The sequence below is a fragment of the Nonomuraea diastatica genome (assembly GCF_004349015.1).
GTDB lineage: Bacteria > Actinomycetota > Actinomycetes > Streptosporangiales > Streptosporangiaceae > Nonomuraea > Nonomuraea diastatica.
This window is the reverse complement of record NZ_SMKP01000009.1, coordinates 1-97,430: the sequence shown is the minus strand read 5'-3', so window position 1 is coordinate 97,430 and position 97,430 is coordinate 1. Positions and strand designations below refer to the sequence as shown.

Sequence of the window (97,430 nt, the reverse complement as noted above, 5' to 3'; positions counted from 1 at the left end):
CCGTTCCACCCCGGCCTCAAGGGGATCTGACGCGCGCCCCGATTGAGGAGATCGCCGAGGCCGTGCGCACCACTTGGCCGACCAAGTCGGCGGACAATCGCTGGCGTCGAAGCCGCGGCACCAAGGATCTCCTCCGGCATTTGGAGGAGTTCCCGGGTGAGACCTGGCAGGAGCGATGGGAGGCCAGTGGCTTCAACGAGCCGGGCTGTCCGGTGTCGGTCCTACGCTCGGCTCCTCGAGACAGAAGCCAGATCGGGACCGGAGCGGCCTGCCTCTTCTGCTTGAGGATCATCCAGCCTTCGCTGGAGGCGTTCCGGTCCAACACCTTCCTTTACTACGGACCGTGGTTCCTCACCGCGCAGAATGATCCGCTGCTGGAGAAATTCTGGGCCCAGACGCAGGCTGCCCCAGTGAACCCAATCCATCACGGCACCGCGCTGTTCGACGTCGCGGTCGCGCTGACCACCCAGGGCATCGCGCTGGCCGACCTGACACCCTCAGCCTTCCTGCACTACGCCTGGGAGTGCCGCCGGCAGGGACTGGTCCTTGGCGCACGTGGTGCCGGCAGCCGGTTCCCAGGCCACCTGGCCTGGCAGGTGCTGCATGAGATGGAGCACTTCCCTTCCCACAGGCCGGCGACCATCAAGGCGGCGCTGCTGACCGGGAGACTCACCGTCGAGGAACTCGTGGGCCGCTATAAGATTCGCCACAGCGGTGTCCGACAGTTGCTCATCACCTACCTGGAACGCCGCAAACCCGAGCTGGACTACTCAACGCTGGACAACCTGTCTCGGCACCTGGCCAATCACTTCTGGGCCACCATCGAGCACCTCGCACCCGATCAGCCCGATCTCCGTATCGACGGTGAGCTCTACCAGCGCTGGCGGGACCGGATCGCGGTCCGTGACGACGGCAAAGGGCGCCGCGACGTGGACCCCATCCTCCGAGCGGTTCGAGCCTTCTACAGCGATCTGCAGGCATGGGCCGCCGCGGAACCCGAACGCTGGGCGATCTGGGTGGCGCCCTGCCCCATCGGCGACGCCGATGTCCGCGGCTACGGCATCCGCAAACGGCGGGTCAAGGAGCGGATGGACGACCGCACTCGCCAGCGACAGCCGCTCCTGGCTGCCCTCCTGGAACACATGGAGACCCGCTACGCCCACTACCGCAACCTGCTCAGGCAGGCCAGCAACGCAGCCGGCGGAGACATCATCACGGTCAACGGCAATTCCTACCAGCGCCTTTGGAGCCGGGTCGACGAGCGACGCATCCGCTTGGGCGGACCGGCCAATATCCGCGTCCAGGACCTGGAGACCGGCAAGCACATCAACCTGACCCACGTCGAAGACGCCGCCTTCTGGGAATGGGCGATCGTGGAGGTTCTGCGACACTCAGGCGTTCGCATCGAAGAGGCCCTTGAGTTCACCCACCTCAGCATCCGCCAATACCAACGCCTCAATGGGGAAGTCATCGCTCTGCTGGTGGTCGCTCCCTCGAAGAGCGACCGAGAACGTGTCATCCCCATGTCCGCCGAGCTTTTCGCGGTCGTCGCGGCCATTGTCCGGCGCCACACCACAGGTGGCCAGACCATTCCGCTGTTGTCCCGCTACGACCCTCACGAGCGGACCAGCAGCCCACCCATGCCGTTCCTGTTCCAGCGCAAGATCGGTACCCGGCATGAGGTCATCTCCGACACCACGGTGGTCAACATGCTCAAGCGTCGCTGCGCCGAACTCGCTCATGACCACCCGGGATTTCAGACCACCGACTTCACCCCGCACGACTTCCGCAGGCTCCTGGCTACGGAACTGGTCAACAGCGGACTGCCCATCCATATCGGCGCCACCCTACTCGGACATTTGAATCTTCAAACAACTCGGGGCTACGTGGCGGTGTTCAACGAGGATGTCGTCCGTCACTATCAAGGATTCCTCGACCGCCGCCGCCAGACCCGACCGGCCGATGAGTACCGCTCGGTGACCGAATCCGAATGGCTCGGGTTCGAAGAACACTTTGACCAGCGCAAAGTCGAGCTCGGAGGATGCGCCCGCCCCTACGGGACCCCTTGCCAGCATGAACACGCTTGCCTGAGATGCCCCATGATCAACATCAACCCGAAGATGCTGCCCCGCCTCGACGAGATCGAGACCGACCTTTTGGCCCGCCGTGCCCGTGCTGAGCAGGAGGGTTGGCTCGGAGAGATCGAGGGCATCGACCTCACGCTCACCTTCCTTCGTCAGAAACGCGAGGAGAGCCAGCGGCTGGCTCGCATCGCGCCGGTCAACCTCGGCATGCCGGGCCTCCGGCCCCCCAGGGGCGTGACCCACTGACAGCTCGGCACCGCTGGTCGAGATGGCTGGGAAGAAGGAAGCCCCTGTCGAGATCGAGCTGCTCGTGGGTTGGAGCGAGGGCATCGGCCTGACCCTGACCTTCGTCCGCACCAAGCAAGCCGACGCGTCCCACCTCACGCGCCGAAGCCCGTCACCCTAGGCATCCCAGCCATCCCTTCCCCGAACAGATGGACGCCGGCAGTGGCATTCCCGAATGAACGGATCGCCGTTGCGGAGGGCCGGTGCCCGAGGGGACAATGCGTGGAGGTGCCGGGTGGTCATCCCGGCGAAGTGTTGGAGGCGCTGCTTGTGAACACCGCATCGCGGTGCGCCTCGCTGTGCGCGCCAGACGCTGACCACTTCGCTTAGCCCACCGGCTGACCTGCTTCGTTCACGGTGGGCGCTTCCCCTTATGGGAGACCACCGTAGTGTCCGAAGACTTCAGGACGGTTGATCGCCGTCCTCTGGCAATGGTTCTTGCTGCCAACATCGTTTCGATCGCAGGGAATTGCCTCACCTACATGGGCGTGCCATGGTTCGTGCTGCAGAGCACGGGCAGCGCCGCCAAGGCCGGGATCGTCGCGTTCTGCACACTGCTGCCCGCCGTGCTCGCTGCGCTCGTCAGCGGTCCGGTCATCGACCGGATGGGGCGACGGCGGGTGAGTGTCGCCTCGGATCTCTCCTGTGGGGTCGCCGTTGCGGCGATCCCGCTGCTGCAGGTCACCGGCATCCTGCAGTTCTGGATGCTGTGCGTGCTGATGGCGATGACAGGGCTGTTCCGTGCGCCGGGTGAAACCGCTCGCGGCGTGCTGTTGCCCACGCTCGCCGAACGCGCCGGAATGCCGCTGACCCGGGCTGCGGGGCTGTATGACGGTGCGGCACGCTGTGCGGCGCTGACGGCATCCGCTCTCGGAGGTGTGCTGATCGCCGTACTCGGAGCCGAGAACGTCCTGCTGGTGGATGCCGCGTCCTTCGCCGTGGCCGCGCCACTGTTCGCGTTCGGAGTGCGCGGCCTGCCAGAGGCGCAGGCCCAACGACCGGCCGAGCCGACGTCGCTGCGTGCCTACCGTCGTGAACTCACGGAAGGATATCGCTTCGTGGCAGCCACGCCGCTGCTGCTGGGCCTGTGCCTGATGACGCTGGTCACCAGGGGCCTCGACCAGGGGTGGAGCGCCGTGCTCCTGCCCATGCATGCCCGTGAGGAGCTTGATGGTGCCGTCGATCTCGGTCTGCTGAACGCGGCGTTCGGGATTTGCGCTCTCACGGGGGCGCTGGTCTACGGTGCGGTGGGCAGCCGCTTTCGGCGGTGGCCCGTGTTCACGATCGCCTTTCTCATCGGGGGCCTGCCGCGTTTCGTGGTGGCCGCCTTCACCGACACCTTCGCGCCGCTAGCCCTGACCATGGCGGTTGAGGGCCTCGCCTTCGGTGTACTCAACCCCATCATGGCCACCGTGACGTATGAGACCGTGCCGGAGAACCTGCGCAGCCGCGTGCTGAGCGCGACAACGGCCTCGGTCCAGCTGGTCACTCCGCTGGGCGGACTGGCCGCGGGCTTCCTCGTGGACTCGGTCGGCTTGTCTTTCACGCTGCTGGCGGTTGGCGGTGTGTATCTGCTTGCCACGCTGTGCCCGGTGATCTTCCCGGCCTGGAGGCAGATGGACAGTACCGGTTCTCCTCAGGGCAGGGCGGAAGGCTCGCTGCCGCAAAGGTCGAGGTCGAAGCGGGTGTAGTCACGTTGATGGCCGTTTTGGTGCTGCTGCTCACCAACACTTGACGTCGGTGCTCCCCGTCGCGTGATCAGACGGGGGGCCTGGTCTTCTTCGTCCCGCCGTGGGTGCAGGGGACTGTGCGGGTCAGGCGCCGGGCCATGAGGGTGATGAATGCCCAGTTCAGGTGGAAGCCGTCCGTGGTCCCTCATGTTGCGGCGGGCGTTCATGATCCAGCGGATCGATCGCATGATGATCAATGCTGCCTTCGATCGACTTGGTCTTCGGCAGATCCGGGTCCCCCTCATTCAGCCTCCGCCTTCACGGCTCGCCTGGCTTGACTTGGTGCAGAGAAGGTTCTTGTGGACGATCGGGGTTCCGTGGCAGCGGGCGACCCGCATCGAGGCCAGGGACTTTTGCCGGTGGATGCTGATCTCGGGGAAGCCGTCGCGTCCGCACTGGCGGCAGCACGGCCGGGCAGTCGAGCCGACGTCGACGGGTAAGGCTTACGCGCCGTCGGTGCGGGCGCATTGCGAGACGGTGCTGCGTTCGTTCTATGAGTTTCACCTGGAGACCGGCCAGGGACCGATCGTCAATCCGTTCCCGCTGGACCGGGCGCGCCGAGGTCGGCGCGCGAACGCGCACCACAATCCGATGGAGCCTTACCGCAACGAACGGGCTGGGCTTTATCGGCCGACCGTCCCCTCCCGTGTCCCTCGCAGCGTCCCGGACGAGGAGTTCAACGAGATCTTCGCCAAGCTTCCCTCGCATCGAGATAGGGCACTGGTCGCCTTCTACGTCTCCACCGGGGCGCGGGCATCGGAGTTGCTGTCGGTCACCCAGAGCGGGGTGGATCCCGGTCGGCAGCTCATCACCGTGACCAGGAAGGGCAGCCGCGAACAGCAGCAACTGCCCGCCTCGACCGACGCGTTCGTGTGGCTGCGGCTCTACCAGGCGGAGATGGACGGACTCTTCCAGCGCGGTCGCCCCGGGCAGCTCGCCGCCGCGCTGCGGGCCGGGGCGCTGACCGCCGACGCAGTCGCGCTGGAGGCTCGCAAGGCCGCCGACGAGGCGACCGGCCAGCCCGGCCAGCCCGGCCAGAGCGCGGATTCCGCTACCTCTCCCACTGTTGCGTCGCTGACCGCCCGCCGTCTGGAGAAGCTGCCGCCCGACACTCGCCCGCTGCCGTCGGTCGCCGCCTATGACCAGTTGCTGCGCCGAACCCGAATCACGCAGGAAGGAAACGCCAGACCATGACCTCCAAGCCCCGCCGCGGACTGACCGAGCAGGCCGCCGACGCCGCCATCGACACCGCCTGCCGGATGCTCCGGCTGCCCACCGTCCGCGCTCAGTTCCCCGACCTGGCCGAGGCCGCCGCCCGCGAGCAGATGTCCTACCGCGGCTTCCTCGCCGAACTGCTCATGGCCGAATGCGACGACCGGGCCCGCCGCCGATCCGAACGACGCATCAAGGCCGCCGGGTTCCCCCGCGAGAAGTCCCTGCGCGCCTTCGACTTCACCGCCAACCCGACCGTCGACCCCGCCGTCATCAACACCCTGGCCACCTGCGACTGGGTCAAGAAGAGCCTTCCCCTCTGCCTGATCGGGGACTCCGGCACCGGCAAGTCCCACCTGCTCATCGCCCTGGGTACCGAGGCGGCCATGGCCGGCTACCGCGTCCGCTACACCCTGGCCACCAAGCTCGTCAACGAACTCGTCGAGGCCGCCGACGACAAGCAACTGACCAAAACCATCAACCGCTACGGCCGCGTCGACCTCCTCTGCGTCGACGAGCTCGGCTACATGGAACTCGACCGGCGCGGCGCCGAGCTCCTGTTCCAAGTCCTCACCGAGAGAGAAGAAAAGGCCAGCGTCGCCATCGCCTCCAACGAGTCGTTCAGCGGCTGGACCAAGACCTTCACCGACCCCCGGCTCTGCGCCGCCATCGTCGACCGCCTCACCTTCGGCGGCAACATCGTCGAAACCGGCACTGACTCCTACCGCCTGGCCCAAACCCGCGCAACCCAGCAAGCCTGACCAGGCCACCATGCCCGCCACCAGCCTCGACACCACCGACGCCATCGAACTCGCCGAACTCCTGCAGTTCATCGCCGACTGGCTCGCCGCAGACCCTGCCAGGCTGGCGCCATCGCTCCTGGACCACGTCGGCCACCCCGCCTACGGCCTGGATGCCCTCCGCGCCGACCTGGAACGCTTCACCTTCCTCCTCGGAGGCAGCGACGGTGAAGACCTCTTTGGCCAGCCCTGACATCGGCCGCCAGCGATGTCCTAGATGACCTTAAGTAACGTGCGATGGGCAAACTTCAAGATCGGTAAGAGTTCGGCTTCTCACTCCCAGTCGACCTCGCGCAGCGCGGCCATACCCTCGTCCTGGCCGGTGATCACCTTGTCCTCGCCGTCTTCGTCGGCCAGCGAGAGAATCCGGGGGGACAGCTCGATCAGCGAAGCGATGAAGATCCGCCAGGTCTCCTCAGACAGTGATGACTGGTCACGACTGATCAGATCGAGAATCTGGTCCGGGGAGTCCTCGAAGGAGATGGACAGCCCCGCCAGGCACTCCTCGGATTCGAAATCGAATCGGATCACGTTGACGTTGGGCAGATACCTGATTCGGAGCGTCGCGTCGTCGTTCTGGTATGTGTGGTCAACCCAGCGCCACCCTTCGCCGCTTTCGGCCTGCCATCCGCAGCTCTCCAGCCGGCCCTGGATGTCGTCGATCAGGTCACTCTGTCCGAGAGATGTCGTCATACGTCAGATACCAGCCTTGATCGCTTCCATGTGTCCCTGTGGCGATCGAGCTGGTCACTGAACCCGCCGCCTGATCAACAAGCCCACCCGGCAAACCCTATCCGTTCGGCCAATGGCAGCACCCAAGTGATCTTCAGTCGCGAGCCGGCGCACCGGCAAACACCCGCACCAGGTGCGGTCGCTTCTCGCAAACATTGATCATGGTTCCAGTTCCAAAGCGCGGTCAGAACTCACGAACATTCGCGGCCACTTCGCGTGAACAAAATCAGCCGCCCAGTTGGCCGACATCGAGGAGGTCGCCGCCTTCCACGGCGACGCGCATGAGCTGCTGGTGTACCGGTTCTTCAAGAAGGACCGGCCGGCGCTGTTCGAGCTGGCGGGCAAGCTGCGGCTGAAGGCCACCTCCAGCGACGATTCGGTGCTGGCCGCGCTGGCGCACGCTCGTGAGTACTCACCCAAGCGCCGCGACTTCATCCCGCTGCCCCCGGCGGTGGAGGAGGACGAGCCGGAGTCGGGCATCGCGTTCGCCTCGGGCAACTGGCGGCGCGCGGTGACCGACCGGCGCCGTGGTCGAGGCCGCCGCGGTTGCTGCGAGTGGTGCCGGAGAAGCCGCGGTCGATATAGATCCGGTCCTCGGGCACGCCGAGGGCCAGAAGTTGCTCGGTCTGAATGATCACGTCTTGCTCGTCGGTCGGGCAGCGTGCATAGCCGACACGGGTTCCGTTCACGCGCTCCAGTGTTCCGGATAGGGGGCTCTCACCGGAACAGTACGCGAAACACCTAAACGGAACACCTCGACCTGGGCTCTGTCTCGGCCGGTGGGTGTTCCGGTGGGGGATCCCCTAACGGGACACCTGCTCACCGGCCACGACTGCACTCAGTCGCCCGACCGCGTGCACTCGCATGCACTACGGATATGAGGAGTATTTGATATAAACGTATCCGATATGCCACCAAATCACCGCGTTGATGATCACCGCCGCGCCCGCCAGGATCATTAACACGACGGGGGGAACAAAGGCGGCTGCAGCGGCTGTTGCCAACACGCCGGCCCACTTATGCCAGCTGCTATCTAAGATAAGGACACTGAGCTCGATTTTAGCATCGGACCACACGTCGATGGCTGCAGCGACGGTGGCAGCACCAATGAGTGCCACCAGGGCAACGCTGGACGAGTGTAGTTCCGTTGCGATGAGCAAATCCTTGAGGAAGGTGGGCGCCAGTTCGGTACCCAGCTGGTAGACCGCGCCGACGCAGATGACCGCTGCTATCGGCAAGGCCAGCGCAAATCTGCCAAGCCTGGACCGCCTGGACGAGCCAGGCGTCGGCACCAGCATGGGGACCAGCGCAACCGCAGCCAGTGCAACCCCCCACCAGGGTCGCGACTCGCCTTGCCGGATGTCTTCCGGTGACACGTTGAAACTCGCTGTGATCAGGACGAAGGCACCAAACGCGAGAGCCGCCAGCACCATCGTTCTTAAGGGGCGGATGAGATCCATATGCCAGCCAGAAGTTAGGACGGCCACGAGTAGTACAAGACCTGCGCTGGCAATCTTCGAATACTCTGGCACAACGTAGACGCCGAAAGTGCTGGCATATACCGCAATCAGCGGAAGATTGACAATCACTTGCGATAGAGTCACTCGGCGGACTTCGTACTTGGGATAGCCATCATATGGCGACTCAGGGATCAGGGTTGCAAGAAATGCAATGACAACAGCGATCCCGGCGGCAATCGCCAAACTCGAGCCAGCGAGTGCAGAAGCCGCCGCGAGAGCGAGCGCCAAGCCACCTGCCAATCTCACCGAGAATCCCTTCGCTCGTTCGTGACATACGCTACGCGAGCCGCTACGACGCGGTGGTATCGGCGGCGAGACCATGGCGGCCGCCTACGGCGTGCTCCAGCTCATCGACCTACTCACCCAGACCGGCCCGTAAGCGCACGCTGCACCCCCAGACCACCGACATCTAGACACCGTCCTCATCCACGATGACGCGGGAGGTCGCGTCCTGGGGCAGCGCCGCCGCTTGCAGCGGCCGCAGGCCCTTGTCTGGGGCAGAAGAAGCGATCGCATAGCGGCCCAAGCAGTTGAGGTGGGCGTGGCCCAGCGGGGATAGCCTGGCCACATCCTCGTCCTTGACCGGCACACCCTGGGCACGCAGCCGGTCCACGATCGCCGACAAATACTTCGAATTCCACAACACCACGGCATTGAGAACCAGCCCTAACGCCGCTAACTGATCTTCCTGACCCTCCCGGTAGGCCTGCCGGATCCGGCCGGCGTTGCCGTGGCAGATCTTGCGCGCCAGCCGGTGCCGGGACTCCTGGACCGACAACTGCTTGCCCAGGCTCCGGCGGTAGCTGGAATCGATCGGGTCCAGCATGCTGAGCAGGTGCATCGTCTTGTCGATGCGGCCGTACTCGGCGAACGCCTGCCCCGGCGGGGTCGGGTTGCCCTGGCGGGCGAACATGCGCAGCAGGTCGTAGGCGCGTACCTGGTTGGTCACCAGCGACCCGGCGACGCGGAGCATGTCCGGCCACTGGGTGATCACCTTCTTGGTGTTCACCTTGTTCCGGGCGATCGCCTCCAACACCCCGTAGTCGCCGGTGGTGCCGTCGGGCAGGGCGGCCCGCCAGAACCGCTGATCGCCCAGATCGGCAAAGCGGGGCGCGAACCGGTAGCCGAGCATGGAGAAGCTTCCGAACACCATGTCGCTGTCGCTGGCCTGGTCAGTCGTAACCACCTCGAGTTTCGGCCCGGCGTCCAGGTTGATCAGGCAGTCCAGGATGTACAGGGAATCGCGGGGCGTGCCCGACACGACCATCTGCCCGATCCCCGCAACTTGATCATTTACTGCGTTGAGCCAGGTGATACCGCGTTTGTAGCCGTAGTACTTGGGTGAGGGCCCAGCGTTGATCGTTTTGACCGGGACAACGAACCGCAGCCCGTCCACCGACGCCAGCAACCCTCCGCCCCATGAGGCGACGATCGGCACCCGGCCCTGATGCTCGATCAGGATCGCGTTGGCCGCGGCGTGCGTCTCGCCGCGCACATAGTTCTGGTCCACGTGCGAGAGCCGGCCACGGGTCAGCGCCTCATCCCCGGCCTTGATCACCGGCGTCAATCCGACGTTGCACGCCTCGCTGATCAGCAGCGCCACCAGCGATCTCGGCAGGTCGTTCATGCGGGTGGAGATATCGGCCAGGTGCACATAGGCGTCCAGGAACCCGGTCCAGGCATGCACCTCCAGCAGCAGCTCGGGCAAGTCGATGCGGGGCAGCATCGCCTGGCAGGCAGCCCGCAGCCACGCCAGCGACTCGCTCTCACCGAGCGCGCCGAGTTTCTCCCCCGACAGCCGGGCCCGCCCGCCACCGGCCGGGGTCACCACCGAAACCAGCGCGTCCTCGCCCGCCTCCTCCAGCCGGGCGGCCATCTGCCGCCAGGCCGCGTCCAGCGCCAGGACCTTGCCGCTCAGAAGCTGCTGGACGGGGTCGGTGAGCGACAGGGAGGCCAGCACATCCTCGGCGATCGCCTCCCACTGCGCCCCGGCCAGCAGATGCGCGCGCGGATCGGTCCAGCGCAGCGACGGCGAAGCGAACACATCCCGGACCGTCAGGGCCCGCATCAGGTGCTCCAGCACGCACACCACGTACGCGTCACGATCCACCGCGCCCTGCGGCAGGTCCGGGTTGCCATACACCGCCCGCTTCCACGACGCGGTCACCAGCGCGGCGTCGATCTCCTCGGGCAGCAGCGGCTTCTTGCTCACCTGCCGTCGCGACAGCTCCGGCAGCCGGCGCACCGCGGCCAGCACGCGCCGCCCGCCCGGCGCCGCAGCCAGCGCCTTCGACTCGCCCAGCAGCCTCAGGAACGGGCGCACGGTGTTGTACTTCTCCACCAGCGCGGCCCGCATCGCTGCCTCAGCCGCGCCGTCCTCCTCGGGGACCAGTTCCTCCACCACGTCCAGCGCCGCACGGACCTGTTCCTTGCTGACGCTGGCGATGTCGGCCACCGCGGCCCACATCGCCGCCACATCGAGGTCTGCGTCCTCTTGGTCGACCAGGTCGAGCTGGTCGACCAGCACGCGGCCGGCCTTGGCCACCAGCTTGGAAGCCCGCTCCAGCCGGGGCAGCATCCGCAGCCGTTCGTCGGCGGACTTGCGGCGGGCCGGGCTGATCAACCGGGTGGCCATCAGCAGCGCGAACGGATCGAGGGCGTCGTCGATCGCCTCGGCCTCCAGGCTCCGGGTGACCGCCAGCAGCGTCGCCGTCCGGCGCGGCTCGACCAGCCGGTCCAGGGCCGGCGCCTTGCTGCCCGCCCCGTACTTGGCCAGAGTCTTCATCCGCCGAACCGGCACCTTCGACACGTTCACTCGGCCCAGCCCGAAGCCGGCCAGATTGTCCACTCGCTGCAGCGCCCGCACCATCTCCGTGCCCGACGTGCGCTTGGGCGCCTGCCGCAGCTTCTCCAACTCCGAGACACGCGACCCCTCCGGCACCACCAGCAGACCCGACAACGCCCCCGGCAGGCCCGCATCAGCGCGGCGGACCTGCTTGGCCACCACCGTGTACATGCGGACATCGGCCCGTTCCCGCACGCTGCCCACCAGGCGTTCCAGCACGGTCACGCCGGGCAGCAGCACCCGATGACGCCGCAGCCACGCCACCGACTGCTCGAACAGCGCCACCGGCCCTTCGGCGTGTGTCCACGCCCGGCCGTGCAGGAAGGTCCGGAACTGGCGCGTCAGCTGCCGCCCGCTCCAGCTGTCGGTGTCGTCGAAGGTGTGGTAGCCGTAGGCGTCCCGGATCATCCACGCATGTTCGTACGTTGTCTTGGGCCGCTCGGCGTACTTCTTGACCTGCGACGCATCAGCGATCCCCAGCTGCTCGGCCAGATAGTCCACCACCGGCCAGGGCACCGCCAGCGGGTCCTCCAGGAACAACCCCTTGTACCGGACAGTGCCGATCTGGACGGCAACGCCCAGCCGGTGCGAATCGGCCCTCGACTGCGCGATCACATTCCGGTCGAAGCTGTCCAGGAGGAAGAACTGCTCCAGGTCTGACAGTGATGGCACCTCGATGAACGAGGCGTAGGCGGCCCTCTGCTCGGCAGACAGACATTCCGCAGGCATAGCCCGCACGGTAGGGCCATATCGGTCGCGATCAACTCATAGTGATTGACGCGTTACAAAGCGAACGTTCCAATTCCGCAGATCATGATCATTCTCAGCGCCAATGGCTGTCCGCTCGTTCCTCAACCCCGTATCAGTGGTCGCACCAGCCGCTGCGAAGGTTCCCGGGGAACCGGTCCGGACTGCGCGAGGACTCCTCCGAACGAGTGGCAACGTGCCCGTCGCCGTGGCGAAAACCGGCGGAAGCTGACGGTCCGCTGTTGGATGTCAGGCGACCTGGAAGCCCGCTTCCTCGACGGCCCGCCGGATCGCGTCAGGGGCCGTTGCCGGCTGGCCGGTCACCTGCATCTCGCCAGTGGGCAGATCCACGAGGACGCCCGTGACGCCGGGTACCTCGCCTACCGCCGTGGCGATGGAGTTCACGCAGTGCTCGCAATTCATGCCTTGGATGACGTACGTGCTGGTGTTCATGTTTCTCCTTAGCGGGTGGGGTGGGGTGGAGTACTCGGTCGAATTCGCCCGGCTGCGCCTTCTCGACGAGGCCGGCGAACTGCTTTGCGCTCATCTCGACCTGCTGGCCGAAGTCGTCGGTGATGACGACCTGCTGCTCCGGTGCGGCGTCAGGAGCGAGGTAGACCTCTGGGCAGCCGCATCGGGCGTAGCAACTTCCGCATACGGTGCCGAGGTAGGTCAGCGGGTAGGCCATGGGTTACCCTCCTTCGCGGATACCGGTTGTGATCAGCTCATCTGACATGGTCACCGGTGAAGCCACGGCGATGTGCGGGCGTCCGGTGATGGGGTGGGGGCCGACGTGGGCCCGTACGCCGAAGACTTCCTCGATGAAGGCGGGCGTCAGCACCTCCAAGGGCGGGCCGTGCCCGGCGACGCGGCCGTCGCGGAGGACGACGACCTGGTCGGCGTAGGCGGCGGCCTGGTCGAGGTCGTGCAGGGCGGCCAGCAAGGTGAGCCCGAGGGAGCGGATCAGGTCCAGCAGGTGAAGCTGGGATCCGACGTCCAGGTGGTTGGTGGGCTCGTCGAGGATCAGGAGCGGCGCCTCCTGCGCCAGGGCTCGGGCGAGCAGGACGCGTTGCCGTTCCCCGCCGGACAGGGTGGTCATCAGCCGGTCGGCGGCCCAGTCCATGCCGACCCGCTCGAGTGCGGTGGTAACCGCCGCCTGGTCGGCGGGGGTCTCGCGTTCGAGCGGGCGCTTGTGTCTGTGACGGCCGGCCGCGACGACCTCGGCCGCGGAGAAACCCTCCACGGCCTGGCCGTGCTGGGGCAGTATGGCGCGGTGGCGCGCGGCCTGGCGGGGCCGCATCCGCCACAGGTCCTGCTCATCTAGCCGGATGACGCCCGCCGAGGGGCGCAGGGATCGGTAGACGGTACGCAGCAGGGTGGACTTGCCGCTGCCGTTGGGACCGATGAGCGCAACGAACTGGCCCGGCCTTGCGGTCAGGGTGACGTCCTCGACGATGGGGCGTGCGTCAATGCAGGCACTGACGCCGGCGAGGTCAAGCCGCATCGCCGCCTCCCTTCGCGCGGCGGCGCAGCAGCCACAGGAAGAACGGCACGCCGAGCCCGGTGGTGAAGATCCCGACCGGCAGCTCGTTCGGCCGGTCCGCGGTCCGGGCCGCCAGATCCACCAGCACCAGGAACAGCGCCCCGGTCAGGAGTGAGACCGGCAGTACTCGCCGGTGGTCGGCACCGACGACGAACCGCACCATGTGCGGGATCATCAGCCCGATGAAGCCGATGCCGCCGACGACGCTCACCACGGTGGCCGTGAGCAGCGACCCGGCGACCAGCAGCCCGATCCGCAGGGCGGCCACCGGCACGCCGATGGCGATGGCGGCCTCCTCGCCCGCCATCAGCGCGTTGAGTGCGCGGGCCTGCAGCGCCAGCCAGGCCATGCAGGCGACGATGAGCAGGGCGGGCACGCCCAGGTCTGGCCAGGACGCACCGGCGACGCTGCCCATCAGCCAGAACATCATGCCCTGCAGCTCGGTGGGATTGAGCTGCAGCTGGACGAAGGTGGTGGCCGCAGCGCACAGGTAGCCGACGGCGACGCCGGTCAGCACCAGCCAGGAGTCCAGCAGCCGCCCGGAGCGCTGGGACAGAAGGTAGACCAGCAGCGCCGAGAGCATGGCAGCGGCGAAGGCGGCGCCGGTGACGCCGAACGCGCCGGCCAGCGCGGTGCTGCCGAGGGCAGGGACGAGCACGGCTCCGAGGGAGGCGGCCGAGGACACGCCCAGGACGTACGGGTCGGCGAGCGGATTGCGTACCAGGGCCTGCAACGCAACCCCGGCCACCGACAGGCCGGCGCCAGCGAGGGCGGCCAGCAGCGCCCGCGGCGTGCGGATCTCCCAGACGACCTGGCTGAGCAGCGGGTCGGCCTGCGCGCCACGTCCGGTGACGTGCGCCCAGACCACACCCCAGACCTGGGCGAGAGGGAGGTTGACCGAGCCGATGGAGATGCCGACCACCAGCGCCGCTACCAGCCCGGCGACCAGGGCGGCCAGCAGCAGCCCGGTCGCCGGGCCGGAAATCAGGTGCGGGCGGCGGGACGGCGCGGGTCTGGTCCGCGGTGGAAGAGTCAGGGTGTCAGTCACCGGGGTGAACCACCTTGGAGATCTTCTCCACCGCCCAGGCGTTGAGCGGGCCGAGGTAGACGCCGTCGGAGACGACCGTGTAGGTCTTCGACTTCGACGCCGCCCAGTTCGGGTAGGCGGCAAACAGCTTGGCCGCCTCCTCCTCGCCCTTCTCCTGCGGCGTGAACAGCCCGACCACCAGCACGTCCACCTGGGCGGTGGCGAGCTGCTCCTTGTTGAGGGTGCGCGTGGCGTCGGACGTCTGGCCGGCGAAAGCGTTGACGCCGCCGGCCGCTTTGATGACGTCGTCGTAGATGCCACCGGTCATCACGGCGGGCAGGCCGTTGGCGTTCATCATGGCCATGCCGGGATAAGCGACGAGCACCTTCTTGGCAGGCAGGCCCGCAACGCGCTGGCGTACCGTCTCAACGCGGGCCCGCAGGTCGCTGATCAGGTCGAGCGCGCGCTGCTGCACGTCGAAGATCCGTCCCAGGAGGCTGATGAACTCCAGTGAGCTGTTGATCGACTGGTTGCGGTAGGCGCGCTGCTCCTCTTCGGTCGCCTCCGGCTTGCCCATCGCGCAGTTCACCGGGTTGACCAGCGAGGTGATGCCGGACGCGGCGAGTTGCTCGCGGGTGGCGAAGCCCTTCTTGGCGTCGAACCCACCCGACCACGTCGATACCACCAGGTCGGGCTTGAGCTTGAGCACATGCTCGGCGGGGACGTCGAAGTTCTTGTTCAGGGTCAGCCCGCCGGTCGGCAGGGCCTTGATTTTGTCGATCATGGACGGGTCGTCGGAGACGCCGTAGCTCTGTGCGTTGGCCAGGACGGTCTTCTCCAGGCCGAGCAGGATGAAGCTTTCAACTTCGCCGACGCTGGTGCCGTTGAGGATCAGCACCCGCTGCGGTGGCTTGGCGAAGGTCACCTGCATGCCGCAGTTGTCGAAGGCCAGCGGATAGCTGGTCCTGGCGGCGGGCGCCGCGGTGTCGATGGCCGCGTCCACGGTGCCGGTGGGCTCGGTACCGGCTCCGCATCCGGTGACGGTCAAGGCCACGAGGGCGGCCATCGCGGCAGCGAAACAAGAAGAGTTCATGCGTACGTGCTCTCTGTGGGTCGGACCTGGAGGTGCGCACGCCACGAACGGCCAGGTGGTGGCCGGTGTGTGGCGGTCGGAAGACCCGCAGGCAACGGCATTGATCATGGCGAGACCACGCCCGGGCAGCTGACTGCTGCTGACGCTTGACTGACGAGCCTGACCGGCAGGCTCGGTATCACCAGATCACACGGCCGCTGCGGGCCAGATCTGCCCTTCAGGTGGTCCCCTGAGCACGAGGACGTATTTCAAGAACAGCCGGATGCGCGCGCTCTCGTTCCGGCGCGCATGCATGATCAGCCGTGGCGCAGTGGCGATCCAGCCGACGGCCAGGAAGAACAACACCAGCAGCGGGCGCAGCACCCAGCCAGCCAGTTGCTGGACCAGGGCGCACAACCCCGCCTCCAGCCACCGCAGCCACACGGAGGTGAGCAGCACGCTCGCCGCGTGCAGGAGCAGCATCCCGAAGCCAGGCGAGATGGTGGGATGCACGTGGACCATTCCATCCATCCCGGCCATCTCCGCACAATGTGCCGCCGCTTGCCGATCGGCGCTCTGCGTGAGGAGAGTGTGCAGGATGATCTGCGACGCGGCCGTCGCGGGCAGGATGGAGGCAAGCGTGCGTTCGCGTCCGGTCAGGGCCAAGGCGGGTAGCAGGAGGAGCAGGAAACCGCCCAGCGCCGCCGCCGGGTCGAAGGAGCCTCCGCCGATCACGTGTCCGAGCGTGGCCAGGGCGGCGCACGTGGCGGCGAAACTCGCCGCGCGCACCCACCTCACCACTGAGAACGGACTCATCGGGGCCAGATCCTCCCACACGATTGCCGATGTCTAGGGATCGGGTGACTCGGCGCATGTAGGAAGGGGTGCGCGGCGCGCCGTCTCCTGGTTCAGCCGAGTTCGGCGTCGGCGCGAGCGGAGTCCGGACCCACTCACGCCGAGCGGTTCAGGTGCTGCTGCCGGAGCCGCCCTCGCGACGGCGGCCTGCCACCAGCAGAGCACCACCTACGGCTACCAGCACGACCAGGGCCACCCAAAGCCATCCGGGCACGCATGAGCCGTCTTCGCTTTGCGCCACGGCTACGGTCGGCGTCGTCGAAGGCGGTTGCTCGGTCGCAGGTTGCGGCGCTGGCGAGGTGGCCGGTGCGCCTCGGACGGAGACGAGGTCAGCGCCGGAGCTGCGGACGGCGGCGGAGTGGTGACGGTGAAAGTGATCTCGCCTTGGATCGGATGGCCGTCGAAGGAGACCACGAGCCAGGCGATACGATGGTTAACTTGCATGACTCTTAGTAGTCAGACGTGTCAGGTGCGCTGCCAGCAGGCGCCTCAAAGGGTGATCTAGGACACCTCTACCGGCCTCGGAGGTGAGTGCCTGGTAGCGCGCGGACGTGCCGAGCAGCTCTTGCGCGGTGGTGGCGAACTCTTCGAACGACCAGGCGACGTCGCCGGACAGCTCGTTGGCCTGGCCTTCGTGGCCGGGCGTGCTGAGCACGACGGCGGCGGCCTCGGCGAACTCCTTGCGCAGGGCGGTGGCGATGCGGCCGGCGCCGATGCTGTCGGCGATGACGCCGTGCTCGCGGGCGGCGGTGAAGTCCTGCAGGTGATTCTCGGTGTACCAGCCGTTGCGCAGGAATGTCGCGGGGGATGCCGGAGGCGGTGACAAGCTCTTCGGTGGCCTTGTGGTCGGCCGCGAGCCGCAGGATCGTCGTGGGCGCTTGCGGGCCGGAGGTGTAGATGAGGTGGGGCACGCCGGCCTGGCGGACGGCCTCGATGGCGTTGCCGTGCTGGGCCACGCGGGCGCCCAGGCCGCCGAAGGAGATCAGGAGCAGTTTCTCGGCGCTGGCGAGCGTCGCGGCGGTGCCGGCGACATCGCTCACGTCGACGACAGCGGTACGCAGCCCGCGCCTGGCGAGCGCGGCGAGGCGCTCGGCGTCGCGGCCGAGGGCCAGGATGTCGCTAGCGTCGACGCCGCGCGCCAGGAGGGCGTCGATGGTGAGACCGCCGAGCTTGCCGGTGGCGCCGATGATCGCGATGGTCATGAGAACTTCCTTCTGCGGGCGGGGATTCAGTTGCTGATAGCGGGCGCGCGGCCGATGTACGTCTTGTCTTCGACCTGCGCGGCGGTGAACGCGGCGATGTCAGCGCGGCTGACGGCGAAGCCGAGCTTGTCGGTGCCGAAGAAGCCGACGCGGACCCGTTCCTGCTTGGGGGTGTTCTTGGGGGCGATGAAGCGGACGATGGTCCACTCCAGGCCGGCGTTCATGATCTGACTCGTCATGCCGGCCATCTCCTGGTAGGCGCGCGGCAGGGAGAAGCGCGACAAGCCGGTCAGCCGGGTGACGGGAGTCGGCTTCTCGCGCGGGTCGAGGATGGCCGGGGTCGCGTGGCCGATGTAGCGGCGTACCCCGTGGCGCTTCATGGCGTCGATGATGTGGCCGGTCCCGGCCACCAGGGGCAGGCCCGTGGCCTTGCGGTCCAGCATCGGCCCGAGCGCGCTGACGCCGGCGTCCACGCCGGCGACGGCCGCGTCGATGGCGTCGGTGTCGGACATCTCACCGATCACCACGCGCACCCGCTGGCCCCAGGATGCGGGGACCTTGCCACGACGCACAAGAGCGTGACGGTGTCGTAGACGCCGATGATGCGCTGTTCGCGGGCGTAGTAGGAGGAGATTCGCTTGATCCTGATGCTGTAGGGGACCAGCAGCCACAGGGCGAACTTGGTCAGGCGCTTCAGGAAGAACAGCGCCATCAAGACAGCCAGGACGATGTTCACTGCTGGTCTCCCTCCGGGGTGAACCAGGGACGCAGCACCGAGGGATCGACCAACACGAGCGACCCTCCGCAAGATCGAGCACAGTCCGACGACAACGCCGTGGTCCTGCAGAAGCCGCGCGGGCATCGCCGACCCGGATCGCGCCCCTGCTGGCGGTCATCCTCCAGCAGGCAGCGGTGCCACGTCCCGAGCAGATGGCCCTGGCCGTGGTCTCGCTCGTCCAGGACCTCAACAACCGGCTCGGCGACATGGTGCTGTCCTTCGACGAGACCGGGCACCCGGACCTGCCGGCCGCCCAGGAGACCGTCGTGGCCTACGCTTGCGCCCTGGAACGGGTGCGCCGCGACCTGCTCGTCGCGCTGCTGCGGATGTGGTTCCAAGGGGTTCGCGCGGATGTCCATCCCCGACGTGTGGTCGGAGCTGGGTACCTTCAGTTCGATGGACTCTGGGCTTTCAGGAATCGATGCTCGGGTCGCTGCCATCTGGGGGCAATGTGGCGCCGAGCGATCGGGGAGGTCCCGGACGAGTTGGTGTAAGAGCACGGGCCGTCAGGGGCTGCGGAAGGTCGCACGGTAGGCCCTCGGGTTGGTGCCGACCTGTCTGGCGAAATGGTGCCGCAGGGCCTCGACCGAGCCGAATCCCGTCGTCCGCGCGATCCGCTCCACTGGCAGGCCAGTGGTCTCCAGCAGTTCCCTGGACCGCCGCACGCGCTGGTCGAGCAGCCATTGCAGCGGGGTCATGCCCAGCCCGGCGCGGAAGCGGCGCGACAGGCTGCGCGTACTCATGGCGGCCTGCGCCGCGATGTCGGCCAGGGTCAGCGGCTTGTCCAGGTTGTCTAGCATCCACTGCAGGACCGGAGCGAGATCATCGGGGTCACCCTCGGGATCGCGGTGCTCGATGAACTGGGCCTGGCCCCCGGAGCGCTGCAGCGGCATGACGATCGCCCGGGCGGCGTCGGCCGCAGTTGCCGCGCCGAGGTCTCGGCGCACCATGTGCAGGCACAGATCCAGCCCGGCCGCGACTCCGGCGGAGGTCAGGACGTCCCCTTCGTCGACGAACAGGACCGATGGATCCACCTCGACGCCGGGGAAGTCTCGCGCCAGCTGATCGGCGAGATGCCAGTGGGTGGTGGCGCGGCGGCCGTCGAGCAGCCCGGCCGCCGCGAGCACGAACGCCCCCGTGCAGATGGAGGCCACCCGGCAGCCCCGAGCGGCGGCTGCGCGCAGTACTCGCAGCACCTCCGGGTCCGGCAGCCGCTCAGGGTCGCCGCCCGGGACAATCACGGTGTCGGCGTCCAGCGCGCCGCCAAAGCCATACTTCGGGGAGATCTGGAAGAGGTCCTGGTCCCAGGCCGTGGCGTTGAGCGGCTGATCGGCGCAGACCCGCACCTCATAGGCGGGGCTCAGATCCGCGTGCCGCGCGGCGGCGAACACCTGGGCGGGGATCGTCAGGTCAAAGGCCACCACCCCGTCGAAGGCGAGAACGGCAACAATGCGCATATGGCCAGATCTTACGCATATTGGGCATTCGAGCCACTGTTCACTCCGCCCACGCACGAACATACTCATACACCCACCCTCATGCCCTACGGAGGTCACATGCGCTCTCTTAGCGTGCACACCGTCCTGTACGACGACGTCGAGGACCAGGACTTCATCGGCCCGATCACGGTTTTCGGCGTCCTGGAGCACGTACGGCACACCTACGTCACCGCCGACGGCCCGCGAGCGGTGACCACCGCGTCCGGGGCCGAGATCACCGTCCGCGCCCCCTGGTCGCCCGGCACCGCGGACCTGATCCTGGTACCCGGAGGTGGCTACGGCGAAGGCTCCGGCGTGGACCGCGAGATGACCCGCGGCGCGCTACCGCATGCACTGGCCTCGGCCGTCCGGCCCGGCCTCGTCCTGGCCGCGGTGTGCACCGGCACGCAACTGCTCGCCGCGGCCGGGCTCACCGACGGACGCCCCTGCGCCACCCACCACATCGCCGAAGACGACGTTCGAGCGCGGGGCGGCGACGTCGTCAGGGCCAGAGTCGTCGACGACGGCGACCTGGTCACCTCCGGCGGCGTCACCTCCGGCCTCGACCTGGGACTGTGGCTGGCCGAACGCTTCTACGGCCCGCAGGCCGCGCTGCTGGCCGAGGAGGTGCTGGAGTACCAGCGCCGCGGCACCGTCTGGCGCGCCGCGCAGTGACCCCTTCGGCCCTCCCAGGGCCCGGCTCCGACATGACCCGGCCGCTCGCCGTGGATCTTCCTGGGGCGAAAGGGGCGACTGGTGTGGCTTCCACCCAGCGATGAACGCCGTTCGGCCGCTGGACGGTGAACCGTCGGATGGCCGGCGCCCGGGAGCTCTCAGCTCAGCAGTTCGCGGGCCAGCAGTTCGCGCCTCCATCGCTCGACGCGATCGGGCGGCCACCCGCGCTCGTCGGTGAGGGTGATGTAGACGTCGATGACGCAGATGCCCGCGTAGATGTCGGCAGCGGTCTGCACGTCCAGCCCGCCGCACAGCACCCCTCCGGCCAGGAGGAGAAGACCTGCAGACGCGTCTCGTCGGCGCGACGGCGACCGTCGCGGTAGACGGTGCCCTGGTCCGGCTCCGTGCGTCCGGCCTCCCGCAGAAGCACGATGATGCCGCCCGCGCGCTCGTACAGCCGGCGGTCGAAACCGGCCATTGCCCGTAGTTGCCGCGCCGGATCCGCGATGGGGTCCTCCAACTCGGCCAGCATCTGCGGCACGTCGCCGCTCAAGTCGGCGGCGTCGGCCAAAGCTCGGGCCAGTCCGAGCTTGTTGCCGTAGATCGAGCAAATCGTCGGTACGGACACGCCGGCCTCGCGCGCAACGTCTCGCACCGTCGTCTCCGTCCAGCCCTGAGCAAGAAAGAGCTTGCGGGCCGCGCGGGCGATCTCAACGCGGGTCTCCAGCGCTTGTGCGGTGCGGCGCAGCCCATCGTAGCGCCGCTGCCCCCGTTCCTCCGCCATGACCCGCCTATACTTTACGTTGCCTATAATCAATATGGATGACGTAAGGCCACTGAGCCATCGACGTTAAGTTAATGGAAGGCACGTACGTGAAACTCGTGATCTTCGGCGCCAACGGCCCCACAGGACGGCTCACCACCACCCAAGCCCTCGCCGAGGGCCACATGGTCACCGCGGTCACCCGGCATCCCGAGGACTTTCCCTTCAGCGATCCCGCGCTGACCGTCATCAAGGCGGACGCTCTCGATCCCGAAGCGGTCGATCGGGCAGTAGCCGGCCACGACGCGGTGATCTCGACGCTCGGCGTCCCCTACGGCTCCCCCGCCGCCACCACGTTCTCCGAGTCCGCCACCCACATCACCGAGGCCATGACCGCACACGGCATCCGGCGCCTGGTCTGTGTCACCTCCACCGGCGTGCCGATGAAACCCCCACCCGGCGAGACCCTCATCTATCGCAAAGTGATCGTGCCGATGCTCCTCAAGATGGGGCGCCCACTCTACGAGGACGCCGCCCGCATGGAGCAGATCGTGGCCCACACCGACCTCGACTGGACCATCATCCGCCCATCGGGACTGTTCGACGCCAGCGCGGTCACCGACTACACCGTCGGCCCGCCGCAGATGGTCGGCCGGTTCACCTCACGCCGCGACCTCGCCGACGCACTCATCCGCGAGGCCGTCGACGATCGCAACCCCCGCTCCATCGTCGAGGTCATCACCACCGACGGGACGCCAAGCGTGTACCGCGTGTTCCTGAAGGAAGCGCTCCGCATCGGCAACGGCAGCGCATGAGGACGCACGAGAACGCCGGTCATCATGCGCTGTGACAGCACCCGCCTTCTTCATGTCGCTGCCGCGCTCGCCTAGACCACCGGGAGGAGGACTGATATCGCCGGGCGGGATCAGAAGCCGTCGTTGAAGCCGTAGGTGCGCACACCGGGTCTCGGCACCGGCCCGGTGGCTCCCTACCTCCACGGTTCGTCCAGCAAGTCTTGATCACATGTCCGGCAGTCTCCGCCATGCGCAGCGGTCCATCGAACAGCAGAGAGACACCTTTCCCTATCGCCACGCCCGAGCTCGGGATCCACGGTGCGATCGAGTTCACCAACCGACTGCTGTCCGTCATCGTGTGCGTCACCGTCAGTTGGTTCATCATCGTTTCCCGGCTGCAACGCCGCCCTGTGCCCGCGCTGACCCGATAGGGGTGGACACAGTTCTGGATCGTCATTCTGAATGCGGTCATCGGCGGGCTCACCGTGTGGGCGCAGCTGAGCCCCTACCTCGTCGCCGCCAATTTCCTGGCCGCCGTGCTCCTGACGGCCACCACCGTCGTCTGGCACCAGGGATGCTTGACCGCCCCGTCCGGCCCCTTTCCGCGCCTGTGGGCCGCCTTCCGGTGGCCTTGCTCGCGGCCGTGGCGCTGCTGGTCGTGGCCGGCACACTCGTCACCGGCACCGGCACCGGCACCGGCACCGGCCCGCACGCGGGAGACTCCTCCGACGTGCCGCGCATGCCGTTGAACTGGACCGTGATGGCCTGGCTGCACGCGGCCGTCGCCACGCTCGCCCTCGCCCTCGCCCTGTGGGCCAGGACCCGGAGCGAGCCGCGCTCGACCGCGCACTGGCGCATCACACTGTTCCTCACCGCGTTTCCTCGCTCAGGGACTCATCGGCCTGACGCAGATCGCGACCGGCCTCGCCGAGGCCGTCACCGTCGCACACCTGCTGGGCTCGGCCCTCGTGTGGGGGGTGCGGTGCGTGTCCTCCTCGACACCCGGCTTTCGGCAGCCGCAAGGCCGGCACACACGCGGCTCACACACGCGAGCCCATAAACGTCATAGACCGCAGAGCGGGACTGTACGAAGAAGCGCATGGGCCGCGAGGCGGGCCGTTCTCGAAGCGGCTGGACGAGGTTGACGAGATAATCCCGGCTGCCACCACCTTTACGATCGCGGGCATGCCCGAGACCGATTGGTCATCTACACGCCGGCAGGAGGAGTCATGGCAACGGCTGTGACCACCTGTACATGCCTCCCGGCCTCCGGATTGAGACGGACGGGGCGCCGACCGGCACAGCCCTCACGTCCGACCTCGTCGTCGCACTCCAGACCCCCGATGATCACACCTGGAACGACCTGTCCTAGCCTCGCGGCGGCGTCACCACGGTACGTACTTGGGCGTCGGCCAGCGCTTGGGGCTGCGCGGCGAGCGGGGGGACCTGCATGGCGGGTCGCCGTGGCGCAGCAACCCTTCGGGGGTCTGCGCGGTGCTCCAGGAGAGCAGCGCCGACAGGTGCGCGAGGTGGTAGTTGACGGTCGAGGTGTCATCGGGGCGGGCATGCGACTGGCCGATAATGTGGGCAGACGGCTGGTGGACTTTGTCCTCACCCAACCCCGTTGTCCAGCAGCTTCACGAACTGATCGGCCGTGACCTGAGCCCGGTCGGCGATCTCCTTGTCGTCTGGCTCCCGGACGCCGTGCAACGCGTCCTCGAACAGGTCCCTGCCGAGCATCGCGATGAGGTTCTACAACCAGTCCAAGCTCGCCAACGCCGCCTTCGGCTGGGAGCTCCACCGGCGGCTCACCGCGGCCGGCAGCGCGGTGCGCAGCGTGCTGGCCCACCCGGGTTACACCTCCACCAACCTCCAGACCAGCGCGCCGGTCGGCATGGTGAAGATTCTGTTCGGCCGCATTCTCGCGCCTCTCGCCCAGTCCCCCGCCCATGGGGCGCTTCCCCAGATGTACGCGGCCACCGCCCCAGACGTCGAGAGCGGGCACTTCATCGGCCCCGGCGGCGTGGCCGAACTGCGCGGCGCGCCCAAGCGGGTCCAGCTAGCGTCCGCTGCCACCGATCCCCAGGTCGGCGGCCGGTTGTGGGAACTGTCGGAGCACCTGACCGACGTACGATTCGTGATCCCCTCTGAAGGTCGGATGCGGGGCCGGTAGGTGCGGGTTCGTGGAGTCATGACCTGGGGCGGAACGGCGTCCCTCATCGATCACGCGGATCTCCAGGGCCTCGATCCCGGAGTTCGGCGCTACCGTCACCCGAGTGGGGCCGACGTGGCGGACCACGTTGGTGATCGATTCCTGAACGATTCGGTAGGCGGCACTTTCCACCGCGCTGGGCAACGGGGCTGCGGGCGAGGTTTCCTCGAGCTTGAGGTCGAGTCCCGCCTCGCGTGCCTTGGCGGCCAGTTCGTCGATCTGCCCCAGCCCGGGGTACGGGCCCCGCCTGTCGTCATCACCGTCGTCGCGGAGTACCCCGAGGATGGCCCGCAGTGACCTTGCCCGCAGCCACCTCCTGCAGCCACACCGCGCTGTCACCCAGGCCATCGACCCAGGCCAGGTGCTTGGCCAGGTTCTTGAAATGCGACCAGCTGGCCAGCTCGGCGCTCTGTTTGAGCCGGTTGAACAGCGTCTTGCCGTCCGGGCCACGCTCAGTCAGCAGCTTCAGCAGCCGCTCGCGGTGCGCCTCGCTCAGCCACTCGTAGATTCCCCCGCAGATGACCGTGTTCACCTCGGCGCGCAGCGCCGAGGCCATCGCGTCCAGCGTCGAGAACGCGGGCAGCTCCAGCCCAGTCTCCACCAGCTTTTCCAACGCGGTGTTGATCAGGTCGGCAGGGTCGTTCTTCGCGGCGGCCTCGGTCCGGATCACCTCGTCGGCGACCTTGCGGGCCTGCGCCTGATCGTAGGTGAGCCCGACGCGCTGGCGGATCAAGGCTCGATGCTGGGGTCTTGGGACTATCCAGCCGGAATTGAACGGTAAGCCTCCCGCCGCAGGTCGGGCAGGTTGCGAACGGGCGTGGGTGGATGAGGCCGCCCACGATGCGATACGCCTGTCCTATCTGTAGGTGATCAGCCTGGAAACGACCGCTACGATCGGGAGAGGATCACGAGCTGTCACGCGGGCGTGGCACGAGGAGACTTGTTGAGCGACAGCGCGGCCGCCGATGCTGAGGACAAGGCCGGTGAGGTGGCTGCGCTGCCTCCGTTCGAGCCAGTGCGGGTGGTGCCAACTCGGCCCGATGGCTGGCCTGACTGGCTCGGTCGCAGGCCGATCAGATCGGCCGACCGGGACAGGATCCTGAAGGATCTGAGTGCCGATCAGGAAGAGCTGGACGCTGTCCAGCGACGGGACGGCCTGCGTCTGGCGCCGCTGTTCTCGTCCGTGACGATCGAAGGGTTCGGCGGGCAGGGTGATCCACGGAGAGTGGTCCGGCTGCGAGCCGCTATCAATGCGGCGTGCAGGGTCGCGGCGGGCGATCGGCGGACCAGTTATCACGCGAGCGATGAGCGGATCACGATCGGGATCGCGGGGCCGGACGCGCGTGAGCGGATCGCGGTGCTACGCCGGCAGCTCGCCAAGATCGGCGGTAGCCGCAGTTGGACGATCACCGAAGACCTGAATTGACCCAGCTTTCACGGTGAGTGGGTGAGGGGCTGGCTGAGTTCGAGACCCCGTCTCGCGGCCCTGCCGATGTCAGCCAGATGCCACAACCCCATCCGCCGACTCTGCCGTCACCAGCCGCACCGTGATCGCGGTTCCGTACACGCGTGCGGCCTCGAACAGGGTGTTGAGGACGTTGCTGAGGGTCTCGGCGTGTGAGCCGCTCAGCCGGATGCGCCAGAGCGTGGTGTCCGGATCCCAGGCCATCACGGGTCTGACCATCGCCACTTGACGGTCGAACTGCTCGGAGTTCAATTCGCCGTTGGAACGAGCCGTCACGATCACGTCGAAGGTGTCCATGAGGCCGTTGTACGCCACCGGACCGACACGATGGCGCCTGATGGCCGTGTTGTGCAGACCAAGTACGAGAGAAGGGGACAGTCATGTCGCGCACCAGGGCCGATCACGCAGACCCCGCCCAGCGTGGCGCACGGCCACGATGGGTGTGCTCCCTCCTAGATCCACTTACATAGCCACTGGGCTCATGACGTGGGCGGGATAGCTCGAAGGAGTGCCTCGGCCCAGCTCGTGTAGCCCATCTGGCTGGGATGGAAGCGGTCAGGGGAGAACTTGTCGTTCCATGGCGGGATGAAAAGGGTGGAGACCTCGGCGATGGGCAGTCCTCGTTGGCGTGCGGCTGCGTGGATCACGTGGTTCGTCTGTCTGACATAGGTGGTGCTGAGCCGGCCGACGATTCCCCAGAAGCCGGTGGGAAGGGGCAGGTCGAGGATGATGGTGCCGTCGGGGACGGCGTGGATGAGGGCGCGCAGATCGGCGCGGAGCCGGGGTGGCGGGGCGTGCAGGATGTCGTTGGCGCCGATGCCGCAGGTGATGAGCTGCGGGGTGGCGGGCAGCTCGGCGAGCCGGGGAAGCTGTTGGTTGAGTACGTCGCGGGTGAGCGCGCCCGAGCGTGACAGATTGAGCACTCTCCAGCGGAGGCCGCTGCGGCGGTGGAGTTCGGTCAGGGTCTGGCCGACGTAGCCGTGCCACGGGTCTGGGGGGCCGAGTCCCTGGGCGGTGGAGTCGCCGAGCACGACCCACAGCGGCCCGCTGCCGGTCAGGGCTTGGGCGTTGTGGCGGCGCCAATGTGCGGCGAATGTTCTGCGCTGCGTGTGGATCTCGGTGACACCCCGGCACCAGCTCTCGAGTCGGCTGTCTGGGGCGGCGAGACCTGTCTGGGCGAATCGGGCGGCGGCAGTGGCCAGGAGTTCGATCGCCGTGCGGTGCTTGCCGCAAGTGGTCGCGGTTCGCCGTGCCTGGCGGTGGGATGGGGGCATCGGTCGGGTCCTCACAGACAGGTCAGGCGGTCACCGTGCGGCCGATGATCTCTTTCATGATCTCGTTGGTGCCGGCGTAGATGGACTGCACGCGGGCGTCGACGAAGGCCCTGGCGATGGGATGTTCGCGCATGTAGCCGTATCCGCCATGGAGTTGCAGGCAGCGGTCGACGACCCGGTTGAGCAGGTCGGTGGTCCACCATTTGGCCATGGCCGCTTCGGTGACGCCGAACTCGCGCGTCAAATGCGCGGTGATGCAGCGGTCGACGAACACGCGAGCGATCTCCACCTCGGTGTGCATCTCGGCGAGCGTGAATCGGGAATGCTGGAACGTGCCGATCGGTCGTCCGAACGCGGTGCGTTCCCGGCAGTACCCAGTGGTCCGCTCCAGGACGGCCTCGGCGAGCGCAACGGAGCCGACGGCCACCACCAGGCGCTCTTGGGGCAGGCTGTTCACCATGTAGGCGAACCCTTGCCCCTCCTGTCCCACCAGGTTCGTCGCGGGGATGCGTAGCTGGTCGAAGAACAGCTCGGCCGTGTCTTGGGCGTGCATGCCGATCTTGTCGAGGTTGCGGCCCCGGGTGAAGCCCTTCATGCCGCGCTCGACCACGAACAGGCTCAGCCCGTCGTGGCGCTCGTCGGGGTCGGTGCGGGCCGCGACCAGTACCAGATCGGCGTTGATGCCGTTGGTGATGAAGGTCTTCTGCCCGCTGAGCACGTAGTGGTCGCCGTCGCGCAGTGCGGTGGTGCGAATGCCGGCGAGGTCCGAGCCCGCGCCGGGCTCGGTCATGGCGAGGGCGCCGATCGCCTTGCCGGCGGCCATCGCGGGCAGCCAGCGGCGCTTCTGCTGCTCGGTGCCGTAGGCGAGCAGGTAGGGCACGACGATGTCGGTGTGCATGGGGAACCCGACGCCGGACGCGCCGGCGCGGGCCAGTTCCTCGCTCACCACGGCGAGGAAGCGATAGTCGTCGCTGCCACCGCCGCCGTAGGCCTCGGGCACGTTCATGCACAGATACCCGTGTGCCCCTGCCGTCTCCCATACGTCACGGGGCACGATCTTCGCTTGCTCCCACGCGTCGTGGCGGGGCCCGATCTCCTTGTTCACGAATTCGCGGAAGGCCGATCGGAACGCTTCGTGATCGGCTTCCATGACCGTACGGCGCATGCTCGCTCTCCTGGCTCTTCAACCGTCCTATGCTTACGTTCGAGGCTTAAACGTAAACGGCTGCGCGGACCGCCGTCAATGGCTGCGCTTACATAAGGACAGGATTTGTAAGCGCTGAGCAGGTACGATGACCGCACACCTGATTCTGGAGTCGAGACATCAGATGACTGACGAAGAGATCCAGCAGCGTATCCTGGACGCGGCCGAAGAGTGCCTGCTGCAGGCTGGGCCGACGGCCCGGATCCACCACCTGATCGCCGAGCGGGCGGGGGTGTCCCGCCCGACCGTCTACAAACACATCGGCGACCAGAAGGCGGTCATCGAGGCACTGCTGCACCGCGAACTCGACCGGTTTCTCACCGCAGCACAGTCCGTGCTCGCCCGCCACGGCTCGCTACACGAGCGATTCATCGAGACGGTCGTGTACGCCGTCACCTACGCACGGGAACACGCGCTGCTGCAGAAGATCCTGCACGAAGAGCCACAGATCGCGCTCCCCTGGCTCACCACGAACGCCGACGCCGTGTTCGAGCGCGTCGTGGCGTTCATGAGCCCGCACATCAAACGCGGCGAACGCGACCACGTCAACGCGATCAATCCGAAGATCGTCGTGGAGTGGCAGGCCAGACTCGCGATCTCGCTGCTCATCACGCCCAGCGTCACTTCGCGATTGGACGACCCGCGCAAACTCCGCCGGTACGTTTCCGACCTTCTCGACATCGGACGTACGCCAGTCCGATGACCGCAGTCGTCGGCGCTGAGGGTGATCAGGGAGGAGTGATCGTCCAGGTGTTTCATAAGCGAGGGCTTATGAAACACCGGCCCGCCCCGCGGCGCGGGCCGCCAGCACGCTCGCCATCACCCGCTCGACGACGTCACGCGTGGGGCCGTGTGATCGCCCTGGTCAGCGACATGACTATCCCTTTCTCCCGTACTTGGTCTGCCCCCACCCTCCTCCCTCCTGCTCCCAGACGCCCAGGTCAGAAAACCATACGCCTCCGGGTGCGGAGGTCACACCGCCGCCGGAAGCGGCCGGTTGTTGGATAGTCCGGCTTGTCGATATTGATTTGTGACGATCACCCCGATGACGGGCCGTCGTGTGTTATGTAACTTCTGGGTTAACGGATCACTTCGGGGCTATTGCGCATTTGCTGGACTCAAGCGTTCGTCGACTTGCACCGGTGAGCGGCGGCACACCCTCAAGAGGGGGCGGTATGACTGGACAGGGTTTCAGCTACGAGCATCGCCAGCTGCACCTGTCCGGCGACGACTACGTGGTCGCCGCACGGGCGCTGGCGAGACCCCTGGATGATTTCCAGGAAAACGCCAAGGCGGAGGCCACGACCTTCGGCCTCCTTCCGAAGGACTCTGAGGAGACGGCCAACCAGTACGCCAGCTTCTACGGGGAGATGGTCCGCTACATGTCGACGCTCAAGGCGAATTTTGCCGGCGCCGGCAGGACGTTGCAGACCGCCGAACGCAACTACGAGACCGCCGAACTCGGCGGCTGACCGGCGTGCCGGCGGTGCGCGGAGCGTTCTGGTCAGTGGATTGTGAAGCTGGTCGACGATGACACACGAGTTCAAATTCGAGGATTTGGACAACGCCACGTACGCCGTGGAGCGGGCGGCGCGCCGGGCTGAGGACGCCAAGGCGGAACTCGACGCGATCGTCGGCGAGGGGGAGAGCGTCGGCGGGCACGTGCGCGTCACCACCGACGTGTCCGGGCGCGTGCTGAGCATCCGTCTCAACCCCCGCGTCATGAAGCGGGGCAGCGGTGATCTGGCTGATGAGCTGATGGTGGCCATACGGCGGGCGCAGGACGACAGCGACGCGCAACGGGAGCGGCTCATGTCCGGCGTGCTCGACGCGGCAGATCCGTCGCTTGACGCCTTCGCCGGGCGCTCGCGACGGGGGTTCGACGGGATCGTCGACGCCCACAGCCGCGCCATGGAGGAGAGCGAGGCCAGGCTGAACGAGGTCATCCGGCGTATCGAGGACGATCTCGCGTAGGCGCAGGGCCGGCTGCCGGCCACCGGTTTCCCGTGGTCGGCGGCCTCCGGCGTCCTGGCCGCACTTGCCTCAGGTGTCGGGTTGGGGATGGCCGACCGCCGTCCGGAGACGAGCGTGTCAGGGGTGTCGCCGATGAGATCACGGTTGGCGTCGCAGATGGTCCGCCACTTGCGGCGTCGCCATGCACGCGCGCCGCGATGCCCGACAGGGTCTCGGACGGCCGGACGGTGACCTACTCGCGAACCGATGGGGCCTGCACGCCGGGGTGTCCAGGGCTGCCGTACGTGGTGTCGTACATCGACGGTCGCATGGAGTAGTCCGGCATCGGGCGGCTGTCGAGCGGCACCATGGCGCGCAGCGCCGCCCCTGACGCGATGGAGCCGAACGATCCGAGGGCCAGCGTGAGCCCCGGATTGCTGCCACCGGGGATAATCTTGCGCAGCGTCGCGCCCGCGACGGTGTTGTAGACGCCACCGACCGAGGAGAAGATCGCCGCGTTCCGCAGCGCCTCGTTCAGCGGCTTGCCCTGGCTGAGGTCGATCAGGAACTGCGGGCTCGCGGTCGCGACGACACCCATGCCCGCGTCCATGATCATGCTGTTCTTGGGGCTCTTGCCGATCCAGTTGGTGACCGCGCCGAGCCGGGTGGCCGCCGACAGCCCCGCCACCATCTGCCCTGACTTGGCGAGCGCGACGTACGAGCCGCCCCATTGGGTCACGAAACCCTGGCCGTTGGTCAGATTGCCGAAGCCGTTCGCCACCCAGCCTCCGGCCATGGACAAGGCGCCCATGCCCCAGTAGTTCGCCATCGAGGACCACGCGGGGCGGAAGAAGGAGCCGGCGAGCGTCGTCTTCGGCGACGGAGCGAGGCCCTTCGGGAGCACCCCGCGGATGATCGGGCTCCGGGCCATCGCGGTCATGGTGTTCCCGAAACGCGAGAGCCCGCGCATCAGGCGCAGTCGCTCCATGACCCGGCCGATCTTGCCGAGCGCGCTGCCGACGCCGCGGAGCGCGAGCAGGTGCCTGCTGACGACCGCGCTGGTGGCCACGGCCGCGCTTCCCGACGCGCGCGCGACCATCGCCCAACGCGCCCAGAGGCCCAGCGCGCCCATGCCGGCGGCGATGGCGGCGGAGATCTTGATGTTCGTCCACAACATCTGGCGAATGTCGATCATGGCTTGCCTGGACGCGGCGGACGCCTTGGCCGCCTCGCGGAGTACGAGCGATCCGTTCTTGAGGTTCGCGACCGCTCCGGCGAGCTCCTGGCGGTTCAGATGCCGGTACTCCATATCCTTGACGTGATCGGCAGCCGCACCGGTCCAGCGGTGGCCGTCAGCCTTGGGGGGCAGGCGGTCGTGCACCTTCTGCAGGTCTGCCTTGGTCCTGTCCAGCGCCTCGGCCATCGTTTCGAGTCGGCGGATGTCCCTGTCGTCGCCTACCGACTGCCAGGCCCTCGTCATGACCTGCAACAACTCGCTGATATCACTCAGAACCATGACGATCTCCTCAAAAGTCCGCCCGCACTATGATCATGCTTTAGTTGCCAAAGTTGCACAAGGAGCCTCTTTCACTTTCAGGCTTTACAGAGGCGGTTGTTCCTCTGGGGCTTCGTCCGTCCAGTACGCGATCAAGGCGGCCGGTGGATGGCTGCGTCGTGGTGTCGATCTACACCGGTGAGATCCGCGCCTACGACGTCGAGGAGCCCTACCGGCGCGACATCAAAGGCGTACGCAACCTGCTTCTTGACCTGCGACGCGTCACCGATCCCCAACTGCTCGGCATCGAGGGCGCCATAACGGTCGCGATCAACTCATAGTGATTGAGGCGTTACAAGTGAGGATGATTCAGTCATGAGTGTTTCTCGTCGGCCGGGTGGGCGCTGTTCCTGTTTGCGGCCGGCTCAGCGGACTGTCGGGGCCAGCGGCGCGACGGCTCCGCACAGCTCGGCGGCGGCTTGGGCGACGAGCTCGGAGAGGGTTGCTTCCGGGTCGGCCAGCCAGCGGGATGTGGCGCGCCGGGAGATCGCTATCGCCACGTCGATGATGAAGCGTGCCTCGCCGGGCTCGACGCCGCGGCGCTCGAGCGCCCGCGCCAGCGCGTCGGCGCGTCGGCGAGCTTGATCAGATCGCGCTCGGCCAGTGCCGGGCTGGCTGCGATGACCGTGACGCGGCGCAGCAGGAACTCGCGCGGGCGAAAGATCTCGTCGGCGGTCCCCAGCGTGGCGAGCAGCGCCTCGATCGGCGTGAGGCCCGGGTCTGCCGCCTCGACCTGGGCGACGAGGTGGGCCTGGAGCTCGTTGCCGGCGAAGAGGACTTCCCGCTTGTCGGGGAAGTAGCGGTAGAAGGAGCGCTCGGTCAGACCGGCTGCGCGCGCGATCTGCGCGACCGAGGTGCGCTCGAACCCCTGCGAAGCGGAGCCGGGGCCCGGCCGGATCCGGATCGCCGTGCGGGCGTGCGGCCTGACCCCTGCCGACTGGGCGGCGGTCGACGGCCTCTTCTCCGACCGGCTGCCGCCGCTGCCGCGCGGGCTCGGCCTCGAGGTCGTGGGCACCGTCGACGCACTCGGTGAGGGCGTCACCGGCGCCGAGGTCGGCGACCATGTGCTCGGCCCGGCGACCTTCGACGGCCCGACGGCCGGGGCCGCCGAGTATGCACTGATGGCGGTGTGGGCACGCATTCCTGAGGGCGTCACCGCCGAGCAGGCCGCCGCGCTGCCGATGGCGGCCGAGACGGCGTGGCGCCCGGTGATCGCCACCGCCGGGCCGACGCGGGCCGCCACCCTGGAAGAGATCGGCGCCCAGGTGACCGGCTACGGCGACGGCATGGCCGAACGCGTCGCCGCGCTGGCCGGAGACCGCGTCGACCGCGCCCTGGACACGGTCCCGACCGGTGGCCGGGTCGACCGCGCCGACCAGCCCAGCCCGGCCGGTGGCTCGCTGCCGACCCTGATCGAGCTGACCGGGGACCCCGACCGCGTTCTCACCGTCTCGGACTTCGCCGCCGCCGCCGAGCTGGGCGCCCGGATCACCCACATCGACATGCGCTACGACCTGATGGGCGAGTTCGCCCGGCTGGCCGGCGAAGGCGTCCTGGTCGTATCGGTCGCCCGCACCTACACGCTCGGCCAGATCCAGGAGGCGGCCGAGCTCAGCCAGTCCCGCCGGCCCGGCGGCAAGCTCATGCTCGTGCTGTGATCGCCTTGCCGGCCTGGCCAGAGTCCCGAGACCACGCAACGGATCTACGCGCTGCCCGGAGCGGTCAATCACCAGCTGAGCACCCGCAACGGCGCACTGTCCCCGGCGGCCTCGGCCTGCGTGCGCAACTCCGGCACGGCATCGCGCAGCACCTTGATCCCCAGCGGCACGAGCACCAGGCACAGGGCGGCGCCCGACAGGACGCCGTCGATCAGCTCGCTCCTCTTCAGCACACCGGTCCACAGCCAGCCCGAGAACAGGAACAACACCAGCCGCCCGGTGCCGAACGTGCCCGAGCGGAAGGCGGCCAGACCGAGGAGGATTGTCCCGATATAGAGACCGAAGGCCGCCGAAACGGGCACTCGCCAGGGCCCGTAGGAGATGTCCACGTACAGGTCCATGACGATCTCGGTCGTCCGCTCCAGCCCAAGAGTCCCGATGAGCTGCAGGGCCGTCTCGTCCACACCCGCCCAGTACAGGCGCGAGAACAGCCCCACGACCACCATCGCGCCGCCCAGGCGGGCCTGCCAGGGCGAGCGTGCGGCAGCCACCCGGGCCAGGACGACGATGGCCAGGCACAACACGATGGCGCCCGCCGTGTAACAGGCGTACCCGGCCGTGGCCAGCCCCGGGTTCAGGGCGTAAGCGGCCAGTTGCTCGGGCGCGGCGAACGGCTGCGTGGCGAAGTACGCCCGCTGCTGCGGTGTGAACGCGGCCGTGCTCTGCGCGAGGTGGCGCAGCGTCAGCCCGGCGAACCACAGGAGCGGCCCGAGCACCAGGGCGCCGCCTCCGATGAAACGCCCGGGAAACCAGGCGTTGTGGTGAACCGACACGGGAGTGATGGTGGTCAGTGACATGCCGGTACTCTGGCGTGCAGAGGAGGCCGCCACTACTGCCGTTCGGCAGGTGCGAATGTCTCCTTTAGTCGGGGATGCCGGAAGCGGCGAGGTCGCATCACGCGACGGCGATTCCCTCAAGCTCGACCATCAGGGTGGGGATCGCGAGCCGTGTCACGCCGAGCATCGTGCTGGTCGGCGCCACCCCGGCGGCCCCCAACCGCGACGCCAGCACGCCGTAGTGCTGGAAGAGCAGATCGACGTCGGTGGTGTAGACGTTGAGCCGGACGAGGTTCGCGAGGGACATGCCGGCCTCGCCGAGCACGGCCTCCAGGTTGTCGAGGCTCAGCGCCAGTTGCGCCGCCATGTCGCCGTCATGCTGGGGCTTGCCGTCGCCGCTCATCGCGGTCTGCCCGGCGCAGTAAAGCGTCCGGGTGTGCCCGGAGACGATCTCACCCTGGTTGTAGCCCATCTCCACCGACCACGCCCACGGGTTGACTGCCGTTCGCTCCATTGCCACAGCTCCATTCGTTTCATCGAGAGTAGGTACCGTTAGCCGCCATCTGTGACGTCGTGTGGATAAGCCTCCCGGCAAATCACGACATCCTTTGTCGTGTATTCCGATAGCTTCTCCGTATGCGCGCCGACCGGTTGGTCTCACTGGTGCTCCTGCTGCGGCGGCACGGTCGGCTGTCCGCGGCCGCGCTGGCCCGCGAACTGGAGGTGTCCACCCGCACCGTGCTGCGCGACATCGAGGCGCTGTCCGCGGCCGGCGTCCCGGTCTACGCCGAACGCGGCAGGCACGGCGGTTTCGCGTTGTTGCCCGGTTTCCGTACCGAGCTCACCGGACTGAACCACGATGAGGCCCTTGCCCTGCTGATCGCCGGATCGCGGCGCGGCGCGCAGGCATTCGGCCTCGGCTCGGCGCTCGCTTCGGCGATGCTCAAGGTGGTCGACGCGCTCCCCGAGAGCTATCGGGACACCGCGGCCGGCGCGGCCGAGCGATTGCTCATCGACCCGGAGACCGACCTCCTCTCGCGCCGGATGGTCGCCGAGGAGGTGCCTGACGCGATAGTGGCCGAGGTCCGGCGTGCGGTGCTCGCCGGACACAAGCTGCGCATCCACTACGCGGCCGTGGACCAGACCCCGAAGTGGCGTACGGTGGACCCGATCGGCCTGGTCACCGTACGCGACCGGGGCTACTTGCTGGCCACGAGGTCTGGCGCGGACCGCACCTACCGGCTGTCGCGGGTGCTGGCCGCCGAGGAACTCTCCGAACCGGCACAGCGACCGAACCGGGTCGATCTCGATCAGGTCTGGCGGCAACGCAGCACACAGTTCCGGACCGGCGGCGACCACGTCACCGTGCTGGCACGGGTGGACCCGGAGCGGCGGGAGGACCTGGTGAGCACCGCGCTGGCCGTCCGCACCGAGGAACCCGACGCGGACGGCCGGCTGCGGATGGAGGTGACCTTCCAAGATCCACGACACGCCGAATGGGCGCTGTGGCAGCTCGGCACCAACGCGGAGGCCGTGGCCCCACAGTGGTTGCGCACCTCCCTGCGCAACCGCGCCACCGCGATCGCCGCCCGTTACGCGGTCTCATCCTGAGCGTTGGCCGCGTTCCGGGCACCGCCCCTGGTGGTTGTGTGCTGGTCGTCAGGTTTGCACGGTCGGCCTGACGACGACCTCGCTGATGTCAACGCCAGATGGCTGCTCGATCGCGAACCCGATCGCGGACGCGATGGCGGAGGGCGGGATGGCGATCTCGTCGCGCTGCTGGACCAGCGCCGCCGCTGCCTCGGGGCTTGCCCCCTTGCCCACACCCTCGGTGTTGGTGAAGCCAGGTGAGACGAGAGTGACGCGCAGGTGCGGCCCCGACTCCTGCCGCAGCGCCTCGGTCAGTACTTTGACCGCTGTCTTGGTGGCCGCGTAGACGCCCTGCGGGGATTTCACGATGTAGGCCGCGGTGGAGGCGACGTTGACGAACTGGCCGGAGTGCTGCCGCCGGAAGACGGGCAGGGCCGCCCCGATGCCGTTCAGCAGTCCGTTGACGTGCGTTGCGACCATCGCGTCCCAATCGTCCTGGAGCAACTCGTCAAACGGAGACACCGCCATCGTGCCGGCGTTGGAGACCAGGACGTCGAGCCGGCCGAACTGATGGACCGCCGTGTCCGTGAGGAGCTTCAGGTCCTCCCGGCGCGTCACGTCGATGACGGCCCCGACGGCTGAGCCGCCCTGTGCAACGATCTGGTCCACCACCGCGTGCAACCGGTCCTTTCTTCGTGCGCCGAGCACGAGCCGGGCGCCTTTCCCTGCGAGGTGCGTCGCCGTCGCTGCTCCGATGCCGCTACTGGCACCCGTGATCGCTACGACCCTGCCTGCGATTCCTGTCATGATCAGTAGTCCTTTCCACGAGGAATAGGCGCAGGTCGATCTGTGACCTACAGTGGAAGTGGAGGCGCCACCACTTAATCGAGCTTAAGTGGGCGCGCCTCCGTTTAGCAACCGGAGAAGAGCGGAAGGGGGACGGCAGCCGCCGATGAGCAAAGACGCACAACGCCCGTTGCGAGCTGACGCGCGACGCAATCGGGAGAAGATCATCACGGCTGCGGTGAGCGTATTCGCCGAGGTGGGGCTGGACGCGCACCTGGAGCGCATCGCCAAGGAAGCGGGCGTGGGAACCGCGACCCTCTACCGCAACTTCCCCACTCGGGACGCTCTGATCGAGGCGGTCTACCGCAACGAGGTGGCTCAACTGTGCGATGCCGTGCCTGGCCTGCTCGCGGCACATCCACCCGGAGAAGCCCTGCGTGCTTGGACACGCCTCTTCCTGGACTACGTGACCGCCAAAGTCGGCATGGCCGACGCCCTGCGCGCCATCGTCGCCACGGGAGGAAACCCCTACGGTCACAGCCGGGACATGATTCAGGCCGCCATCGCCGTCTTGATGGACGCCTGCGCAGCCGCCGGGGAGATCCGCACCGACATCAGCCCGGCGGACATGGGTGCCGCCCTCGCAGGCATCGCCCTGACCTCGGCGAAGCCCGAACAACGCGAGCAGGCCGAACGCCTGCTCGATCTCACCCTGGACGGACTCAAGGTTCGTTCGTAAGGCCGCCTTCAACGCCGAGCGTCACGGCGGGCTCGGCCGGGCCGCCGCGAACCTTGGTGCCGCGGCCCGACCTGCCCGAAGGGGTCACCGATCCAGCGTGCCGTGAGCCTGCGCCGAAAGGTCCTGCCAGTCGGCCCAGGTCTTGAGCCGGTCGGCGTAGACCTGCTGGAGCATCGGGTAGAAGCCCTGCCCGAAGAGCACCCGCAGGGGCGGGGCGTCAGAGTCGACGATCTTGAGGAGTGCCTGGGCCGCGGCGGCAGGGTCGCCGGCGGGCTGCTTTCCCGCGAACCCCGCGAGCCGCCGGCGAAGGCCGTCGTAGATCGGGTTGGCCTCGGCCATGTGGCCGTTGTCGAGCGGGTCCGGGTTCTTGCCCGCCCTGGTGGCGAAGCCGCCGGGCTCGACCACGGTCACCTTGATGCCGAAGTCGGCGACCTCTTGGGCGAGAGTTTCGTTCAGCGCTTCCAGGGCCCACTTGGAGGCATGGTATGCGCCGCCGAGCGGCATCGCGATGAGCCCGGCCGCCGAGGACATCTGGATGATGTGCCCCGCGCCCTGCTGACGGAGGTAGGACAGCGCGGCCTGAATCACCCACACCGCGCCGAACAGGTTGGTCTCCAGCTGGTCGCGCAGCTGCTGCTCGGTCAGCTCTTCGATCGCGCCCACCTGGGCGTAGCCGGCGTTGTTCACGATGACGTCGAGACGGCCGAAGTGCTGGTCGGCCCGCTTCACGGCCTCGAAGACGGTGGCCTTGTCGGTCACGTCCAGTTCCAGCGGGAGCAGCGCCTCGCCGTAGGCGGCGGCCAGTTCGTCCAGGCTCACGGTGGTGCGGGCCGCCGCGGCCACCTTGTCGCCGCGGGACAGTGCGGCCTCGACGAAGTTGCGGCCGAGGCCGCGGGACGAACCGGTCACGAACCAGACCTTGCTCATGGTGTCTTTCCGATCTTCATGTGTGGCCGGTCGCGCGGCGGTCACCACGCAACCGGGCCGAGGTGGTGCCGCGCGGATCGTTCGCGCGGGACCCTGACGAACATGAGGCACCGGCGGCCCGATCCCTGTGACAGCGCGGTCATGTGATGTGCGCCACCTCACGCGGCGACGAGGACCGGATGCGTCACCGTCAAGGGACGGCAAGATCACCTGGAGCAGCGGGCGCGGGCCGGTGGCGCCTCGCTGGGCGGACGCCCATCCCGGGTGCATCGATGTGGCCATCTCACCCGACGCCGTCGACCCTGGCCGGGTGAACATCTTTGAGCATTTCGAGGCCAAGGAGGCGCTGGACGCCTGGCGGGCGGGTGCCCCCAGGCCCACCGCGTCCTTCAAGCTCAAGGACGTCCAGGTGTTCAAGCACGTGATAGCCGCCTCTGGGCCGCCTTTCGGCTAGCGCCTTCGCGGTTACGGCTCCGGCGGCGTTGGTCACCGTCCGGCTGTGCGAGGAGCGGCTATTTCGTCGGGAGGCCGACCGCGTTGGCCGCGTCGGCCTCGAAGTAGTCCGTCGTGGCGAAGGCACCGGTGTGGTCCTCGAGGAAGTTCCTGACGTCGTCGATCGAGTCATGAATGATGACGTTCACCGCCTTGGTCCCGTCGGTGCTCGCCACCGCCAGCGTCCACCTGGCGCCCTGGGGAAGCCTGCCGTACGCCTGCTTCAAGGAATCCCAGAAACCGTCGCTGTCGGAAACCGTGGAAACAGCCATGACGGGCATCGTGCCACCCTCCTGACGCACTCTCGGATTCACTCGGCAATTGGTGTGAAGATATTGTGCGGCGCCATTCTGGAAGTCGTAGATCGCGACGGTCTGAGGGTCCTCCAGCGGATCGTCCGAAGACATCAGGAAGTGGGTCTCGCTGATCTGGAGCAGCTCGTAGTCGAGCTGTTCCGGCCTGTCGAGGAGTTGCGCCTCCATGGGGTTCAGGGAGAATTTGAGGTGCAGCTTCCCGTTTTCTGCCGCCACCTCGTAGCGGGCGCCTGGGCGCTCGTAGGAGCCTTCATACCTGGACGGATCGAGCGCCAGGGTGGGGTCGGGCTCCGGCAGGCCGGGGATCGTGACCGCGCCCAGGTCGGCCAGGATCTCGTTGAACACCTTCCGGTAGAAGCTGTCGCGTGGCCCGGCGTTCGCCAGCATCGAGACGGCGATGTTCGATTCCGGCAGGATTCGCAGGCGGGCGCTCTGGCCGACCGTGCTGCCGTCGTGGGCATAGACGGTCTGCCCGTGCCAGTCGCACACGATGAGGCCGAGTGCCCATTCCGGTCCGAACATGTACGGGTCAGGTACGGGGACCCGCGACTCCGCCATTTCGCGGATGATGCCGGGGGAGACGATTCCGGTGCCGTTCGGCGCTTTTCCTTCATTGAGGAAGACGTACGCCAGCGTGAGCAATTCCGAGGCCGTCGTGTTGACGTTGCCTCCGGGGCCGAAGGAGCGTGGCAGGTGACCCAGCGGTGAAAGGACGGGGCCCTCTTCGAGGGATCGGATGAGGTGCCCGGTCGCGGCCCGGTCCTGGCTCACGTGCTCACGCCGGCTGCTCGTCGAGATCAGTCCCAAGGGGTCGAACAGGCGATCCTTCATGATGTCGTCCCACCGCTTGCCGTCGATCACCTCCATGATGCGGGCGAGGATCGCGTAGCCCAGGGCCGCGCTGTAGCCGTGGGTGTGGCCCAGGGGGTGGACCTGGCGTGCGTCGGCGATGTTCCGCACCATGCGCTCGTACACGTCGTCGTCCTCGCCCGGATCTCCGTAGTCCTCCTCGATGCCGTGGGTGTGGTTGAGGAGATGGCGGGGTGTGACCTGGGTGCTGACGTCGGGGTCGGCCACCCGGAAATCAGGAAGGTAGGTCCGCACCGGCTCGTCCAGAGCGACTTTCCCCTCGTCGACGAGCTGCATGAAGGCGAGGGCGGTCCAGGTCTTGGACACGGAGCCGCACTGGTAGACGGTGCCGGACGTCGCGGGATCCCGCGTGAGGACGCTCGTGACGCCGACGGCGAAGTCGGTGGTCTCCCCGCCGTGGAGGACGCCGATCGCGGCGCTCGGGATCCGGTATTCCGCCAGCAGCCCGGCGACGCGAGCTCGGATCCGGGTCACGTCCAACGCTTGTGCCATAAGGGGTTCCTCGTCATTCCTGAGTTTTTCAAAGCAGGGAAAGGCTACGTTGCCTTTCAAAACTCGTCAACGAATGTTTGGGGTTTTTGCGTGGATCGTTGCAACAGAATTGCCGGTGAATGCAATCCGGACCGGCCAGTTGTTGCAATGTACTGTTGGTGAACGCACCCGTGGACCCGAACCGGCAGGAGGACGAGCCGATGCCCGGAGGCAGGCTGAGCCACGAGGATCGCAGGCAGATCGCGATCTGGATGGTCGAAGGGCTGGGATACGCCGAGATCGCCAGGCGGCTGGGCAGGCCGACGTCCACGATCAGCCGCGAAGTGGCACGCAACAGCGCGCCCGGCGGCTACCTGGCCGACCGAGCCCAGCAGGCCGCCGGGCAGCGCGCCCGCCGCCGCAGAACGGTTCAGGCCGCGGAGCCGCCGGCGGAGCCCGTGCCCGGTTTCGTGGAGCGGTTGGCGACGCTGTTGGCCGGGACCGGCCTTCCCCGGATGCCCGCTCGCGTGTTCGTCTGCCTGCTCACCTCCGAGCCCGGCAGCCTGACGTCCGCCGAGCTCGTACGCCGGCTACAGGTCAGCCCGGCGTCGGTGTCGAAGGCCATCGGCTATCTCGAGGCGATGGAGCTGGTCAAACGCGCGCAGGATTCCGGCCGCCGCGAGCGGTACGTCATCGACGACGACGTCTGGCTCCACGCGTTCAGAGCCGACACCGGAGCGCACGCCGAGGTCGCGGCGGCCGCACGGCACGGGAGCGAGATCTTCGGCGCCGGCTCGCGCGTCGGCGCCCGGCTGGGCGAGATGGCGCAGTTCTTCACCTGGATCAGCGAGCAGATGAACGGCAGCGGCCCCACCGGCGCCGTCGTGCGCGACGCGCTGACGGTGCTGGCCGCACTGGTGTACGCCGCTCGGCCGCTCACCGCGGACGACCTCGCCACGGCCCTGGACTGGCCCGTCCAGCGGGCAGCCGACGCCCTGGACACGATCGGCCGACGTCCGGTCCTCTCCGACCCGTTCGCTGTGGAGCAGCGCGGGCGCGGCGCGTACGCCATCGCCCCGAGGCCGGACCGCCTGAGCTCCGCGCAACGCGACGCGCTGATCGCCCGTCCGCGCCCGGCCCGAGGGACCCGAAAATGACGAAGCCCCGTCCGGGGGCGCGGGAGTGTCCAATTAACGGATCTAACGATCAAGGAGAAGCGTCTGATGACGGAGACCGCCGTGGAGCCAGAGGACCGTGACGAGGTCGTCGAAGAGGATCTATGCCGGTATGGAGACGGCGGCGATGCCGGGTGCTCGGCTACGAGCAGGTCTTCGTCTTCACCGAGCAGAGCTTGACCTCGGGGTAGCGTGCCGAGGGCTTGTTCAGGGAAGGCTGGGGTTTGTCGCGCAGGTGCTGGTCGAAGAAGGCTCGGGTGTAGGCGCGGGTGATCTCCACCGCGCCGCAGGTCCTGACGCAACGGGCCGTACGCGGCGGCAAGCGTGGCGTCGGCCAGCGTCACCGTCACGAACGTCCCGGCACCCGGACGGGCGGTGACCAGTCCAGCGTGTTCCAGCTCCCGGTAGGCCTTGAGCACGGTGTTGGGATTGATCGTCACCTGGGCCACCACGTCCCTGACCGTAGGAAGCCGATCCCCCTCACGCAGCAAACCCAGCCGCAGCGCCCGCCGTACCTGCTGGACCAGCTGCAGGTACGGCGAGACGCCCGACCTGTCATCCAGATGGAACTCGATCACCACTTGCTCTATTCATCTAATGTCATAAGACAAGGATTGAAAGACCGTGGCGGGCCGGCAAGTGGAGGATCACTGACATCACCCGCCGGTTTCTGTCCCAGGGCGCCACCGGCTGCGTGCGCGGCCCGGCGCTTTCGCAGGGCTCCTGCGACCGTCCAAGACGGCGGATCCGGGGAGCAGTTGTACTGGACTGGAGATGGCCCGGTTTGTGGACACCTGATCTCTGGGAACCCCGGTTCCCGAGAGAAGGAGTCTGCTGTGCCGAACAACTATCCGCCGGAGTTTCGCCGGCAGACGGTGGAGCTGGTGCGCGCGGGACGGACGCCGGAGGAGCTGGCCAAGGAGTTCCAGCCCTCCGCGCAGTCGATCCGTACCTGGGTGCGCCAGGCCGACCTCGATGAGGGCCGCCAGGACGGGCTGACCAGCGCCGAGAAGGGAGAGCTGGGCGCCTGCGGCGTGGCCCGTCGGCACGGGCCCGGCGCGAGGTCGAGCTGACCCAGAAGATTTAGCGGCATCACCAGGCTTCGGACGAGATCTACGGGGGACAACTTCAGATCGGTGCGGGCTGCCGTACTGGAAGGAGCTTCGAGCAGGGCGGCCGCAAGCAAGCCCAGGACAGCCCAGCCAGCGACGCCGGTAGGGCCGGCGATCGCGAAGTTCGGCGGCGTGGTGGCGTCGCCGAGCATAAGGAACGTTGGGACGGTGGCGTTGAACGCGGCGTGCGCTACGACGGCGGGCCAGATGCTGCCCGTGCGCAGCCGCAGCCAGCCTATGACCAGGCCGAATGTCACGCAGAAGCCAATGAAGACCAGCGCGGCCCAAGCGCCCAGGTTCGGATAGTTGTAGCCGAGCAGGGTCAGGGGCGCATGCCACAGTCCCCAGATCAGGCCGGAGATCAGCAGTCCGCGGCTCACTCCGGCCTCGCTGCTCAGCCAGGGCACCAGCCAGCCTCGCCAGCCCCACTCCTCGCCGAAGGCGGGGATCATGGTGACTACGGTGCAGAGGGTGAACCCGGTGACGACCTGGCTGACCCAGGCGGTCTGCAGATCGCCTCCCTGCACGCCCATCGTGTCGCGATAGAGGCTGAGGCCGGACAGGTCCAGCGTGACCAGACCGAGTGCGACGCTGAGGGCGAGGGTGAGGGCGGCGAACGCGGGCACGCTGATCCAGGCGACTGCGGCAAGGCTGAATGTGCGGGCCTTGCTCGGGCCGAGTCCGAGACCGGTCTGTGCGGCCAGTTCGGCGGGGGCCGTGCGGAAATGCTCGCCCTGGCCCGGGCCAAGACGCCGGACGGCACGTTCCACCAGGCGGACCTGCACGACCTTCCGGTCGAGTCCGCGAGCTTCGACCTGGTGGTCTGTGCGCTGGCGCTGACCCACCAGCCGGCCCTCGGACCGGCGCTGAGCGAGCTCGCCCGGGTGAGCCGGCCCGGCGGCCACATCGTGTTGTCAGACATCCATGTTCTCTCGCTCTACCTGGGCGGCGTGGTCACGGTGGGAGGGCCGGACGGCGGCATCCGGGCGATGCCGGCCAGCCGCTTCCTCGCCGGCGACTACATCGCCGCCATCCATGAGGCGGGGCTGGAGATCGTGACCTGCCGCGAACCCAGGTGGGGCGAGCTGCCCGGTGGGCACGGCGGCCCGCTCGCCCAGCAGTGGTGCCCCGAGGCGGCCGAGGCCGCCTACCACGACACCCCTGCCCTGATCATCTGGCATCTCCGCCGCCCTCAACGGGAACGGGTCGTTTCTGAGGGCTGAGGCCACGGTTCCGGGACGATTCCCAAGCGGTCATTCCCAGCCGAGCGCCCCTGGGGGAGGGGGTGAGGGGCGGGGTGATCCCGGCCGGCCTATTATGTAAACGCATCCGTATGCGTTTACGAAATGGAGTGGCCGGATGATAAAGGTTCTCGGCAAGATCGGATTACTCGTTTCCGCCCTCACGGTCGCCGCGGCGTGGCTGGTGGTCCTGCGGTTGAAAAGCGTGCCGGTGCCGCTGCTGGTGGTCTATGGGCTGCTGCTGGCCGGATCGGTGGCCGGGCTGCTGTGGCCCGGGTTGTTCGGCCGGCGGTCCACGCGGCGCCGGGTGCTGGCGTTCGTCGGGGTCCCGGCCGGTCTGGGCACGCTGGGGCTCTATCTCGCGGTCGTCTACTACGTCACCGATCTGCCGGTGCTGCTGGCCCTCGCCGCTGCGGGCTGCCTGGGATGGGCGGCGGCCGCCCTCCTGCGCGGACGCCGCAGGGCAGGCGGTTCGGACACCCGGCAGACCCGACGCGCCTTCCTGCTGGGCGGTGCCGGGCTGGTGCTGGGCGTGCTGAGCGGGTGGTCGGTCAGCCGGGTGGAACGGCAGCGCCGCGAGATGCTGGCCCGGCGCGAGCACCAGCGGCAGGCGGCCGTACGCGCTCCGGGCGCGCGGCGGCGGGTCGCTGACGGCGCCCTGCGGGTGTTCCCGATCCACACCGGCGACACCATCGTCACCTACGGCCAGTTCTACGGCGGCCTGGACGGCTGGGAGGGGTTGAACGGCTACGTGCGCACCCTGGTGAACAAGGCGCAGATCGTGGTGCCGGTCTACGCCTACCTCATCGACCACCCCCGGCACGGACTCCTGCTGGTCGACACCGGCGTCAACAGGGAGCAGGCACACGATCACGACGGGTACTACGACATGACCTCGCGCCTGCTGAGCGAGCGCGACGAGTATCAGATGACCTCCCAGCAGGACCTGCGGGTCCGCCTGGCCCGGCTAGGCTACGACGCCAAGGAGGTCTCCACCGTGTTCCTCACCCACGTCCACGACGACCACGCCGGAGGGCTGCGCTACCTGCCTCAGGCGACGGTGGTGATGGACCGCCGCGACTGGGACCACGGCGTGCTCTATCCCTACTCCTTCGACCTCGTCAGGGAGAACCTCTCCTTCCCGGCCTTCGACTCCGGCGCTTTCGGCGCCTTCCCGGCCGGCCAGGACCACTTCGGCGACGGAAGCATCGTCCTGCTGCCCACTCCCGGCCACTCGCCCGGCCACATGTGCGTGTTGCTGCGCATGGACGAAGGCGGCGTTCTGTTCATGGGCGACACCCTCTACACGCTGCCCCACCTGGCCGTCGACCAGGTCCGCCAGATGACCATCGGCGGGGCCGACACGATCCACCAGATCGAGGCGGCCCGGCGCATCCAGAACCTGCTGGCCTCCGACGCCGGCGTCGTGCCGCTGTTCGCCCATGACAACACCCGCTACCAGTCCGAGCGGGTCTTGTCCGCGTTCGCCCATGGGACGCCGGGCAAGGAGGGGCTGCGGGAGTTGCGCGCGCACATGGAGGCCGTCCTCACCCCCGGCTGGCGGCTGCGGCCCGGGCACACTCCCCACTTCGTCCCGGCGGCGTCCGGCACGGGCTGGGGGCGGGTGGAGTTCCGGTGACCTCTGAGCGGCGCACCCGGGGCAGACCACGCGACCCCGAGGCGGACGAGGCGATCATGAAGGCGGCGCTGGAGCTGTTCGTGGAGCGCGGCCTGGAAGGCGCGAACTTCGAGCAGATCGCCAAGCGCGCCGGGGTGGCCAAGGTGACCGTCTACCGGCGCTGGTCGTCGAAGGAGGAGCTGCTCACCCAGGCGATCGAGCGGGCCCGCACACTCGTCCCCGAGGCCGACATCTGGGCCAACGACGCCGCGCGGCCGGCCGGCGAACAGCTCGTGGACTCCTGGGTGCGCACCTTCGGCGACGCCCGCTTCCGGGCGATCCTCGCCCAGCTCATCGGCTCCAGCGTCACCCGGCCGTCGCTCCTGGCCACCTACCGCGAACAGTACATCGAGCCGCGCCGCCGGCTGATCCACGCCGCGCTCGACCGTGCCCGCCGCGATGGCGGGCTGGACGCCGAAGCCAAGATCGACGACAAGACCGACACCGTGGTCGACACAGAGATCGACACTGTGATCGACATGGTCGTGGGCGCGGCCATGTACCGCATGCTCATCGACCCGGACACACCAGCCCATCCCGCCGCCGCACGCCGGTACCTGGAAGAGGTGCTCCGCCAGGCCGACCGGCTGCTGCGGCTCCCCGACGCGCCTCATCGACGGGACGAGGGACCAGAACCCGGCGTCCGGCGGAGCGGTCATGCGCCGACGTAGGCCGCGAGGTGTTCGCCGGTGAGGGTGGAACGGGCGGCGACGAGGCCGGCGGGGGTGCCCTCGAAGACGATCCGCCCACCGTCGTGCCCGGCGCCGGAGCCGAGGTCGATGACCCAGTCGGCGTGCGCCATGACCGCCTGGTGGTGCTCGATGACGATGACCGACTTGCCGGCGTCGACGAGCCGGTCGAGCAGGGCGAGCAGCTGCTCGACGTCGGCGAGGTGCAGGCCGGTGGTGGGCTCGTCCAGGACGTAGACGCCGCCCTTGTCGGCCATGTGGGTGGCCAGCTTCAGCCGCTGGCGCTCGCCGCCGGACAGCGTGGTGAGCGGCTGGCCGAGGCTGAGGTAGCCGAGCCCGACGTCGGCGAGCCGGCCGAGGATGGTGTGCGCGGCGGGCGTACGGGCCTCACCGGCGCCGAAGAACTCCTCGGCCTCGGTCACCGACATCGCCAGCACCTCGCTGATGTCGCGCCCGCCGAGGCGGTATTCCAGCACCGACCCGTCGAACCGCCTGCCCTCGCACTCCTCGCACGTGGTGGTGACGCCGGACATCATCCCCAGGTCGGTGTAGATGACGCCGGCGCCGTTGCAGTTGGGGCAGGCGCCCTCGGAGTTGGCGCTGAACAGCGCCGGCTTGACGCCGTTGGCCTTGGCGAACGCCTTGCGGATCGGGTCGAGCAGCCCGGTGTACGTCGCCGGGTTGCTGCGCCGCGAGCCGCGGATGGGCGCCTGGTCGACCGACACGACGCCCGCGGAGGCGGGGATGGAGCCGTGGATCAGCGAGCTCTTGCCGGAGCCGGCGACGCCGGTGACCACGCAGAGGACGCCGAGCGGGATGTCGACGTCGACGTCCTGCAGGTTGTGGCGGTCCGCGCCGCGGATCTCCAGCTTGCCCTTCGGCGTGCGTACCGACGTCTTCAGCTCGGCGCGGTCGTCGAGGTGGCGGCCGGTGATGGTGTCGCCGGCCCGTAGCCCTTCGACGCTGCCCTCGTAGCAGATGGTGCCGCCCGCCGTGCCGGCGCCGGGGCCGAGGTCGACGACGTGCTCGGCGATCGCGATCGTCTCCGGCTTGTGCTCGACGACGAGCACGGTGTTGCCCTTGTCCCGCAGCCGCAGCAGCAGGTTGTTCATCCGCTGGATGTCGTGGGGGTGCAGGCCGATCGTGGGCTCGTCGAAGACGTAGGTGACGTCGGTGAGCGGGGACCCGAGGTGGCGGATCATCTTGGTGCGCTGCGCCTCGCCGCCCGACAGCGTGCCCGCCGGCCGCTCGAGCGAGAGGTAGCCCAGCCCGATCTCCACGAAGGACTCGAGGGTGTGCAGCAGCTTGGCCAGCAGCGGCGCGACCGACGGCTCGTCGAGGCCGCGGATCCACTCGGCCAGGTCGCTGATCTGCATCGCGCAGGCTTCCGCGATGTTGATGCCCTTGACCCGCGAGGAGCGGGCCTCCTCGCTGAGCCGGGTGCCGTCGCACTCGGGGCAGGTGGTGAAGGTGACCGCACGATCCACGAACGCCCGGATGTGCGGTTGCATGGCCTCCCTGTCCTTGGACAGGAACGACTTCTGGATCTTCGGGATCAGGCCCTCGTAGGTCAGGTTGACCCCCTCGACCTTGACCTTGACCGGCTCCTTGTACAGGAAGTCCTGCATTTCCTCCTTGGTGTACTCGCGGATCGGCTTGTCAGGGTCGACGAAGCCGGACTCGGCGTAGACGCGTACCGTCCAGAGGCTGTCGGACTTCCACCCCGGGATGGTGAACGCGCCCTCGGAAAGCGACTTGGAGTCGTCGTAGAGCTGGGTGAGATCGAGGTCGGTGACCGTGCCCCGGCCTTCGCAACGCCCGCACATGCCGCCGATCCGTGTGTACGTCGCCTTCTGGGCCTTGCGGTTGTTGCCCCGTTCGACCGTGATCGCGCCGCTCGCCCTGACCGTGGGGACGTTGAAGGAGAAGGCCTGGGGCGAGCCGATGTGCGGCTCGCCGATCCGGCTGTAGAGGATGCGCAACATCGCGTGTGCGTCGGTGGCGGTGCCGACGGTGGAGCGGGGGTCGGCGCCCATCCGCTGCTGGTCGACGATGATCGCGGTGGTCAGTCCGTCGAGGACGTCGACCTCCGGCCTAGCCAGCGACGGCATGAAGCCCTGGACGAAGGTGCTGTAGGTCTCGTTGATCAGCCGCTGCGACTCCGCGGCGATCGTGCTGAACACCAGCGAGCTCTTGCCCGAGCCGGAGACGCCGGTGAACACCGTCAGCCGGCGCTTCGGGATCTCGACGCTGACGTCCTTCAGGTTGTTGACGCGGGCGCCGTGCACGCGGATCACATCGTGGCTGTCGGCGGTATGCGGCGCAGGCGACTGCGTGTCGTTCCTCGTGGTCATGCTCACCGTGTCTCCGTTCCTTGGGCGGGCCGCCTCTCGCGGCCTTCGGCTGCGTCGCCTGGCTCGATCAGCCTTGAGCGTACGCGTGGTCGTCCTGCGCTTCCGCCACGCGGCCCGGGGGAGCGGAAGGCGTAAGGGACGAAGCCAGCGTGAAGGGTGAGGCCCATGACGGTCACGTTAGGCGAGGGCCGGGGCCGGCGCTTCTCGATTCCTGACCGGTCTGCGACCGACCCCGTGACCACCGGCGCTCACCCGGACCCGCTCCCCGTTCGGACCGTCATGGTCCGGGCGCCTGTCCCCTCGACGGCTGCTCATTCGTCTCCTCGACATGAGCGACAACCTTTCCGTCCCGCGAGAGCGGCGCGGCCGTACCGGATCCCGGCCCTCATCTCGTGGATCGTGCAGGTCTTCGTGGCCGTCATGTTCACCATGTCCGGCCTGGTGAAGACCGGCCAGCCGAGGGACAAGCTGGTCGTCTCATATCCGTGGATCCGCGATTTCTGCCCGGCGTCGGTGCGGTTCGTCAGCGCGCTGGAGGTGCTCGGCGCGATCGGGCTGATCGTGCCGGCGGCCACGGAATCGCACCCGTCCTGACTCCGGTCGCCGGGAATCAAGATGGCGGGAGCGGGGGCCCTGCACATCCGCCGCGGGGAGCCGTCCGGATTGCCGGCTCCCGGGATCCTGTTCGTGCTCGTCGCCTGGGGACGGTTCGGCCCCTGCAGCTGGTGACCGGCACCAGCGCCTCGTTCAGGTCAACGCTCGCCTGATCGGCCACATCTCGCTGCGAACGGCGGCGAACGGTGGCGAACACCAGAAATTACTCATCGACCCGAGGAGGGATCGTATGTCAGCAACCGAGGTGACACGGAACAAGGCAACGCTCCGGCGCTTTCATGACGCCTTCAGCACCGGCGATGCGGAGATCATCGCCAAGACGATCGACGAGGTGGTCGATCCGGACGCGCAGATCCACACCCCGCTGCCGCTGGAGACGAAGGGGAAGCAGGCGATAAAGGATGTGCTCGCCGTGCTTCACCGGGGCTTCCCCGACCTGCGCATCGAGATCGAGGACGTGATCGCCGAGGGGGACAGGGTCGTCAGCAGGAACACGGTGACCGGCACGCACCGGGGTGAATACATGGGGCTGGCGCCGACGGGCAAGTCCGTCACGTACAAGGAGATCATCATCGCCCGCTTCGCCGACGGCCGGGTCGCTGAGACCTGGGCGGTCGTCGACGTCCTCTCGCAGATGCGGCAGCTCGGCGCCATTCCGTCCTAGCGACGGCGTACTCCGGCGTCCGGCTCGGCAGCGTGCCGGACGCCGGAGCGGGGATCGTGTGGTCACCCCGCGCCAGACCTGACGAGGCGTGAACACACTCCTCATCGCCGCGGCTCAGCGTTACTGTTCGAGAATGGCCTCAACCTGTCGACCGTCTGGCGCGTTGGCGTTCGTGGCGGCTGCCGCACTCGCCGGGACCACCGTCCCGGCATCGGGCGTGCAGGCGCACGAAGGGCCCGCGGGCACGACCGATCGAGTCCTCAGGGTCTACACCAACAACATCGAGAACCTGGTCAGAAACAACGCCGACGGCTCGTGCACCCGGATCTCAGGCCCGGACCACCTCACCTCGATGCTGGTCGACGCCAGCGGCAGGACGGGCACCTCCGGCGTGCGGGCTCCGGACCTTCTGATCGTGCAACAGGTCCGCGGCACGGGACAGGCCACGGCGTACGCCGACCAGCTCGCAGCCAAGTTCGGCTACCCGGCGGGCACGTACAAAGCGATCGTGACCTGGGACGACCCCGAGCCGTGGGGCGGCTCGCACCACTGCAGTCAGCAGTCGCTGGGCGACCTGAAGAAGAAGCAGACCAACGGGATCGTCTACAACACCAGGACGCTGAGCCTGGCGGCGGGCGACATCTCGAAATACTGGAGCGCTGGCTGGCTGAAGTTCGGCACCCCGTACACCGGCGGAGCCGGGTGCACGCTGTACAAGCCTCCCAGCAACGACGACGGCGCGGCCAACGCGTACAAGTGGAAGCGCACGAGCGCCATCGCGGCGAGATTCGCGATCAACAGGACAGGGACGTCGGTCTTCGCCGCGGCCATGCACCTTCCGGAGCAGAACGGAGCGAATGCCTGCTCGGGTGCGGGCTCCACCGGCATCGCGAACTCCGGCATCCATGTCGGTGTGGACGCCACGCGCCTGATGAACGCCTCAACCATCCGAGTGATCGGCATCGACGCGAACCGCACCGACATCGCCTCCTCGACACTGAGCGGCTTCGGCATGACCGGCTACGGAGCGCGATCGACCATGGACTCCCGTAAGATCGACTACCTGTTCGTCAAGGGCGCCGTGCAGCCGTCGAGCATCGATCACACGGTGAGCGGTACGAAGTCCAACCATCTGGCGTTGTACGGGTTCATCACCTACTGAGCCGGCACTGGAGCAAGCGAGGCAAGGTTCCCCCTGGCACGCGCCGTGGCCTCCGATGCCCGGCGGGGCTGCCGATGAAAGTGAGCCGTCAAATAAGGGTGGAGTACAGTGCGGGCATGGGCAACGGCGGGCTACGCGAACGCAAGAAGGCCAGGACCAGGGAGGCGATCCTGCGGGAAGCCTTCAGGCTCTTCCGCGAGCGTGGCTACAACGCCACCACCATCGATCACATCGCCGAGGCCGCCGAGGTCTCGCCTGCTACCTTCTTCCGTTATTTCCCGACGAAGGAGGATCTGGTCACGCTCGATCGGTTCCCGCCCCTCATCGAGGCTCTTCAGGTGCAGCCGCCGGGTCCGCCGGTCACCGTGCTGCGCGGCGCGTTCCGTACGGCGTTCGACTCGATGACGGCCGAGGAGATCGCGGCGGGGCACGCGCGGGAGGTGTTCGCGGCGACCGTGCCCGAGCTGGTGGCCGCCAACCTGCGCAAGAGCCCCGGTCTGCTGGGGGAGACGTCCGAGATCCTGGCGGTCAAGGCGGGATGCGACGCCGGCGACGCCCGGCTGCGCAACGCCATGGGCGCGGTGTTCGGGATCGTGACCCTGATCTGGCTCCAGTGGGCGCACGATCCCGGCATGGACGGGCCCGCCGAGATCGACCGGGCGCTCGCGCACCTGGAGTCGGGTCTGACGTTGTAAGTCGCTCCCGCGTCCGGTAGCGGCAGCAGACCATGGGAGCCCCCTGCATCACGCCAGGGCCGGGTGTCCAGATGGTGAAGCCATCCGGATGTTGTATCTTACGCCGCATGATTCGAGCGGAGGGCTCCCGATGGCCAGGCTGACCCGGGCGCAGCAGCAGGAGCGCACGCGCGCCGCCGTACTGGCCGCGGCGAGGGAGGAGTTCGCCGAGCACGGATACTCCGACGCCAAGGTCGACCGGATCGCGGCGCGGGCCGACCTGACCCGTGGCGCGGTCTACTCGAACTTCCCGAGCAAGCGCGCCCTCTACCTGGCGGTCCTGGTCGGCTCGGTCGAACACGTGGGTGAGGCGTCATCGTCCCCTGCCCTCGACGAGGCGGCGGCCGTCTTCGCCCGGGTGTGGCTCGAACGGCTGCCGTGGTCCGGCGAAACGCCCGCCGGGGGGAGCCTGCAGTCGCGCTCGCTGGACGGCGTCTTCGACGACGAACCAGGCCGTACCGCGATGGCGCAGGTCACCAAGCTGGAAGCCCTCCTGCTCGCACTCTGCCTGGAGTCACGCGCGCCGCGGCGCACGAGGCGGGTGCGCCTGGCCGAGCTCGTCCTCACCCTGCTGAACGGCGCCGGCCACCTCGCGGGCACGGCTCCCGGGTTCGGCGATCCCTTCGACGTGGCCCGGGCCTGCGGGCACCTGGCCCGCCTCGACCTCGCCGACACGTGGGACCCGCCGCACCTGCCCTTCGTCGCCCCCGCTCAGCGCACCCAGGACCCCTGGAATCCGCCCGCGGAGCTGCCGGATCTGCTCACCGGCCGCCCGGCGGGGTTTGACGGCGACGGCGTGATCACGTTCCTCGGGACCGGCCGGCTCGACGCCGCCGAGGAGGCCGTCCGCGCCGCCCGTCCCGGCGACCGGGTCACCGTGGCCGTGACGACGGGCGATCCCGCCGAACTGGGGCGGCTCCTCCGGCTCAGGATCGGTGACCTGGCCGGGTGCCTGCGCCGCGTGTTCGCGCCGGACGACCGGCCCCGCCTTCGCGTCGTCCTCGACGACCGCGCCGCGGTCGCGGCGGCGGCCGCGATCCCCGGGACGGGCGACGCCACCGAATGCGCGGTGCGCGTCGAGGCCGGCACGATCGTCGCCCGAGCCCGCGGGCGCGGCGCCGCGTACGCCGTGGCGTCCGCGACACGTTCGGGCCGGGCGGGATGACGGGGTCGGCGGCCGACGTCGCGCCGTGCTGAAATGAGAAAAATGCGGATGGTGTCCCTTGCGCGGGTGCTCGTTCGTCGTTCGGGTGAAAACTTCTCGCCCCGGAGGTTGTGATGCAGTACGCCCTGATGATCTACGGTGAGCCCGGCTACCTCGAGGCGTTGTCGGATGCGGAACGGGAGGCGGCGTACGCGGAGTATTTCGCGTTCGCCGAAGATGAGCGGTGTGTCAGCGGCGCACAGTTGCAGCCCGCGGAGACGGCGACCTGCGTACGGGTGGCCGGTGGCCGGACGCTGATGACCGACGGCCCGTTCGCCGACACCAAGGAGGTGCTCGGTGGCTTCTGCCTGGTCGAGGCCGCCGATCTGGACGAGGCGATCGAGCTGGCGGCGCGTATCCCGGCGGCCAGGTTCGGCGGCAGGGTGGAGGTCAGACCGGTGATGCGATTCTGACCGTGCTGGAGGAGGTGTTCAGGGAGCAGTGGGGCCGGGTGCTGGCCTCGCTGGTCGGGTTTCTGGGTGACTTCGACCGGGCCGAGGAAGCCGCGCAGGAGGCGTTCGCGATCGCGGCGCAACGCTGGCGCACGTCGGGTGCGCCGGACAATCCGGGTGCATGGCTGGTGACGACGGCCCGTAACCGCGCGATCGACCGGATCCGCCGGGAGCGCACCCTGGCCGACAAGCTCCACCTGCTGCCGGCGCCGGAGGCCACCGTGGACGAGTTCGACGACACACTCATCAAGGATGAACGGCTTGAGCTGATCTTCACCTGCTGCCATCCGGCGTTGCCGCTGGAAGGGCAGGTGGCGCTCACGTTACGGACGCTCGGAGGCCTGCAGACCGCCGAGATCGCCAGGGCCTTCCTGGTCTCGGAGGAGACCATGAAGCGCCGCCTGACCCGGGCCAAGAACAAGATCAAGGCGACCGGGATCCCGTTCGCGGTCCCTGGCGCGCATCTGCTGCCCGAACGCGTCGATGCGGTGCTCGCCGTCCTCTATCTGATCTACAACGAGGGCTACCGCGGCCGGGTCGACCTCGGCGCCGAAGCCATCCGTCTGGGACACGTACTCGCCACGCTCATGCCGAGGGAACCGGAGGTCCACGGGCTGCTCGGGCTGATGATGATCCACCACGCCCGGCGGCTGGCCCGGTTCTCCGGCGAGGACCTCGTCCTGCTCGACGATCAGGACCGCTCGCTGTGGGACATGCGCCAGATCGCGGCGGGGCGGGCGGTCCTCGACCGGGCGCTCGCGCTCGGCGGGCGCGGCGCCTACGTCGTCCAGGCCGTGATCGCCTCGCTGCAGGCGTGCGAGCGCATCGACTGGCCGCAGGTCGCCGCGATGTACCGGCGGCTGGCCGACCTGACCGGCTCGCCGGTGGTCGAGCTCAACCACGCCGTGGCCATCGCCCAAGCCGGCGACCCCGCCGCGGCCTTGCACGCCGTCGACCGCCTCGACCTTGACGGTTACCTCTACTTCCACTCCACCCGCGGCGAGCTCCTACGGCGGCTCGGCCGCGACGCCGAAGCCCGGACCGCCTACCGCCGCGCCCTCGACCTCGCCACCTCCACCCCCGAGCAGCGATTCCTGACCCGGAGGCTCCAGCAACTCTGACCGGGGCGGCTCAGATGCCGCCCTCGGCACTCGGGGTGTCTGTAGTTCGGGGTCCGGCACCGAATATCTATCCCTGCAGAGACAGGTACGTATTGACGTACTAAGATCGCGAGCCCGAGGTACGGCGCGCCGCTGATCACCCGCCTGCCGGTCTTCGCGTCAGCCTCTACACCTGGCCACGGGCGCGTGCTCGTGGTCGTCGGGCTCGTGCGGGCCTCACATCCGAGCTCGCAGCACGTCGAACTCGCAGCCCGGCAAGGACGGGTCGAAGCCGTGCTCGACCAGCCAGCGGACCGCCAGCAGGCTTCGCAACGACCACCACGCACGGATCACGTCGAGGTCGACGTGGGTGCCGTAGCCGGCGACGACGTCGCCAAGGTGCTCCTCGTGTCCGAGCGTCAAGATGGCGAGGTCGAACAGGGCATCGCCCTGGGCCGCCTCGGACCAGTCGATCACGCCGGTGATCTCGTCACCGTCGACGAACACGTGGCTGACCTGTAGGTCGCCGTGCATGAACACCGGTGTCCATGGCCGAAGCGCAGCCTCGGCAACCCGGCGGTTCCGCGTGACCAGGTCGGCGGGAAGGACGCCGTTCGTGACGAGCCACGCGCATTCGCCGTCGAGGCGCGATGCGATCTCGTCCAGGCTCCGGCCGGGCCAGGGCGGCAGTGGCGCGTCGTGCAGCAGCCGTGCGGCGGCACCCGCCGCGGCCCACGCCGCCGACGACGCGGTCGACGGCTCACCGAGGCGGCCGAGTGCCGTGCCGGGCAGGGCGGCGAGCGCGAGCACGGGCGGCTTGCGCCACAACACCTCCGGAGTCGGGATCGGCACCATGGCCATCGCCTCGACCTCGACATCGGTGCGCGTCTGATCGACGTCGACTTTCAGGAACACATCACCGACGCGCAGGGTCGCTCGCTCGCTATGGGCAACGACGACCTCAATCCCCTCCATACCGGCCATTATCGGGAGATGATCACCGACGTCACAACGGGTTTATCGCGTGCCACTGCCCGGGTGACCAGGTCCCCCTGGCCGGCGACCTCGTGCACGACTCCGGCCGCCGACGGGCCGGACACCGCCGAACGGCGCGTCGGGACCTCGGCACGTGGATCGTGAAGTCGAGCGGTATGCCGTCCCGGTCCGTGACCTCGGCTTGCCCGAGACCGTCGGTCAGGTGATGTCGCCGATCATCGCTGTCCACGTCCAGGCGTACCGGGCTCTGCACCGGTACCTGTACGCCGACAAGACCGTCAACGTGATCGTCACACCCGGGTAGATCAAACCGCAGTGTCTCCCGCGACCTCTCTACCGCCACCCTGAGCTGCGGCGCCGCGTCGAGCAGAAAACCACCCCACGTCCACGCCGGCCCGAGCCGACTGCGACGAGCTCAGCGGCGTCATCCGCACCTTGGCAAGCCAGCGACGGCGCCCAGGCGGCCATCATCGCCGTCCGCGACATCGGCACCGAGTCGGGTCCTGGGCGACGCCGCCTTGGCGGCGTTCTTGGACGAGAGCGGGCCGCAGGACGCAGACGTGGATGCCCAGATCGCAGAAGGGCGAGCAACAGGGCGCGGAGATGGGGCTGTTCAGCCACGTGCACAAGGCCGCGCACCGCGTTCGGGCCACGTATCCCGCCGTCGGCGGCCGGGGCGGGGCAGTTCCGCCCAGACCGAGCCTGGTTTGCGCAGCGCGGGTGCCGGCACGTTGAGTGCCTTGGCCAAAGACGGTACGAGCCGAAACAGGGCGGTGTGGTGCTGGGCGGCCACCTTGCCTTTGCCCGTGCGGCACGGCTAGCCAGCAGGGGCGGTGCAGGAGGACATCGGGCAGCCGGAGGCTTCCGCGAGCAGGAAGTCGTCGTCGCTCACCTCCCGATCGTTTCAAATCGCAGATATTTGAACGACCGATGAAACAGATCGGGCGGGAACGCCCTGCATGGCTAGGCACCCGAGCGTTGTTTCACAGGCGAAACGCTCATGAAACGGCCCCGGAAGTCGTGAAGCTATGGCGGCAGTCGCCGTGCTCACGTCCCGGTCGCAGACGTGTGCGCCTGTGGATGCAGTGGCGCCGAAGCCGACTGGCGACGTTGCTGTCGCAGGAGAGCGCGGATGCGGGCGGTGGTGACCATGATCCCAGTCGCTGCGGTCAGGCCGACTGCGGCGAGGAAGGTGGGCCAGATATGAGACAGCAAGACAAGGGTGACGCCGCGGCCCTCAGCGATCAGTTCCAGGATGCGCGGCAGGAAGGCAAGCACCGGCAACGGAAGAAGATAGGGGACCAGCCGGAGCGTCGTCCTCCAGGGGGCACAGGTGGCGCGGCGCTGCGCCCAACGTCGCGCTCGGCGAGCTTTGAGGGCCCCGCCTGTCGCGATCGAGATCGCGGCGGCGAGGGCTGTCAGGTCGGCGATGAAGGCGAGCGGGAGCGGGGCGCCCGTGCCGGGTGTGCCCTGGGTCAAGGCGATGAGGTCTTCCATGATGGCCTCGACGTCGGCCTCCGGCGGCATGTGGCTGCTGGACATCAGCGCGATGCCGTACCCGCTGTCGGGCAGGAGCCCATCGCGGGCCCGTTCGACCTCAGTTCTTTCGAGGCCGCCGCGGCGGCCGACAAGATTCGGATGGCCTCGCTCTACCTGGCCTACTTCGTGACCTCGGCGGACCGTTATACCGACGTCTACCGCACGCCGAGCGAGGCCTTCCGCGCCCGTACGACGGGCAGGTGGAGAAACTCTTCGACGGCAACCACCAGGCCGCGGAGATCGCCCAGGCGTCGCCGCCGACGTCCGAGAAGTTGTTCACTGCGCAATTCCTGGACAGGGTGCACACGCCGACCGGCAAACTGAAAGAACTGCTGACCGCGCTCGACTCCACCTGCAATTGGAAGCCGGCCGTTCCGGTCCGCCTGCATCACGCCAAGGGCGACACGGACGTCGCCTACGACAACGCGATGTACTGCCAGCGTCAACTGCGTTCCCACGGCGCCATGCAGACCCTCACCGACGCGGGCAACGTGGATCACAACCAGACCGTCCGTAAGGCGCTGCCGCTGGTGGTCGCCGGCTTCACGGGTGCCCGAGGACGCCCCCACCTCACTCGTGCCGGTCCGGCGAGTACCCGGCCAAGGCGCGCTAGGGCGGCGATGAGAGCGCCTACCGTCACTATCAGGAGTTCTGGGTGGTGCTGGCGCTGCGCGACGGGCTGCGCTCGGGGGACGTGTTCGTCTGCTGCCAGCGGTTGAGGATCCCGGCGATCTCTTCCTGGACAAAGTTAAAGAAGTCGTGCATCTCGGCGATGCGGGCACCGGCGGGCGAATCGCTCCCGCCGAGCGCTCGCACGCCCTCCGCAGATAGGTCGGCCAAGGCTTGATAGACGCCGCCCACCGTCGCGCTGGAGGTGTACCACGCGTTGTCTCGGATCCGGTACAAGTCGCGGCGTGAGCCGGGTACCGGGCGCCGCTCGATCAAACCTACTTGGACGAGGTAGCGGACGGCGCCGGAGATCGCGGGTGGACTCACATTAAGGCGATCCGCGAGATCAGCAGCCGTCAGACCGTCCTCGTCGGAGCTCATCAGGGTCAGCAGCACCCGCGCTGACATGCGCGGGAATCCCCATTCCGCCATCAGCCTGGCGAGGCTCTCGACAAACTGTCCCACAGCCTGCTCGTCGCGCCCGGCCGCCGGGCTGGCACTCACATCCATTGGCCCTGCCTCCTTAAATCCTTCAAAGAGTGTACCTTCTTCATCAACTTCACATGCATGTGAATAGCGTGTATCTTCTAAAGTGTGTCAACAACTCCAATCCTGATCTCCGGCCTGGTCAAGACCTTCGGCCAGACGCGCGCACTCGATCACCTCGACCTCACCGTGAGCAGCGGCGAGGTCCACGGATTCCTCGGCCCGAACGGAGCCGGCAAGTCCACGACCATCCGCGTCCTGCTCGGCCTGATACGCGCCGATGCGGGGAACGTACGACTGCTGGACGGCGACCCCTGGCGGGACGCCGCCGAGCTGCACCGGCGCCTTGCCTATGTGCCGGGCGACGTATCGCTGTGGCCCAACCTCACCGGGGGAGAGGTCATCGACCTGCTCGGCCGGCTGCGTGGCGGCAATGACCCCAAGCGCCGCGCCGAGCTGCTGCAACGGTTCGAGCTGGACCCCCGCAAGAGGAGCCGGACCTATTCCAAGGGCAACCGTCAGAAGGTCGCACTGGTCGCGGCGTTCTCCTCCAATGTGGAGTTGCTCATTCTGGACGAACCCACCTCAGGCTTGGACCCGCTGATGGAGACGGTGTTTCAGGCGTGCATCGCCGAAGAGCGACAGCGCGGTCGTACCGTGCTGCTCTCCAGCCACATCCTGTCGGAGGTGGAAGCGCTGTGCGACCGGGTCAGCATCATCCGCAACGGTCATGCGGTGGAGAGCGGCAGCCTGGCTGACCTGCGCCATCTGGCCAGGACGTCGGTCACCGCCGAGATCACCGGCCCCCTGCCGGACCTGGCGCGCCTGCCTGGGGTGCACGACGTCCACGTTCAGGGAGGACGGGTGCGCTGCCAAGTCGACGCCGAGGCACTGTCCCTGGTCCTGGAGATGCTCGGTCATGCCGGGGTGCGCAGCATGACCAGCCACCCGCCCACGCTGGAAGAGCTGTTCCTGCGCCACTACACCACCGCGCAGACCGGCCGGCACGCCGCGGAGGCCAGGAGATGAACGCCGTGACGGGAACGCGCCGGCTGGTGTGGCTCTACCTGCGCCGGGACAGGGTAACCGGCTCGTTCTCGGTGTTGTTTCTCGTCCTGCTGGTGGTCGGCGTCGCCAAGCAGTACGCCGGGCTGTTGCCCACCGAGCAGCACCGCATCGACTTCGCGGCCCAGATCCGCGACAATGCCGCGCTCACCGCGTTCACCGGGCAGTTGTACGGTGACGGCCTGGGCAACCTGACCGTGTGGAAGATCGGCGACATCGCCTTCACCCTCGTCGCTTTGATGGCGGTGCTGAACGTGGTCCGGCACACCCGCGCCGAGGAAGAATCCGGCCGGGCCGAGCTGCTGGGCGCCGGCGTGATCGGCCGCCTGGCGCCCATGACGGCGAGCTTGATCGAAACCGGCGGCCTCATTGTGCTGAGCGGTGCTCTCACCGCACTGGGCCTGGCCGTTTTTCGACTCGATGTTGCCGGGGCGGTGATGTTCGGGCTGGCCTTGTCTGCCCCCGGCCTGGTGCTGGCGGCGGTCGCGGCGGTGGCCGCGCAACTGTCCGAACGGGCCCGAACCGCGATCGCGATGGCCGCCTCGGTGCTCGGGGCGGGATACATGATCCGTTTCCTGGCCGACGGAAGCGGAGTGCTGTGGCTACGCTGGCTGTCACCCAACGGATGGAGCCACCTGGCCCAGCCGTTCGGCGACAACCGCTGGTGGGTGCTCCTGGTGCCGCTGGCCGTCACCGCGTCGCTCACCATCCTCGCCTACCGGCTGAACGCCCACAGGGACCTGGGCACCGGCGTGCTGCCCGCGCGCCTCGGCTCCGCCGAGGCCACCCCGGGCCTGCGCAGCCCGCTGAGCCTGGCCTGGCGCGGCCAGCGTGGGCAACTGCTGGGCTGGACGGCGGGACTCGCCGCACTCAGTACCGCCGGCGCCGGCGTCGCGCCCGGCATGCGGGACCTGGCCGACCGCTCCGGCGAGCAGATCCAAGAACTCTTCCGCCGCTACGCCGCCACCCCCGACGCCACCCTGTCCGACACGTTCGTCTGGATGATCGCCATCAGCGTCGCCGGAATCGCCCTGCTCTATCCCCTGCTGACCACCCTGCGCCTCCGTGGCGAGGAGATCAGCGGACGCGCCGAACTCCTGCTGTCCACCACAGCCGGACGCACCCGATGGGCGCTCAGCCAGCTCATCCTCGCCTTCGCCGGAAGCGCACTGATCCTCACCGTCTCCGGCCTGGCCGCCGGGCTCGGCTACGGTCTGGCCAGCGGCGACCTCGCCGCTCAGTTGCCCAGGATCCTGCTGGCCTTCCTGGTCATGGTCCCGCCCGTCTGGTGTGTCGGCGCTGTCGCCATGCTGGCCTTCGGCGTCGCGCCCAAGCTCGCCACAGCCCTCGCGTGGGTGGTGTTCGTGCTGGTCAACGTCTTTGGCGAGGCACTCGGACCGATCCTCGGAATCAATTACTGGATCGCCAACCAGGTCATCCCCTTCCACCACATCCCCAAGGTCATCACCGGAGGCCAGTTCACCGCGACACCGCTACTCATCCTGACCGCCCTGGCGGTCGTGCTTGCCGCGGTCGGCCTGACGGCATTCCAGCGTCGCGACCTTACCTGACCCGCACTCAGGGCAGAAGGAAGGCACAAAGCCATGAAGAATCCAACCGCGCACGCCCGCCTCGCTTGCAAGGTGGCGGTATTGAGGAGCCCGTCCAGCCCTCGCCATGGTGGCGGCAATGCGGCCCCTGGACCTGCGCCGGTTTCTCCCTCACCACCGACCGGTGATGTCGCAGATCACCCGGGACGGGATGGGCAGCGCGAACGCCTCAACAAGATCGACGGGCGAGCCTTGGTGTGGCGCAGCGCCTCGATGTGGTCCTCGGTTATCTCCTGGATGTCCGGCTCCAGTTGCTTGAAGCGATGCACGGCGAACTGCCCCGTCAGCATCCGCCGGCAGCGGGTGTGCTCCGGAGGGTCCAGACGGCTGATCGCTCTGGGGGCCGCAGGCTCGGATTCCTCCTGAGGGTACGGAGTCGGCATGGGGCGAGAATGGCGCGAGTGGCGGCATAGCTTGTGATCAACGAGCCTTTGTGCAAGTCCGGGGAGGTCATGCGACTGATCGGACATTCCTTGCGCAACCGGATCAACTCTGCCGGAGGGTCGAACGGTCGAACAGGTCACCTACCATCTAAGCTTCATGAAAGTATGAAGCTAAGGAAACTAGTGAAGGCGATGGCTTCGTGTGGTGCCGGCCCTTCCGTAGCCGGCCACGTCTTCGGACCGGCGGGGTTGTTCGTTGTGGCGTAGTGAGGGACGTCGCAGATCGAGGGCTGCGCGGGGCACTGCCGGTCTCGGCGGTCGAGGCGAACGTCGAGACAGAGAACGTCGAGACATAGCTGTCAGGCACGAATGGAGGCATAGAAACCGATGAGTACCGATCCGTACGAGTGGCTGCGGCCGGACACCGACGAGTCGCTCGCATGGCAGGAGCAACAGGACGCGGCCGCGCGCTCGCACGTGCGCGGCTGGGATTACTTCGCCCAGGTACGCGACCAACTCGCGGCCGGGCCCGCGGCGCCGGGCGCCCCCGACAGCCTCGGGACGACCACCCCACGCAGGCTCGGCGGCCGCTGGTTCCGGCTGGCGCCCGCCTCCCCGGAACGGGCCGCGCTGGGCCTGTGGGTGTCGACTTCTTCCGACGAGCCCGGCAGGCTGCTCGTCGATCCCCACGCCGCCGGCTACCTGCGCGACGGCGAGCCGGCGCAGCTGGTGTGGTACGAGCCCACGCCGGACGGCACCCGCGTGGTCTTCGGCGTCCACCACAACGGGGAGATGATCGGCCTGCTCCGTGTGGTCGACACGGCGACCGGCCGCGATCTGCCGATCGGGTCGCACCGGCACATGCTTACCGGCGCCGTCCCCGGCTGGCTGCCAGACGGCAGCGGATTCTACGTGTGCGACCGGTCGGAGACCGGCCGTCACCAGGTCTGGCACGTGCCCGTGGACCCGCCGGGCGAGATCGGCGTTGCGGTAAACGTGATCGCCCCCGCCGAGTTCACCACGTCCCCCTCCGGGCTCACCCCACAGGTATCGCCCGGCGGCCGCTGGGTCATCACCCTCACCGGGCAGCACGAGCAGGTGGCGAGCCACCTCGGCGACAGGCGGACCGGCACCTGGCGGAGCTTCCCGCCCAAGGGCTATGAGGGCGAGTGCCACGGCGTCTGGTACGACGAGAACACCTACATCGCCGTCGTCACCGGCGACGCGCCGCGCGGGCGACTGGTCGCCATCCCGGCCGAGACCTCGGCCGACATGCGGACCTGGCGAGAACTCGTCCCCGAGTCCGACGCGGTGCTGCGCTGCGTCACCCTGGCAGGCAAGCACCTGGTCCTGTGCGAGGTGACCGACGCCGTCGCGGGGTTCCGCCTCGTCACCGCGGACGGCAAGCCCGCCGAGCGCCTCACCACGCCCGGTCTCGGCAGCTCACCGACGGCCATGGTCAGCCGCCGCTTCGAGCGCTCGGAGGAAGTGACGTTCTCCTACACCACGTTCCTCGACCCGCTGACCCCCTACCGTTACGACCCCGAACGCGGTGAGCCGGTCGCGATCGGCGCACCGCGGCCGGGGATGGACGCGATGACCGTCGCTCAGCGCTTCGCAACCAGCCCGGACGGGACGCGCGTGCCGTACTTCGTCGTGCACCGGGCGGACCTGGACCTCGACCGCCCTCAACCCGCCCTGATCAACGGGTACGGCGGGTTCAACGTGGCCTGGCTGCCGCGCTTCCTCGGCAACTATGCGCCGTTCCTGCGGGCCGGCGGCGTCTACGTGCACGCCATCCTGCGCGGCGGCGCCGAGTACGGCCGCACCTGGTACGAGGACGGCCGGCTGTCCCGCAAGCAGAACACCTTCGACGACCTGTACGCGATCGCCGAGGACCTGATCGACACCGGCCTGTCCGAGCCCGCCCGGCTCGCCTTCCACGGAGCCAGCCATGGCGGCCTGCTCGCCGGCGTGGCGCTCGTCCAGCGACCCGACCTGTGGCGCGCGATGGTAGCCGAGGTCCCGCTGTTCGACATGCTCCACCCGCTGACCTCCGACCACCCGGCACCGCAGGCGGTCCGCTCGGTCTTCCTGGAGGACTACGGAGATCCGGACGAACCCGGGGACGCCGCGATCATCCGCGCGTACTCGCCGTACCACAACATCGAGCCAGGGACCGCGTATCCGGCCCTGCTGCAGGCATTCGGCGAGCACGACCTCGGCTGCCAGCCCTTCCACGGACGACTGTTCACCGCCAAGCTCGCACATGCGAGCACCTCCGGCCACCCGATCCTGCTCCGCGTCTGGAAGGGCGCCGGCCACGCCGCCCTGGACAGCGCGGAGGTGAGCGACCATGCGGCCGAGATGCTGGCCTTCCTCATGCGCGAGTTGAACATGACCCCGACATAGCCTGTTCGCCATGCCATCACGACGTTCGTGGCCAGGCCCGCCAGCGGCTGAGACCGGCTCCGATGGTTGACCTGGTCGGCGGTCGTGCAGCGACGAGCGCTGCCGCAGGATGGTGGCGAGGACTACGGGTGGTCGCCGTTGATGGCACCGTGCTACCGGTCCCGGACCGTGCGGCCAGCCTCACGGTCTTTTGCCCGGCAGCGGCTCGGCGCCGCCACCGATCTGCTCAACCACCTGGCCGCCACCGGCGCCGACCTGCTGGTGCGCTGCAAGTCCGGCCGCAACCTGCCCGCCTTGGCCCGCTGCCGGGACGGCTCGAGGCTGGCCCGGCTCGGCGCGCTGACCGTTCACGTCATCGACGCCGAGATCATCATCCGCACCCCCAGGGCAGCAGGACCGGCCACTACCGGCTACTGACCACCCTCACCGACGCCTCCCGCTACCCGGCGGCCCACCTCATCCGGCTCTACCACGAGCGGTGGGAGATCGAACCGCGTACGCCGAGCTGAAGTCCACGATCTTGGGTGGACACGTCCTACGGGTGCCCGCGACCAGCTCATCCTGGCCGCTGGCCTCATCACCGGCACCGACATCGACCCGATCGGCACCATCGGCCGTCACGTCCTGGCCCACCTTCTGGGCCGGCCAGCCCGCCTTCGTAGCCGATGCCGCTGTCGCCGCGCCCGCCGAAGGGGACCTCCGGCGTGGCGGGGGTGGGCCAGGTCGACGCCCGCGATCCCCACGTCGAGCTGGGCGTGCAGTTCCATGCCGGCGGTGGCGTCGCCAGTGCAGACGTACCCGGCCAGGCCGTGCCCGGTGGCCGCGGCGTCGGTGATCGGCTCCTTGAGGTCGGTGAAGGACCGGACGACCGCGACGGGGCCGCATATCTCCTCCCGCCGCTCGGGCCGGTCTGCCGGTGGGTCGACGACCAGCGCCGGGGCGACGTACCAGCCGTCGGTCTCGGGCCGGGGGCCGCGGTGCACGGACGCTCCTGCCCGGCTCAACCCGGAGACGACGCTTTCGAGGCGTCCGACCTGCTCACGGGTCCGTACGGGGCCGAGCGTTGTACGGGCGTCCAGTGGGTCGACCGTGACCATGCGTGAGATCCGCTCGGTCAGGCGGCTCAGGAACTCCTCGCGTCCGTCGAGGTGCATCCAGACGTTGTTCGCGGCGATGCACGAGACCCCGTTGTTGCGGAACTTCGCCACCATGAGGGTGTCCGCAGCCTCGGCGAGGAGCTCGGACTCGCAGATCTCCGCGAAGGCCAGGCTCGACAGCAGCGACAGCTCGGAGGGCTTGAAGACCACCGTGCAGCCCGCGGCCATCGGGGGGCGATCTTGTGTACCGAGAGTGCCTCAGAGCCGACAGCACGGCGAGCATTTCACGAGCACTTCAATCATCTTGCGCGGCCGATTCCGGAAAGGCGTGGTCACCATGCGACGGGGAGGCGGTCCACCCCGTACACGAGTGACGTTTCCCGCAGCGGGATCTCGTGGGCGGGCACGCCCAGATGTAGTGTCGGGAAGCTGTCCAGCAATGCGGCGAGCGCGATGCGCAACTCGATTCTGGACAGTTGCTGGCCGAGGCACTGGTGAATGCCGTGGCTGAAAGCGAGATGCCCGCCGGTCGAGCGGGTGACATCGAGCCTGTCAGGGTCGTCGAAGCGCCGGGGGTCTCGGTTGGCCGCGGGCAGGGAGATGGTGACAACCTCACCCTTCCTGATGAGATGGCCGTCGATCTCGACGTCTTCCAAGGCGGCCCTGCCGGGGCCGATGTGCGCCACGCTGAGGTAGCGCAGGAGCTCTTCGACAGCTTGATCCACCAGCGCCGGGCTCTCACGGAGTGCGGTGACCTGGTCCGGGTTCTCCAGCAGGGCGAAGGTGCCGAGCGCGAGCATATTGGCGGTGGTCTCATGCCCGGCGATCAGCAACGTCATACCGATGGCGGTGAGTTCTTGATCGTCCAGCTCTCCGCCGTCGATGAGGTCGCTCAGGAGGTCGTCGCCCGGTTCGGAACGCTTGCGCCGGATGAGCTCACCGATGTAGCCGGCGAGGCTGACGATGGCCGCGTTGACTTCCTGCCTGGGTGCATCCAACGTGAACATCACCTTGGTGTCGCGCTGGAACCGATCGCGATCGGCGTAGGGCACGCCGAGCAGGTCGCAGATCACCAGAGACGGGATGGGCAGCGCGAACACCTGGACCAGATCGACCGGAGGGCCGTGGCGGCGCATCGCCTCGATGTGGTCCTCGGTTATCGTCCGGATTCCTGACTCCAGTTGCTTTAGGCGACGGACGGTGAACTTCCCCGTCAGCATGCGCCGATAGTGGGTGTGCTCCGGGGGGTCCAGACGACTGATCGTGCCTGGGGCAGCGGGCTTGGGTTCGTCTTGAGGGTAAGGCGTCGGCACGGGAAATCGTCGCAGCTCCGCCCGGGAGCTGAAGCGGGGGTCGGCGAGAATGGCGCGGGCGGCGGCATAGCTGGTGACCAGCCAGCCTTCGTGTCCATCCGGATAGACCATACGACTGATCGGACGTTCCTTCCGCAATCGGGTCAGCTCCGCCGGAGGGTCGAAGGGGCATTCGCCCCGATCGGTGGGGAGGCCGTGGGGGATCTTCGGCGTATCGTTCATGCTGTACCTTTCAAGAAATGAGAATGGAAATCAGGGGTCGCCGATGGTGAGCCATCGGCTCTTTCGCTGCGGCGTCGCCTACTCCTCGGCGTTCACGCATTCAGTTGCTACGGCGAGCGGTGCGGGATCTGAACTCGCGCGGTGATTCGCCATAAGCCGTACGGAAGGCGCGGCTGAAGTCGCCCGCCCGGCGAAATCCCCAGCTGGCGGCGATCTGGTTGATCGGGACGTCGATCAGGGCTGCGTCGGCGAGGTCACGACGGACGCGCCCCAGCCGTTGATCGCGTATCCAGGCCGAGACCGTCTCGCCCTGCTCCTGAAACAGCCGGTGCAGATAGCTGACCGAGATGTGGTGTGCCGCCGCGACGGACCGCGGGGTGAGCTCGGGGTCGTGCAGACGGCTCTGAATGTCGGCGCGGATGCGCGAGGCGAAGGCCTGCCGGCGAGAGCTCGACCGTAGGCAGGGATCGGATTCGAGCAGGCTGGAGAAGCACGCCGTCACCAGATCCACCAGCACCAATCCGAGCCGCTGCCCGTCCGCCGGGGTGAGCGAAAGCTTCTGACCGGCCAGATCCTCGATGAACTGGATGAGCAGCGAGCTCACTCCACCATCGACGGGCACACCTGCCCGAGCAGAGAAGCCATCGCCTCGCCCTGCAGGGGGAGCACCGACTTGGGGATGGCGACCAGGGCGAGCTCCAGGGCGTCTTGCCCGTCGGATTGCAGGCTCACGTCCTCGAGCCGGGCAAGGTCGTGCGCGTACAGGTCGCCCACGCTCGCGGTGTCCTGCCGTCCGGCCCATGTCGCGCTGACGGTCCCGTGGATGGGTACGACGAGCTGGACGATGTCCTCGGCTTCTGCCGGCACCTGGTTGGTTTGGCGCTGGAGGTATACCGGGCGGAAACGTCTCACCTCGACCACGGCCACGCCGAGATCGAGCAGCTGGCCGTCGGTAGTGAGATTGTCGGCGGCAACCAACTCGCGGCACGCCTCGGGATCGGTGGTCCAGTCCTTCCAGGTGGTGGGCCGCGGGCGTGCTGTCCCTTTGTGCATTCGTATCCCCGGTCGTTTTCGAGGGGGTCCGCGTTGTCCGGTCGGTGACGTCGTCGGGTCCTCCTTCAGCGGGTGGCCAGCGCCTCGTCGCGCTTGGCCTCCAGCACCTGCTGGCGCTTGCCGTCCTTGATCCAGGCCGGGAAGCTCCGTGCCGGGCGAGGACACAGATCACATTGCTCAACGGAGATCGCAACTGATGTTCCCACAGTTAAGAAGATACACTATATTCACATGCATGTGAAGCATATGACGCAGATACACTCCTTTTGAACTCAAGGAGGAAGGCCCGTGGATGTGAGTGCCGGCTCGGCAACCGATCGCGATGAGCAGGCGGTGGTGCAGTTCGTGGAGAACCTCGCCAGACCGATGGCGGAGTGGGGTTCCCTCGCATGTCGGCCCGCGTGCTGCTGACGCTGATGAGCTCCGACGAGGACGGCCTGACGACCGCTGATCTCGCAGATCGTCTTGGTGTGAGCCCTCCGGCGCTCGCATCGCCGAGATGCATGATTTCTTTGCCTTCGTCCAAGAAGAGATCGCCACAATCCTTGACCGTTGGGAGCAGACCAGGCAGTCCACTACGGCAAGCTGACCCTTCAGTTGGCTGGAGTTCCTGGCGATCCAGTGATCTAGAACTGTCAACTGGTCGAGGGCCGGGGGAGCCTCCGTATCCCGAAACCGTGCGGCCGATGGCGCTGGCGATCCCAAGGAAGAGTGGGCTGTAATGCCCCTGGCCTCGCTCTGTGATGATGCATCCTGGATCGAACATGACTCCGTCGGTCAGCCGAGGTCGTTCAGAAGCTCGTCGAGCGTGCGTTTCGCCCCGGTGTCATCCCTTGAGAGGAAGATCGTGCTCGGCTGTCCAATGGGTGAGGCGCGCCCCTGATCTGGGCATCGACGCTGGAGAGCGTTTTGACGACGCTGTGCTGGGTGTCGCGATGGCCACCCCCTCCGCGCGCATGACGGCGGAGGGTGGGTCCACGATCGGTACGCGCTCTCCCCGTGCAGCCGACAGTTCGATGTCTGATTTTGTCGGCCGGGGCCGACCGCAGTTGTTCGTGCTCAGCGACCGCACCCTCGGCCTGGTGGGGTTGATGTTCGCCAGATCTGACCGCACTCGGCTGCCACGCGAGCGGATGACGATGGTGCCCCGCTCACCCCGATCGTGGCCGAGAAGCAGTGGTCGCACGTGCGGGCGGTGTTCGCTGTGGGCGGCGACACCGGGACGCTGCCGCGCGTTCAACCACTCCACCTGGCCCCTGGCCTGTTCCTCGCGCAGGCCCTCGACCGCGAACTGCCCCTCCACATGTCGGACACCCGATAGGTCGAACGGACGCGGGCGCGCATCGACGGCCCCGCCGAACTTTCGAGAGCGTGTCGACAGGCTACGACGCGGCGTTGCCCGCGTACGGAACGACCTGCGGATACTTGCCGCCGGCAGCCTGAACGGGCGGCTCGTCGCCGCAGTCGATCGTGACGTTGCCGAGGTCGTGGTCGACGAGGACGTTGGCCAGGTCGGTCCGTACGGACTCGCGTACCCGCCGCGGATCGGCGCCGTCGGCCGTACGCAGCCGCACGCGCAGGGCGTCCGGTGCGGTCTGCACGACCTGGAACAGCTCGACGCCCGCGGTCCGCTCCACCGCTGTCGCGAGTGCGAGCGGAACGATCGTGGACTCCTGGCCGCGCTGGTTCGGGAACGTCAGCACCGAGGACGCTCGGCCCTGGACCCGGACCGCCATCAACGGGCTGCCGCACGGGCAGGGGTCTGGCCGGCGCAGGATGCTGTCGCCGAGGTCGTAGCGCAGGATCGGCTGCTCCCGCCGGTAGAGCGTGCTGAGCAGCACGGTGTGGGACAGTTCGCCGGCCGGGGTCGGCTGGTAGTCCGCGTCGACCGGTTCGAAGATCACCCAGTCTTCGTGGATGTGCAGCCAGTTCTCCTTGCAGGTGAACGACAGTGCGACGGCCTCGTTGCAGCCGTACAGATTGTTGATCTCGACACCGCCGAAGGCCTGGGAGATCCGGGCGTACTCCGGCTCCGTGAGGCCTTCGCCGCCGAGCGACAGCATGACCGGATTGAGGCGCAACCGCCCGGCCTCCTGTTCACGAGCCAGCAGCAGGGCGGTCGAGGCGTAGCACTCGATCAGCGCGGGCTGGAAGTCGTTGAGCTCGGCGGTCAGCTGCGGCACCGGAGACTGCACCGACAGTAGCCGCACGGACTTCTCGCGACGCTTGTTCGCCCGCCGCTGAGCCATCTCGGCCGCCGCCATCGCGAAGTGCCCGCCCGTACCGGCGATCTTGGCCGAACGCCCACCCCTGGCCAGCAGCTTGAGTACGGAGCCCGGGGTCACGAGCGTTCCGAGGATGCCTCTGGCCACCAGCGCGCCGGCGACCTGGAGCGTGTGCGGATCGTTCAGGAAGATCCCGACCGAGCCGGTCGTGCCCGAGGTGGTCGTGAGGAGGTAGGTGTCGAGGAACTTCGCACCGATCAGATCGGGGTCGTCAGCGAACGCGCGCGCCGCCTCGAGCGTGACACGAGGATCGGCCACCCAGTCGTCGAACCGGGCCATCAACTGCCGCTTGTCGGTGATCGGCAGCCGTGCGGTGTCGGTCACCTGGTCGGGGAGATCGGCGTAGAGCTCCTTGAAGAACCGCGAATTGTCTCGGGCGTGGGCGACGGCCTCGGCCAGGCGTTCACGCTGCCTGCGTTCGATGCCTGGGCGCCCTTCCTTGACGGCTTTGCGGGCGTCGCGCCACTGGCTGACGAACGTCATGACTGTCCTTTCTGGCGTTCCTGCCACTGCTTCCACAGGGGTTCCGACTGCTGGACGAAGAAGCTGTAGAGCTCGTAGGCGTTGCGTACCCGGGCGGCGCGCGGCGAGTCCGCGCCAAGGATCTCCATGCCATCGCGGGCAAGGTCGGCGAACGCCTGCAGGTTGGCGAGCTGCTGCTGCCAGGAGTTGGCCCAAGCCTCGTCGGCAACGCGGTAGTACGTGGAGCGGTCGCCTGGCCTGGTGACGGTGCGGACGAGACCGGCGGTGGTGAGGACCCGGAGGGTACTGGTCAGCGACCCCCGGCTGGCCTGCACAGCCTCGGCGATCTGGCCGGGCGACTGCTCGGGCGGGTCGCAGACCATAAGCCACGCCAACGTGCGTGCGGTGATCGGTGGCCAGCCATGCCGCACGTAGTGGTCGGTGAGATCGGCGATCCACGCATCCAGCCGCTGTTCGGCTGGATCCTCATCGTGCTCATAAGTTTTAGTCACAATTAAAACCTAGCACGGTCTGTGAACTCAGGCCATTACATGGGTCGGCAGGCGCAGCCAGGTGGAAGAACGCCAAGCGGGCCGCCGGCCATCAGCCGGCAACCCGCGAAGTCGCGCTCGTACTCAGTTGTCGGAGAGCTGCTTCAGGAACGCCGCCGCGATCGGGCCGGCGTCCGGCGGAGGCCCGACTCCGGATCTCCCCGCTCATCCGGCTCTACCAGGGCTAACAGCGCTGGCACCAAGCCTGGGTCGTGCTCGGCCACCGACTTGCGTCCACCCCCAGATCGTTGGACGCGAACATTCGGCGAGACACGCAGTCCGTTTTCGAGATCGAAGACGCCTTTACGTACGGTGGTTTCGCTGACTCCGGCCCGCGCGAGCGACAGCTCGGATGCCGCCGTATCCCAGGAGCCCGGCCTCGGTCCCGAGCATCAGCCGCTGCCTTCCGTTCGTTCAGACGTGGGAGCAACGCTTCGAGTCCGCGCGAGCTGGTCGCAGACCTCGGTGAGATCGCCATACCATCTCCACGACCTCAAGATCAGACAGCAACGCCTTACTTCCTCGCAGCTTCACCGTGCATAGCCGGGACGGGCCTGAAATCTTCATTCAGCGGGTGTTTTGGCTGCTGTCCGGAAGAAGTGGGCGGTGTCGTCATCGGCGGGGAAGTATGCCTCGACGGCGATCTCTTCCAGCGTGACGTCGAAGGCGGCGCCGAACGTCGTGACAGAGTTGATGAAACATAGCTCCGCTCCGCGATGGCGGATGCGGATGGGGAGCGCGATGTCGGCGGGATCGAGCGACACCGGATCACCTTCGGGGCCGTAGGACAGCAGTTCCTCATACAGCACGCTCAGCTCCGGATCGCCGGTCTGCGCCACCTGGCGGGCGAGCCGGGGCAGCAGGTACGCGCGGACCTGCCCGAGGTTGCGCAGCCGCGGCGCGAACCCGCCAGGATGCAGGCCCAGCCGCATCATGTTGACCGGCGGTTGCAGCAACGACGCATCGACGCCCTCCAGGAAAACGTCGATCGCCGTGTTGGCGAACAACAGGTTCCAGCGACGGTCCACGGCGAGCGCCGGATACGGCTCGTGCCCCCGCAGGATCTGCACCAGGACATCCCGCGCCGACGCCAGGTGCGGATCGTCCAGCGGCCGCTCCCGGATGACGGGGGCGTGCCCGGCCGCGATCAGCAGGCGGTTGCGTTCCCGCAACGGGACGCTCAGATGCTCGGCCAGACGCAACACCATCGCGCTGCTGGGAATGGTCCGGCCCGTCTCCACGAAGCTGACGTGCCGGGCGGACACCTCTGCCTGGATCGCCAGATCGAGCTGACTGAGCCCTCTGCGGTGCCGCCACTCGCGCAGCAACTCACCGACCGGCCGGTCCTGCATCATGCGAGCGATTATCGCCCCGCCTGAGGATCGTCGCGATTACATGCCATGTAATCGACAGACCGGACAGGCGGCTGGGACGGTGGCCACATGAGCGAAAGCAGCAAAGCCGCACGCAACAAGCACCTCGCCCTCCACGGCTTCACCCAGTTCTCGAGGGGAAACATCGACGTGCTCCGTACCCTCCTGGCAGAGGACTTCATCGAGCACAGCCCGGGAAACCCCTCCGGACGGGAGGCGTTCATCGCGTTCATCGCCGAGGCCCCGGTAGCCCACGCCCGGCTCGACCTCAAACGGGTCATCGCCGACGACGACCACGTGGTGATGCACTACCACATGACCACGGACGACGACCCGCGCGGCATCGCCGTCGTCGACGTCTGGCGGCTGATCGACGGGCAGATCGTCGAGCACTGGGACGTGGTCCAACCAGTGCCAGAAGCCGCGCAGGTTCCCCACGGAATGTTCTGAGCGAACGGCATGACGCAGATATCCACCTCAATCGCGATCGAAGCCCCGGCGATGACGGTCTCGCCCTGACCGAACTGGACGCTATCCAGGCTGGAATCCGTTCATCCGCGTAGCTCGCAGTGCCGACCCCTGCCAGGCTGGGACGAGATCGGTATGTCTGCCCAGATCGCCAGCGATCTTAGCGTCTGGGGAGACTGTCAACTGGTTAATTAGACACTCCCTTCCTCGGCGCCTGCGGGCGGCGGGATCGCGTCCGGCCTGCCAACGTGCGAGTGCTTCCCCAGAGACCCGGGCGTAACGGGCCGGTGAGACGACCGCGGTGTGCCCGGAGTAGGCCAGCAGGGTGGAGGTGTTGGCGTCGCGCTCGGCCGCGTGGGTCAGCGCGGAGTGCCGGAGTTGGTGCAGTGTCCAGCCGCCGGTGGCGGTCTCGAACAGCTCGGCCGCCCGGCGGTTGGACAGCCGCGCCTTCCCGCTGCCGGCGTCGACGTCGGCCGGCGGCAGTTCCACCCGGGCACGCCGGTCGGTGGTGAACACCGGCCCGCTCCGGCGCCCGTCCAGCAGACGGGGTAGCAGCCGAGCGGTGCCGGTGCGCCAGACGATGACGTCGACCGCGCCACCCTTACGCCGTACCTGGGCCCGCCGGTTGCGCAAGTCCAACTCATCGACATCCAGGCCCAGAACTTCCGAAGACCGCGCCGCTGACTCGTACAGCAGCCGCCACAACGTTCGCTGCCGAGGACAGCGCGTTGAGCCGGGCGTTGACCGTGGCAGCCGAAGCCGATCCCCACCGCTCGATGAACCAGGCGGCGACTCGATCAACCGCGGCTTTCCTCTCGAAAACGGTCACCGGGGTGTAAGAACCGAACCTCTCGGTCAAAGCACGCGACGCCGTAGCGTAGCCCCGCGCGGTGTTGGGGTTGGACACCCCCGCGAGAAACCCCTCGATTGCGTCCTTGAGCGCCAGGACCGACCGCTCGACATCGATCTTGTGGACCACTCCCACGATGCCTCCGCGCTCTGTCGCAGACAACCATGGAGTCTGGCCCCCGCCCGGCGGAGGCATATCCCCAGGACGGCATCGACACTCTCGCAGATAATCATGAAGTATCTGCGGCTAGCCGCTCTCCAAGGGGTCCGGCGATGAGCTGTACAGCGCTGACCTGCTCTGAAAGACGAATCCGACGCGCTGACGGCGGAACTTGGTCAGCACCGTCTCGGTGCTCCCTGTCAACTCCGCGCCGTCGGTGACGTTGTCCAACGCCGTCACGATGTTGTCCCCCACCCCGTACGTCTTACTGACGGTGTCCAGCTGGACGATCATCTGTCGTCTCATGTAGACCTCCTCAACGACGTACGCTACGGTCGGCGCAAAGCAAGATCAGTGACGTACTCCCCCGGATGACCGGTAGTGCCAGCCCCCTACCGGCTCCTGTCGCTGCGGTGCTCGTCGAGCGCGACAGCCGCCGGAAAGCCGCAGCAATCGTCTCGGTGCGCCGGCACGTTCGACCTCCAGGATGCAGTGATCAGCGGCGCGGGCCCGGGTTCAGGACCGGACTGGCCACGGCCGCGGCGGCCGGTCGGCGTCCTTCGGCACGAGGACTTCAGGTGACCACTCCCGTCGTACCCATGGGTGATCCAGGCTGGCGGCTGAGCTCAGAACGAGCGCAACATGCCCCTCCCAACTGAGGGCCCGCTGAGAGACGCGGACATCATCGCGTGAGCGTGTGAGACCCTGACGGCGGATGTTCTGCCAGGGGAGGAGTCGTGATGGAGACGGGGCCGATCCTGCTGGCGCTGGTGGACGACCAGCCGGCCGTACGGCACGCGTTGCGCTTTTACATGATGTCCGAACCCGGCATCCGTGTCGTCGCCGAGGCCGGGGACGGGCAGACGGCCGAGGAGATCGCGCGTCGGCTCCGTCTGGACGTGATGCTCATCGACATCCGCATGCCCGGCACCGACGGGCTGACGGCTATCAGCCGCATCTGCGCGCTGCCCGCCGGAGAACGGCCAGCGGTGATCGCTTTAACCACCTTCGACCTGGACGAGTACCTCTTCGGCGCACTGCGAGCCGGAGCCGCGGGATTCCTCCTCAAAGACGGTGACCCGGACCTGTACATCCAGGCCGTTCACCTGGCTCACCGCGGGCACGGGCTGATCGACCCGCAGGTCACCCACCGTATCGTCGAGCACTTCACCCAACTGCCAGCCTCGCCCCTCGGGCCCGGGCTCGCGGCCCCGAAGGCAGGTGGCCTCACCCCGCGCGAGCACGACATTGTCCGGCATGTGGCCAGAGGCCTGTCCAACAGGGCCATAGCCAAGGAACTCTCCCTTGGTGAGGGCACGGTCAAGAGTCACATGAACCACATCCTGCAGAAGCTTGGCCTGCAGTCCCGGGCCCAAGTGGTGATCTACGCTTATGAGAACGGCATCATAGGTCCCGGCCGTATGGCGCGATAGGCGGGGATGAATCGTGGCGACCGGCATGATCAGGAGATGGCAGGCCATGCCGGTGCCAGCCCAGGACGTTACGCTCGGCGTGCTGGCGATGGCCGCGTGCCTGGCGATGTCTCTCATGGAGCTGGTCTGGGGTGGCGGCGTGGCGAGGGGCGACCTCGCCGTTCAGCCTGCTGGCCTGGTGCTGACCGTGGCGCTGTGCGCCCCCATCGTGACCCGGCGCCGGTGGCCGGTTGCGTCAGCGCTGGCATCCGGCCTCATCATGATGATCAGCGTGGCGCTACAGCACAGGCTCCCCGGCGGCGATGTCGTGGTCTCGGCCGCATGCATCTCCGCTGCCTACTACCGGCCCCCCGTCCCGTCGGCGCTGAGCGTCTCAGCGATCATGATCGGCCTCACGGTGGCCAACCGGCAGGTGTACGGCGCTGCGCTCTCGCCCGTTGACTTGGTCCAGTCAGTGCTGCACGGTCTGGTACTGGTCGCAGCGGGCATCGCGGTGCGTGCTGAGCGGGATCGGCGTAGGCAGTCGGTGCTGGTGCACCAGATGCGAGTGGAGGCTGCGGAAGCCCGCCAGCGCGCGGACATTGCGAGTAGCGTTCACGATATCGTGGGTCACCGCCTGTGCGCCATCCGCATGCAGGCAGTCGGTGCGCAGCGTCTGCCTGACGATCCGCAGGTCAGCCAGCAGGTATTCACGACCGTCACCGACCTGGCAGACGAGGCACTGGCCGAGATCCGCGACCTGATCGACACACTCGACCCCGCGAAGCCGTCGATGACCCCAGCTGGTCTGGACGACCTGGAGCTGCTCTGCCGTCGTATGAACGCGGCGGGTTTCGAGGTCGACCTGCGCCGCCAACAGGTCGGGTACTCCGTTGATGCCGGTGTCCAGCAGGCCGCCTACCGCATCGTCCAAGAGGCACTGACGAACGCCGCCCGCCATTCGGGAGCCCGGAACGTCCATGTCGGAATCGGCCTTCAAGATCATGCCTTGGTGCTGGAAGTGACGGACAACGGCCTGGCGGTCCAAAGCCCGACAGAAGCGGGTCGCGGCACCCGTAGCATGCGTGCGCGTGCTCACGCGGTCGGCGGGACTTTCGACGCTGGGCCTGTCGAGCCGAACGGCTGGCGGGTCAGAGTCGTCCTACCCTGTGAGACCCGCTCCATCGTGCGGCATCAGAGGCTCGCCTGAGCGGGATCGGCGTCGTGCGGGCTCCGGCTCGCTAGCCCTGCCAATGGGCAGTCAGGTTTCGTCAGGCTGAAATAGGCCGCCGCGGCGACGAGCAGACCCACACCCCAAACCGAGTAGCCGAACATCGCCATCGCCACCTTCCAGACCTCTGGGGCCGTGGCCAGGCCGCCCTCGCCGAGGATCCAGGCCGTCATCCCGGCAACACCGAAATAGCCGGCGAAGCTCGCGCCGGCGAACAAGGCAGGGACGAGGACGACCCATCGTGGAACCCTGCGCCCGGCCAGCGGCACCACCCAGCGCGGCCAGATCCGACCCCAGCGATGGACCAGCGCCAACGGCAGCACGGTACCGGCCAGGAGCATGAGGACCACGAAAAGCGTGAACGGCGAATCCAGCGGGAGCAGCGGCCTGCCCGCCTGGACGTCCTCGTAAACCTTCACGGCCATGCGGGCCGCGCATCCGGCGACTGCGACGTATGCGGCCAGGTATGCCCACCGGGGTGCGGGGTCTGTGCGTCGCTCGGGCGAACGGCCGTGGACGCGGCCGCAGCCGGTGCACGTCCGCCGGACCCTGCGCTGCTCGGCGACGGCGCAAACCAGAGTCAGCACACCGCCCGTCGTCCCGGCGGCGCGGACCAGCACGCTCGCCCAGTCGTCGTACTGGCCGAACAGCATGCCTATGAGGCTAGTGGCGAGCAGGTACGAGTAAAGAATCAGGCAGACGCCGGCAATCCACGCCGCCACCGCAAGTGTCCATCGCACGGGTGGTGTCCACTGGCGTCCGATGCCCGCCGCGATCAGCGAACATGCCACGGCGGCCAGGAAGGCAAGCGTCACTGCGACCCACCGGCCGGGCGAGTACGGTTCTTCGGGAGGGGCCAACGACGACCCAGGATCGGCCAGCCACCACACGTGGACCGCTCCGTAGGCGGCGGTCCACGCCGCCGCCGCGCGCGACCACTCCCTTGCATATGTGATTGACATGCAGTCGACTCTTCCGCCCTTCAACGTGGGGCGGTTCCTCCACTAGGAGGAACCGGCATCGAACTTTCGGTAGAGGCGCTCACGACATTGGGACGCTCGCGCGCTGCCGTTCCCGGCCGAGGACGCGTGAGTGGCCCTGCTGCACACCGGGATACGCGCTGCCGCCAACTGATCACCGGCGAGGCGGAGCAACTGGTGGGCCACCTGTCCAAGCCCCACTATCAGCCCCCTCAGGGACGTTCGCCCCCTTCGCTGACCTCCAGCAGTGTGCCGGATGGGTGTGGAGTCCGGCCGCGAAGTCCCGGCGAGCAATAGTCAAGACCTGTGGATCATGAGCGGCCTGGTCGAGCAGGGTCGGCAGGCACAATGGCGCCCCTGCCGGCTGCGGCCCGAGCCGCTACAACAGGTGGCGATCTGGATGACGTAGTCCCGGCAGTTCCTGGGCCAGAGCTTCGACCGCCTCGACGACTACCTGCGCACGCTGCAAACCCGTGCAGCCCAGCAACCACGACACACCCAAGGAGAAAACCAATGACCAGGCAGGATCTGGGCAACGACACCACCACCATCTACACCGAAGGCACCGAGCTGGTCATCGAGCGCACCTTCGACGCCCCCCGCGAGCAAGTCTGGGCCGTGATGACCTCACCCGAGCACATTCCCCACTGGTGGGGACCGCACGGCGCCACCACCGACGTGGTGGAGATGGATGTCCGTCCCGGCGGCAAATGGCGCTGGATCAGCATCGTCGACGGCGGCCAAGCCCCGTTCGCCGGTGAATACCCGGAGGTCGTGCCGTCCCAGCGGATCGTCCGGACATCGATCTTCGACATCGAGCCGTGCAACAGCGGGCCGGCTGCGGTCGAGACCATCACCTTCGACGACTCCACAGGCAAGACCAAGGTCACCTACCACACCCACTTCCCCTCACAAGAGGCGGTCGACGCCGCCGTGGGACAGGGCATGTCCAGGGACACGCTGGAGCAGTTCGACATCGGCATCTGGCAATGGCTGCGGCTGGTGATCGGCGTGTTGGAATCGCTGGCGCGGCAGGCCTGATGATCCCGCGGTTGCGAGCACTGGCCGCACTGTGCCTGCTGCTCCTGCTGCTTGGCGCCACCGTCGTCAACCTGACCGTCCTGGGCACCAGCCCACTCATTCCCCTCGCCTATGCCGCCATAGCGGCAGCTCCTGCGGCGGCATGAGCTACTGACGAGGTAGGGAGCATGACGCGCAAGACCCCAGCAACCGCCAAGGCACGGGCCGCACCGGCCCAGAGCGCCGCCGCCGCTACGGACAAGCTCACCACAGCCATGGCTAGTGGCGCGTCCAGGGCCAGCAGGATCGCGCACGGCGTCCAGCCGAGTCCGCACAGCGCCAGCGCGATCGTGAACCTCGCGGCGATCGGGTCGGTGAGCGCGCCGGCCAGCTCGCTCGCGCCGGCGATGAGCACGGCGGTGATGGGAGCCAGCAGCACCCCGGCCCACCACATGGGCGCCTCGACCGCGGGCGAGAAGATCTGGGGCAGCCACAGCACCTCCAGTGCCACGGCGGTGCGCGCCGCTGGGAGGATGTTGGCCCAGATGAGGACCCACTCCATCCGCATGCCCGTCACCCGCGCGAGGTGGTGGTCGCGCTCGACGGCCACGCCTGCGACGAGATGCTCGCCCAGCAGATGCGGCACCGCCGGCAGCAGCGGCACCCAGCCGTACGCAGGAGCTATCACTATGAGCCCCGCCACCGCCGCCAGGAGCAGGACGGGCATGACCAGACGGTCGGCAAGTACCCGCCGCTCCTGCGCCAGGGCCCGGTAGAGCACCGCTCGCTCACCGGTGAGTGCCGACGGTCGCCTCAGTGAGGCGACCCCCGTTCGGAACCGCTCGGCTCCCAGCCCCTGGCCGGAGTGGGAGTGGCGTAGTACCTCCTGCGCGCCGGCCCTCTCCCGCGCGGCCGCGTCGGCGGGCTCCTGGTAGCCGTCGGCCACGGCGATCAGGAGGGCGGCTCCGCACATGAGAGACGCCAGACCGGCCAGCAGCAGCGGCGCGGATCCTGGTGCCGGTTCGAACAACATTCCGGCCAGTGCCCGCACGAGCGGCGCCAGCCGTACCCAGGCCGCGGCGGGTAGGTCGGAGGCGTATGAGATCAGCATCGCCACGGCCCACGCCGCTCCGGCGACGCGCAGGGTCACGCGCGCCGCGGGGGCCCCAGCGCCAGCAGGTGGCGTACGCACGCGACCAGTCCGAACAGCAGGAGCAGCACGGCGCAGGCGGCGGCCGGCTGCCACGCCCACACCGGGTCGAACCCCGCTAACCAGCGTGTGAGCGCTCCGGCGCCCAGGACCATCAGCGCGAAACGTGCCGGCCCGGCCAGCAGATGCCGGGCCAGCAGGGCGCGGCCGCCTCCGGGAGCGGTCAGCGACCACGAGGCGTCGGCGGTCGACAACCGCAGCGGTGAGCGACGCGTCGCGGTCAGCAACAGCAGGGGCAGGATCAGCGGTGCGACGGTGGTGACCCGGTCAGCCACGCCGTCCTGACCGGGAGGCGCGAGCGCGGTTAGTCGCAGCTGGAGCAGGGCCACCAGTGCCGCCCCTGCCGCCAGCAGCAACATCCGCCACGGGCGCAGTTCCCGCACCCGCCGGGACCAGGCGGCGCAGGAGAGGTAGACAAGGGCGCGGCTCGCGGCCGCGAACGCCTTCATCGGCTCTCCGCCGTCAGAGCGAGGTAGACCTCTTCGAGCCCGATCTGCCCGGACAACCCCGCCTGGCGTACGAGGCTGGAAAGGTCGCCGCCGGCTATGACCCGTCCGCGTTCCAGCACGATCACGCGATCGGCGATGCGCTGTGCGCCATGCAGGATGTGGGTGGCCACCACGACGGCGGCACCACCCGCCGCCAGGTCGCCGAGGGTGGCGCGCAGCCGCATGGCGCTGTGGGGGTCCAAGCCGTTGAACGGCTCGTCGAGCAGCAGCACCTTGGCCCCGTGCAGCAGCGCCATGACCAGGGCGAGCCGGCGCCGCAGCCCTTGCGAGAGCTCGTGGGGCAGCGCGTCGCGCCGGTCGGTGAGCTCGAATCGCTCCAGCAGTTCGCGGGCGCGGGACTCCCATGCGGGCAACCGGTAGGCCAGGGCGACCAAGGTGATGTGCTCCCAGAGCGACACTCCCGGGTACAGGTCGGGCTGCTCCGGCATGTAGGACACCGCTTGCTGGGCCTGGGTGCTGCCGGGTGAGTGGCCGCCGACCAGCGTGGCGCCCGCGTCGAGCCGTACGAGCCCGGCCGCCGCCTTGAACAGCGTGGATTTGCCGGCCCCGTTGTGCCCCAGCAGCGCGGTGATCTGCCCGTACTCGCACCGGAAGGTCGCACCGTCCACAGCCGTCCGCTCCGCGAACCGTTTGACGGCTGCCTCGCACTCCCACGCCGCCGTCATCGTGCACCTACGACGTCCGCCTGCCAGCCGCGCACGAGGTTCTGCCAGCCCTGTGAACCGAGGGGCCGCTGCCGCGCACCACGCCCGACTCCACGTGGCAGTACAGCGGCGTGGCCTGCCGCGGGTTGTGGGCTCGCGCAAGGGGTGGCCAGGCGCGGCCAGCACGGTCCGGGCGGGGACGGCGTGTTCGGCGACCATCCGCTCGACCTCGGCGCGGCTTCCTGACTCTTCGTCGAAGACCACCATCACCAGTTCGCTTCCCGCGGACGCAGCCAGCGACCACAGCGCTTTCATGTGGGGGAGGTGCTCGCGGCAGCTCGGACAGTGGTGGGAGACGAAGACGAGGGTGAAGGCGCGCTGGGCGTAGTCCTCGGTGTCCAGCATCGCCCCGTCGAGTGTGGACGCGGAGAAGGCCGGCGCGGGCGTGCCCTCGGGGAGTGTCAGGTCGGCCGGCTGATGGCGGAAGGGATCGAGCACGAACCTGAGCTTGGCCGCCATGAGGAGGGTCAGCGCCACCGAGCCGAGCAGGACGGCCCAGGTGAGGGCGAACATCGTCGTCGTGGTCATGAGAGGCTCTCCTTCGTGGCCGCCGCGTGCCGCGCCGGGCGCAGGATCAGGCCCACATCGGGCAGGCGCAGCCGGACAGTGACGAACAGCAGGGCCATCGCCGAGACAAGCGCGAGCGCGTCCGCATGGAGGACACTCTGGTGCGGCGTCAGCGACCGGCGATCTCCCTGTTGGCCTCCGTCTTCCCCGCTCTGGCCGGCGAACCGGCCGACGACACGCAGCTCAGCCCTTTCACCCGCAATCGGTTCTACCGGGCCGTCAGGGGCGTGCTCGAGGAGCTTGCCGCTCCTGGGGGTTTGGCTCTGGTACTGGACGACGTGCACTGGGCCGACGAGGCCTCGGCCGAGCTGCTCGGCTATCTGGTCCGCCATCCGCCCGGCGGTGGCGTGCTCATGGCGCTGGCCTACCGTCCCGCGCAGGCCCCATCCCATCTGGCCAAACTGGTGCAGCCTGCTATGCACGCTCACCGGCTGACGGTGGATCCGCTGAGCCATGCCGAGGTGGAGGAATTTGTCGGCCCTGCGGCCGGCCCTGCCCGTTCACAGGTGTTGTACGAGGTCAGCGGCGGCAACCCCTTCTATCTGGAGGTCCTGGCAGACCTGGGCTCTCCGGTCATGGCCGAGACGACGCCGGGTGGTCTGCCCGCCGATCTGCGTACCGCGCTCAAGTTGGAACTCATCGGGTAGACGTCCTCATGGAACTCGCCAGGCTACAGGCGATCAGTGGCCAACTGCGCGAGGGCAGGAGCACGGCGCAGCAGGCGCTGCGGTTGCTGCCCACCTCTGATCATGCGCGACGGGCGTCGGTGGTCCGGCGCTCGGCCATGATCGACCGGCTGCTCGGCCGACCGTCCGAAGGGCAGGCACTGCTCATGGCGGAGCTCAACCGCATGCCTCATCCCCTGCTGCGCGCGGCGGTGCCACTGCGGTTGCGGCTCGTTGGGGACAACCTCATGCGCGGTGACGTCCAGGCCGCTCAGCACTACTTGGATCTCATCCCGGAAATCCCCGTTCAGGAGGAGCCGGGCATGGCTGTGGCCGTGGCCGCGCTGCGACCCATGACGGCCTATTCGGCTGGGCGGACGGAAGACGCGCTGGCCTACATCGAGGCTGCGGAGCGCCTGGTCGGCAAGACCTCCGACGAGCACCTGGCCGAATGGATCGACGCCTTGGCTTGGTTCTGCTGGGCACAAACGCTGCTGGGGCGCCAGAAGCCGGCGCTGCACTGGTTCTCGCGCGCTGTCGCTGTGGCCCGATCGACGGGCCAGAACTACATCCTGCCGAACCTGCTGGCCGGACAGGCTCGGACGCTCTGGCAAGCCGGCGAGCTGTCAGCAGCGGATATGGCGGGCGACGAGGCGACGGAGATGGCCAGATCGCAGTCGGCGGTGCAGTTGCTGGCCTTTGGACTGACCGAGCGCTGCCTGGTGGCCTCCTGGGCAGGGCGGCACGAGGAGGCTCTGCGAGACGCCGAGGAAGCGAAGCAGGTGTGCGGCGGCAGGGCACAGTCATGGGCGGCCACCGCCCACTACGCTGGTGCACGGGTGCTGATCAACTCAGGGGAGGTGGCCGCGGGCGCGCAGGCGCTGGAGCAGGTTTGCGCGCCGTCCGCCAGGATTCTCCTCGGCCCGGCTACGCGGCTCGCCTGCTACGAGGCCATGGCGTTGGCCGAGCTGACCCAGGAGCGGGGCGAGCAGGCCACGCTGTGGATCTTCCCCGGCCGGAACTCGGCCCGGTCGGCGAGCCCCACGCGGGCCAGTGCCTGCGCCGCCAGCTCGCGCCGCTCGCGGACGTCCACCCCGGCGTAGAGCAGCCCGTCCGCCACGTTCTCCAGCGCCGTCGAGTGCTCGGCCAGGAAGAACTGCTGGAACACGAACCCGATCTCGCGGGCGCGCAACCGGGCGAGCCGCCGGTCGTCCAGGTCCGCGACGTCGACCCCGTTGATCCGTACGACGCCGCCGCTGGGCCGTTCGAGTGTGCCCATGACGTGCAGGAGCGTTGTCTTCCCCGACCCGGAGGGCCCCAGATCGCCACGAGTTCGCCCTGCCGCACCGTGAAGCTCACGCCCCGCAGCGCCGGCACGGGTGGCTGCTCACCGTAGGTCTTGGTCACCGTCTCCAGTTCGAGTACGGCGGGCGCGTCGCCGCCGGTCAGGACAGCCGGCCCGGTTTGCTGAATGGTGCTCATGTCGAGGGCACCACCACTCGCTGACCGGGTGTGAGGTCTCCCTCCACCTGCACCAGGCCGTTGGCGTCGTCGAACAGGCCCAGCGTGATGGGCACCAGTTCCGGGGCCTCCGCGGGGGCGCGTTCTCCACCGCGTACCCACCGCCCGCCCGGGCCACGAGCGCGGTGACCGGCACGATCAGCGCGTATTTGACTCCGGCCGTGGTGATCTGCACCTGGACCGGCGCGTGGTCCAGGCCACGGGCGTCCTTCGGGCGTTTGAGCCTGATGTAGACGGGGATCGTGGCGTTCGAGGCGCCGGAGCCGCAGCTCTCGCCTGAGCCCGCGGTCGCCACCGTGCCGATGCCGCGCACCACGCCGGTGGTGGTGCGGTTGCCGGGCAGGGTGATCTGCGCCGCGTCGCCGGCCTTGACCTCGGACTGCTGCGAGGGGTTGAGGTCGATCGTTACCTGGTGGTCGTTCGAGGTCGCCTCCGCGACGGGCGCGCCCATCCGCGCATCGGCGCCGAGCTTGGCCGTCACCTTTCCGATGCGCAGCGGTCCCGGCAGGGTCACGGCCTCGCCCAGGTCCAGCGTGCCGCTCTCCTCGGCACCCAGGTGGTCCTGCAACCGTCGCAACGCGGCTCTGGTCCGCCAGTCGAAGTCGTCGGAGGACGCCTGCGGGCCGTTGCCGTCGGCGTACCCGAGTTCGACCAGGTTCTTGTTGAGCTCGCGCACGTCACGCCCGCTGTGCCCGCTCGCCAGGTTCCGGTAGGGCGGTACTTTGCCGCAGAGCAGCGCCGCCGCAGGCCGCGAGCCCGAGTCCGAGGAGCGCGATCACGATGGTGTGTTTCGTCATGTCAGGTCCTTTCGTTTCCGGACCTGATTTGTACAGATGGGGCGGTCACGGCCCGGTCCGCGGGATTGTGACGCGGGTGTGACCGGGGCGGCGCATATGCTCCCCGTCTATGGAGGATCGTCTCGAACGGAGGCGGGACTGAGTCATGCGCCTGCCCGCCCGCACCATGCGCCTGCGCCTGACGCTGCTGTACAGCTCGGTGTTCGCCGGCTCCGGCATCATCCTGCTGGGCATCACGTACCTGCTGGTCAGCCATGCCGCCGGAATCTTCCACGTCACAGGGGACTTCGGCGGCTCGCAGAGCGCCGACATCTCCTTCTCCGGCAAACCATCGCTGCCGGAGCTCGCCCAGGTGCGGGCACTGGTGGACCGCCATCGCGACGCGATCCTGCACGAACTGCTGGTCCAGTCGGGGATCGCGCTGGCCATCATGATGGTCGTCTCGGTCGCGCTGGGCTGGCTGGTCGCGGGGCGCGCCCTGCGGCCGATGGGGGCGATGGCGGTCACCGTACGAGAGATCTCCGCCGGGAACCTGCACGAACGGCTGGCCGTCCAGACGCCGCACGACGAGCTGAAGGACCTGGCCGACACGGTGGATGAGTTGCTGGCCCGGCTGGAGTCCGCCTTCGACGCCCAGAAGCACTTCGTCGCAAACGCCGCGCACGAACTCCGAACACCGCTGACCCTCGAACGCGCCTTGCTGGAGGAGGCGCTGACCGATGGTGAGGCCACGAGGGCGTCGTTCCGCGTGCTGGCCGACCGGCTACTCAGGCTCAGCATCGACCAGGACCGCCGGCTGGAGGCGCTGCTCACGCTGGCCAACAGCGAGCGCGGACCGGACCGGCAGGAGCCCTTCGACCTGGCCGCCGTCGTGGAGCGGGTGCTGGACGCCGCGCCTTCCCGGATCGGGGCTGCGCTGGCCGCCGCGCCCGTCTCAGGCGATCCGGCCCAGGTCGAACGGCTGATCGCCAACCTGGTGGACAACGCCGTGCAGCACAACGTGCCGGGCGGCCGGGCGAACGTCGTGACCGGGGTCCAGGACGGGCGGGCGCTGCTGTCGGTCTCCAACTCCGGGCCCGTGATCCCTCCGGGGGAGATCGAGCGGCTGTTCGCGCCCTTCCAGCGGCTCAGAACCGAGCGGACGACACACGACGACGGGCACCACGGGCTCGGCTTGTCCATCGTCCAGGCCGTCGCCACCGCCCACAATGCCGTCATCACTGCGCACGCCGCACCTTCAGGAGGTCTTCTCGTGGAGATCGCGTTCCCGCTCCGGAGGTAGCGAGCCGCTTGTGACGCGGGTGTGACCGGGGCGGCGCATATGCTCCCCCTCTATGAGAGTGCTGGTCGTGGAGGATCATCTCGAACTGGCGGAGTCGCTGGCCCGGGTGCTGCGTCGTGAGGGGATGGCGATCGACGTCGTCCACGACGGCGACGCCGCGCTCGAACGTATCGAGCTGACCGCGTACGACGTCGTCGTGCTCGACCGTGACCTGCCCGGAACCCACGGTGATGAGGTGTGCGCCCGGGTGATCTCCCGCAGAGCACCCACGCGTGTGCTCATGCTGACCGCGTCGGGCACACTCGCCGACCGCGTCGAGGGCCTCAGCCTGGGGGCCGACGACTATCTGGCCAAGCCCTTCGCGTACGCGGAGCTGGTGGCGCGGATCCGGGCGCTCGGCCGGCGACTGCAGCCGCCGGTGCCGCCCATCCTGACGCACGGCGATCTGCGACTCGATTCCGGGCAGCGCACGGCCGGCCGTGCCGGGATGCGGCTGGCGCTCACCCCCAAGGAACTGGCGGTGCTCGAATACCTCCTGGCCGCGCAGGGCCGCGTCGTGTCCGCCGAGGAACTGCTCGAACGGGTGTGGGACGAGGCGGCCGATCCGTTCACCACGACCGTCAAGGCGACGATCAACCGGCTGCGGGCCAAGCTCGGCGATCCACCGGTGATCGAGACCGTCCCCCGCAGCGGGTACCGGATCTGAGCCCCGCCGCCTGCGTCGTCACTCGCACCGCAGCGGGCCGGGCAGTTCTTGCGGGGTGAAGCGTACGGACTGCTCCTTCCTGAGGCCGTCCAGCTCTACGATGCCGCCGTACAGGGTGTTGCGGCGTTGCAGCTCCTCCCAGTACGCCTCGTCGAGGTAGATGGCCGGGTTCTCCCGCGACATCGTCAGCTCGTTCGCGTCGCCCAGGTAGAGGCCGGCGTCGATGAGGAAGCGCAGCGGCACGCCGCAGTTCTTGTTGGACATCCCCGACGGACTCTTGACGGGAGTGGGGAGAACCATTCCTGCGTCGAACCGCCCGAGCCAGGTGCCCAAGGCAGGGATGACGCTGCGCCGCTCGTATCGGGAAAGGCGCTTGCCCAGGCCGCCCGGATCGCCGGCCAGAGGGGCCAGGCCGGCGATCACGTACGTCTTCGCGCCCAGCTTCTCGGCGGCCGAGACGATCGCGGACGTGCGGAGCACGTGGCCAGTGCCGTAACAGATCAGGGCCCTGCGGCCCTTCCTGATCACTTCCTTCTCCACCACCGAGGCCGCGTGGCTGTCACGCCGCACCAGGAACGGCGTGAGCTCCTCCCTCGACGTGACAGCCGACCAGTCGATGGGCGGATCCCCGAGCAGCACCCGGATACGTCTGGCCGCCGGCAGCGTCTGGTTGATCGCGCGGATCGTGTGGAAGAACCGCTCGTACACCGGGGCGTCCCACGTGCCGAGCGGTGACTGCGTGGTGTCGCGCCACGCCTTCCGCAACTCGGCATTCTCCACCGGCATGCCCGCGATGAACCGGTCCACCATCGCCTGATGACGGGCGTTGCCGAACTCGACGACCACGTCGTCGACCACGCCGGGCAGGCGGGGGTCGGTCAGCAGCGCCATCAGGGCGTCGTGGTGATCCTGCAGGCCGTGCACCTCGCCGATGGCGACGAGGCGGTGCTTCCTGAACGCGGTGCGGACGACGTCCGCCAGATCGCCGCGGGTGGTGGCGGCAGCCGTAGGCGTTCCCAGCAGCGACGCGGCCACCCCGGCGGCAGATGCGGCGATGAATCTACGTCGATCATGGTGTGTCATGGTTCGTCTCCTCTGGATGTCCGCACCTGTTGTACGGACCCGGCGGTCACAACACGGTTCGTGATCCTGTGACCCCGGCGTGACCGGGGCCTGACGTATCCTCATGGGTGTTGATGTGCACGAGCGTGGTCTGCAGGACGCGCAGGCACAGTTTCCTGACCGGGCTGGCCAAGGAAGGGCCGGTCAGCCGTGGCACCCACGTGGATGGGACCCCATCCGGCAGATCACCGGTTACCCGGAGAGCGTGACGGTGCTGACCGGCCCCCACTCGAGCAACAAGATGGCCGCGGTGGCCGGGTTGCCCGACGACGTGGCGCCGTACCTGACGTCGCGGCGGCGGTGGAGGAGTTCCTGCGCCACGGCGGGTTCGCCGAGGTCGCCGTCATACGCCACACCCCTGGGCGCCGCGTTGGCCCGTGCCGAGGCACAGATCACGCTCACCGGCCTGTTCGAGCGCTTCCCTGACCTCACCCTGGCCGGCGAGGTTGGCTGGCAGCCGGGCCTCGGACGGGTGCTCACCGGCCTGCCGGTCCGTCCGTAAGAGCCGCCCCCTTCCTGGACCGCGCGGAGGCGCGTCTACTATCACTTGACCAAGTCAAGCAATCGATTAAGTTGGTCAACGATATGTGGTCTCTTGATGACGAAATCCTGGCCGCCGGTTGCGCGCTCGCCCGGTTCCATCGATGGTTCACCGACGGTGTCCGGGAAGCCGTGGAGGGCCTCTCGTATTCGGCGACGGAGGGCTGGGTGGTGTTCGAGCTGGCACGCCAGGACGTCATCGAGGTGACGAGCCTACGTCGCCGGCTCGGCATCGATCCCGGCTATCTCAGCCGTGTGCTGTCCCGGTTGCAGGCGGCCCGGTTGATCACCAGGCAGCGGGCACCGGCGGACGCACGCTGTCAGACCGTCCGCCTGACGACGCGTGGTCTCGCACTGTCGCACGCCATCGACGCCCACCTGGCCCAGGCCGTACGGGGGCATCTGGCCGAGCTCCCGAACGGCGACCAGCGCCGCGTCATCGACGCGATGGTCACGATCCGCCAGGCCATGAGCGCGGCCCCCTGAATTCCCGCACGTCCCCGGTGGCGCGGCCGGGAATGACGATCTGGTCGGGGTCGTCGCCCGTCGGGCCGCAGGCCGCGGCGAGGTCGGCGGCGACGTCACGGAGATGGTCGATCATGACCGTGACGGCCGGCAGCCGGTATGGGGCGGCCGGCGTCGCGGTCATGACGGTCCTGGTGAGCGAGGGCTCGGCGAGCGGCCGTACGACCAGGCCGGAGGGGGTGGCCGGCAGGGTGAGCCAGGGGGCGAGCGCGACTCCCAGTCCGGCGGCGACCAGGCCTCGTACGGTCATCTGATCGTCGGTGCGGAAGGCGATGCGCGGCTCGAAGCCGGCCTCGCGGCAGGCCCGGGGCAGGACGTCCATCGTGGAGCCGTGGTGTACGCCCTGGATCCAGGATTCGTCGGCGAGGTCGGTCAGCCGCAGACGTCCGCGATGGGCCAGCCGGTGGCGCGGGGGCAGCGCGACGTGCAGCGGGTCGACTAGAAGCGGGAGCAGGTCGATGCCGGGAGACGGCTCCAGCGGCACGACGGGGAACTCGTACACCAGCGCGAGGTCCAGCCGGTGCGTGGCCATCGCGGCCAGGGCCTCGTCCCGGTCGACCTCGGTCAGCTCCAGCGCCACCCCGGGTCTGTCGCGTTGAAAGGCCCGCACGGCCTGCGGCATCAGCGTGGCGTTGGCCGTGGTGAAGGAGCCGAAGCGAACCCGTCCGCCGCTGCCGTCGGCGACCGCCGCCACGGCGCTCTCGGCCGCCCGCACCTCCGACATGATCACGGCGGTGTGCCGGACCAGCGCCCGGCCGGCCTCGGTGAGCCGCACGCCGCGGGCGTGCCGTTCGAGCAGCCGCGCACCCGCCTCGCGCTCCAGCACGGTGATCTGCTGCGAAACGGCCGAGGTCGTGTAGGACAGGGCTTCGGCCGCACGGGTGAGCGATCCCTGCCGGGCGACCTCGTCGAGGACGCGGAGCCGCGCGATGTCGAGCATACGCACATACTAAAGGTTGTCTTAAGAAGCCTTCGATTGTGCTTAACCATGGTGCCGACTTAACGTCTCCTCATGCGGGCGATCCAAGAAGGTCGAGGTCAAGCCATGATCGAACAGGTGGCCACGGCCACCCCCGGCGGCATCTCGTTCGGCGTGCCCTACGAATGGGTCTTCGTGGACGGCGAGTTCGTGCCGTCGGAGGAGGCGCGGCTGAGCGTTCTCGCGAACGTCGTCTCGTACGGAACCGGCACGTTCGAGGGGATCAGAGCCACGTGGAACGAAGAGCACCGGCAGCTCTACCTGCTGGAGGCGGAGGCGCACTACGAGCGGATGGGACGCTCCGCGCGGATCCTTGGGCTGGAGCTGCTCTTTTCCCCCGCGGACCTGGTGGCTCTGACCAGGGAACTGCTGCGCAGGAACCAGGTACGCGCCAGCGCCTACATCCGCCCCTTGCTGCTCCTCGCCGGTGAGCAGCTCGCCGTGCGTATGCACGACTCGGGCAGCCGGTTGTGCATCCCGGCGACGCCGATGCCCGGCGACTACATCAACCCCGACGGCGTGCGATGCATGGTGAGCACCTGGCGGCGTAGCCGTGACACCGCCGTCCCCAACAGGGCCAAAGTGATCGGAAGCTACGTCGGCCCGGCGCTCGCCAAGACGGAGGCGATCAGGAACGGCTTCGACGAGGCGCTATTGCTGACCGCCGACGGGCACGTCGCCGAGGCGACCACGTCGAACGTTCTCATTCGCGTAGGGGACGAGTGGGCCACGCCGCCGGTCACCGAGGACATCCTTGAGGGGATCACCCGCCGCCAGATCATGGACCTGCTCCGTGAGGACTTCGGCATTACCGTCACCCAGCGTCGGATTCACCGCTCCGAGCTGTACGCGTGCGACGAGGCCCTGCTGTGCGGCACGGCCGCGATCGCCGCCCCGGTCACCGAGGTGGACGGCCGCCGGGTCGGAGACGGCCGTCCCGGCGCCACGACACTCGCGGTGCAGCGCACCTTGAGGGCGATCGCTCGGCGCGACGAAAGACGACATCACGACTGGACGACACCCGTGTACGACGAAGGGGAGGCACTGTGAGCGAGCCGACGGCGACGAGCGCGTTGAGCGACCTCGGTTCCATCCGGCCACTGCGGATCTGGAAGGACGTGACCGCCAGGGTGGTCCACAGTGAGCTGATCACGATGTCGGTGGTGGAGCTGCCGCCCGGTGGTCACGTACCCGAGCACCGACACGTGAACGAGCAGGTGGGGCTCTGCCTCGTCGGCTCGGTGACGTTCAGGGTGGGGGAGGAGACGCGGGAGCTCGGTCCCGGCGGCACGTGGCGGATCCTCGCTGACGTCCCGCACGAGTGCCACGCGGGGCCCGAGGGAGCGGTCGTCGTGGAGGTCTTCTCTCCCAGCCGGGGTGACTGGGACGGCGTCGAGGAGGCACCGGACGTCCCGCCGCGCTGGCCGGCCGGGGCATGAAAGCTCTCGCCGCGACCGGGGACGCCGACCTCATCGAGCTGGTACGTGTCCCCGATCCGTCACCGGCACCCGGGAACGTCCTGGTCGACGTGCGGGCCTTCTCCGTCAACAGGGGCGAACTACACCGTCTCCTGACGGCCGCGGCGGGCTGGCGTCCGGGGTGGGACTTCGCGGGCGTGATCGCGGATCCCGGTCCGCCGGACGCCGGAGACCTTGTCCCGGGCGTGCGGGTGTTCGGCATCGCGGCGGGCCGGAGCTGGGCCGAACGGGTCGCGGTTCCGGCGTGCCAGGCCGCCCGGATCCCCGAGGGGCTCTCCTGGGAACAGGCGGCGGCCCTCCCCACGGCCGCACTGACTGCCCTGCGAACGCTGCGCATCCCCGGCGACCTGACCGGCGCGCGGACCCGGCGAGATCCCGGCGACCTGGCCGGTGCCGCGGTTCTGGTCACCGGGGCAGCCGGCGGGGTCGGACGATTCGCCGTGCAGCTCGCCCGCCGGGCGGGCGCCAAGGTGACGGCCGTCGTCGGCCGTCCCGAACGCGGTCGTGAGCTCGGCTCCCTCGGGGCCGACGAGGTCAGCGTCGGCACGAGACAGCTAGCGCCGGGATTCGACCTCATCCTCGAGTCCGGTGGCGGCGACTCGCTGAGGGAGGCGCTGCGGCTGGTCGCGCCGCGGGGAACAGTGGTCTCCTTCGGCAACTCCTCGCGCTCCGAGACCAAGTTGCCGGTGAGCGACTTCTATCCCAAGGAGGCCGCTCTGCGCGGGTTCTACCTGCTCAACGACCTGGCCACGGCGCAGACCGCGGACGACCTGACCTTTCTGGCCGGGCTGGTCGCGGCGGGGGAGCTAACCGTGGACCTCGCGCACACGGCCGCCTGGAGCGAGGCCCGCGCGGTCCTGGGCGGCCTGCGTGAACGGTCGGTGCCGGGCAAAGCCGTGCTCCGCGTGACTCCCTAGGTGAGGCCGCTGGAAGGGGCTGGCGGAGATCTCCGGGGCGTTGTACCCCGTCCACCTCCCGGCCCAGTTCGTACTGAACCGGTCCGGGTTGGTTGGAGGCCGCTGGTGCTGATCTGGTCTGTTCCGCAGCCCCATTCGGCGCCGTTGGGGTTGATCAGCGTGTGGGTGAGGAGCATGGAGGTGGCGTACTCGACCTTGACCCCGTGGCCGCCCCTATCAAGATCGCAGACTTCAATGTGGCGGCGATCGGCGGAGACGGTGATGAAACCGGCCTGCCAGTAGGAGTGGACCGGCTAACCGGGTTTGGTGTCACATTCGTTGAGACTGTAGGTCTGACCAGGCCAATCTTGCCCAATGGGAGCTGACCAGGACGGCGACATCGAGGTGATCATGTCCTGTTTGCGGGAGGGCGCATCGGTCGACACGTGGGTGAAGTGGTCGAGGCAGCCGGTCCAGGAGTGCACCTCCAGCAGGGCTTCGGGAAGGTCCACGATGGGCATGCGGGCGTCGATGCCGGCGCGCAGCGCGGTCAGGGAGGCGGGCTCATCCAGGCGGTCCAGGCCGGTGAGCACCAGGTGGTCCTTGCCGTCATCGTCCTTGGCCACGCGCACCCAGTCGTTGCGGCCGTCGTCCTCGCCGGACAGGCACGAGCCGAGCTGCTCGGGTCGACATCGACGTGCGGGGGCGGCTTGGACCCGAGGTGGGCGTCACCCAGCCCGGTCAGTCGTGTCTGGGGATGCCGGAGACCTCGTGGTCGGCGTGGAAGAGGGCCTCGTTGATGATGGCCCGGACGTGGGCGTCACGGGCTCGGTAGAGCACGCGGCGGCCGTCGCGCCGGGTCTGTACGAGACCGGCGAGGCGGAGTTTGGCCAGGTGCTGGGAGACCGATGGCCGGGCGACGTCGATGGCGGCTGACAGGCTGCTGACGTCGTACTCGCCGCCGGACAGCAGCCACATCAGGCGCAGCCGGGTAGCGTCGCTGAGCATCCGGAAGGCGTCGACGGCCGTGTCGACCTGCGCGCTTGTCGGTTGCTCTTGCGGCTGTGACGCACCTGATTGATTGTCGCGTGCATACATGACTACATATAATCCCGGCAATTGGGTCACATGCAAGCGAGAGGTACGCGATGGCTGAGGTTGGTCCCCCGCAGCACGGTCACGGACACGGTCACGGGCACGAACAGGCCAGGGGCAGGCGGTTGCTGTCGAAGCTTCGCCACGTCATCACCCCGCACAGCCATGACAGCGCCGACAAGACCGACACCGCGCTCGAGTCCAGCAGCCGGGGCATGCGCGTGCTGGCCATCTCGTTCGCCGCGCTGATCGCCACCGCGCTGGTGCAGGCCGTCATCGTCGCGCTGTCCGGGTCGGTGGCGCTGCTGGGCGACACGCTGCACAACTTCGCCGACGCGCTGACCGCGGTGCCGCTGGCGATCGCCTTCTCCCTGGGACGGCGGGCGGCCACGCGCCGCTTCACCTACGGCTACGGCAGGGCGGAGGATCTCGCCGGCGTCGTCATCGTGCTGCTGATCGGGGCGTCGGCTGCGCTGGCCGGTTTCGAGGCCGTCAAGCGGCTGATCAACCCGGCCGACATGCAGGCGCTGGGCCTGGTGGCCGCCGCCGGCGTGGTCGGGTTCCTCGGCAACGAGTGGGTCGCCCGCTACCGGATCAGAGTTGGCCGGGAGATCGGCTCGGCGGCGCTGGTGGCCGACGGCCTGCACGCCCGCACCGACGGCTTCACCTCGCTGGCCGTGCTGCTGGGAGCCGGTGGGGCGGCGCTCGGGTTCCCGCTGGCCGACCCCATTGTGGGCGTGCTGATCACCGTGGCCATCTGCTTCGTGCTGCGCGACGCCGCCCGCGAGATCTACCACCGGCTGATGGACGCGGTCGACCCCAAGCTGATCGCCCAGGCAGAGGAGATCCTGGCGGCGGTGTCCGGAGTGGAGCGGGTCGGGACGGTACGGCTGCGCTGGGTCGGTCACGCGCTGCGGGCCGAGGTCGAGATCGGCGTGCGGCATGACGCCTCGCTCATCGAGGCGCACGCCGTGGCGGTCGAGGCCGAACACCGGTTGATGCACGAGTTGCCGCGGCTTCGTGCGGCGACGGTGCATGCCGACCCGGACGGCCCGGCCGGTACCGATCATCACGCCGTTCTCCTCACCCACCGGTAAGGCCAGGTAAGGACGGTTTTGTCGGTAGCTTGTGCCAGGATGACGCGCCGGCGATTCAGGGGGACGGCGCATGCTGAGATCTTTGCCGGTGGCGGCCAGGACGCTGGTGTGGGTGCGCATCCTCAACGCGCTCGGCGCCTACGCCCTGTCGTTCCTGGCGGTGCTGATGGGGCCTGAGCTGGCCGCGGTGGCGCTGGCCTTGTTCGGGGTCACGGCGCTGGTCTCGCGGTGGGCGGGGGCGTTCCTGCTCGATCGGTTCTCGCCGCGCACGGTGCTGGCCGCCGGGTTGGTGGCGACCGGTCTGTCGCTGGCCGGGCTCGCGCTGGCGCATGGCCAGTTTCAGGTGCTGGTGGCGATCGCGGTGGTGGGGCTGGCCTTCGAGGTGTACGAGCCGGCGTCGCAGGAGTTGCTGGCCCGGGCGAGTACGGGGGAGCGGCGGCATCACACGTACGCGGTGATGGGGGTGGCGCTGTCGGCGGCCGGGGCGGTTGCGGGGTTGCTGGCGGCGGTGCTGCTGCCGCTCGGCGTGCGCTGGCTGGTGGCCGCCGACGCGCTCACCTGCCTGGTGGCGGCGGCTGTCGCGGTGACCTTCCTGCCCCGTGAGCTCGGCGGAGGCGGCGGTCGCGGTGAGCGTGAGGGAGCGGGTGGGCGGTGGCGGCCGCCGGCGGCGCTGATGCGGCTGACCGTGGCGGGCACCGCGTTCGCGGTCGGCTCCCTGGCCGTGATGATGTATCTGCCGCTGGCGCTGCTGGAGCGGGGCGCACCGGCGTGGCTGCCGGGGCTGGCGCTCGCGGGCGCGGCCGTGCTGGCGCCGGTGGCCTTGTGGCCGTCCTGGCGGCTGCTGGCCGGGCGCTCGCATGCGGTGATCCTCGGTGTCGGCACGGCGCTGCTGGGGGCGCTCGCGCTGGTCATGGCTGTCACGGCCAGTCCAGCTGTGACGATCGGCGCCTACCTGGCTTGTACGGTGGTGAACACGGTGCTGCTGGGCCGCTGGCAGTCCGCCGTGGCCGACGCCGCGCCGGAGGCCGATCGGCCGCGCTGGTTCGCTTTCCAAGGATCGTCGTGGGGCGTGGCGCAGCCGGCCGTGCCGCCGCTGGCCGCGCTGGCCGGCGCCGCGGCCGGAGCGATGGGGGCGGGCGCCTTCCTGGCAGCGGGCGTGGCCTTCCTGATGGTGCCCTTCATGCTGCGCCGTATCGCCGCCTGACCTCGATCACGGCTGCGATCACGGCTGTGCGGCCAGCGCACGCACGCCCGGAACGACAGTGGCGCGAAAGGCCGCCTCCAACTCGGCCGCAGTGGCGCTGATCTCCCCGTCCACCCATTTGACGAGCAGGGCCAGGAACGCCCCGACGACGCAGGTGACGACCAGGTCCAGCGACGTGGACGCCCGCACGCCACGGGCCAGCAGTTCGTCACGGACGGCTGCCTGCAGGACCTGCTCGCCGTGGGCCGTCACGGCCCGGCCAGTCTCGCGGTGCATCACATGCCGGCCGCCGATCGTGGCACGGCCATCAGGGAGATGTTCCGCGTGCTGCGGCCCGGCGGGCGATTGCTGATCGCCGAGTTCCGCCCGCCCGCCAACCCGCTGCTCGCCCGCCTGGTCGCGGCGCTGACCGGCCCTGCCATGCAGCAGAACGCGCACGACCTGCTCGGCGACCTCATCCCGCAGGCAGGCTTTCTGGCCCTGGACGCGGGCGATCTCCCGGTGATGCTCTCCTACGTCCGGGCTCGTCGGCCGGCCGCTTGAGCACCGGCGCTCGTTGATCAGCACGATACGGGACTCCGAGGTGCTGCGGCTGTTCGCCTCAGAGGGGCAGCAGGAACAGGCTGAGCGGGGTGGTCGCTACGGTGAGCACCGTCAGCAGCATGGCTGCCCCGGTCAGCAACCGCGGCGGGGGTTCCGGCGCCGACAGTCTGCGGAGGCGGGCGTCGATCTCGCCGGTGCTGCCGAGTGTGCCGGCGGGGGAGGGCAGGCGGTTACTGGAATGGAAGCGGCGCAGCGCCGCCGACAGCGTGGCGCGGCCGTGGGCGCGGGCGGCCCGGTCATCGGCGCGCATCTCGACCAGCATGGCGACGTGGCGCAGCATGGCACGCACCGCCCCGCTCCACGGCAGCGCACGCTCCAGCACGGCGAACGGCAGCAGCGCCAGGTCGTGCCGCTCGCGGGCGTGCGCCCACTCGTGGGCCAGCACGGCGGCCAGTTCGGTGCGGGGCAGCAGGCCGAGTGCGCCGGTGCTGACCACGATTGCCGCCTGCCTGCCCGGCACGCAGTACGCGGCCACGGCCGGATGCTCGACGACGTGGGCCCCGGCCGCGTCCGGGCCGGTGGCGGCGATCAGGCTGAGCAGCGCCCGCTGCCGTCGCCGCAGCGTCGCGAGCGAGCGGCAGGTCAGGACGAAGGCGATGAGCAGCCACCCGGTCAACGCGAGGCCCAGCACGATGGCCAGCATGTGCCCGGTCGTCAGGCGTACGGGCGGGTCGCCGCCGGCGAGGTGGGCCAGTCCGGGGACGATGCCCAGCCGGAGCGGGGCCAGGCCGATGGCCAGCAGTGCGCCGATCAGGGAGGAGACCGCGGTCAGCGCGATGGCCTGCCAGACGAGCACCCCGGCGCGCGGGCAGCGCGAGCTCCAGGGGGCGCGGGGCATCGCCATCGCGGCAGCCAGCGCGAGAGCCAGGGTGATGAGATGATGTGCGGCGTAGGTCACGGTTGCTCCCGATCCGGCGGCAGCGCCTCGCGCAGCGCCTCGGCCTCTTCGGCGGTGACCGAACGGGCGAAGTGGCTGAGCGCGGCGATCCGGTCGCCGGTCTCACTCAGCGCCGACAGCATCAGCTCGGCGATGTACGCCTCCCGCCCGGCGGCGGGCAGATAGCGCCAGGTGCGTCCGTCGTCGTCGCGCTCACGGCGCACGAATCCCTTGGCGGCCAGCCGGTTCATCACGGTCATCACCGTGGAGTACGCGAGCTTGCGGTCGGACAGCTCGTTGACCACCTCGCGGACGGTCATCCAGGTGCCGGAACGCCACAGCACGTCCATGATCGAGCGCTCCAGCTCGCCGAGACTGTTCACGCCCTCTCCTCGCTCTCCTCGTCGATGCTTTCGTTGCCGGTGCGTTGCCCGGCGGTGAGCACGGTCGCGGCGGCCAGCACCGCCGATGCGGCCCCGGCCAGGTAAGGCAGCGCCGCCCCGAGGTCGAACAGTAATCCAGCCGCGGCCGGGCCGGCCATCCGGGCGGCGGCGCCGGCGGACTGCCCGACGCCCAGCCGGGCCCCGCGCCGCCCGGCCGATCCGGCCGCGGCCAGCAGGCTGGAGACGGACGGGGTGAGCAGGCCGTGCCCGGCGGCCAGCAGGCAAAGCGCGGCCACGCACTGCCACGAGGTCGCCGCCAGCGCCATGGCCAGCAGACTGACCGCCATCACCGCCGCACCCCCCGCC

At 68.5% G+C, this 97,430-nt stretch carries 112 protein-coding genes and 5 pseudogenes; 53 read left to right on the top strand and 64 right to left on the bottom strand.

From position 1 onward, the window contains the following. The 6 genes from E1294_RS05075 to E1294_RS05050 form a co-directional block, all read left to right on the top strand. Positions 1-2,330, top strand: a 2,330-nt coding sequence (locus E1294_RS05075; protein WP_220447567.1) for a site-specific integrase, incomplete at its 5' end; no start/stop codon positions are given. A 22-nt stretch (positions 2,331-2,352) separates the two neighbouring features. Continuing rightward, on the top strand, positions 2,353-2,490 hold the full coding sequence (locus tag E1294_RS52440; protein ID WP_165977093.1) for a hypothetical protein: 138 nt from the start codon (positions 2,353-2,355) through the stop codon (positions 2,488-2,490). 268 nt (positions 2,491-2,758) lie between these two features. Further along, entirely contained in the window at positions 2,759-4,060 is a 1,302-nt protein-coding gene (locus E1294_RS05070; RefSeq protein WP_220447566.1) for an MFS transporter, read from the top strand. Positions 4,061-4,264: 204 nt separating this feature from the next. Beyond that, a complete protein-coding gene (locus E1294_RS54325) occupies positions 4,265-5,293 on the top strand; it encodes a site-specific integrase (protein WP_220447565.1) in 1,029 nt (342 codons plus the stop codon). Beyond that, complete coding sequence (istB, locus tag E1294_RS05055; protein WP_132504929.1) at positions 5,290-6,072, top strand: IS21-like element helper ATPase IstB; 783 nt, start codon at positions 5,290-5,292, stop codon at positions 6,070-6,072. Before E1294_RS54325 ends, istB begins: the two co-directional genes overlap by 4 nt. 10 nt (positions 6,073-6,082) lie before the next feature. After that, positions 6,083-6,304 (top strand): hypothetical protein, encoded by a 222-nt coding sequence (locus E1294_RS05050; protein ID WP_132504927.1) that lies wholly within the window; start codon positions 6,083-6,085, stop codon positions 6,302-6,304. Between the two features lie 80 nt (positions 6,305-6,384). On the opposite strand, the gene E1294_RS05045 is transcribed toward E1294_RS05050, so the two are convergent. After that, positions 6,385-6,804 (bottom strand): hypothetical protein, encoded by a 420-nt coding sequence (locus tag E1294_RS05045; protein WP_132504925.1) that lies wholly within the window; start codon positions 6,802-6,804, stop codon positions 6,385-6,387. A gap of 268 nt (positions 6,805-7,072) precedes the next feature. Between E1294_RS05045 and E1294_RS55485 the strand changes: the two are divergent. Next, positions 7,073-7,372 (top strand): annotated as a pseudogene (locus E1294_RS55485) (hypothetical protein); the annotation flags it as partial. On the opposite strand, the gene E1294_RS57940 reads toward E1294_RS55485, so the two are convergent. The 4 genes from E1294_RS57940 to E1294_RS05020 form a co-directional block, all read right to left on the bottom strand. Continuing rightward, the gene (locus tag E1294_RS57940) at positions 7,275-7,481 is read right to left on the bottom strand and encodes a hypothetical protein (protein ID WP_425465193.1); all 207 of its coding nucleotides are present in this window, start codon (positions 7,479-7,481) and stop codon (positions 7,275-7,277) included. The pseudogene E1294_RS55485 and the gene E1294_RS57940 overlap by 98 nt on opposite strands. A 231-nt stretch (positions 7,482-7,712) precedes the next feature. Then, positions 7,713-8,609, bottom strand: coding sequence for a hypothetical protein (locus E1294_RS05030; RefSeq protein WP_132504923.1), 897 nt, complete (start codon positions 8,607-8,609; stop codon positions 7,713-7,715). A gap of 163 nt (positions 8,610-8,772) precedes the next feature. Continuing rightward, positions 8,773-11,937 (bottom strand): Tn3 family transposase, encoded by a 3,165-nt coding sequence (locus E1294_RS05025; protein ID WP_132504921.1) that lies wholly within the window; start codon positions 11,935-11,937, stop codon positions 8,773-8,775. Positions 11,938-12,204: 267 nt separating this feature from the next. After that, positions 12,205-12,408, bottom strand: coding sequence for a heavy-metal-associated domain-containing protein (locus E1294_RS05020; RefSeq protein ID WP_132504919.1), 204 nt, complete (start codon positions 12,406-12,408; stop codon positions 12,205-12,207). Here E1294_RS05020 and E1294_RS52435 point away from each other — a divergent pair. Further along, positions 12,395-12,688 (top strand): hypothetical protein, encoded by a 294-nt coding sequence (locus E1294_RS52435; RefSeq protein WP_220447563.1) that lies wholly within the window; start codon positions 12,395-12,397, stop codon positions 12,686-12,688. The genes E1294_RS05020 and E1294_RS52435 overlap by 14 nt on opposite strands. Here the strand turns inward: E1294_RS52435 and E1294_RS05010 are convergent. From E1294_RS05010 to E1294_RS54310, 9 genes and pseudogenes are all read right to left on the bottom strand, one after another. Further along, positions 12,647-13,459: an ABC transporter ATP-binding protein gene (locus E1294_RS05010; protein ID WP_132504917.1), complete on the bottom strand. Its 813-nt coding sequence runs from the start codon at positions 13,457-13,459 to the stop codon at positions 12,647-12,649. The two genes, E1294_RS52435 and E1294_RS05010, sit on opposite strands and share 42 nt — an antisense overlap. Then, entirely contained in the window at positions 13,449-14,546 is a 1,098-nt protein-coding gene (locus E1294_RS05005; protein ID WP_220447562.1) for a FecCD family ABC transporter permease, read from the bottom strand. Before E1294_RS05005 ends, E1294_RS05010 begins: the two co-directional genes overlap by 11 nt. Further along, a complete protein-coding gene (locus tag E1294_RS05000) occupies positions 14,539-15,591 on the bottom strand; it encodes an ABC transporter substrate-binding protein (protein ID WP_132504915.1) in 1,053 nt (350 codons plus the stop codon). Before E1294_RS05000 ends, E1294_RS05005 begins: the two co-directional genes overlap by 8 nt. Before the next feature lie 213 nt (positions 15,592-15,804). Then, the gene (locus E1294_RS04995) at positions 15,805-16,413 is read right to left on the bottom strand and encodes a hypothetical protein (protein WP_132504913.1); all 609 of its coding nucleotides are present in this window, start codon (positions 16,411-16,413) and stop codon (positions 15,805-15,807) included. A gap of 282 nt (positions 16,414-16,695) precedes the next feature. Next, positions 16,696-16,896: a copper resistance protein CopC gene (locus tag E1294_RS57935; protein ID WP_132504911.1), complete on the bottom strand. Its 201-nt coding sequence runs from the start codon at positions 16,894-16,896 to the stop codon at positions 16,696-16,698. Then, positions 16,886-17,278, bottom strand: a complete 393-nt coding sequence (locus E1294_RS55480) for a Rossmann-fold NAD(P)-binding domain-containing protein (protein ID WP_246082823.1) — start codon at positions 17,276-17,278, stop codon at positions 16,886-16,888. The genes E1294_RS57935 and E1294_RS55480 overlap by 11 nt, the downstream gene beginning before the upstream one ends. A gap of 43 nt (positions 17,279-17,321) precedes the next feature. Further along, positions 17,322-17,654: pseudogene (locus tag E1294_RS55475) on the bottom strand (NAD(P)H-binding protein); the annotation flags it as partial. Between the two features lie 26 nt (positions 17,655-17,680). Then, the gene (locus E1294_RS54315) at positions 17,681-18,178 is read right to left on the bottom strand and encodes an NAD(P)-dependent oxidoreductase (protein WP_246082817.1); all 498 of its coding nucleotides are present in this window, start codon (positions 18,176-18,178) and stop codon (positions 17,681-17,683) included. Further along, positions 18,175-18,390 (bottom strand): hypothetical protein, encoded by a 216-nt coding sequence (locus tag E1294_RS54310; protein ID WP_220447560.1) that lies wholly within the window; start codon positions 18,388-18,390, stop codon positions 18,175-18,177. Before E1294_RS54310 ends, E1294_RS54315 begins: the two co-directional genes overlap by 4 nt. Before the next feature lie 194 nt (positions 18,391-18,584). Here E1294_RS54310 and E1294_RS04975 point away from each other — a divergent pair, with 194 nt between their 5' ends. Beyond that, positions 18,585-18,926, top strand: a complete 342-nt coding sequence (locus E1294_RS04975) for a hypothetical protein (RefSeq protein ID WP_132504907.1) — start codon at positions 18,585-18,587, stop codon at positions 18,924-18,926. A 12-nt stretch (positions 18,927-18,938) separates the two neighbouring features. Here the strand turns inward: E1294_RS04975 and E1294_RS04970 are convergent, their stop codons facing one another. Beyond that, positions 18,939-19,889: a GlxA family transcriptional regulator gene (locus tag E1294_RS04970; protein ID WP_132504947.1), complete on the bottom strand. Its 951-nt coding sequence runs from the start codon at positions 19,887-19,889 to the stop codon at positions 18,939-18,941. 99 nt (positions 19,890-19,988) lie between these two features. Here E1294_RS04970 and E1294_RS04965 point away from each other — a divergent pair, with 99 nt between their 5' ends. Next, positions 19,989-20,585 (top strand): DJ-1/PfpI family protein, encoded by a 597-nt coding sequence (locus E1294_RS04965; protein WP_220447559.1) that lies wholly within the window; start codon positions 19,989-19,991, stop codon positions 20,583-20,585. Between the two features lie 163 nt (positions 20,586-20,748). Here E1294_RS04965 and E1294_RS04960 read toward each other — a convergent pair whose 3' ends face one another. Beyond that, positions 20,749-21,369: a TetR/AcrR family transcriptional regulator gene (locus E1294_RS04960; RefSeq protein ID WP_220447558.1), complete on the bottom strand. Its 621-nt coding sequence runs from the start codon at positions 21,367-21,369 to the stop codon at positions 20,749-20,751. A gap of 89 nt (positions 21,370-21,458) precedes the next feature. Between E1294_RS04960 and E1294_RS04955 the strand changes: the two genes are divergently transcribed. Next, positions 21,459-22,163 carry an NAD(P)-dependent oxidoreductase gene (locus tag E1294_RS04955; protein WP_132504903.1) on the top strand — a complete coding sequence of 235 codons (705 nt, stop codon included), beginning with the start codon at positions 21,459-21,461 and terminating at the stop codon, positions 22,161-22,163. 1,364 nt (positions 22,164-23,527) lie between these two features. On the opposite strand, the gene E1294_RS04950 is transcribed toward E1294_RS04955, so the two are convergent. Together E1294_RS04950 and E1294_RS57035 are read right to left on the bottom strand one after the other, a co-directional pair. Continuing rightward, complete coding sequence (locus E1294_RS04950) at positions 23,528-23,761, bottom strand: hypothetical protein (RefSeq protein WP_132504901.1); 234 nt, start codon at positions 23,759-23,761, stop codon at positions 23,528-23,530. Continuing rightward, entirely contained in the window at positions 23,754-23,882 is a 129-nt protein-coding gene (locus tag E1294_RS57035; protein ID WP_281284367.1) for a hypothetical protein, read from the bottom strand. Before E1294_RS57035 ends, E1294_RS04950 begins: the two co-directional genes overlap by 8 nt. A 4-nt stretch (positions 23,883-23,886) precedes the next feature. On the opposite strand from E1294_RS57035, the gene E1294_RS04945 reads away from it, so the two are divergent. After that, positions 23,887-24,315, top strand: coding sequence for an SDR family NAD(P)-dependent oxidoreductase (locus E1294_RS04945; protein ID WP_220447557.1), 429 nt, complete (start codon positions 23,887-23,889; stop codon positions 24,313-24,315). A gap of 295 nt (positions 24,316-24,610) precedes the next feature. Here the strand turns inward: E1294_RS04945 and E1294_RS04935 are convergent, their stop codons facing one another. Further along, a complete protein-coding gene (locus E1294_RS04935) occupies positions 24,611-25,114 on the bottom strand; it encodes a DUF4158 domain-containing protein (protein ID WP_281284369.1) in 504 nt (167 codons plus the stop codon). Between the two features lie 183 nt (positions 25,115-25,297). Between E1294_RS04935 and E1294_RS04930 the strand changes: the two genes are divergently transcribed. Next, entirely contained in the window at positions 25,298-25,780 is a 483-nt protein-coding gene (locus E1294_RS04930) for a hypothetical protein (protein WP_132504897.1), read from the top strand. 69 nt (positions 25,781-25,849) lie between these two features. On the opposite strand, the gene E1294_RS04925 is transcribed toward E1294_RS04930, so the two are convergent. From E1294_RS04925 to E1294_RS04915, 3 genes are all read right to left on the bottom strand, one after another. Next, positions 25,850-26,116, bottom strand: a complete 267-nt coding sequence (locus tag E1294_RS04925; protein ID WP_132504895.1) for a hypothetical protein — start codon at positions 26,114-26,116, stop codon at positions 25,850-25,852. A gap of 182 nt (positions 26,117-26,298) precedes the next feature. Further along, entirely contained in the window at positions 26,299-27,093 is a 795-nt protein-coding gene (locus E1294_RS04920) for an SGNH/GDSL hydrolase family protein (protein WP_132504893.1), read from the bottom strand. 22 nt (positions 27,094-27,115) lie between these two features. Beyond that, positions 27,116-28,258: an acyl-CoA dehydrogenase family protein gene (locus tag E1294_RS04915; protein ID WP_132504891.1), complete on the bottom strand. Its 1,143-nt coding sequence runs from the start codon at positions 28,256-28,258 to the stop codon at positions 27,116-27,118. Between the two features lie 163 nt (positions 28,259-28,421). Here E1294_RS04915 and E1294_RS04910 point away from each other — a divergent pair, with 163 nt between their 5' ends. From E1294_RS04910 to E1294_RS04900, 3 genes are all read left to right on the top strand, one after another. Beyond that, positions 28,422-29,000: a TetR/AcrR family transcriptional regulator gene (locus E1294_RS04910; protein WP_165977090.1), complete on the top strand. Its 579-nt coding sequence runs from the start codon at positions 28,422-28,424 to the stop codon at positions 28,998-29,000. A 472-nt stretch (positions 29,001-29,472) separates the two neighbouring features. Further along, positions 29,473-29,769 (top strand): hypothetical protein, encoded by a 297-nt coding sequence (locus tag E1294_RS04905; protein ID WP_132504887.1) that lies wholly within the window; start codon positions 29,473-29,475, stop codon positions 29,767-29,769. A 58-nt stretch (positions 29,770-29,827) separates the two neighbouring features. Next, positions 29,828-30,271, top strand: coding sequence for a YbaB/EbfC family nucleoid-associated protein (locus E1294_RS04900; RefSeq protein WP_132504885.1), 444 nt, complete (start codon positions 29,828-29,830; stop codon positions 30,269-30,271). 232 nt (positions 30,272-30,503) lie between these two features. Here E1294_RS04900 and E1294_RS04895 read toward each other — a convergent pair whose 3' ends face one another. Then, entirely contained in the window at positions 30,504-31,766 is a 1,263-nt protein-coding gene (locus E1294_RS04895) for a hypothetical protein (RefSeq protein WP_132504883.1), read from the bottom strand. Positions 31,767-31,909: 143 nt separating this feature from the next. Between E1294_RS04895 and E1294_RS52430 the strand changes: the two genes are divergently transcribed. Next, on the top strand, positions 31,910-32,086 hold the full coding sequence (locus E1294_RS52430) for a hypothetical protein (RefSeq protein ID WP_165977089.1): 177 nt from the start codon (positions 31,910-31,912) through the stop codon (positions 32,084-32,086). 84 nt (positions 32,087-32,170) lie between these two features. On the opposite strand, the gene E1294_RS57030 is transcribed toward E1294_RS52430, so the two are convergent. Together E1294_RS57030 and E1294_RS04890 are read right to left on the bottom strand one after the other, a co-directional pair. Next, positions 32,171-32,305, bottom strand: a complete 135-nt coding sequence (locus tag E1294_RS57030) for a hypothetical protein (RefSeq protein ID WP_281284366.1) — start codon at positions 32,303-32,305, stop codon at positions 32,171-32,173. Beyond that, on the bottom strand, positions 32,296-32,820 hold the full coding sequence (locus E1294_RS04890; protein ID WP_220447556.1) for a TetR/AcrR family transcriptional regulator: 525 nt from the start codon (positions 32,818-32,820) through the stop codon (positions 32,296-32,298). The genes E1294_RS57030 and E1294_RS04890 overlap by 10 nt, the downstream gene beginning before the upstream one ends. Between E1294_RS04890 and E1294_RS04885 the strand changes: the two genes are divergently transcribed. Continuing rightward, entirely contained in the window at positions 32,714-33,463 is a 750-nt protein-coding gene (locus E1294_RS04885) for an alcohol dehydrogenase catalytic domain-containing protein (protein WP_220447555.1), read from the top strand. The two genes, E1294_RS04890 and E1294_RS04885, sit on opposite strands and share 107 nt — an antisense overlap. Positions 33,464-33,531: 68 nt before the next feature. On the opposite strand, the gene E1294_RS04880 is transcribed toward E1294_RS04885, so the two are convergent. Both E1294_RS04880 and E1294_RS04875 read right to left on the bottom strand, forming a co-directional pair. Continuing rightward, positions 33,532-34,320, bottom strand: coding sequence for a hypothetical protein (locus tag E1294_RS04880; protein ID WP_132504879.1), 789 nt, complete (start codon positions 34,318-34,320; stop codon positions 33,532-33,534). 97 nt (positions 34,321-34,417) lie between these two features. Then, positions 34,418-34,813 carry a RidA family protein gene (locus E1294_RS04875; protein WP_132504877.1) on the bottom strand — a complete coding sequence of 132 codons (396 nt, stop codon included), beginning with the start codon at positions 34,811-34,813 and terminating at the stop codon, positions 34,418-34,420. A gap of 122 nt (positions 34,814-34,935) precedes the next feature. Here E1294_RS04875 and E1294_RS04870 point away from each other — a divergent pair, with 122 nt between their 5' ends. Further along, entirely contained in the window at positions 34,936-35,910 is a 975-nt protein-coding gene (locus tag E1294_RS04870; protein WP_132504875.1) for a helix-turn-helix transcriptional regulator, read from the top strand. A 48-nt stretch (positions 35,911-35,958) separates the two neighbouring features. Here E1294_RS04870 and E1294_RS04865 read toward each other — a convergent pair whose 3' ends face one another. After that, on the bottom strand, positions 35,959-36,696 hold the full coding sequence (locus E1294_RS04865) for an SDR family oxidoreductase (RefSeq protein ID WP_132504873.1): 738 nt from the start codon (positions 36,694-36,696) through the stop codon (positions 35,959-35,961). Between the two features lie 145 nt (positions 36,697-36,841). Here E1294_RS04865 and E1294_RS04860 point away from each other — a divergent pair, with 145 nt between their 5' ends. Then, positions 36,842-37,414 carry a TetR/AcrR family transcriptional regulator gene (locus tag E1294_RS04860; RefSeq protein ID WP_132504871.1) on the top strand — a complete coding sequence of 191 codons (573 nt, stop codon included), beginning with the start codon at positions 36,842-36,844 and terminating at the stop codon, positions 37,412-37,414. A gap of 84 nt (positions 37,415-37,498) precedes the next feature. Here the strand turns inward: E1294_RS04860 and E1294_RS04855 are convergent, their stop codons facing one another. After that, positions 37,499-38,341: an SDR family NAD(P)-dependent oxidoreductase gene (locus E1294_RS04855; RefSeq protein ID WP_132504869.1), complete on the bottom strand. Its 843-nt coding sequence runs from the start codon at positions 38,339-38,341 to the stop codon at positions 37,499-37,501. Between the two features lie 310 nt (positions 38,342-38,651). Between E1294_RS04855 and E1294_RS54065 the strand changes: the two genes are divergently transcribed. Continuing rightward, positions 38,652-38,795 (top strand): hypothetical protein, encoded by a 144-nt coding sequence (locus E1294_RS54065; RefSeq protein WP_181958454.1) that lies wholly within the window; start codon positions 38,652-38,654, stop codon positions 38,793-38,795. 58 nt (positions 38,796-38,853) lie between these two features. Here the strand turns inward: E1294_RS54065 and E1294_RS04845 are convergent, their stop codons facing one another. After that, a complete protein-coding gene (locus E1294_RS04845; protein WP_132504867.1) occupies positions 38,854-40,509 on the bottom strand; it encodes a serine hydrolase in 1,656 nt (551 codons plus the stop codon). Positions 40,510-40,709: 200 nt separating this feature from the next. Between E1294_RS04845 and E1294_RS04840 the strand changes: the two genes are divergently transcribed. Then, positions 40,710-41,645 (top strand): helix-turn-helix domain-containing protein, encoded by a 936-nt coding sequence (locus E1294_RS04840; protein WP_132504945.1) that lies wholly within the window; start codon positions 40,710-40,712, stop codon positions 41,643-41,645. A gap of 160 nt (positions 41,646-41,805) precedes the next feature. Here E1294_RS04840 and E1294_RS04835 read toward each other — a convergent pair whose 3' ends face one another. From E1294_RS04835 to E1294_RS57930, 3 genes and pseudogenes are all read right to left on the bottom strand, one after another. Further along, the gene (locus tag E1294_RS04835) at positions 41,806-41,943 is read right to left on the bottom strand and encodes a hypothetical protein (RefSeq protein WP_181958453.1); all 138 of its coding nucleotides are present in this window, start codon (positions 41,941-41,943) and stop codon (positions 41,806-41,808) included. Between the two features lie 79 nt (positions 41,944-42,022). Beyond that, positions 42,023-42,241: pseudogene (locus E1294_RS55470) on the bottom strand (GntR family transcriptional regulator); the annotation flags it as partial. A 269-nt stretch (positions 42,242-42,510) separates the two neighbouring features. After that, complete coding sequence (locus tag E1294_RS57930) at positions 42,511-43,545, bottom strand: CPBP family intramembrane glutamic endopeptidase (RefSeq protein WP_132504865.1); 1,035 nt, start codon at positions 43,543-43,545, stop codon at positions 42,511-42,513. Between E1294_RS57930 and E1294_RS04820 the strand changes: the two genes are divergently transcribed. The 3 genes from E1294_RS04820 (at position 43,501) to E1294_RS04810 (ending at position 46,365) form a co-directional block, all read left to right on the top strand. Continuing rightward, positions 43,501-43,998, top strand: a complete 498-nt coding sequence (locus E1294_RS04820) for a class I SAM-dependent methyltransferase (RefSeq protein WP_132504863.1) — start codon at positions 43,501-43,503, stop codon at positions 43,996-43,998. The two genes, E1294_RS57930 and E1294_RS04820, sit on opposite strands and share 45 nt — an antisense overlap. A gap of 136 nt (positions 43,999-44,134) precedes the next feature. After that, positions 44,135-45,655, top strand: a complete 1,521-nt coding sequence (locus E1294_RS04815) for an N-acyl homoserine lactonase family protein (protein WP_132504861.1) — start codon at positions 44,135-44,137, stop codon at positions 45,653-45,655. Next, positions 45,652-46,365 carry a TetR/AcrR family transcriptional regulator gene (locus tag E1294_RS04810; RefSeq protein ID WP_220447554.1) on the top strand — a complete coding sequence of 238 codons (714 nt, stop codon included), beginning with the start codon at positions 45,652-45,654 and terminating at the stop codon, positions 46,363-46,365. Before E1294_RS04815 ends, E1294_RS04810 begins: the two co-directional genes overlap by 4 nt. On the opposite strand, the gene E1294_RS04805 is transcribed toward E1294_RS04810, so the two are convergent. Further along, the gene (locus E1294_RS04805) at positions 46,350-48,737 is read right to left on the bottom strand and encodes an ATP-binding cassette domain-containing protein (RefSeq protein WP_132504941.1); all 2,388 of its coding nucleotides are present in this window, start codon (positions 48,735-48,737) and stop codon (positions 46,350-46,352) included. The genes E1294_RS04810 and E1294_RS04805 overlap by 16 nt on opposite strands. 399 nt (positions 48,738-49,136) lie before the next feature. On the opposite strand from E1294_RS04805, the gene E1294_RS52420 reads away from it, so the two are divergent. From E1294_RS52420 to E1294_RS04770, 7 genes are all read left to right on the top strand, one after another. Then, the gene (locus E1294_RS52420; protein WP_165977088.1) at positions 49,137-49,331 is read left to right on the top strand and encodes a DoxX family protein; all 195 of its coding nucleotides are present in this window, start codon (positions 49,137-49,139) and stop codon (positions 49,329-49,331) included. Positions 49,332-49,581: 250 nt separating this feature from the next. After that, positions 49,582-50,016 (top strand): ester cyclase, encoded by a 435-nt coding sequence (locus E1294_RS04795; protein WP_132504857.1) that lies wholly within the window; start codon positions 49,582-49,584, stop codon positions 50,014-50,016. A 172-nt stretch (positions 50,017-50,188) separates the two neighbouring features. Then, the gene (locus E1294_RS04790) at positions 50,189-51,178 is read left to right on the top strand and encodes a hypothetical protein (protein ID WP_246082821.1); all 990 of its coding nucleotides are present in this window, start codon (positions 50,189-50,191) and stop codon (positions 51,176-51,178) included. A 116-nt stretch (positions 51,179-51,294) separates the two neighbouring features. Beyond that, positions 51,295-51,873: a TetR family transcriptional regulator gene (locus tag E1294_RS04785; protein WP_132504853.1), complete on the top strand. Its 579-nt coding sequence runs from the start codon at positions 51,295-51,297 to the stop codon at positions 51,871-51,873. 130 nt (positions 51,874-52,003) lie between these two features. Continuing rightward, complete coding sequence (locus E1294_RS04780) at positions 52,004-53,077, top strand: TetR/AcrR family transcriptional regulator (protein WP_132504851.1); 1,074 nt, start codon at positions 52,004-52,006, stop codon at positions 53,075-53,077. A gap of 113 nt (positions 53,078-53,190) precedes the next feature. Continuing rightward, positions 53,191-53,529, top strand: a complete 339-nt coding sequence (locus E1294_RS04775; protein WP_132504849.1) for a YciI family protein — start codon at positions 53,191-53,193, stop codon at positions 53,527-53,529. 2 nt (positions 53,530-53,531) lie between these two features. Beyond that, entirely contained in the window at positions 53,532-54,689 is a 1,158-nt protein-coding gene (locus E1294_RS04770; RefSeq protein ID WP_165977087.1) for an RNA polymerase sigma factor, read from the top strand. Between the two features lie 216 nt (positions 54,690-54,905). On the opposite strand, the gene E1294_RS04765 is transcribed toward E1294_RS04770, so the two are convergent. Next, entirely contained in the window at positions 54,906-55,652 is a 747-nt protein-coding gene (locus tag E1294_RS04765; RefSeq protein WP_246082815.1) for a phosphotransferase family protein, read from the bottom strand. A 145-nt stretch (positions 55,653-55,797) separates the two neighbouring features. On the opposite strand from E1294_RS04765, the gene E1294_RS52415 reads away from it, so the two are divergent. Continuing rightward, the gene (locus E1294_RS52415; RefSeq protein WP_165977086.1) at positions 55,798-55,968 is read left to right on the top strand and encodes a hypothetical protein; all 171 of its coding nucleotides are present in this window, start codon (positions 55,798-55,800) and stop codon (positions 55,966-55,968) included. Positions 55,969-56,711: 743 nt separating this feature from the next. Here the strand turns inward: E1294_RS52415 and E1294_RS04755 are convergent. Both E1294_RS04755 and E1294_RS04750 read right to left on the bottom strand, forming a co-directional pair. After that, positions 56,712-57,206, bottom strand: a complete 495-nt coding sequence (locus E1294_RS04755) for a hypothetical protein (protein ID WP_132504847.1) — start codon at positions 57,204-57,206, stop codon at positions 56,712-56,714. A 639-nt stretch (positions 57,207-57,845) separates the two neighbouring features. Next, a complete protein-coding gene (locus E1294_RS04750) occupies positions 57,846-58,382 on the bottom strand; it encodes a GbsR/MarR family transcriptional regulator (protein WP_132504845.1) in 537 nt (178 codons plus the stop codon). A gap of 84 nt (positions 58,383-58,466) precedes the next feature. Here E1294_RS04750 and E1294_RS04745 point away from each other — a divergent pair, with 84 nt between their 5' ends. Further along, on the top strand, positions 58,467-59,387 hold the full coding sequence (locus tag E1294_RS04745; protein WP_165977084.1) for an ABC transporter ATP-binding protein: 921 nt from the start codon (positions 58,467-58,469) through the stop codon (positions 59,385-59,387). 5 nt (positions 59,388-59,392) lie between these two features. Further along, the gene (locus E1294_RS04740) at positions 59,393-60,994 is read left to right on the top strand and encodes an ABC transporter permease (RefSeq protein ID WP_132504843.1); all 1,602 of its coding nucleotides are present in this window, start codon (positions 59,393-59,395) and stop codon (positions 60,992-60,994) included. Between the two features lie 176 nt (positions 60,995-61,170). Here E1294_RS04740 and E1294_RS04735 read toward each other — a convergent pair whose 3' ends face one another. Then, positions 61,171-61,416: a hypothetical protein gene (locus E1294_RS04735; protein WP_132504841.1), complete on the bottom strand. Its 246-nt coding sequence runs from the start codon at positions 61,414-61,416 to the stop codon at positions 61,171-61,173. Positions 61,417-61,803: 387 nt separating this feature from the next. Here E1294_RS04735 and E1294_RS04730 point away from each other — a divergent pair, with 387 nt between their 5' ends. Together E1294_RS04730 and E1294_RS54060 are read left to right on the top strand one after the other, a co-directional pair. After that, positions 61,804-63,828 (top strand): prolyl oligopeptidase family serine peptidase, encoded by a 2,025-nt coding sequence (locus E1294_RS04730; protein WP_132504839.1) that lies wholly within the window; start codon positions 61,804-61,806, stop codon positions 63,826-63,828. Positions 63,829-63,996: 168 nt separating this feature from the next. Next, complete coding sequence (locus E1294_RS54060; RefSeq protein WP_181958452.1) at positions 63,997-64,245, top strand: hypothetical protein; 249 nt, start codon at positions 63,997-63,999, stop codon at positions 64,243-64,245. Between the two features lie 200 nt (positions 64,246-64,445). Here the strand turns inward: E1294_RS54060 and E1294_RS04720 are convergent, their stop codons facing one another. From E1294_RS04720 to E1294_RS52405, 5 genes are all read right to left on the bottom strand, one after another. Continuing rightward, positions 64,446-65,153, bottom strand: coding sequence for an aldehyde dehydrogenase family protein (locus E1294_RS04720; protein WP_132504837.1), 708 nt, complete (start codon positions 65,151-65,153; stop codon positions 64,446-64,448). A 104-nt stretch (positions 65,154-65,257) separates the two neighbouring features. Next, complete coding sequence (locus E1294_RS04715) at positions 65,258-66,460, bottom strand: cytochrome P450 (RefSeq protein ID WP_132504835.1); 1,203 nt, start codon at positions 66,458-66,460, stop codon at positions 65,258-65,260. Between the two features lie 100 nt (positions 66,461-66,560). After that, positions 66,561-67,064 (bottom strand): helix-turn-helix transcriptional regulator, encoded by a 504-nt coding sequence (locus tag E1294_RS04710; RefSeq protein WP_220447553.1) that lies wholly within the window; start codon positions 67,062-67,064, stop codon positions 66,561-66,563. Further along, positions 67,061-67,513, bottom strand: a complete 453-nt coding sequence (locus E1294_RS54305) for a hypothetical protein (protein ID WP_220447552.1) — start codon at positions 67,511-67,513, stop codon at positions 67,061-67,063. Before E1294_RS54305 ends, E1294_RS04710 begins: the two co-directional genes overlap by 4 nt. Before the next feature lie 65 nt (positions 67,514-67,578). After that, a complete protein-coding gene (locus tag E1294_RS52405; RefSeq protein ID WP_165977083.1) occupies positions 67,579-67,719 on the bottom strand; it encodes a hypothetical protein in 141 nt (46 codons plus the stop codon). 956 nt (positions 67,720-68,675) lie between these two features. Here E1294_RS52405 and E1294_RS52400 point away from each other — a divergent pair. Beyond that, a complete protein-coding gene (locus E1294_RS52400; RefSeq protein WP_165977082.1) occupies positions 68,676-68,834 on the top strand; it encodes a hypothetical protein in 159 nt (52 codons plus the stop codon). A 61-nt stretch (positions 68,835-68,895) separates the two neighbouring features. Here the strand turns inward: E1294_RS52400 and E1294_RS04700 are convergent, their stop codons facing one another. From E1294_RS04700 to E1294_RS04685, 4 genes and pseudogenes are all read right to left on the bottom strand, one after another. After that, on the bottom strand, positions 68,896-70,281 hold the full coding sequence (locus tag E1294_RS04700) for a phenylacetate--CoA ligase family protein (protein WP_132504831.1): 1,386 nt from the start codon (positions 70,279-70,281) through the stop codon (positions 68,896-68,898). After that, entirely contained in the window at positions 70,278-70,772 is a 495-nt protein-coding gene (locus tag E1294_RS04695) for a GbsR/MarR family transcriptional regulator (RefSeq protein WP_220447551.1), read from the bottom strand. The genes E1294_RS04700 and E1294_RS04695 overlap by 4 nt, the downstream gene beginning before the upstream one ends. Positions 70,773-70,942: 170 nt before the next feature. Continuing rightward, positions 70,943-71,289, bottom strand: a pseudogene (locus E1294_RS04690) (ISAzo13 family transposase); the annotation flags it as partial. Positions 71,290-71,374: 85 nt separating this feature from the next. Continuing rightward, positions 71,375-72,139: a helix-turn-helix domain-containing protein gene (locus tag E1294_RS04685; RefSeq protein WP_342775005.1), complete on the bottom strand. Its 765-nt coding sequence runs from the start codon at positions 72,137-72,139 to the stop codon at positions 71,375-71,377. Positions 72,140-72,253: 114 nt separating this feature from the next. Between E1294_RS04685 and E1294_RS04680 the strand changes: the two genes are divergently transcribed. Next, the gene (locus tag E1294_RS04680) at positions 72,254-72,634 is read left to right on the top strand and encodes a nuclear transport factor 2 family protein (protein ID WP_132504829.1); all 381 of its coding nucleotides are present in this window, start codon (positions 72,254-72,256) and stop codon (positions 72,632-72,634) included. An 81-nt stretch (positions 72,635-72,715) separates the two neighbouring features. Here the strand turns inward: E1294_RS04680 and E1294_RS04675 are convergent, their stop codons facing one another. From E1294_RS04675 to E1294_RS04670, 3 genes are all read right to left on the bottom strand, one after another. Continuing rightward, complete coding sequence (locus tag E1294_RS04675; protein ID WP_246082814.1) at positions 72,716-73,357, bottom strand: site-specific integrase; 642 nt, start codon at positions 73,355-73,357, stop codon at positions 72,716-72,718. Further along, on the bottom strand, positions 73,293-73,637 hold the full coding sequence (locus E1294_RS55460; protein WP_246082822.1) for a hypothetical protein: 345 nt from the start codon (positions 73,635-73,637) through the stop codon (positions 73,293-73,295). Before E1294_RS55460 ends, E1294_RS04675 begins: the two co-directional genes overlap by 65 nt. A 111-nt stretch (positions 73,638-73,748) precedes the next feature. After that, complete coding sequence (locus E1294_RS04670) at positions 73,749-73,967, bottom strand: hypothetical protein (RefSeq protein WP_132504827.1); 219 nt, start codon at positions 73,965-73,967, stop codon at positions 73,749-73,751. Between the two features lie 434 nt (positions 73,968-74,401). Between E1294_RS04670 and E1294_RS04665 the strand changes: the two genes are divergently transcribed. Both E1294_RS04665 and E1294_RS04660 read left to right on the top strand, forming a co-directional pair. Further along, positions 74,402-75,094, top strand: coding sequence for a response regulator (locus E1294_RS04665; protein ID WP_132504825.1), 693 nt, complete (start codon positions 74,402-74,404; stop codon positions 75,092-75,094). A 13-nt stretch (positions 75,095-75,107) separates the two neighbouring features. Next, a complete protein-coding gene (locus E1294_RS04660) occupies positions 75,108-76,283 on the top strand; it encodes a sensor histidine kinase (protein ID WP_132504823.1) in 1,176 nt (391 codons plus the stop codon). Here the strand turns inward: E1294_RS04660 and E1294_RS04655 are convergent. Continuing rightward, the gene (locus E1294_RS04655) at positions 76,268-77,266 is read right to left on the bottom strand and encodes a hypothetical protein (protein WP_132504821.1); all 999 of its coding nucleotides are present in this window, start codon (positions 77,264-77,266) and stop codon (positions 76,268-76,270) included. The genes E1294_RS04660 and E1294_RS04655 overlap by 16 nt on opposite strands. A 531-nt stretch (positions 77,267-77,797) precedes the next feature. Between E1294_RS04655 and E1294_RS04650 the strand changes: the two genes are divergently transcribed. Next, complete coding sequence (locus tag E1294_RS04650) at positions 77,798-78,325, top strand: SRPBCC domain-containing protein (RefSeq protein WP_165977081.1); 528 nt, start codon at positions 77,798-77,800, stop codon at positions 78,323-78,325. A 109-nt stretch (positions 78,326-78,434) separates the two neighbouring features. Here the strand turns inward: E1294_RS04650 and E1294_RS04645 are convergent, their stop codons facing one another. Genes E1294_RS04645 through E1294_RS04635 form a run of 3 tightly spaced genes read right to left on the bottom strand, consistent with a single transcriptional unit; the run spans position 78,435 to position 81,255 of the window. Continuing rightward, a complete protein-coding gene (locus E1294_RS04645) occupies positions 78,435-79,454 on the bottom strand; it encodes a hypothetical protein (RefSeq protein ID WP_132504817.1) in 1,020 nt (339 codons plus the stop codon). Beyond that, positions 79,451-79,963, bottom strand: a complete 513-nt coding sequence (locus E1294_RS04640; protein ID WP_132504815.1) for a hypothetical protein — start codon at positions 79,961-79,963, stop codon at positions 79,451-79,453. The genes E1294_RS04645 and E1294_RS04640 overlap by 4 nt, the downstream gene beginning before the upstream one ends. Next, positions 79,960-81,255, bottom strand: coding sequence for an ATP-binding cassette domain-containing protein (locus E1294_RS04635; RefSeq protein ID WP_132504813.1), 1,296 nt, complete (start codon positions 81,253-81,255; stop codon positions 79,960-79,962). The genes E1294_RS04640 and E1294_RS04635 overlap by 4 nt, the downstream gene beginning before the upstream one ends. Before the next feature lie 125 nt (positions 81,256-81,380). Here E1294_RS04635 and E1294_RS04630 point away from each other — a divergent pair, with 125 nt between their 5' ends. Then, a complete protein-coding gene (locus E1294_RS04630) occupies positions 81,381-81,941 on the top strand; it encodes an AAA family ATPase (RefSeq protein ID WP_132504811.1) in 561 nt (186 codons plus the stop codon). A 961-nt stretch (positions 81,942-82,902) separates the two neighbouring features. Here E1294_RS04630 and E1294_RS55455 read toward each other — a convergent pair. Continuing rightward, on the bottom strand, positions 82,903-83,238 hold the full coding sequence (locus E1294_RS55455; protein ID WP_246082813.1) for a hypothetical protein: 336 nt from the start codon (positions 83,236-83,238) through the stop codon (positions 82,903-82,905). 108 nt (positions 83,239-83,346) lie between these two features. Continuing rightward, positions 83,347-84,156 (bottom strand): efflux RND transporter periplasmic adaptor subunit, encoded by an 810-nt coding sequence (locus E1294_RS04620; RefSeq protein ID WP_132504809.1) that lies wholly within the window; start codon positions 84,154-84,156, stop codon positions 83,347-83,349. A gap of 266 nt (positions 84,157-84,422) precedes the next feature. Between E1294_RS04620 and E1294_RS04615 the strand changes: the two genes are divergently transcribed. Together E1294_RS04615 and E1294_RS04610 are read left to right on the top strand one after the other, a co-directional pair. Next, entirely contained in the window at positions 84,423-85,559 is a 1,137-nt protein-coding gene (locus E1294_RS04615) for a sensor histidine kinase (RefSeq protein WP_132504807.1), read from the top strand. Between the two features lie 52 nt (positions 85,560-85,611). Then, on the top strand, positions 85,612-86,265 hold the full coding sequence (locus tag E1294_RS04610; protein ID WP_132504805.1) for a response regulator transcription factor: 654 nt from the start codon (positions 85,612-85,614) through the stop codon (positions 86,263-86,265). A gap of 18 nt (positions 86,266-86,283) precedes the next feature. Here the strand turns inward: E1294_RS04610 and E1294_RS04605 are convergent, their stop codons facing one another. Further along, a complete protein-coding gene (locus E1294_RS04605; RefSeq protein WP_132504803.1) occupies positions 86,284-87,348 on the bottom strand; it encodes a TraB/GumN family protein in 1,065 nt (354 codons plus the stop codon). A gap of 244 nt (positions 87,349-87,592) precedes the next feature. On the opposite strand from E1294_RS04605, the gene E1294_RS55450 reads away from it, so the two are divergent. Beyond that, positions 87,593-87,889: a cytochrome P450 gene (locus E1294_RS55450; protein ID WP_246082812.1), complete on the top strand. Its 297-nt coding sequence runs from the start codon at positions 87,593-87,595 to the stop codon at positions 87,887-87,889. A gap of 83 nt (positions 87,890-87,972) precedes the next feature. Continuing rightward, positions 87,973-88,413 (top strand): MarR family winged helix-turn-helix transcriptional regulator, encoded by a 441-nt coding sequence (locus E1294_RS04595; RefSeq protein ID WP_132504801.1) that lies wholly within the window; start codon positions 87,973-87,975, stop codon positions 88,411-88,413. Here E1294_RS04595 and E1294_RS04590 read toward each other — a convergent pair. After that, positions 88,379-89,392, bottom strand: coding sequence for a LysR family transcriptional regulator (locus E1294_RS04590; RefSeq protein ID WP_132504799.1), 1,014 nt, complete (start codon positions 89,390-89,392; stop codon positions 88,379-88,381). The two genes, E1294_RS04595 and E1294_RS04590, sit on opposite strands and share 35 nt — an antisense overlap. 105 nt (positions 89,393-89,497) lie before the next feature. On the opposite strand from E1294_RS04590, the gene E1294_RS04585 reads away from it, so the two are divergent. From E1294_RS04585 to E1294_RS04575, 3 genes are read left to right on the top strand one after another with little or no spacing between them, the layout of a single operon-like run. Continuing rightward, complete coding sequence (locus E1294_RS04585; protein WP_165977080.1) at positions 89,498-90,481, top strand: branched-chain amino acid transaminase; 984 nt, start codon at positions 89,498-89,500, stop codon at positions 90,479-90,481. Then, entirely contained in the window at positions 90,478-90,870 is a 393-nt protein-coding gene (locus E1294_RS04580; RefSeq protein ID WP_132504795.1) for a cupin domain-containing protein, read from the top strand. The genes E1294_RS04585 and E1294_RS04580 overlap by 4 nt, the downstream gene beginning before the upstream one ends. Then, on the top strand, positions 90,867-91,826 hold the full coding sequence (locus E1294_RS04575) for a zinc-binding dehydrogenase (protein ID WP_132504793.1): 960 nt from the start codon (positions 90,867-90,869) through the stop codon (positions 91,824-91,826). The genes E1294_RS04580 and E1294_RS04575 overlap by 4 nt, the downstream gene beginning before the upstream one ends. 293 nt (positions 91,827-92,119) lie before the next feature. Here the strand turns inward: E1294_RS04575 and E1294_RS04570 are convergent, their stop codons facing one another. After that, entirely contained in the window at positions 92,120-92,437 is a 318-nt protein-coding gene (locus E1294_RS04570) for a hypothetical protein (RefSeq protein WP_132504791.1), read from the bottom strand. A gap of 109 nt (positions 92,438-92,546) precedes the next feature. Further along, the gene (locus E1294_RS04565; RefSeq protein WP_132504789.1) at positions 92,547-92,903 is read right to left on the bottom strand and encodes an ArsR/SmtB family transcription factor; all 357 of its coding nucleotides are present in this window, start codon (positions 92,901-92,903) and stop codon (positions 92,547-92,549) included. A gap of 50 nt (positions 92,904-92,953) precedes the next feature. Here E1294_RS04565 and E1294_RS04560 point away from each other — a divergent pair, with 50 nt between their 5' ends. After that, on the top strand, positions 92,954-93,997 hold the full coding sequence (locus E1294_RS04560; protein ID WP_132504787.1) for a cation diffusion facilitator family transporter: 1,044 nt from the start codon (positions 92,954-92,956) through the stop codon (positions 93,995-93,997). A 70-nt stretch (positions 93,998-94,067) separates the two neighbouring features. Then, on the top strand, positions 94,068-95,201 hold the full coding sequence (locus E1294_RS04555; RefSeq protein ID WP_132504785.1) for an MFS transporter: 1,134 nt from the start codon (positions 94,068-94,070) through the stop codon (positions 95,199-95,201). An 18-nt stretch (positions 95,202-95,219) separates the two neighbouring features. Here E1294_RS04555 and E1294_RS04550 read toward each other — a convergent pair whose 3' ends face one another. Continuing rightward, the gene (locus E1294_RS04550; protein ID WP_132504783.1) at positions 95,220-95,477 is read right to left on the bottom strand and encodes a hypothetical protein; all 258 of its coding nucleotides are present in this window, start codon (positions 95,475-95,477) and stop codon (positions 95,220-95,222) included. Between the two features lie 3 nt (positions 95,478-95,480). On the opposite strand from E1294_RS04550, the gene E1294_RS57020 reads away from it, so the two are divergent. Further along, the gene (locus E1294_RS57020; protein ID WP_132504781.1) at positions 95,481-95,744 is read left to right on the top strand and encodes a class I SAM-dependent methyltransferase; all 264 of its coding nucleotides are present in this window, start codon (positions 95,481-95,483) and stop codon (positions 95,742-95,744) included. Positions 95,745-95,802: 58 nt separating this feature from the next. Here E1294_RS57020 and E1294_RS04540 read toward each other — a convergent pair whose 3' ends face one another. The 3 genes and pseudogenes from E1294_RS04540 to E1294_RS04530 all read right to left on the bottom strand — a co-directional run. Next, a complete protein-coding gene (locus E1294_RS04540; RefSeq protein WP_132504779.1) occupies positions 95,803-96,702 on the bottom strand; it encodes a M56 family metallopeptidase in 900 nt (299 codons plus the stop codon). Next, positions 96,699-97,064 (bottom strand): BlaI/MecI/CopY family transcriptional regulator, encoded by a 366-nt coding sequence (locus E1294_RS04535; RefSeq protein ID WP_132504777.1) that lies wholly within the window; start codon positions 97,062-97,064, stop codon positions 96,699-96,701. The genes E1294_RS04540 and E1294_RS04535 overlap by 4 nt, the downstream gene beginning before the upstream one ends. Beyond that, positions 97,061-97,430 (bottom strand): annotated as a pseudogene (locus tag E1294_RS04530) (hypothetical protein); the annotation flags it as partial. The pseudogene E1294_RS04530 and the gene E1294_RS04535, both read right to left, overlap by 4 nt.

Bases quoted from the DNA above. Each gene is read 5' to 3' on its own strand.
- E1294_RS04590 (WP_132504799.1), bottom strand. From the start codon at position 89,392: ATGCTCGACATCGCGCGGCTCCGCGTCCTCGACGAGGTCGCCCGGCAG.
- E1294_RS04560 (WP_132504787.1), top strand. From the start codon at position 92,954: ATGGCTGAGGTTGGTCCCCCGCAGCACGGTCACGGACACGGTCACGGG.
- E1294_RS05045 (WP_132504925.1), bottom strand. From the start codon at position 6,804: ATGACGACATCTCTCGGACAGAGTGACCTGATCGACGACATCCAGGGC.
- istB (WP_132504929.1), top strand. From the start codon at position 5,290: ATGACCTCCAAGCCCCGCCGCGGACTGACCGAGCAGGCCGCCGACGCC.
- E1294_RS04575 (WP_132504793.1), top strand. From the start codon at position 90,867: ATGAAAGCTCTCGCCGCGACCGGGGACGCCGACCTCATCGAGCTGGTA.
- E1294_RS04720 (WP_132504837.1), bottom strand. From the start codon at position 65,153: ATGGCCGCGGGCTGCACGGTGGTCTTCAAGCCCTCCGAGCTGTCGCTG.
- E1294_RS04805 (WP_132504941.1), bottom strand. From the start codon at position 48,737: ATGACCACGAGGAACGACACGCAGTCGCCTGCGCCGCATACCGCCGAC.
- E1294_RS04700 (WP_132504831.1), bottom strand. From the start codon at position 70,281: ATGACGTTCGTCAGCCAGTGGCGCGACGCCCGCAAAGCCGTCAAGGAA.
- E1294_RS04915 (WP_132504891.1), bottom strand. From the start codon at position 28,258: ATGCGCCGTACGGTCATGGAAGCCGATCACGAAGCGTTCCGATCGGCC.
- E1294_RS04650 (WP_165977081.1), top strand. From the start codon at position 77,798: ATGACCAGGCAGGATCTGGGCAACGACACCACCACCATCTACACCGAA.
- E1294_RS04755 (WP_132504847.1), bottom strand. From the start codon at position 57,206: ATGTCCAGCAGCCACATGCCGCCGGAGGCCGACGTCGAGGCCATCATG.
- E1294_RS04715 (WP_132504835.1), bottom strand. From the start codon at position 66,460: ATGAACGATACGCCGAAGATCCCCCACGGCCTCCCCACCGATCGGGGC.
- E1294_RS04670 (WP_132504827.1), bottom strand. From the start codon at position 73,967: ATGAGACGACAGATGATCGTCCAGCTGGACACCGTCAGTAAGACGTAC.
- E1294_RS04975 (WP_132504907.1), top strand. From the start codon at position 18,585: ATGGCCCTGGCCGTGGTCTCGCTCGTCCAGGACCTCAACAACCGGCTC.
- E1294_RS04595 (WP_132504801.1), top strand. From the start codon at position 87,973: ATGTGGTCTCTTGATGACGAAATCCTGGCCGCCGGTTGCGCGCTCGCC.
- E1294_RS04820 (WP_132504863.1), top strand. From the start codon at position 43,501: ATGCTCGCCCTGGCCCGGGCCAAGACGCCGGACGGCACGTTCCACCAG.
- E1294_RS04655 (WP_132504821.1), bottom strand. From the start codon at position 77,266: ATGTCAATCACATATGCAAGGGAGTGGTCGCGCGCGGCGGCGGCGTGG.
- E1294_RS04735 (WP_132504841.1), bottom strand. From the start codon at position 61,416: ATGCCGACTCCGTACCCTCAGGAGGAATCCGAGCCTGCGGCCCCCAGA.
- E1294_RS04875 (WP_132504877.1), bottom strand. From the start codon at position 34,813: ATGGAGCGAACGGCAGTCAACCCGTGGGCGTGGTCGGTGGAGATGGGC.
- E1294_RS04880 (WP_132504879.1), bottom strand. From the start codon at position 34,320: ATGTCACTGACCACCATCACTCCCGTGTCGGTTCACCACAACGCCTGG.
- E1294_RS04775 (WP_132504849.1), top strand. From the start codon at position 53,191: ATGCAGTACGCCCTGATGATCTACGGTGAGCCCGGCTACCTCGAGGCG.
- E1294_RS04995 (WP_132504913.1), bottom strand. From the start codon at position 16,413: ATGAGTCCGTTCTCAGTGGTGAGGTGGGTGCGCGCGGCGAGTTTCGCC.
- E1294_RS04865 (WP_132504873.1), bottom strand. From the start codon at position 36,696: ATGACAGGAATCGCAGGCAGGGTCGTAGCGATCACGGGTGCCAGTAGC.
- E1294_RS04750 (WP_132504845.1), bottom strand. From the start codon at position 58,382: ATGGATGTGAGTGCCAGCCCGGCGGCCGGGCGCGACGAGCAGGCTGTG.
- E1294_RS04895 (WP_132504883.1), bottom strand. From the start codon at position 31,766: ATGGTTCTGAGTGATATCAGCGAGTTGTTGCAGGTCATGACGAGGGCC.
- E1294_RS54325 (WP_220447565.1), top strand. From the start codon at position 4,265: ATGATCCAGCGGATCGATCGCATGATGATCAATGCTGCCTTCGATCGA.
- E1294_RS54305 (WP_220447552.1), bottom strand. From the start codon at position 67,513: ATGCACAAAGGGACAGCACGCCCGCGGCCCACCACCTGGAAGGACTGG.
- E1294_RS04900 (WP_132504885.1), top strand. From the start codon at position 29,828: ATGACACACGAGTTCAAATTCGAGGATTTGGACAACGCCACGTACGCC.
- E1294_RS04550 (WP_132504783.1), bottom strand. From the start codon at position 95,477: ATGCACCGCGAGACTGGCCGGGCCGTGACGGCCCACGGCGAGCAGGTC.
- E1294_RS05050 (WP_132504927.1), top strand. From the start codon at position 6,083: ATGCCCGCCACCAGCCTCGACACCACCGACGCCATCGAACTCGCCGAA.
- E1294_RS04920 (WP_132504893.1), bottom strand. From the start codon at position 27,093: ATGCCCCCATCCCACCGCCAGGCACGGCGAACCGCGACCACTTGCGGC.
- E1294_RS04965 (WP_220447559.1), top strand. From the start codon at position 19,989: ATGCGCTCTCTTAGCGTGCACACCGTCCTGTACGACGACGTCGAGGAC.
- E1294_RS04765 (WP_246082815.1), bottom strand. From the start codon at position 55,652: ATGGCCGGTATGGAGGGGATTGAGGTCGTCGTTGCCCATAGCGAGCGA.
- E1294_RS05010 (WP_132504917.1), bottom strand. From the start codon at position 13,459: ATGCGGCTTGACCTCGCCGGCGTCAGTGCCTGCATTGACGCACGCCCC.
- E1294_RS04665 (WP_132504825.1), top strand. From the start codon at position 74,402: ATGGAGACGGGGCCGATCCTGCTGGCGCTGGTGGACGACCAGCCGGCC.
- E1294_RS04605 (WP_132504803.1), bottom strand. From the start codon at position 87,348: ATGACACACCATGATCGACGTAGATTCATCGCCGCATCTGCCGCCGGG.
- E1294_RS04945 (WP_220447557.1), top strand. From the start codon at position 23,887: ATGAGGTTCTACAACCAGTCCAAGCTCGCCAACGCCGCCTTCGGCTGG.
- E1294_RS04870 (WP_132504875.1), top strand. From the start codon at position 34,936: ATGCGCGCCGACCGGTTGGTCTCACTGGTGCTCCTGCTGCGGCGGCAC.
- E1294_RS04860 (WP_132504871.1), top strand. From the start codon at position 36,842: ATGAGCAAAGACGCACAACGCCCGTTGCGAGCTGACGCGCGACGCAAT.
- E1294_RS04640 (WP_132504815.1), bottom strand. From the start codon at position 79,963: ATGAAGGCGTTCGCGGCCGCGAGCCGCGCCCTTGTCTACCTCTCCTGC.
- E1294_RS04925 (WP_132504895.1), bottom strand. From the start codon at position 26,116: ATGGACACCTTCGACGTGATCGTGACGGCTCGTTCCAACGGCGAATTG.
- E1294_RS04845 (WP_132504867.1), bottom strand. From the start codon at position 40,509: ATGGCACAAGCGTTGGACGTGACCCGGATCCGAGCTCGCGTCGCCGGG.
- E1294_RS57935 (WP_132504911.1), bottom strand. From the start codon at position 16,896: ATGCAAGTTAACCATCGTATCGCCTGGCTCGTGGTCTCCTTCGACGGC.
- E1294_RS04855 (WP_132504869.1), bottom strand. From the start codon at position 38,341: ATGAGCAAGGTCTGGTTCGTGACCGGTTCGTCCCGCGGCCTCGGCCGC.
- E1294_RS55455 (WP_246082813.1), bottom strand. From the start codon at position 83,238: ATGGGCACACTCGAACGGCCCAGCGGCGGCGTCGTACGGATCAACGGG.
- E1294_RS04960 (WP_220447558.1), bottom strand. From the start codon at position 21,369: ATGGCGGAGGAACGGGGGCAGCGGCGCTACGATGGGCTGCGCCGCACC.
- E1294_RS04840 (WP_132504945.1), top strand. From the start codon at position 40,710: ATGCCCGGAGGCAGGCTGAGCCACGAGGATCGCAGGCAGATCGCGATC.
- E1294_RS04970 (WP_132504947.1), bottom strand. From the start codon at position 19,889: ATGCGCATTGTTGCCGTTCTCGCCTTCGACGGGGTGGTGGCCTTTGAC.
- E1294_RS04795 (WP_132504857.1), top strand. From the start codon at position 49,582: ATGTCAGCAACCGAGGTGACACGGAACAAGGCAACGCTCCGGCGCTTT.
- E1294_RS04555 (WP_132504785.1), top strand. From the start codon at position 94,068: ATGCTGAGATCTTTGCCGGTGGCGGCCAGGACGCTGGTGTGGGTGCGC.
- E1294_RS04905 (WP_132504887.1), top strand. From the start codon at position 29,473: ATGACTGGACAGGGTTTCAGCTACGAGCATCGCCAGCTGCACCTGTCC.
- E1294_RS04565 (WP_132504789.1), bottom strand. From the start codon at position 92,903: ATGTATGCACGCGACAATCAATCAGGTGCGTCACAGCCGCAAGAGCAA.
- E1294_RS04785 (WP_132504853.1), top strand. From the start codon at position 51,295: ATGGGCAACGGCGGGCTACGCGAACGCAAGAAGGCCAGGACCAGGGAG.
- E1294_RS57020 (WP_132504781.1), top strand. From the start codon at position 95,481: ATGCCGGCCGCCGATCGTGGCACGGCCATCAGGGAGATGTTCCGCGTG.
- E1294_RS05000 (WP_132504915.1), bottom strand. From the start codon at position 15,591: ATGGCCGCCCTCGTGGCCTTGACCGTCACCGGATGCGGAGCCGGTACC.
- E1294_RS05025 (WP_132504921.1), bottom strand. From the start codon at position 11,937: ATGCCTGCGGAATGTCTGTCTGCCGAGCAGAGGGCCGCCTACGCCTCG.
- E1294_RS04730 (WP_132504839.1), top strand. From the start codon at position 61,804: ATGAGTACCGATCCGTACGAGTGGCTGCGGCCGGACACCGACGAGTCG.
- E1294_RS04680 (WP_132504829.1), top strand. From the start codon at position 72,254: ATGAGCGAAAGCAGCAAAGCCGCACGCAACAAGCACCTCGCCCTCCAC.
- E1294_RS04630 (WP_132504811.1), top strand. From the start codon at position 81,381: ATGGAGGACACTCTGGTGCGGCGTCAGCGACCGGCGATCTCCCTGTTG.
- E1294_RS04635 (WP_132504813.1), bottom strand. From the start codon at position 81,255: ATGACCACGACGACGATGTTCGCCCTCACCTGGGCCGTCCTGCTCGGC.
- E1294_RS04610 (WP_132504805.1), top strand. From the start codon at position 85,612: ATGAGAGTGCTGGTCGTGGAGGATCATCTCGAACTGGCGGAGTCGCTG.
- E1294_RS04815 (WP_132504861.1), top strand. From the start codon at position 44,135: ATGATAAAGGTTCTCGGCAAGATCGGATTACTCGTTTCCGCCCTCACG.
- E1294_RS57035 (WP_281284367.1), bottom strand. From the start codon at position 23,882: ATGCTCGGCAGGGACCTGTTCGAGGACGCGTTGCACGGCGTCCGGGAG.
- E1294_RS04780 (WP_132504851.1), top strand. From the start codon at position 52,004: ATGGCCAGGCTGACCCGGGCGCAGCAGCAGGAGCGCACGCGCGCCGCC.
- E1294_RS05020 (WP_132504919.1), bottom strand. From the start codon at position 12,408: ATGAACACCAGCACGTACGTCATCCAAGGCATGAATTGCGAGCACTGC.
- E1294_RS52440 (WP_165977093.1), top strand. From the start codon at position 2,353: ATGGCTGGGAAGAAGGAAGCCCCTGTCGAGATCGAGCTGCTCGTGGGT.
- E1294_RS04615 (WP_132504807.1), top strand. From the start codon at position 84,423: ATGCGCCTGCCCGCCCGCACCATGCGCCTGCGCCTGACGCTGCTGTAC.
- E1294_RS04910 (WP_165977090.1), top strand. From the start codon at position 28,422: ATGACTGACGAAGAGATCCAGCAGCGTATCCTGGACGCGGCCGAAGAG.
- E1294_RS04585 (WP_165977080.1), top strand. From the start codon at position 89,498: ATGATCGAACAGGTGGCCACGGCCACCCCCGGCGGCATCTCGTTCGGC.